General features: G+C 66.7%; 107 protein-coding genes and 1 other RNA gene (1 of these 108 running past the window's edge). 56 read left to right on the top strand and 52 right to left on the bottom strand.

The genetic code is table 11. From position 1 onward, the window contains the following. Positions 1-442, bottom strand: partial view of a class I adenylate-forming enzyme family protein gene (locus tag NGB94_RS08225; RefSeq protein WP_325790134.1) — the 5' end (the start) only. 1,229 nt of this gene lie to the left of the window's left edge; 442 of the gene's 1,671 nt are visible here — the first part of the coding sequence; its start codon is at positions 440-442; the stop codon falls past the left edge of the window. Between the two features lie 143 nt (positions 443-585). On the opposite strand from NGB94_RS08225, the gene NGB94_RS08220 reads away from it, so the two are divergent. Further along, positions 586-1,236 carry a TetR family transcriptional regulator gene (locus tag NGB94_RS08220; protein ID WP_325790133.1) on the top strand — a complete coding sequence of 217 codons (651 nt, stop codon included), beginning with the start codon at positions 586-588 and terminating at the stop codon, positions 1,234-1,236. A gap of 23 nt (positions 1,237-1,259) precedes the next feature. Here the strand turns inward: NGB94_RS08220 and NGB94_RS08215 are convergent, their stop codons facing one another. Beyond that, on the bottom strand, positions 1,260-2,270 hold the full coding sequence (locus tag NGB94_RS08215; protein ID WP_325790132.1) for an intradiol ring-cleavage dioxygenase: 1,011 nt from the start codon (positions 2,268-2,270) through the stop codon (positions 1,260-1,262). A gap of 99 nt (positions 2,271-2,369) precedes the next feature. Beyond that, positions 2,370-2,951, bottom strand: a complete 582-nt coding sequence (locus NGB94_RS08210) for a helix-turn-helix transcriptional regulator (RefSeq protein ID WP_325790196.1) — start codon at positions 2,949-2,951, stop codon at positions 2,370-2,372. Between the two features lie 135 nt (positions 2,952-3,086). Here NGB94_RS08210 and NGB94_RS08205 point away from each other — a divergent pair, with 135 nt between their 5' ends. From NGB94_RS08205 to aceE, 3 genes are all read left to right on the top strand, one after another. Further along, entirely contained in the window at positions 3,087-4,232 is a 1,146-nt protein-coding gene (locus NGB94_RS08205; RefSeq protein WP_325790131.1) for an aromatic ring-hydroxylating dioxygenase subunit alpha, read from the top strand. Positions 4,233-4,235: 3 nt separating this feature from the next. Beyond that, positions 4,236-5,249: a PDR/VanB family oxidoreductase gene (locus NGB94_RS08200; RefSeq protein WP_325790130.1), complete on the top strand. Its 1,014-nt coding sequence runs from the start codon at positions 4,236-4,238 to the stop codon at positions 5,247-5,249. Between the two features lie 162 nt (positions 5,250-5,411). Continuing rightward, entirely contained in the window at positions 5,412-8,153 is a 2,742-nt protein-coding gene (gene aceE / locus NGB94_RS08195; protein ID WP_325790129.1) for a pyruvate dehydrogenase (acetyl-transferring), homodimeric type, read from the top strand. Positions 8,154-8,225: 72 nt separating this feature from the next. On the opposite strand, the gene NGB94_RS08190 is transcribed toward aceE, so the two are convergent. Next, a complete protein-coding gene (locus NGB94_RS08190; RefSeq protein WP_325790128.1) occupies positions 8,226-8,984 on the bottom strand; it encodes an IclR family transcriptional regulator in 759 nt (252 codons plus the stop codon). A 123-nt stretch (positions 8,985-9,107) separates the two neighbouring features. Between NGB94_RS08190 and NGB94_RS08185 the strand changes: the two genes are divergently transcribed. The 5 genes from NGB94_RS08185 (at position 9,108) to allB (ending at position 14,800) form a co-directional block, all read left to right on the top strand. Beyond that, positions 9,108-10,514, top strand: coding sequence for an NADP-dependent malic enzyme (locus tag NGB94_RS08185; protein WP_325790127.1), 1,407 nt, complete (start codon positions 9,108-9,110; stop codon positions 10,512-10,514). Continuing rightward, positions 10,511-11,800, top strand: a complete 1,290-nt coding sequence (locus NGB94_RS08180; protein WP_418910623.1) for a DUF6986 family protein — start codon at positions 10,511-10,513, stop codon at positions 11,798-11,800. The genes NGB94_RS08185 and NGB94_RS08180 overlap by 4 nt, the downstream gene beginning before the upstream one ends. Next, a complete protein-coding gene (locus NGB94_RS08175; RefSeq protein WP_325790126.1) occupies positions 11,797-12,609 on the top strand; it encodes a bifunctional allantoicase/(S)-ureidoglycine aminohydrolase in 813 nt (270 codons plus the stop codon). Before NGB94_RS08180 ends, NGB94_RS08175 begins: the two co-directional genes overlap by 4 nt. 68 nt (positions 12,610-12,677) lie before the next feature. Then, positions 12,678-13,463, top strand: a complete 786-nt coding sequence (locus NGB94_RS08170) for a hydroxypyruvate isomerase family protein (RefSeq protein WP_325790125.1) — start codon at positions 12,678-12,680, stop codon at positions 13,461-13,463. Further along, complete coding sequence (gene allB, locus NGB94_RS08165; protein ID WP_418910625.1) at positions 13,430-14,800, top strand: allantoinase AllB; 1,371 nt, start codon at positions 13,430-13,432, stop codon at positions 14,798-14,800. The genes NGB94_RS08170 and allB overlap by 34 nt, the downstream gene beginning before the upstream one ends. Before the next feature lie 8 nt (positions 14,801-14,808). On the opposite strand, the gene NGB94_RS08160 is transcribed toward allB, so the two are convergent. From NGB94_RS08160 to NGB94_RS08130, 7 genes are all read right to left on the bottom strand, one after another. Then, positions 14,809-15,327 (bottom strand): metallophosphoesterase, encoded by a 519-nt coding sequence (locus NGB94_RS08160; protein ID WP_325790123.1) that lies wholly within the window; start codon positions 15,325-15,327, stop codon positions 14,809-14,811. A gap of 84 nt (positions 15,328-15,411) precedes the next feature. Further along, complete coding sequence (locus NGB94_RS08155) at positions 15,412-16,185, bottom strand: hypothetical protein (protein WP_325790122.1); 774 nt, start codon at positions 16,183-16,185, stop codon at positions 15,412-15,414. Continuing rightward, on the bottom strand, positions 16,185-16,745 hold the full coding sequence (locus NGB94_RS08150) for a sigma-70 family RNA polymerase sigma factor (RefSeq protein ID WP_325790121.1): 561 nt from the start codon (positions 16,743-16,745) through the stop codon (positions 16,185-16,187). The genes NGB94_RS08155 and NGB94_RS08150 overlap by 1 nt, the downstream gene beginning before the upstream one ends. Positions 16,746-16,800: 55 nt before the next feature. Then, complete coding sequence (locus NGB94_RS08145; protein ID WP_325790120.1) at positions 16,801-18,345, bottom strand: long-chain fatty acid--CoA ligase; 1,545 nt, start codon at positions 18,343-18,345, stop codon at positions 16,801-16,803. Between the two features lie 92 nt (positions 18,346-18,437). Further along, the gene (locus tag NGB94_RS08140; protein ID WP_325790119.1) at positions 18,438-19,454 is read right to left on the bottom strand and encodes an ABC transporter substrate-binding protein; all 1,017 of its coding nucleotides are present in this window, start codon (positions 19,452-19,454) and stop codon (positions 18,438-18,440) included. Positions 19,455-19,561: 107 nt separating this feature from the next. Beyond that, complete coding sequence (locus tag NGB94_RS08135; protein ID WP_325790118.1) at positions 19,562-20,017, bottom strand: MaoC family dehydratase; 456 nt, start codon at positions 20,015-20,017, stop codon at positions 19,562-19,564. A 16-nt stretch (positions 20,018-20,033) separates the two neighbouring features. Beyond that, positions 20,034-20,960: an SDR family NAD(P)-dependent oxidoreductase gene (locus NGB94_RS08130; protein WP_325790117.1), complete on the bottom strand. Its 927-nt coding sequence runs from the start codon at positions 20,958-20,960 to the stop codon at positions 20,034-20,036. Between the two features lie 93 nt (positions 20,961-21,053). Between NGB94_RS08130 and NGB94_RS08125 the strand changes: the two genes are divergently transcribed. Further along, on the top strand, positions 21,054-21,554 hold the full coding sequence (locus NGB94_RS08125) for a MarR family winged helix-turn-helix transcriptional regulator (RefSeq protein ID WP_325790116.1): 501 nt from the start codon (positions 21,054-21,056) through the stop codon (positions 21,552-21,554). On the opposite strand, the gene malQ is transcribed toward NGB94_RS08125, so the two are convergent. Together malQ and NGB94_RS08115 are read right to left on the bottom strand one after the other, a co-directional pair. Beyond that, positions 21,551-23,707 (bottom strand): 4-alpha-glucanotransferase, encoded by a 2,157-nt coding sequence (malQ, locus tag NGB94_RS08120; RefSeq protein ID WP_325790115.1) that lies wholly within the window; start codon positions 23,705-23,707, stop codon positions 21,551-21,553. The genes NGB94_RS08125 and malQ overlap by 4 nt on opposite strands. 98 nt (positions 23,708-23,805) lie before the next feature. Further along, a complete protein-coding gene (locus tag NGB94_RS08115) occupies positions 23,806-24,135 on the bottom strand; it encodes a DUF6221 family protein (RefSeq protein ID WP_152225807.1) in 330 nt (109 codons plus the stop codon). A 134-nt stretch (positions 24,136-24,269) separates the two neighbouring features. Between NGB94_RS08115 and NGB94_RS08110 the strand changes: the two genes are divergently transcribed. Then, positions 24,270-24,509, top strand: a complete 240-nt coding sequence (locus tag NGB94_RS08110) for a hypothetical protein (RefSeq protein ID WP_325790114.1) — start codon at positions 24,270-24,272, stop codon at positions 24,507-24,509. Between the two features lie 21 nt (positions 24,510-24,530). Here NGB94_RS08110 and NGB94_RS08105 read toward each other — a convergent pair whose 3' ends face one another. The 10 genes from NGB94_RS08105 to NGB94_RS08060 all read right to left on the bottom strand — a co-directional run bounded on the left by NGB94_RS08105 (position 24,531) and on the right by NGB94_RS08060 (position 36,360). Continuing rightward, entirely contained in the window at positions 24,531-25,286 is a 756-nt protein-coding gene (locus tag NGB94_RS08105) for an SDR family NAD(P)-dependent oxidoreductase (RefSeq protein WP_325790113.1), read from the bottom strand. A 59-nt stretch (positions 25,287-25,345) separates the two neighbouring features. Next, complete coding sequence (locus NGB94_RS08100; RefSeq protein ID WP_325790112.1) at positions 25,346-26,392, bottom strand: 3-hydroxyisobutyryl-CoA hydrolase; 1,047 nt, start codon at positions 26,390-26,392, stop codon at positions 25,346-25,348. A 125-nt stretch (positions 26,393-26,517) separates the two neighbouring features. Beyond that, positions 26,518-26,778 carry a hypothetical protein gene (locus NGB94_RS08095; RefSeq protein WP_325790111.1) on the bottom strand — a complete coding sequence of 87 codons (261 nt, stop codon included), beginning with the start codon at positions 26,776-26,778 and terminating at the stop codon, positions 26,518-26,520. A gap of 281 nt (positions 26,779-27,059) precedes the next feature. Beyond that, entirely contained in the window at positions 27,060-27,869 is an 810-nt protein-coding gene (locus NGB94_RS08090; protein ID WP_325790110.1) for an SDR family oxidoreductase, read from the bottom strand. Then, positions 27,866-31,348, bottom strand: a complete 3,483-nt coding sequence (locus tag NGB94_RS08085; RefSeq protein ID WP_325790109.1) for a bifunctional proline dehydrogenase/L-glutamate gamma-semialdehyde dehydrogenase — start codon at positions 31,346-31,348, stop codon at positions 27,866-27,868. The genes NGB94_RS08090 and NGB94_RS08085 overlap by 4 nt, the downstream gene beginning before the upstream one ends. Positions 31,349-31,432: 84 nt before the next feature. Continuing rightward, on the bottom strand, positions 31,433-31,948 hold the full coding sequence (locus NGB94_RS08080; protein WP_325790108.1) for a DUF805 domain-containing protein: 516 nt from the start codon (positions 31,946-31,948) through the stop codon (positions 31,433-31,435). 175 nt (positions 31,949-32,123) lie between these two features. Continuing rightward, positions 32,124-33,068, bottom strand: a complete 945-nt coding sequence (locus NGB94_RS08075) for a glycosyl hydrolase family 32 (protein ID WP_325790107.1) — start codon at positions 33,066-33,068, stop codon at positions 32,124-32,126. A gap of 2 nt (positions 33,069-33,070) precedes the next feature. Next, the gene (locus tag NGB94_RS08070; RefSeq protein WP_325790106.1) at positions 33,071-33,997 is read right to left on the bottom strand and encodes a carbohydrate ABC transporter permease; all 927 of its coding nucleotides are present in this window, start codon (positions 33,995-33,997) and stop codon (positions 33,071-33,073) included. A gap of 2 nt (positions 33,998-33,999) precedes the next feature. Further along, on the bottom strand, positions 34,000-34,959 hold the full coding sequence (locus NGB94_RS08065; protein ID WP_325790105.1) for a sugar ABC transporter permease: 960 nt from the start codon (positions 34,957-34,959) through the stop codon (positions 34,000-34,002). A 69-nt stretch (positions 34,960-35,028) separates the two neighbouring features. Next, positions 35,029-36,360 (bottom strand): extracellular solute-binding protein, encoded by a 1,332-nt coding sequence (locus NGB94_RS08060; protein ID WP_325790104.1) that lies wholly within the window; start codon positions 36,358-36,360, stop codon positions 35,029-35,031. Positions 36,361-36,462: 102 nt separating this feature from the next. Here NGB94_RS08060 and NGB94_RS08055 point away from each other — a divergent pair, with 102 nt between their 5' ends. Beyond that, positions 36,463-37,176 (top strand): GntR family transcriptional regulator, encoded by a 714-nt coding sequence (locus NGB94_RS08055; protein ID WP_325790103.1) that lies wholly within the window; start codon positions 36,463-36,465, stop codon positions 37,174-37,176. Positions 37,177-37,270: 94 nt separating this feature from the next. Here NGB94_RS08055 and NGB94_RS08050 read toward each other — a convergent pair whose 3' ends face one another. From NGB94_RS08050 to NGB94_RS08025, 6 genes are all read right to left on the bottom strand, one after another. Then, the gene (locus NGB94_RS08050) at positions 37,271-38,335 is read right to left on the bottom strand and encodes a YsnF/AvaK domain-containing protein (RefSeq protein WP_325790102.1); all 1,065 of its coding nucleotides are present in this window, start codon (positions 38,333-38,335) and stop codon (positions 37,271-37,273) included. Positions 38,336-38,673: 338 nt separating this feature from the next. Beyond that, positions 38,674-40,362 carry a long-chain-fatty-acid--CoA ligase gene (locus NGB94_RS08045; RefSeq protein WP_325790101.1) on the bottom strand — a complete coding sequence of 563 codons (1,689 nt, stop codon included), beginning with the start codon at positions 40,360-40,362 and terminating at the stop codon, positions 38,674-38,676. Between the two features lie 107 nt (positions 40,363-40,469). Then, positions 40,470-41,426 carry an alpha-L-glutamate ligase gene (locus tag NGB94_RS08040; RefSeq protein WP_325790100.1) on the bottom strand — a complete coding sequence of 319 codons (957 nt, stop codon included), beginning with the start codon at positions 41,424-41,426 and terminating at the stop codon, positions 40,470-40,472. A gap of 39 nt (positions 41,427-41,465) precedes the next feature. Continuing rightward, positions 41,466-43,037, bottom strand: coding sequence for an AbgT family transporter (locus NGB94_RS08035; RefSeq protein ID WP_325790099.1), 1,572 nt, complete (start codon positions 43,035-43,037; stop codon positions 41,466-41,468). Positions 43,038-43,088: 51 nt separating this feature from the next. Then, entirely contained in the window at positions 43,089-44,414 is a 1,326-nt protein-coding gene (locus NGB94_RS08030) for a M20 family metallopeptidase (RefSeq protein WP_325790098.1), read from the bottom strand. After that, positions 44,411-45,325: an SDR family NAD(P)-dependent oxidoreductase gene (locus NGB94_RS08025; RefSeq protein WP_325790097.1), complete on the bottom strand. Its 915-nt coding sequence runs from the start codon at positions 45,323-45,325 to the stop codon at positions 44,411-44,413. The genes NGB94_RS08030 and NGB94_RS08025 overlap by 4 nt, the downstream gene beginning before the upstream one ends. Before the next feature lie 134 nt (positions 45,326-45,459). On the opposite strand from NGB94_RS08025, the gene NGB94_RS08020 reads away from it, so the two are divergent. The 5 genes from NGB94_RS08020 to NGB94_RS08000 all read left to right on the top strand — a co-directional run bounded on the left by NGB94_RS08020 (position 45,460) and on the right by NGB94_RS08000 (position 50,856). Further along, complete coding sequence (locus NGB94_RS08020; RefSeq protein WP_325790096.1) at positions 45,460-46,137, top strand: phosphoribosyltransferase; 678 nt, start codon at positions 45,460-45,462, stop codon at positions 46,135-46,137. Positions 46,138-46,259: 122 nt separating this feature from the next. Next, complete coding sequence (locus NGB94_RS08015) at positions 46,260-46,850, top strand: HdeD family acid-resistance protein (RefSeq protein WP_325790095.1); 591 nt, start codon at positions 46,260-46,262, stop codon at positions 46,848-46,850. A 229-nt stretch (positions 46,851-47,079) separates the two neighbouring features. Next, positions 47,080-48,366, top strand: coding sequence for an ammonium transporter (locus tag NGB94_RS08010; RefSeq protein WP_325790094.1), 1,287 nt, complete (start codon positions 47,080-47,082; stop codon positions 48,364-48,366). A gap of 143 nt (positions 48,367-48,509) precedes the next feature. Further along, positions 48,510-49,268 carry a 5-oxoprolinase subunit PxpA gene (locus tag NGB94_RS08005; RefSeq protein ID WP_325790093.1) on the top strand — a complete coding sequence of 253 codons (759 nt, stop codon included), beginning with the start codon at positions 48,510-48,512 and terminating at the stop codon, positions 49,266-49,268. Next, on the top strand, positions 49,252-50,856 hold the full coding sequence (locus NGB94_RS08000) for a 5-oxoprolinase/urea amidolyase family protein (RefSeq protein WP_325790092.1): 1,605 nt from the start codon (positions 49,252-49,254) through the stop codon (positions 50,854-50,856). Before NGB94_RS08005 ends, NGB94_RS08000 begins: the two co-directional genes overlap by 17 nt. Here NGB94_RS08000 and NGB94_RS07995 read toward each other — a convergent pair. Next, positions 50,853-52,643, bottom strand: coding sequence for a thiamine pyrophosphate-requiring protein (locus tag NGB94_RS07995; protein WP_325790091.1), 1,791 nt, complete (start codon positions 52,641-52,643; stop codon positions 50,853-50,855). The genes NGB94_RS08000 and NGB94_RS07995 overlap by 4 nt on opposite strands. A gap of 203 nt (positions 52,644-52,846) precedes the next feature. Here NGB94_RS07995 and NGB94_RS07990 point away from each other — a divergent pair, with 203 nt between their 5' ends. Continuing rightward, positions 52,847-54,304, top strand: a complete 1,458-nt coding sequence (locus tag NGB94_RS07990) for a benzaldehyde dehydrogenase (protein ID WP_325790090.1) — start codon at positions 52,847-52,849, stop codon at positions 54,302-54,304. Between the two features lie 53 nt (positions 54,305-54,357). On the opposite strand, the gene NGB94_RS07985 is transcribed toward NGB94_RS07990, so the two are convergent. Genes NGB94_RS07985 through NGB94_RS07975 form a run of 3 tightly spaced genes read right to left on the bottom strand, consistent with a single transcriptional unit; the run spans position 54,358 to position 56,137 of the window. Beyond that, entirely contained in the window at positions 54,358-54,813 is a 456-nt protein-coding gene (locus tag NGB94_RS07985) for a carboxymuconolactone decarboxylase family protein (RefSeq protein WP_325790089.1), read from the bottom strand. After that, on the bottom strand, positions 54,810-55,133 hold the full coding sequence (locus tag NGB94_RS07980) for a GNAT family N-acetyltransferase (protein WP_325790088.1): 324 nt from the start codon (positions 55,131-55,133) through the stop codon (positions 54,810-54,812). The genes NGB94_RS07985 and NGB94_RS07980 overlap by 4 nt, the downstream gene beginning before the upstream one ends. Before the next feature lie 17 nt (positions 55,134-55,150). Next, positions 55,151-56,137 (bottom strand): pirin family protein, encoded by a 987-nt coding sequence (locus NGB94_RS07975; protein WP_325790087.1) that lies wholly within the window; start codon positions 56,135-56,137, stop codon positions 55,151-55,153. 187 nt (positions 56,138-56,324) lie between these two features. On the opposite strand from NGB94_RS07975, the gene NGB94_RS07970 reads away from it, so the two are divergent. The 4 genes from NGB94_RS07970 to NGB94_RS07955 all read left to right on the top strand — a co-directional run bounded on the left by NGB94_RS07970 (position 56,325) and on the right by NGB94_RS07955 (position 60,026). Next, positions 56,325-56,861 carry a dihydrofolate reductase family protein gene (locus NGB94_RS07970; protein ID WP_325790086.1) on the top strand — a complete coding sequence of 179 codons (537 nt, stop codon included), beginning with the start codon at positions 56,325-56,327 and terminating at the stop codon, positions 56,859-56,861. 133 nt (positions 56,862-56,994) lie between these two features. Further along, the gene (locus NGB94_RS07965) at positions 56,995-57,813 is read left to right on the top strand and encodes an alpha/beta hydrolase (RefSeq protein WP_325790085.1); all 819 of its coding nucleotides are present in this window, start codon (positions 56,995-56,997) and stop codon (positions 57,811-57,813) included. After that, positions 57,810-59,408, top strand: a complete 1,599-nt coding sequence (locus NGB94_RS07960) for an ATP-binding protein (RefSeq protein WP_325790084.1) — start codon at positions 57,810-57,812, stop codon at positions 59,406-59,408. The genes NGB94_RS07965 and NGB94_RS07960 overlap by 4 nt, the downstream gene beginning before the upstream one ends. Positions 59,409-59,552: 144 nt before the next feature. After that, positions 59,553-60,026 carry a GtrA family protein gene (locus NGB94_RS07955; RefSeq protein WP_325790083.1) on the top strand — a complete coding sequence of 158 codons (474 nt, stop codon included), beginning with the start codon at positions 59,553-59,555 and terminating at the stop codon, positions 60,024-60,026. On the opposite strand, the gene NGB94_RS07950 is transcribed toward NGB94_RS07955, so the two are convergent. The 4 genes from NGB94_RS07950 to NGB94_RS07935 form a co-directional block, all read right to left on the bottom strand. Next, entirely contained in the window at positions 60,023-60,865 is an 843-nt protein-coding gene (locus tag NGB94_RS07950; protein ID WP_325790082.1) for a glucose 1-dehydrogenase, read from the bottom strand. The two genes, NGB94_RS07955 and NGB94_RS07950, sit on opposite strands and share 4 nt — an antisense overlap. A 100-nt stretch (positions 60,866-60,965) precedes the next feature. Next, complete coding sequence (locus NGB94_RS07945) at positions 60,966-61,688, bottom strand: ATP-binding cassette domain-containing protein (protein WP_325790081.1); 723 nt, start codon at positions 61,686-61,688, stop codon at positions 60,966-60,968. 189 nt (positions 61,689-61,877) lie between these two features. After that, a complete protein-coding gene (locus NGB94_RS07940) occupies positions 61,878-63,173 on the bottom strand; it encodes an MFS transporter (protein WP_325790080.1) in 1,296 nt (431 codons plus the stop codon). 70 nt (positions 63,174-63,243) lie between these two features. Next, positions 63,244-63,612, bottom strand: a complete 369-nt coding sequence (locus NGB94_RS07935) for an L-rhamnose mutarotase (RefSeq protein ID WP_325790079.1) — start codon at positions 63,610-63,612, stop codon at positions 63,244-63,246. A gap of 303 nt (positions 63,613-63,915) precedes the next feature. Between NGB94_RS07935 and rhaI the strand changes: the two genes are divergently transcribed. From rhaI to NGB94_RS07915, 4 genes are all read left to right on the top strand, one after another. Then, positions 63,916-65,082, top strand: a complete 1,167-nt coding sequence (gene rhaI, locus NGB94_RS07930) for an L-rhamnose isomerase (protein ID WP_325790078.1) — start codon at positions 63,916-63,918, stop codon at positions 65,080-65,082. Positions 65,083-65,137: 55 nt separating this feature from the next. Continuing rightward, positions 65,138-67,198, top strand: coding sequence for a bifunctional aldolase/short-chain dehydrogenase (locus NGB94_RS07925; protein WP_325790077.1), 2,061 nt, complete (start codon positions 65,138-65,140; stop codon positions 67,196-67,198). 25 nt (positions 67,199-67,223) lie between these two features. Then, positions 67,224-68,687 (top strand): rhamnulokinase family protein, encoded by a 1,464-nt coding sequence (locus NGB94_RS07920; RefSeq protein WP_325790076.1) that lies wholly within the window; start codon positions 67,224-67,226, stop codon positions 68,685-68,687. Between the two features lie 123 nt (positions 68,688-68,810). Beyond that, positions 68,811-69,824: a LacI family DNA-binding transcriptional regulator gene (locus tag NGB94_RS07915; RefSeq protein ID WP_325790075.1), complete on the top strand. Its 1,014-nt coding sequence runs from the start codon at positions 68,811-68,813 to the stop codon at positions 69,822-69,824. A 70-nt stretch (positions 69,825-69,894) separates the two neighbouring features. Here the strand turns inward: NGB94_RS07915 and ssrA are convergent. Next, positions 69,895-70,263: a transfer-messenger RNA gene (ssrA, locus tag NGB94_RS07910) on the bottom strand. 62 nt (positions 70,264-70,325) lie between these two features. Here ssrA and NGB94_RS07905 point away from each other — a divergent pair. Both NGB94_RS07905 and NGB94_RS07900 read left to right on the top strand, forming a co-directional pair. Next, entirely contained in the window at positions 70,326-70,967 is a 642-nt protein-coding gene (locus NGB94_RS07905; RefSeq protein ID WP_325790074.1) for a nucleoside/nucleotide kinase family protein, read from the top strand. A gap of 81 nt (positions 70,968-71,048) precedes the next feature. After that, a complete protein-coding gene (locus NGB94_RS07900) occupies positions 71,049-71,648 on the top strand; it encodes a hypothetical protein (RefSeq protein ID WP_325790073.1) in 600 nt (199 codons plus the stop codon). 6 nt (positions 71,649-71,654) lie between these two features. On the opposite strand, the gene NGB94_RS07895 is transcribed toward NGB94_RS07900, so the two are convergent. Further along, positions 71,655-72,407, bottom strand: a complete 753-nt coding sequence (locus NGB94_RS07895) for a hypothetical protein (RefSeq protein WP_325790072.1) — start codon at positions 72,405-72,407, stop codon at positions 71,655-71,657. Beyond that, positions 72,404-73,192 carry a winged helix-turn-helix domain-containing protein gene (locus NGB94_RS07890; RefSeq protein WP_325790071.1) on the bottom strand — a complete coding sequence of 263 codons (789 nt, stop codon included), beginning with the start codon at positions 73,190-73,192 and terminating at the stop codon, positions 72,404-72,406. The genes NGB94_RS07895 and NGB94_RS07890 overlap by 4 nt, the downstream gene beginning before the upstream one ends. Before the next feature lie 167 nt (positions 73,193-73,359). Between NGB94_RS07890 and NGB94_RS07885 the strand changes: the two genes are divergently transcribed. The 4 genes from NGB94_RS07885 (at position 73,360) to NGB94_RS07870 (ending at position 77,581) form a co-directional block, all read left to right on the top strand. Beyond that, on the top strand, positions 73,360-74,424 hold the full coding sequence (locus NGB94_RS07885) for an ABC transporter ATP-binding protein (protein ID WP_325790070.1): 1,065 nt from the start codon (positions 73,360-73,362) through the stop codon (positions 74,422-74,424). Between the two features lie 74 nt (positions 74,425-74,498). Beyond that, entirely contained in the window at positions 74,499-75,698 is a 1,200-nt protein-coding gene (locus tag NGB94_RS07880) for an extracellular solute-binding protein (protein WP_325790069.1), read from the top strand. Between the two features lie 143 nt (positions 75,699-75,841). After that, positions 75,842-76,768 (top strand): ABC transporter permease, encoded by a 927-nt coding sequence (locus NGB94_RS07875; protein WP_325790068.1) that lies wholly within the window; start codon positions 75,842-75,844, stop codon positions 76,766-76,768. Between the two features lie 9 nt (positions 76,769-76,777). Further along, a complete protein-coding gene (locus tag NGB94_RS07870) occupies positions 76,778-77,581 on the top strand; it encodes an ABC transporter permease (RefSeq protein ID WP_325790067.1) in 804 nt (267 codons plus the stop codon). Positions 77,582-77,584: 3 nt separating this feature from the next. Here the strand turns inward: NGB94_RS07870 and NGB94_RS07865 are convergent, their stop codons facing one another. Further along, positions 77,585-78,046, bottom strand: coding sequence for a TetR family transcriptional regulator (locus NGB94_RS07865; RefSeq protein WP_325790066.1), 462 nt, complete (start codon positions 78,044-78,046; stop codon positions 77,585-77,587). Between the two features lie 128 nt (positions 78,047-78,174). Between NGB94_RS07865 and NGB94_RS07860 the strand changes: the two genes are divergently transcribed. Continuing rightward, positions 78,175-78,747 (top strand): GNAT family N-acetyltransferase, encoded by a 573-nt coding sequence (locus NGB94_RS07860; protein WP_325790065.1) that lies wholly within the window; start codon positions 78,175-78,177, stop codon positions 78,745-78,747. Positions 78,748-78,896: 149 nt separating this feature from the next. Here the strand turns inward: NGB94_RS07860 and NGB94_RS07855 are convergent, their stop codons facing one another. Both NGB94_RS07855 and NGB94_RS07850 read right to left on the bottom strand, forming a co-directional pair. Beyond that, complete coding sequence (locus NGB94_RS07855; RefSeq protein WP_325790064.1) at positions 78,897-80,228, bottom strand: MFS transporter; 1,332 nt, start codon at positions 80,226-80,228, stop codon at positions 78,897-78,899. Positions 80,229-80,371: 143 nt separating this feature from the next. Beyond that, positions 80,372-81,556, bottom strand: a complete 1,185-nt coding sequence (locus NGB94_RS07850; RefSeq protein WP_325790063.1) for a helix-turn-helix domain-containing protein — start codon at positions 81,554-81,556, stop codon at positions 80,372-80,374. Positions 81,557-81,709: 153 nt separating this feature from the next. Between NGB94_RS07850 and NGB94_RS07845 the strand changes: the two genes are divergently transcribed. The 6 genes from NGB94_RS07845 to NGB94_RS07820 all read left to right on the top strand — a co-directional run bounded on the left by NGB94_RS07845 (position 81,710) and on the right by NGB94_RS07820 (position 88,591). Continuing rightward, positions 81,710-83,371, top strand: a complete 1,662-nt coding sequence (locus tag NGB94_RS07845) for an amidohydrolase (protein WP_325790062.1) — start codon at positions 81,710-81,712, stop codon at positions 83,369-83,371. Then, positions 83,368-84,618 carry a M20 family metallo-hydrolase gene (locus NGB94_RS07840; protein WP_325790061.1) on the top strand — a complete coding sequence of 417 codons (1,251 nt, stop codon included), beginning with the start codon at positions 83,368-83,370 and terminating at the stop codon, positions 84,616-84,618. Before NGB94_RS07845 ends, NGB94_RS07840 begins: the two co-directional genes overlap by 4 nt. A 70-nt stretch (positions 84,619-84,688) precedes the next feature. Then, a complete protein-coding gene (locus tag NGB94_RS07835; protein ID WP_325790060.1) occupies positions 84,689-86,407 on the top strand; it encodes an alpha-glucosidase in 1,719 nt (572 codons plus the stop codon). Positions 86,408-86,440: 33 nt separating this feature from the next. Continuing rightward, the gene (locus NGB94_RS07830) at positions 86,441-87,274 is read left to right on the top strand and encodes an aldo/keto reductase (protein WP_325790059.1); all 834 of its coding nucleotides are present in this window, start codon (positions 86,441-86,443) and stop codon (positions 87,272-87,274) included. 56 nt (positions 87,275-87,330) lie between these two features. Continuing rightward, positions 87,331-87,786, top strand: a complete 456-nt coding sequence (locus tag NGB94_RS07825; RefSeq protein ID WP_325790058.1) for a hypothetical protein — start codon at positions 87,331-87,333, stop codon at positions 87,784-87,786. Between the two features lie 490 nt (positions 87,787-88,276). Then, complete coding sequence (locus NGB94_RS07820; RefSeq protein WP_325790057.1) at positions 88,277-88,591, top strand: hypothetical protein; 315 nt, start codon at positions 88,277-88,279, stop codon at positions 88,589-88,591. A gap of 55 nt (positions 88,592-88,646) precedes the next feature. Here the strand turns inward: NGB94_RS07820 and NGB94_RS07815 are convergent, their stop codons facing one another. The 3 genes from NGB94_RS07815 to NGB94_RS07805 all read right to left on the bottom strand — a co-directional run bounded on the left by NGB94_RS07815 (position 88,647) and on the right by NGB94_RS07805 (position 91,684). After that, positions 88,647-89,642: a DUF5979 domain-containing protein gene (locus tag NGB94_RS07815; protein ID WP_325790194.1), complete on the bottom strand. Its 996-nt coding sequence runs from the start codon at positions 89,640-89,642 to the stop codon at positions 88,647-88,649. 70 nt (positions 89,643-89,712) lie between these two features. After that, on the bottom strand, positions 89,713-90,357 hold the full coding sequence (locus NGB94_RS07810) for a response regulator transcription factor (RefSeq protein WP_325790056.1): 645 nt from the start codon (positions 90,355-90,357) through the stop codon (positions 89,713-89,715). Beyond that, positions 90,350-91,684 carry a sensor histidine kinase gene (locus tag NGB94_RS07805; RefSeq protein ID WP_325790055.1) on the bottom strand — a complete coding sequence of 445 codons (1,335 nt, stop codon included), beginning with the start codon at positions 91,682-91,684 and terminating at the stop codon, positions 90,350-90,352. The genes NGB94_RS07810 and NGB94_RS07805 overlap by 8 nt, the downstream gene beginning before the upstream one ends. A 188-nt stretch (positions 91,685-91,872) precedes the next feature. Between NGB94_RS07805 and NGB94_RS07800 the strand changes: the two genes are divergently transcribed. Continuing rightward, entirely contained in the window at positions 91,873-92,952 is a 1,080-nt protein-coding gene (locus NGB94_RS07800; protein WP_325790054.1) for an ABC transporter permease, read from the top strand. Between the two features lie 40 nt (positions 92,953-92,992). Further along, positions 92,993-93,700 (top strand): ABC transporter ATP-binding protein, encoded by a 708-nt coding sequence (locus NGB94_RS07795; protein ID WP_325790053.1) that lies wholly within the window; start codon positions 92,993-92,995, stop codon positions 93,698-93,700. On the opposite strand, the gene NGB94_RS07790 is transcribed toward NGB94_RS07795, so the two are convergent. Both NGB94_RS07790 and NGB94_RS07785 read right to left on the bottom strand, forming a co-directional pair. Beyond that, positions 93,701-94,126, bottom strand: a complete 426-nt coding sequence (locus NGB94_RS07790) for a MarR family winged helix-turn-helix transcriptional regulator (RefSeq protein WP_325790052.1) — start codon at positions 94,124-94,126, stop codon at positions 93,701-93,703. Next, positions 94,123-95,022 (bottom strand): alpha/beta fold hydrolase, encoded by a 900-nt coding sequence (locus NGB94_RS07785; protein ID WP_325790051.1) that lies wholly within the window; start codon positions 95,020-95,022, stop codon positions 94,123-94,125. The genes NGB94_RS07790 and NGB94_RS07785 overlap by 4 nt, the downstream gene beginning before the upstream one ends. Positions 95,023-95,244: 222 nt before the next feature. On the opposite strand from NGB94_RS07785, the gene fepB reads away from it, so the two are divergent. The 6 genes from fepB to NGB94_RS07755 are packed head-to-tail and all read left to right on the top strand — an operon-like array spanning position 95,245 to position 101,408. Next, positions 95,245-96,255: a Fe2+-enterobactin ABC transporter substrate-binding protein gene (fepB, locus tag NGB94_RS07780; RefSeq protein WP_325790050.1), complete on the top strand. Its 1,011-nt coding sequence runs from the start codon at positions 95,245-95,247 to the stop codon at positions 96,253-96,255. 21 nt (positions 96,256-96,276) lie between these two features. After that, positions 96,277-97,296: an iron ABC transporter permease gene (locus tag NGB94_RS07775; protein WP_325790049.1), complete on the top strand. Its 1,020-nt coding sequence runs from the start codon at positions 96,277-96,279 to the stop codon at positions 97,294-97,296. Then, positions 97,293-98,336: a FecCD family ABC transporter permease gene (locus tag NGB94_RS07770; RefSeq protein WP_325790048.1), complete on the top strand. Its 1,044-nt coding sequence runs from the start codon at positions 97,293-97,295 to the stop codon at positions 98,334-98,336. Before NGB94_RS07775 ends, NGB94_RS07770 begins: the two co-directional genes overlap by 4 nt. A 3-nt stretch (positions 98,337-98,339) precedes the next feature. Further along, positions 98,340-99,203, top strand: coding sequence for an ABC transporter ATP-binding protein (locus NGB94_RS07765; protein WP_325790047.1), 864 nt, complete (start codon positions 98,340-98,342; stop codon positions 99,201-99,203). After that, positions 99,200-100,063, top strand: coding sequence for a siderophore-interacting protein (locus NGB94_RS07760; protein WP_325790046.1), 864 nt, complete (start codon positions 99,200-99,202; stop codon positions 100,061-100,063). The genes NGB94_RS07765 and NGB94_RS07760 overlap by 4 nt, the downstream gene beginning before the upstream one ends. Before the next feature lie 37 nt (positions 100,064-100,100). Continuing rightward, on the top strand, positions 100,101-101,408 hold the full coding sequence (locus NGB94_RS07755) for an enterochelin esterase domain-containing protein (RefSeq protein WP_325790045.1): 1,308 nt from the start codon (positions 100,101-100,103) through the stop codon (positions 101,406-101,408). A 13-nt stretch (positions 101,409-101,421) separates the two neighbouring features. Here NGB94_RS07755 and NGB94_RS07750 read toward each other — a convergent pair whose 3' ends face one another. Beyond that, positions 101,422-101,676 carry a hypothetical protein gene (locus NGB94_RS07750; protein ID WP_325790044.1) on the bottom strand — a complete coding sequence of 85 codons (255 nt, stop codon included), beginning with the start codon at positions 101,674-101,676 and terminating at the stop codon, positions 101,422-101,424. A gap of 171 nt (positions 101,677-101,847) precedes the next feature. Here NGB94_RS07750 and NGB94_RS07745 point away from each other — a divergent pair, with 171 nt between their 5' ends. The 3 genes from NGB94_RS07745 (at position 101,848) to NGB94_RS07735 (ending at position 104,066) form a co-directional block, all read left to right on the top strand. Further along, the gene (locus NGB94_RS07745) at positions 101,848-102,345 is read left to right on the top strand and encodes a MarR family winged helix-turn-helix transcriptional regulator (RefSeq protein ID WP_325790043.1); all 498 of its coding nucleotides are present in this window, start codon (positions 101,848-101,850) and stop codon (positions 102,343-102,345) included. Positions 102,346-102,436: 91 nt separating this feature from the next. Then, entirely contained in the window at positions 102,437-102,685 is a 249-nt protein-coding gene (locus NGB94_RS07740; RefSeq protein WP_325790042.1) for a hypothetical protein, read from the top strand. A 127-nt stretch (positions 102,686-102,812) separates the two neighbouring features. Beyond that, complete coding sequence (locus tag NGB94_RS07735) at positions 102,813-104,066, top strand: MFS transporter (protein ID WP_325790041.1); 1,254 nt, start codon at positions 102,813-102,815, stop codon at positions 104,064-104,066. Here NGB94_RS07735 and NGB94_RS07730 read toward each other — a convergent pair. After that, complete coding sequence (locus tag NGB94_RS07730) at positions 104,063-104,785, bottom strand: NUDIX hydrolase (RefSeq protein WP_325790040.1); 723 nt, start codon at positions 104,783-104,785, stop codon at positions 104,063-104,065. The two genes, NGB94_RS07735 and NGB94_RS07730, sit on opposite strands and share 4 nt — an antisense overlap. Before the next feature lie 126 nt (positions 104,786-104,911). Here NGB94_RS07730 and NGB94_RS07725 point away from each other — a divergent pair, with 126 nt between their 5' ends. Genes NGB94_RS07725 through NGB94_RS07715 form a run of 3 tightly spaced genes read left to right on the top strand, consistent with a single transcriptional unit; the run spans position 104,912 to position 106,909 of the window. After that, complete coding sequence (locus NGB94_RS07725) at positions 104,912-105,544, top strand: GyrI-like domain-containing protein (RefSeq protein ID WP_325790039.1); 633 nt, start codon at positions 104,912-104,914, stop codon at positions 105,542-105,544. Positions 105,545-105,593: 49 nt separating this feature from the next. Then, entirely contained in the window at positions 105,594-105,932 is a 339-nt protein-coding gene (locus NGB94_RS07720; RefSeq protein WP_325790038.1) for a PadR family transcriptional regulator, read from the top strand. Then, positions 105,929-106,909: a permease prefix domain 1-containing protein gene (locus NGB94_RS07715; RefSeq protein ID WP_325790037.1), complete on the top strand. Its 981-nt coding sequence runs from the start codon at positions 105,929-105,931 to the stop codon at positions 106,907-106,909. Before NGB94_RS07720 ends, NGB94_RS07715 begins: the two co-directional genes overlap by 4 nt. A 61-nt stretch (positions 106,910-106,970) precedes the next feature. Here the strand turns inward: NGB94_RS07715 and NGB94_RS07710 are convergent, their stop codons facing one another. Beyond that, entirely contained in the window at positions 106,971-107,570 is a 600-nt protein-coding gene (locus NGB94_RS07710) for an antibiotic biosynthesis monooxygenase (protein WP_325790036.1), read from the bottom strand. Between the two features lie 74 nt (positions 107,571-107,644). Beyond that, complete coding sequence (locus NGB94_RS07705) at positions 107,645-108,541, bottom strand: LysR substrate-binding domain-containing protein (RefSeq protein ID WP_325790035.1); 897 nt, start codon at positions 108,539-108,541, stop codon at positions 107,645-107,647. Positions 108,542-108,657: 116 nt separating this feature from the next. On the opposite strand from NGB94_RS07705, the gene NGB94_RS07700 reads away from it, so the two are divergent. Genes NGB94_RS07700 through NGB94_RS07690 form a run of 3 tightly spaced genes read left to right on the top strand, consistent with a single transcriptional unit; the run spans position 108,658 to position 111,537 of the window. Then, positions 108,658-109,938: a cytochrome P450 gene (locus NGB94_RS07700; protein WP_325790034.1), complete on the top strand. Its 1,281-nt coding sequence runs from the start codon at positions 108,658-108,660 to the stop codon at positions 109,936-109,938. Between the two features lie 29 nt (positions 109,939-109,967). Beyond that, the gene (locus NGB94_RS07695; RefSeq protein ID WP_325790033.1) at positions 109,968-110,291 is read left to right on the top strand and encodes a 2Fe-2S iron-sulfur cluster-binding protein; all 324 of its coding nucleotides are present in this window, start codon (positions 109,968-109,970) and stop codon (positions 110,289-110,291) included. 1 nt (position 110,292) lies between these two features. Next, positions 110,293-111,537 (top strand): NAD(P)/FAD-dependent oxidoreductase, encoded by a 1,245-nt coding sequence (locus tag NGB94_RS07690; protein ID WP_325790032.1) that lies wholly within the window; start codon positions 110,293-110,295, stop codon positions 111,535-111,537. The last annotated feature ends 188 nt before the right edge of the window (positions 111,538-111,725 follow it).

Here is a 111,725-nt window from a genome sequence, read left to right as displayed (position 1 = left end):
GGATCCATTCGACGGCACTGCCTGCGGCGGCAGCCTTTGTTGCCGGATAGAGCGAATCATCGGCGATGATCCCTCTTGCCCCGGAATCTTCAATCAGGTGCCGCAGCTCCCGTTCCTTGTACATCGGATTCATCAGCACGGCGACGGCGCCCAGTTTCCAGAGCCCCAGGAAAGCGATTACGTACTGCGGGATGTTCTGCAGCTGAATGCCGATGCGGTCTCCATGCCCGATTCCCCGGGACTGCAGCGCGGCGGCGAAGGAATCGGAAAGCCCGTCCAGTTCCGCGGCGGTGAGCTGGCCGTCGAAGTACGCGACCGCCTTTCCGTCCGGGTTGGCCTGGACGCGGGCCTTCCAGGCATCCACCAGTGAGGCCGTCCGGACGTCGAGCGTGGTCGAGAGCCCGGGCGGATAGGCCCCCGCCCAGGGCGGTGAGAGCGTCATGTCCTCCACTGCCTGCCTGCTTCCCTGTCATGGTTCCGCAACAACCTTGCGAGCGATCGCTCGGTAGAAGTAGTGTGAAGAACGTCACAAGGTAGTGTCAACCCCCTTTGGCAACCTAAAGTTTTCGACCATGAAGAGATCCGATGACTAAAGCTGCACCGAAGGAACCCGGCTCCGCATCCCGGCCGCCGGCCGCCCGGGACTGGCGCGACTACGCGGTGGATGACCTGCCGCCAATGCTCGCCAGCGCACTGGAGTGCTTCATGGAGCACGGCTACCACGGCACCACCATCCGCCAGCTGGCCGCGCGCACCGGGCTGTCAGTTCCCGGGCTCTACCACTACTACCCCTCGAAACAGGCGCTGCTGGTCGCCATCGCCTCCCACGCCATGAATGACCTGTGGGTCCGCAGCGAGCAGGCCGTTGCCGAAGCCGGCAGCGACCTCTCCCGGCAGTTCGACCTGCTGGTGGAATGCCTGGTGCTCTTCCACGCCCGGCGCCGCGGCCAGGCCTTCATTGCGTTCAGCGAAATCCGCAGCCTCGAAACGGACGCACGCGCCGCCCACATCGCGGCGCGGGACCGGCAGCAGCGGCTTATGGACAGGATCCTGGCAGAGGGCACGGCCGCCGGCATTTTCACGGCGCCGCACCCGCGCGAGGCAGGCACCGCCGTCGTAACCATGTGCACCGGCGTCGCGCAGTGGTTCCGCCTGGACGGTGAACTCTCGCCGGAGGAACTGGCCGAACGTTACCGGGTCATCGCCCGGATGGCTGTGGGCGCCCGGGTTCTTTAGCGAGGCGCTGGATGACGACGCCGCTAGGGGGCAGCAGGCGGCCCGCCGGCAGGCGCGCTGCCACCCGGCACACCACCAGCCGGCGGTTCGCCGCCGGGTCCGCCCGCTCCGCCGGGCCCGCCTGACCCTCCCCCGGGTCCGCCGGATCCGCCCGTTCCTGCGCCGGGCGCATCTCCTCCTGCCGGTCCGCCCATTCCCCCGCCAGGTTCGGTGCGGGTATCAACGGCGGCGGTCAGGGAGACCGAGTAACCCTGTTCGATGCTGCCGGTAACGGCGCCGAGCTGGCTCACGCCGCCGTCGTCGCCAAAAACGCTGTCACTGGCCAGGGTGACCTGGGCGAGGTTCCGCACGGAGGTTTCATAGCCCGCAGTGGCATACACCGCTTTGCAGGCATCCTCAGGCAGGGCTACCTGGGACGTTGCTATTGCGTTCGCCGAATCTGTGATCGACGCTTCGTCTGGATAGACCTCAAAGTGGATGTGCGGCCAGCGGCCGGAGTAGCAGGCAGGGAAAATGCTGGTGAACCGGACGACGCCGCCGGCGTCTGCGATCTGGACCCCCCGGAGGTAATTCTGGTCCTCCACACCTTCCGAATACATTGAGTACAGGCCCTCCCGGGTGCAGTGCCAGACGTACACTGCCACGCCGGCGAAGGGGGCACCGCCATTGGTGAGGTCGGTGATCCTCAGCTCCAGGGCCATCGGAATGCCCTCGGCAGTTCCGGAGGATTCGCCGAAGCTGGAGCGGATATCGCTGCGTACGATTCCGCTCTGCTCCAGCACATCCGGTCCGTTGGACCCGTCCCCCGGGTACGGGCCGGCCGTCTCGTCCGGAATCTCGCCGCCGCCAGCCTCCGACGCAGCTCCGCAGGCGGCCAGGGCCAGGGTGAGCCCGCCGACTCCAAAGGCCTTCAGCAGCTGCCGGCGCTGAAGCAGTGTGCCGACGTCGAACGCCAGCCCCTGGTCCTCCAGGTCCTCATGCGGGCGCGGCAGCGGGCGTCCCTGATATACGGATTTTTCTGGTTTGTGCGGCATTTTTCTCCTCGGCTCACGGGTTTCCCCGGATTGAGGTTAGGCCGCCTTTCTGAGTCCGAGCTGAGCAGGCACCTGCCCGTCAGCGGCGGCTGCGGCAGGCTACGCGTACAGCTCGTCCAGCAGCGCCAGGCCCCGCTGCGCCCAGGCGATTTCGGATTCAGCCCGAGCGGTGAGTCCCTCATAGGTGAACCGCTTGAAGGCCGCCACCCGGTCATGGTCGCCGGCCGGAACGGTGGCCAGCCGGCGGTTCAGCATGTCCGAGGTGCCGCCGTCGATTTCCTTGATCTTCTGCTGCCACTGCAGCAGGCGGGCACCGTAGTGTTCCGCGTGGGCCTGCAGCTGGCTGCGGGCAGACTCCGGATCCGCCCATTCCAGGTACGCGGCCTTGAGATGCATGGGATCGCGTTCCCGCGGGTAGTCCAGCTGGGTGTTGATCCAGTTCCGGAACGCCTCCCGGCCGGCGTCCGTCACGTGGTACTGCCGCTTGCGGCCCTTGGTGCCCCAGGCGACTTCCTCGCCTTCCAGCAGCCCGTCCCGCTCCATGCGCCGAAGCTCCGGGTAAATCTGCGAATCCGGTGCGTGCCAGACGTAGCCAACGGAGGACTCGAACTGCTTATACAGGTCATAGCCGGTCATTGGCTCCACGTTCAGCAGTGCCAGCAGCGCGTACCGAAGGCTCATCACGGCCTCTTCTCTCAAAGAAATCCCTTGCCTAACCACTATAGGCATAGATACTGTGGCGCATATCACTAACTATCTATGCCGATAGTTAGTTGTACCGCCGCATCAGTGCTGATGCTCCTGGAAGGAACCGCAATGACCGCCGTCTCGACCGATACACAGGCCCAGAGCTCCACCACCAGCAAGGTGCTGGGCTACCCGCTGAACGCCTGGTACGTGGCTGCCTGGGACCACGAAGTGACCCGCAAACCCATGTCCCGCCGAATCGCCGACCGGCCGCTGGCGCTGTACCGGACCGAGGACGGCAAGGCCGTTGCCCTGGCCGATGCCTGCTGGCACCGCCTGGCACCGCTGTCCATGGGCAAGACCACCGGCCGGGACGGAATCCAGTGCCCGTATCACGGCATTGTCTACAACTCCGCCGGCCGCTGCATTTCCATGCCCGCGCAGGAGACCATCAACCCCAGCGCCACGGTGCCGTCCTTCCCGGTCATCGAACGCCACCGCTACGTCTGGGTGTGGCTCGGCGATCCCACACTGGCCGATCCGGACGCCGTGCCGGACATGCACCAGCTGTCCTCCGACGAATGGGCCGGCGACGGCGAGACCATCTTTGCGCCCTGCAACTACCAGCTCGTGCTGGATAACCTCATGGACCTCACCCATGAGGAGTTCGTCCATTCCTCCTCCATCGGCCAGGACGAGCTGAGCGAATCCGAATTCATCGTCACGCACGACGAGGACACCGTCACCGTGACCCGCTGGATGCTCAACATCGACGCGCCGCCCTTCTGGCTCAAGAACATGCGGGACAAGTTCCCCGGGTTCGAAGGCAAAGTGGACCGGTGGCAGATCATCACCTACCGCGCGCCGTCGACCATCAACATTGACGTAGGCGTGGCCAAGGCAGGAACCGGCGCCCCGCAGGGTGACCGGAGCCAGGGCGTGAACGGATTCGTCATGAACACCATCACCCCCGAGACGGCGAAAACCTGCCACTACTTCTGGGCCTTCATGCGCAATTACCGGCTGGACAGCCAGCTCATCACCACCCAGCTGCGCAACGGCGTCCACGGCGTGTTCGGCGAAGATGAGGAAATGCTCGCCGCGCAGCAGGCCGCGATCGACGCGAACCCGGACTACGAGTTCTACAACCTGAACATCGACGCCGGAGGCATGTGGGTGCGCCGGCTGATTGAACGCCGGCTTGAGGCCGAGGGGCGGCGTCCGGACGGAAGCAGGCTTCCGGGCGGCAGCCGGCAGAGTGCGGCACTGGGCTAGGCAATGGCTGCAACGAACGTCGAAGTCTGGCAGCGCGCCGTCGTCCGCGAAACCCGCGACGTCGCAGAAGGCATCCGCCGCATCGTGCTGGAACCCGCGCAGCCGGTTCCAGCCGCAGCCGGAACCCACGTTGACGTCATGGTCTCCATTGACGGGGAACAGGTCCGCCGCTCCTACTCAATCGTCGAAGCACCGGACGGCGGAAGGGAACTGGCCATCAGCGTCTTCCGCACCGCGGCCTCACGCGGCGGGTCCATCTTCATGCACACACTGGCACCGGGCGATGAGCTGGAGATCACCCAGCCGCTGCAGAACTTTCCGCTGCGGGTGGGGGCCCCGCGCTATGTCCTGCTGGCCGGCGGGGTAGGCATCACCGCCATCCTGAACATGGCGCGTGTGCTGAAGAACGTGAAGGCCGACTACCGCCTGGTCTATGCCGGACGGAACCGCAGTGCCATGGCGTACCTGGCGGAACTGCAGGCGGAGCACGGCAGCGCGCTTGAAGTCCATGTGGACTCCGAGGGCAGCGCGCTTTCCGTTACGGAATTGGTCGATGGGCTGGAGGACGGAACGGAACTGTACATGTGCGGGCCGATCCGCCTGATGGACGCTGTACGCCGCTCCTGGCGGGCCCGGGAGCTGGACCCCGCCAACCTGCGGTACGAAACATTCGGCAACTCCGGCTGGTACCGGCCCGAGGAGTTCATTGTCCGGGTTCCGCGCCTGGGCCTTGAAACCCGGGTGGGGCCGGGACGGTCCATGCTCGAAGCGCTGGAAGACGCCGGCGCCGACATGATGTTCGACTGCCGGAAGGGCGAATGCGGGCTGTGCGAAGTCCGGATCCTTGACCTGGAAGGCACCGTTGACCACCGGGACGTCTTCTACAGCGAACGCCAGCAGCGGGCCCGGGAGAAGATGTGCTGCTGCGTCTCGCGTGCCGTCACAGATCCTGCCGCAGCGCCCGGAACTTCCGGGCTCCGGGCCGGTCCCGCCGTCGTCACCATTGAGGTCTCCTAAACAGTTCTGTGATACGTCTTACGAAGGCGCGGCCGCTACCTGCCTGAGCAGGCATGAAGCCGCGCATTCGTATAGATTGAACTGAGCATTCCGCATAACGGAATGGTCGGTGAGTCACCGAATTACTTTGAGGGGACCCCGCCCTCAACCGAGAGGCTGCATATGAGCGTCAGTGAAGACAGAACGGACATCCTCAGCGGGCTGACCAGCCAGCTGCCGGATCGTGACCCGGAAGAAACCGCGGAATGGATTGAATCCCTTGACGAGCTGATCCGCTCGCAGGGCACAGAGCGTGCGCAGTTCATCATGCGCTCGCTGCTCCAGCGGGCAGGTTCCCGCTCCGTTGGTGTTCCCATGGTGACCACCACCGACTACGTCAACACCATTCCCGTGGACCAGGAACCCGAGTTCCCCGGCGACGAAGAAACCGAACGCCGTTACCGCGCCTGGCTGCGCTGGAACGCCGCCGTCATGGTGCACCGCGCGCAGCGCCCGGGCATCGGCGTCGGCGGCCACATCTCCACCTATGCCGGTGCCGCCACCCTGTACGAAGTCGGCATGAACCACTTCTTCCGCGGCAAGGACCACCCCGGCGGCGGCGACCAGGTCTTCTTCCAGGGCCACGCCTCCCCCGGCGTGTACGCCCGGGCCTTCCTTGAAGGCCGCCTGAGCGAGGAAGACCTCGACGGCTTCCGGCAGGAGAAGTCCCGCGAGGGACACGCCCTGTCCTCCTACCCGCACCCGCGGAACATGCCGGACTTCTGGGAGTTCCCCACCGTTTCCATGGGCATCGGTCCCATGAACGCCATCTACCAGGCACAGTCCAACCGCTACCTGCACAACCGCGGGCTCAAGGACACCTCCGACCAGCACGTCTGGGCCTTCCTGGGTGACGGCGAAATGGACGAGCCGGAATCGCGCGGCCTGCTCCAGCTCGCCGCCAACGACAAGCTGGACAACCTGACCTTCGTGGTCAACTGCAACCTGCAGCGCCTTGACGGACCCGTCCGCGGCAACGGCAAGATCATGCAGGAACTGGAAGCATTCTTCCGCGGTGCCGGCTGGAACGTCATCAAGGTTGTCTGGGGCCGCGAGTGGGACTCGCTGCTGGAGAAGGACAACGACGGCGCGCTGGTGGACATCATGAACTCCACGCTCGACGGCGATTACCAGACCTACAAGGCCGAGTCCGGCGGATTCGTGCGCGAACACTTCTTCGGCAAGACTCCGCAGACCAAGGACATGGTTGCCGACCTGACCGACCAGGAAATCTGGAACCTCAAGCGCGGCGGGCACGACTACCGCAAGGTTTACGCCGCATACAAGGCTGCCACCGAGTTCAAGGGCAAGCCGACCGTCATCCTGGCGCACACGGTCAAGGGCTACGGCCTGGGCACGCACTTCGAAGCCCGCAACGCCACGCACCAGATGAAGAAGCTGACGCTGGAGGACCTGAAGGCCTTCCGCGACCACCTGCGCATCCCCATCACGGATGAGCAGCTGGAAGCTGATCCGTACCAGCCGCCGTACTACCACCCGGGAGCTGACTCTCCGGAGATCAAGTACCTGCTGGAGCGCCGCCGGGAACTGGGCGGCAACGTGCCCGAACGCCGGGAGAAGCATGCACCGGTGAAGCTGCCGGAAGCATCTGCCTACGAGGTAGCCAACCGCGGCTCGGGCAAGCAGCTGGCGGCCACCACCATGGCGTTTGTCCGCCTGCTCAAGGACCTCATGCGGGACAAGGAATTCGGCAAGCGCATTGTGCCGATCATCCCGGACGAGGCCCGTACCTTCGGCATGGACTCCTTCTTCCCGACGGCGAAGATCTACAACCCCAAGGGCCAGAACTACCTTTCCGTGGACCGGGACCTCGTCCTGGCCTACAAGGAGTCCCCGCAGGGCCAGATTGTGCACGTGGGCATCAACGAAGCCGGTTCCATCGCAGCGTTCACCGCTGCCGGCAGCTCCTACGCCACGCACGGCGAGCCGCTGATCCCGGTCTACGTCTTCTACTCGATGTTCGGGTTCCAGCGCACCGCCGACTACATCTGGGCAGCTGCTGACCAGATGGCGCGCGGTTTCCTGATCTCCGCCACCGCCGGCCGCACCACCCTGACCGGTGAAGGCCTGCAGCACGCCGACGGGCACTCCCCGATCCTGGCCTCCACCAACCCCGCGGTGAAGACCTACGACCCGGCGTACGGCTACGAGATCGGGCACATCATGCGCCGCGGCCTCGAAGAGATGTACGGAGAGGATTCCGAAGACCGGAACCTGATCTACAACATCATGGTTTACAACGAGCCGATCCTTCAGCCGAAGGCACCGGAAGACCTGGACGTTGAAGGTGTCATCAAGGGCATCTACAAGGTCTCGGCCTCCGACGCCGAAGGCCCCAAGGCCCAGCTGCTCGCTTCCGGCGTTGCGGTTCCGTGGGCCCTGGAAGCACAGAAGCTGCTCGCCAGCGACTGGGGAGTTTCCGCCGACGTCTGGTCGGTTACGTCCTGGAACGAACTGCGCCGTGACGGCCTGGCAGCCGAGGAAGAGGCCTTCCTCAACCCCGGCTCCGAACCGCGAGTGCCGTTCGTGACCAAGCAGCTGGCCGGCGCCGAAGGACCGATTGTGGCCTCCACGGACTACATGAAGGCCGTTCCGGACCAGATCCGCCAGTTCGTACCGAACGACTTCGCGTCCCTGGGCGCCGACGACTTCGGCTTCGCTGACACCCGTGCAGCGGCCCGGCGCTACTTCAAGATCGACAGCCACTCGATGGTGGTCAAGACCCTGCAGCTGCTCGCCGGCCGCGGTGAAGTGGACAAGGACGCTCCGCGCCTGGCGATGGAGAAGTACGACCTGCTGAACGTGAACGCCGGCACCAGCGGCAACGCAGGCGGCGACGCCTAGGCTTCCCCGCCACACGCAGCAGGGGCCGGAAACCGTACGCGGTTTCCGGCCCTTGCTGCGTCTGCGGTGCGTTTAGCGGCGGCTGAGGTCGTCTGCGATTTCCTGCGCCGCCGCCTGCAGCAGCGGAACGGCCCGACGTCCGAAGGCTTCGTCCACCCGGGACACGGGCCCGGAGACAGAGATCGCGGTGGGGCTGGGCGCCCCCGGTACGGCTGCCGCAAAGCACCGCACTCCCAGTTCCTGTTCCTGCTCGTCCACGGACCAGCCGCGTCCGCGGATCAGTTCAAGGTCCGCCAGCAGCTCATCGATGCCGGTGATGCTTGCCTGCGTCGCCGCGGGCAGGCCGGTGCGGGAGATGATCCCGCGGACCTGCTCGTCAGGGAGCTGGGCCAGGATGGCCTTTCCGACGCCGGTCGCATGGCTGTGGGCGCGCCGGCCCACCTCGGTGAAGGTCCGCATTGAATGCCTCGAGGGCGCCTGGGCGATGTAGAGCACCTGGTCCGAATCCAGGACTGCCATGTTGGCTGTCTCGCCCAGCTCGTCAACCAGCCTCCGCAGCACCGGCATGGCCAGCGCTCCGAGCTGGGCGGTGGCGCCTTCTCCCAGCCGAATCAGCCGCGGCCCCAGCGCGTAGCGGCGGTTGGGCAGCTGACGCACGTATCCCAGGCCCACCAGCGTCCGCAGCAGGCGGTGGATGGTGGGCAGCGGCAGGTCAGCGGTGGCGGCGAGCTCGCTGAGCGCCGCCGAGCCGCCGGCGTCGGTTAGCAGCTCAAGCAGCTCAAAGACCCGCTCGACGGACTGGACACCGGATCCAGTGGTTCGCTCAGCCATCAGGGGCGGTCCTTCCGGTACGGTTCACCGAGGCGAACACTTCAGCACTGAATCCATTGTCATTCCGTATCGCAAACAATATTATCCGTGATACGGAATACAAAGTGCAGGGAGGAGAATCCTATGGCCGTCCCCGGCCCTGGCAATTCAATCGCCCTGCGGGTCAAATCGCCGTCGGACGTCGGTGCGGCCAGCGCCCTGGCAGCTGCCGTGGGGGCGGCTGGAGCCACTCTCACCGGCCTGGACGTCGTCGAATCCGCACAGCGTTTCCTCCTGATCGACATCACCTGCAACACCGCGGACGCTGCGCACGCCGCCCGGGTGCAGCAGTCCCTGGAACAGCTCGACGGCGTCAGTGTCCAAAGCGTCACCGACCGGACCTTCTCCATGCACCTGGGCGGCAAGATCGGCGTCGTACCCACCGTAGCCCTCGATGACCGGGACAATCTCTCCCGTGCCTACACTCCCGGCGTTGCCCGTGTATGCCTCGCCATTGCCGAGGACCCGGCACAGGCCCGGCGGCTGACCACCAAGGGCCACACCGTGGCCGTGGTGACGGACGGTTCAGCGGTGCTCGGTCTGGGCAGCATTGGCCCGGCTGCGGCGCTGCCCGTCATGGAGGGCAAGGCCGCACTGTTCAAGCACTTCGGCGGAGTGGATGCCTGGCCCGTGTGCCTGGACACCCAGGACACCGAAGAAATCATTCGCGTGGTCAAGGCGATCGCTCCGTCCTACGGCGGGATCAACCTGGAGGACATCGCTGCACCGCGCTGTTTCGAGATTGAGCGCCGGCTGCGGGATGAACTGAAGATTCCCGTCTTCCACGATGACCAGCACGGCACCGCAGTCATCACCCTGGCGGCACTGCACAATGCGCTGCGCGTGGTGGGCAAGGAACTGGATTCGGTGCGGATTGTCATTGCCGGGGCTGGTGCTGCCGGTTCGGCCATCACCCGTCTGCTGCTCGCGGCCGGGGCAGCCCGTGTCATCGTGTACGGAAAGGAGGGGGCGGTCAGCGCCGGCGGGGAACAGCCTGATCCCAACCGTGCCTGGCTGGCAGCCCACACCAACCAAAGCCGGTTCACCGGACCGCTGTCCGCGGCGCTGGCCGGAGCAGATGTCTTTATCGGCGTCAGCGCGCCCGGCATCGTTTCCGAAGCAGACGTCGAATCCATGGCACCGGACGCCGTCGTGTTCGCGCTGGCCAACCCGGACCCCGAGGTGGACCCGGCAGCGGCCGCCCGGCACGCCGCCGTCGTGGCCACCGGGCGCAGCGACTTCCCCAACCAGATCAACAATGTCCTGGTGTTCCCCGGATTCTTCCGCGGGCTGCTGGATTCCGGGGCCGCGGACTTTTCCGACGCCATGCTGATGGCAGCCGCCCAGGCCATCGCGGACCGGGTCACACCGGCAGAACTGTCAGCCGCGTACATCGTGCCCAGTGTCTTTGATCCGGGCGTCGCTCCGGCGGTGGCTGCGGCGGTTGCAGCTGCCGCCGGTCCCGCCTCCGCGCCGGCGGCCGCGCAGTGACCCCGGACGCTGCCGCCCACCGCGGCCTCAGGGCCGGGGACTATGAGCACGTTGCCCGCTCGCTGCGCGCTACGGATGAGCTGCTGGCCTCTGCCTATCCCGGGGACGACGGCACCCGGCAGCCCGTGCACACGGTCTACGTTCCCGCGGACACGTTCACGCCCGGCCTTCCCGCTGAATGGGGCCGGCAGGGGCTTGCAGCCGTGCAGGAGGAGGACGGACTGGACCGGCTCGCTTCCCGGCTGCAGCTTGGGGAACCGGATGTCCTGGCGGACCTGGTGGCACGGAAGCTCTCCTCCGAGCCGATCGAGGACCTCCGGCTGGACTTTGAAGACGGCTACGGTACCCGCCCGCATGACGCCGAAGACGCCGATGCGGCCTCCGCCGGGCGTGCCGTGGCAGCGGCTGCTGTGGCCGGCACCAGTCCGGCGTTTATCGGCATCCGGTTCAAATCCCTCGAGGCAGGCACCCGTGAGCGCGGCCTGCGCACCCTTGACCTCTTTCTCTCCGCACTGCTCGCCGAACTCGCAGCTAGTGGGCAGGATCTGCCGGATGGACTCAGGCTCACCCTGCCCAAAGTCAGCACAGCGGCCCAGGTGGAGGCCATGGCTTTCGTCTGCGCACGGCTGGAGGAAGCGCATGGCCTGCCGCCCGGCCGGCTGCGGTTCGAAGTGCAGGTCGAAACCCCGCAGGTGATTCTGGGAGCGGACGGCACGGCTGCCGTTGCCCGGCTGCTGCATGCTGCCCCCGGACGCGTCAGCGGCCTGCACTACGGCACGTACGACTACAGTGCAGCGCTGGGAATCGCCCCGGAACACCAGTCCCTGGAGCATCGGGCGGCAGACTATGCCAAAACCGTCATGCAGGCCGCGGCAGCGGGCACCGGAGTGCGGCTGTCCGACGGATCAACAAACATCCTGCCGGCGGGCAATGCTGAGAGCATGCTCCGGGCGTGGAAACTGCATGCCCGGCTGGTTTCCCGCTCGCTGGCCGCCGGTTTCTACCAGGGCTGGGACCTGCACCCGGCGCAGCTGCCCACGCGCTACCTCGCCACCTACGCGTTCTACCGCAGCGGCTTTCCTGCCGCGGTGCAGCGGGTGGGGAACTATGTTCACCAGAGGGAGAGCAGCATCCTTGATGAGCCGGCAACAGCCAGGGCGCTGGCCCGGTTCATTCAACGGGCAGCAGCCTGCGGAGCGGTAGCCGCGGCGGAGGTTTCCGCTGCAGGTGTCTCCCCAAGGGAACTGGACCGCATTGCCCGTCCTCGAGAAACGGAGCACGCATGAGCCGCTACTACGCCCCCGCTGCCGGGCTGCCGCCACAGACCGCGCTGCTTTCCGGCCGGGCGGTGGTCACCGGGGCATACACCGTCATCCCGCGCGGAGTCCTGCGGGACATCGTGGCCAGTGTCCTGCCGGAATGGCAGGACACCCGTGCCTGGATCCTCAACCGGCCGGTCGCCGGCGGCGCCACCACTTTCGCCCAGTACCTGATGGAGGTGGCCCCGGGCGGCGGAGCGAGGACACCCGAGCCGCAGCAGCACGTGGAATCGTTTGTCTTCGTGCTCGACGGCGGCCCGCTGGCCCTCACGATCGACGGCGAGCGCCACGAGCTGCGCCCGGGCGGCTTTGCCTACCTGCCGCCGGAACGCGTCTGGGAAGCAGCCAACGACGGCGGTGAACCGGCACGCTTCCAGTGGATCCGGAAGGCGTACGAGCCGCTGGCCGGGCACACCCCTGCCGTCGTCGTCGGGCACGAACGCGAGATTGAACCGGTGGGCATGCCCGGGGCAGAGAACAAATGGCGCACCACCCGGATGCTGCCGGTTGATGACCTGGCGTATGACATGCACGTCAACGTAGTCACCTTTGAACCCGGAGCCTCGATCCCGTTCGCTGAAACGCATGTGATGGAGCACGGGATCTACGTACTGGAGGGCAAGGGCGTGTACCGGCTGAACGAGGACTGGGTGGAGGTGCAGGAAGGCGACTATCTGTCCCTGCGGGCTTTCTGTCCCCAGGCCTGTTACGCCGGCGGGCCCTCCAGCTTCCGGTACCTGCTGTACAAGGACGTCAACCGGCAGGTTCTGCTGTGATCCCGAAGGACCCCGCGCACTCCGTGTTTTCCCAGTCCAGCAGTCGGCTGACAGTCAACTGTTCGATCATGCTCACCGATCTTCCCCTGCTGGAACGCCCGGCTGCCGCCGCGCAGGCAGGGTTCGACGCCGTGGAGTTCTGGTGGCCGTTCGACTCGCCGGTTCCCGGGGACCGGGAAGTCGATGCGTTCCTGCGTTCTGTTGCCGAGGCGGGGGTGCGGCTCACCGGACTGAACTTCTATGCGGGGAACATGGCTGCCGGGGAACGCGGCGTGCTGTCCTCACCGTCGCGCAGCGCTGGCTTCCGTTCCAGCCTGGACACAGCCGCGGGTATTGCCAGGCTGACCGGCTGCCGCGGATTCAATGCCCTGTACGGGCTGCCGGAAGAGGGGGTTTCCGCCACGGCGCGGGCCGGGTGTGCGGTGGAGAACCTTGCAGCCGCCGCCGACGCCGTCGCCGGCCTGGGCGGGACCGTACTGATCGAGCCGCTCAGCGGCCTTCCCGGGTATCCCGTGCGGACCGCCGCGGACGGCCTGGCCGTTGTTGGCCAGGTTCGCGCTGCCGGGCGGGAAAATGCGGCGCTGCTGGCCGACTTTTACCATCTGGCCGTCAACGGGGAGGACATACCTTCCCTCATCACCGCCCACGCTGCCGCATTCGGGCACATCCAGCTCGCTGACGCTCCGGGACGGGGCGCACCCGGAACCGGCAGCCTGCCGTTGGCAGAGTGGACGAACGCTGCGGTTGCTGCCGGCTACAGCGGACTCATCAGCCTGGAATATAAGGGCACCAGCACGGAGGCGTTCACCTGGCTGGCCCAATACCGGGATGCGGCACCGGAGCAGCAGCCGTGACCGGGTTCGATCTGGTGCTCCGCGGGGAACGGGTCTTCGCCGGAACCGGAAGCGGCCCGTGGGAGGTCGGTGTCCGCGAAGGCACCATTGACGCCGTCGTGCCCCTCGGTACCGGGCTGGCCGGCACCCGGGAAATCGATCTGGCTCCCGATGAGGTGCTGCTCCCGGGGCTGGTGGACACCCACGTCCATGTAAACGAACCGGGCCGCACCGAGTGGGAGGGTTTCTCCTCCGCCACCCGGGCTGCTGCTGCCGGCGGGGTCACCACCATCATCGACATGCCGCTGAACTCGATTCCCGCCACGGTGTCGGTTGAGGCGCTGGAAGCAAAACGTGCTGCGGCTGCGGGAAAGGTGTTTGTCGATACCGGGTTCTGGGGCGGTGCCGTACCGGGCAACACAGCCAGCCTGCGGCCGCTTCACAACGCCGGGGTCTTCGGGTTCAAATGCTTCCTGGTGCACTCGGGCGTGGACGAGTTCCCTCAACTGGAACCGGAAGAGATGGAGAAGGACCTCTCCGAGCTGGCGTCCTTTGACTCCCTGTTGATCGTCCATGCCGAGGATCCGCAGGTTATCGCGGAGTCGCCGCAGCCCGCCGGACCCCAGTACGCCCGGTTCCTGGCTTCCCGGCCGCGGGCTGCGGAGAACAAGGCCATCGCCCGGGTGATTGACGCCGCCCGCCGGACGGGAGGGCGGGCGCACATCCTGCACCTGTCCTCCGCCGAGGCGCTCCCGCTGATCGCGGCCGCGAAGCGGGAAGGGATCCGGGTGACTGCGGAGACCTGCCCGCACTACCTGACCCTGCTGGCCGAAGAAGTTCCGGACGGTGCCACCGCGTTCAAGTGCTGCCCGCCGATCCGGGAGGCCGCCAACCGGGAGCAGCTGTGGCAGGGGCTCGCTGACGGGACCGTTGACCTGATCGTCTCTGACCACTCCCCCAGCACACCGGATCTGAAGGACCTCGAACATGGGAACTTTGACGTGGCCTGGGGCGGAATCTCCTCCCTGCAGCTGGGCCTGCCCGTTATCTGGACGGAGGCCCGGCGCCGCGGGATCCCGCTGGAGCGGGTCCTGGAGTGGATGTCCCGCGGCCCGGCCGACCTGGCAGGACTAACCCGCAAAGGCCGGCTGGAGGTTGGTGCCGATGCAGACCTTGCAGTGTTCGCTCCCGGGGAGTCCTTTGTGGTGGACCCCGCCCGGCTTCACCACCGCAACCCGGTGACTCCGTATGCGGGGACGGAACTGACCGGCGCTGTGCGGCGGACTTTCGTGCGGGGCGCGGAGGTCTCCGCCGGTTCTGCCCCGGCGGGGAGACTCATGGGCCGGACCCGAGCCTAACCTGGCTTCTATTGGGTGCGGGAGGTGCGCAGCGGCAGCCGGTGAAGTTCGGCGTCGACCGTTCCTCTGTCGATGTCCGCGACCATGTAGGTGCAGTACGGCTGGCGGCGCCGGTCCGTGGGGGACCCCGGATTGAGCAGCCGCAGTCCGTTTGGAGTGGTGGTATCCCAGGGGATGTGGCTGTGCCCGAAAACCAGCAGGTCCGTGTCCGGATAAGCGTCCTGCATGCGCGCTTCACGGCCCTTCGCAGCACCGGTCTCATGTACGACGGCGATCCGCACGCCTTCCGCAACGGTCCGGGCCACCTCCGGCAGCCTGGACCGGAGCCCTGGCCCGTCGTTGTTTCCCCAGCAGGCCAGCAGCAGCTGCGAGCGTTCCTGCAGCTCGTCCAGGAGGTCCTCGCTGACCCAGTCTCCGGCGTGGATCACCAGGTCTGCGGCCTCCACCTCATCCCACACCTGCGCCGGCAGGTCCTTGGCCCGCTTCGGCAAATGGGTGTCCGCGATCAGCAGCGCCCTGGTTGTCATTCCTGCTCCCCTTTCGGTGCAATCCCCGCAGGGCACCCTCCGGGCCCGGACCCTACGTTAGCGCCCGGCGCTGATCCGTCCGGCCTACTGATTGGCCCAGTCCAGGGAAACCCGGACCTGTTCCCGGGTTCCGTCCTTGTAGCTGACCTGCAGAGGGACACCTGCCTCGGGATAGTCCTTTAGCTCGTCCCCGGGAAACCACAGCATAAAGTACCCGTTGGCAACACTGCCGCTCACGTCGCCCAGGGTTCGGCTGGCGTACGAGACGGCATCTACCTCGGCTCCCGCGGCACCCACCACCATTGAAAGCTCGCCTGATGACGTGGATCCCATGCCCATGGACGTGGGAAGCAGCTCACGCGCAGCAGGCTCAGCGCCGCCGGGAGTCTTGCCTGAGTACCCGAAGGAAGCGCCGAAGAGGGACCCGTCCGTGACGCACATGGCGGAGAAGCCGCCGGGGCCGGAGAGCACCACCGTGGTCCACTCGCCCCGGCGCTCGGCAATCGCCACATCGGCTCCAAAGGACTCGTCCCGGCGGTCCGGGCCGCGGCAGGCGTTCCCGGCCCTTTCGCTCGCCCCCGGGCTCAGGGCAGACGGTGTCTGCGTCCAGCTGGCATACGCCGGGTCACCGCCGCCAAGTACCGGAACAGCAAGGATCGCCGCGGCAGCCGCAGCAGCGGCACCGGCCACTACAAGACGGCGGTTCCACCGCGTCCGGCCCGGTACCGGACGCAGCTCCACACCGGCGTCAGCCAGTATCCGTTCAAGGTCCCGGGCGCTCCGCTCCAGACCCGCACCGGCCGGGGAAGCCGCGTCCAGTGACTTCAGCAGCACATCTGTTTCTTCATCCCGCAGCATTACGGTTTCCTCTCGGCAGCAGGTACCCGCACCGCAGCGGCAGCGGGCAGATGGTCCAGCAGCAGCCGCAGCGCCCGGCGGGCTCGGGTGAGCCGAATTCGGTAGGCGACCGGGGAAATGCCGAGGACGGCTGCGGCCTGCGGTCCGGGCAGGTCCTCGAAGACTGCCAGTCCAAGGGCTTCCTGGTGGACCTCGGAAAGCTGCCGCCAGGCGCGGGCAACATCCATGCGCTGCTCCGCGAGGTCAATGTCGGCCGACGAAACCGGAAGCGAAGCAGTTTCACTGAGGCGGATGCCAAGCGCGTCACGGCGCTGTTCCCCGCGGCGGCCGTTGAGCATGATGTTGCGGCAGATGCCGAAAATCCAGGCACGCCGGTCTGTCTCCTCCGCCGGCAGGTCCTCGAACCTGCGCCACACCACCAGGAAGGTTTCAGCGACGAGGTCTTCTGCGTGGCCGGCGCCCGTGCGCCGCTGCACGAACTTCAGCAGGTCCGGGTACACGGCCGCATAGAGCACCCTAAAGCTCGCCTCTCGGTCCGGCTTCCCTGGGAACTGGGTCATACCCCGTACCTGTCCGCCATGCGCCCGAGTGTTTCACACCGGCACGGGCAGTTTCCTAACCGGCGTACTGGCGCTTCAGGTCAGCCTTGCGGATCTTGCCGCTGGCCGTACGCGGGAAGTCGGAAACGATCTCCACGGTCTTGGGAATCTTGTAGCGCGCCAGTCGTCCGTCCAGGTGTGCTGCCACTTCTGCGGGTTCAAGGGTGAATCCCTCCCGCAGGGTGATCAGCGCCTTGGGAACCTCACCCCACTTCGCGTCTGCCACGCCAATCACGGCCACACCGCTCACCGCGTCCAGTTCGCTGATGATCTGCTCCACCTCGGCGGGGTAGATGTTCTCCCCGCCGGAAATGATCATGTCCTTGAGCCGGTCGGAGATGAAGAGGAAGCCGTCGGCGTCGAAGTAGCCCATGTCTCCGGAGCGGAACCAGTCTCCGCCGGCGAATGCCGACTCAGTGGCATCCGGGCGGTTCCAGTAGGACTTGATGACGTTGGGTCCGCTGATCTGCACTTCTCCCACTTCACCGGCGTCAGCGGTGCTGCCGTCGGGCCGGGCCACGCGCACGGAGGTGAAGAAGTGCGGGATGCCGGCGGACCCTGCCTTGGCCCGGGAGTAGAGGGGCGGCAGTGCTGTGGCACCGGGAGCAGTTTCAGTCATGCCGTAGCCTCCGGAGAAGCTCAGGCCGCGCTCCTCGTAGGCGTCAATGACGCGCAGCGGCACGGCGGAACCGCCGCAGGTGAGCTTGCGGAGCGAGCTGATATCCCGTTTGTCCCAGTCGGGGTGTTCGCACAGCAGCTGGTAGGTGGTGGGCACGCCGCTGATGTACGTGGCCCGGTACTTCTCGATCAGTTCAAGTGTCCGTCCCGGTTCAAACCGGGTCTCCAGGATCACGGCCGCGCCCTTGAGCAGGTTCGGAAGCACCCCCATGTCCAGGGAAGCGACATGGAACAGCGGGGAGATCATCAGCGCGATGTCGTTCTCCGCGACGTCATAGTCGACCAGCACGTTGAAGCAGTTCCAGGCCAGGTTCGCATGGGTGAGGAGTGCGCCCTTGGGCTGTCCTGTGGTCCCGGAGGTGTAGAGGATGATCGCGCCGTCCTCGAGCGCCACCGGGGCGTCGGCAAAGGCAGCGGAGTCCGCGAAGGCATCCTCATACGGCTGGACCGGCGTGCCGGCTGCTTCGGCGCGTGAGGCACCGGTGCCGTCGTCGACCAGCAGGCGGAGCGCGACGGCGGTGTCCCGGCTGCCGCGGACCGCCAGCTCATCCAGGGCCAGTGTGTTGACCAGGACCGCGGCGCCCGAGTCCTGCAGCGCGAACTGGATCTCGGGCGGTGCCAGCCGGGTATTGAGGGGCACAAAGACCGCTCCCAGGGACCCGGCGGCGAAGAACGTCTCCAGGAAAGCGGGGTGGTTGTCGCCCAGGAACGCCACGCGGGTTCCGTGTTCAACGCCGGCGGCACGCAGTGCTGCGGCAAGGCGGTTGATCCTCTCGTCCAGCTCCGCGTAGCTCGTTGCCCGGTCACGGAAGACCAGGGCGGTTCTGGAACCTGACTTGATCCGCTGGCGGTGGATCCATGACCCAAGGCCCTGGTTCTGCATTGCTCAAACGTCCTTCATCCGTGCCGGGTGGGTACTTGCAGGTGGTGCCGGGGCCTGACTGAGGAGGTACAGGCAGGCCCCGGCACGGCTCACTACTGGATCGTCATGGATTCCAGGTCGGGTGCCTTCTCAACGAACTTGTACTTGAGCATCAGTTCGCCCATGTCGTTGAGCTGTTCGGTGCGGAGCTCGGCGTCGTACTGCTCCATCTTCAGGTTGGCCGCCACCTCGGCGGGCATGTTCATGAAGGCCGGGAGTACTGCCTTGACGTCGTCAATGTTGGCTTCGGCCTGTTCCAGGAGGTCTTCCATGGCGGTCTTGAACTTCTCTACCGTTTCCGGGCTGGAGGAGGCGTAGTTGCCGGACGTGAAGGTCACCATGGTGGGCATTCCGGGAACGGCTTCCTGGTTGGAGTAGCCAACCAGGACGTTGTCCGGGTTGGACAGTGCCTTGCTGAGGAAGGGCTCCGGAATCCAGATGGCGTCCGTGTTGCCCAGGTCCAGCTGCGCTTCCATGTCCGGGAACGGCATTTCGGAGAACTTGATCTGCGTGGGATCAGCGCCGGCCAGGGAGGCTGCTTCCATGATGGTCAGGTCGCCCTGGGTGTTCACGGCGTTGACGCTGGCGGTCTTGCCCTCCAGGTCGGCGAAGCTGGTGATGCCGGAATCCGCCCGGGCCACCACACCGTTGATGTCCTCGCCTTCGGCGTAGGAGTTGGAGTACCCGGTGACGATCTTCATGTCCAGGCCCTTGTCCTTGGCCACCATGACGGTCAGCGGGTTGCCGACGGCGAAGTTCATGTCGCCGGTTGAGACTGCGGGCAGCATGGCCGCGCCGCCCTGGCCGGTCTGGAGTTCGACGTCGAGTCCATGCTCCTCGAAGATGCCCTCATCGACGCCGTACTGCATGGCAGCGGAAGGAGCGATGCCAATGACGCCAACGACGATCTTCTCGAGCTCGCCGCCCGCAGCGGCAGAGCCGGACGCGGACGGGGAGGAACTCGACTCGTTGCCTGACAGGCTGCCTCCGCCGCAGCCGGCCAGGGCCAGGGTTGCGATGGCGCCGAGGGCGAGGGCCCTCGTGGCCCGCCGGGTAATGAAGTGCCTCATGACTTTCCTCTTCCTTGAGGGGAGAAATGGATACTGCTGGGAGGTGGTGCTGGTAGTGCGTTTGGTGCTGCCCGAACCGCGGACGGGGCCGGGAGTGCGGTGGCAGGTCAGGCGTAGAAGCGCGCCAGGAACTCTGCGACGACGGCGGGGCGTTCTTCGCCGTCGATCTCGATCGTGTTGGACGTCTTGATCTGCACGCCGCCCTTGACCTCGGTGACCTCGGAGATTACGGAGTGGAGACGGACCTTGGAACCCACCTTCACCGGGTTGGTGAACCGGACCCGGTCCAGGCCGTAGTTGACCTTGGTCTTCACGCCTTCAACGTCAAAGAGTGAGCTCCACAGCGGAATGATCAGGGACAGGGTCAGGAAGCCGTGCGCAATCGGGGCACCGAACGGGCCGTCCTTGGCCTTCTCCGGGTCGGTGTGGATCCACTGGTGGTCATCGGTGGCGTCAGCAAACGTGTTGATCTGGTTCTGGGTGATTTCGATGTAGTCGGTGTAGCCGAGGTCCCGGCCCACCAGTGCGGGCAGTTCTTCAAAGGTGACAACAGTGGCACTCATGTGTTTTTCCTAGCGTCTAGTTGGTAGCGGTCTGGGGCTGCAGCTCGGCCGGCAGCGGAGGGAACTTCTCGCCCACGCTCTGCTGCTTTTCGGCGAAGGGGAAGCCTCCGGCGAGTTCCTCGTAGCTCCAGCCGCCGTCGCGGTATTCGGATTCAACGGCTTCGGGGTGGGACCACAGCTGCAGGCGGTCGCCGCCCACGCCGATTGACTGGCCGGTGATGCCGCCTGCCTCCTCGGAGGCCAGGAAGGCGATCAGGCCGGCCACGTCTTCCGCGGTGCCGAAGCCCAGGGTCTTGCGGAAAAAGTCCGGCATGGCCTCTCCGCGCTCATCGGCCTCGACGGCGGCAGCGAAGTACGGCACGGTCTTGGTCATGGCCGTAGCTGCCACAGGGATGACGGCGTTTGCGGTGACCCCCGCCTTCTTCATCTCCATCGCCCAGGTCCGCACCATGCCGACGATTCCCGCCTTGGCGGCAGCGTAATTGGTCTGGCCGAAGTTGCCGCGCTGGCCGGTCGGTGACCCGATGGCGATGATCCGCCCCTGAACGTTGTTTTCCTTGAAGTAGGCATAAGCTTCACGGACGCAGGTGAAGGTTCCGCGCAGGTGAACATTGATCACCAGGTCGAAGTCCTCGTCCGTCATCTTCAGCAGCGACTTGTCCCGCAGCACTCCGGCGTTGGTGACCATGATGTCCAGGCCCCCGAAATTCTCCACGGCAGCGTTCACCAGGGCCTTGGCGGTCTCCGTGGAACCCACCGGGGCAACCACGGCAACGGCGCGTCCGCCGTCGGCGGCGATGGTAGCCGCGGCTTCTTCCGCAACGCCGGCGTCGACGTCGTTCACCACCACTGCTGCCCCCTGCCGGGCCAGTTCACGGGCGTAGGCCAGGCCCAGGCCCCGTCCACTGCCGGTTACGATCGCAACTTTGCCCTGAAGGGACATTCGAACTCCTCAAAAAAGTGTGTCTTGTCTCACACCATGACAACCGAGATAGTTGAGAAAGTCAACAGTTGTAATCAGGCGTACTCTTGACCCATGACTGAGACGGCCCACCCAACTGCACGCACTGCAGCATCCCCGTCAGCGGAAACCGGAATTGAACGGCTCTATTCAGCTGAACTTGCGAATGAGACGGAGTTCCTCGCCGCGCGGGCGCGTTCGGTGGGTTCCCGGCGCGCCAACGAGGACCTGGCCTCACTCGACCTGAAAGTCCGGTCCTATTCGGTCCTGTCCCTGGCCTGCAGCGGACTCAATCCCTCTCAGCGGGAGCTCGCGGAGTTCCTGTTCCTGGATCCCAGCCAGATCGTGGCACTGGTAGACCAGCTGGAAAAGCGCGGGGCGGTAAAGCGGAAGGCCGATCCCCGGGACCGCAGGTCGAATATCATCACTCCGACGGCTGCCGGCAGGCGCCTGTATGCCCAGGCTTCAGCCGTTGTCCAGGCGGCCGGGGAAGGGGCGCTGAGCGCCCTGTCCCCCGCCGAACGGGACCAGCTGCGCGACCTGCTGCGGCGGATCGCCTTCGCCGACCAGGCCTAGCCGGTTCCCAGCGCGCCGTTCATGACCCGGGCAAGCGAGACGAACCGGGGGTTGGCCGCCAGGTCTTCGATCAGCACCGGCTGACCGTCCGGCCCCGCGAGCGGAATGCACCAGTTCGGATACTCGCGTGACGTGCCGGGCTGGTTCTGCGTCCGCCGCTCGCCCACGGCGTCAACCAGCCCAACGCCTATCAGCGCCGAAGGGCTCAGTGCGATCAGCCGGTGAAGTGCCTCGACGGTCTGCTGTTCCGAGGCTCCTTCTCCCAGCAGCCCGTGCCTTCGTGCCAGGTCCAGGATTCCCTGGGTTGCCGCCCGGTCCAGTTCCCGTTCTTCCTCCACGGGCCGGTTCAGCAGCCCCAGGGAATCCCTCAGCGTGACATGTTCACCCGCCAGGTAGCCTGCCGCCGGCGGCAGGTCGTGGGTGCCTATGGTGGCCAGCGCACCGGGCCGGTACTCCGCGGGCTCCCGCGGCCCGTTCCCGGTCTGCTCGAACCACAGGATCGAGGTGCCCAGCACGCCCCGCTCGGCCAGGTACCCCTGCACCCACGGTTCAAAGACCCCAAGGTCTTCACCGATGACGACGGCGCCGGCCCGCTGCGCTTCAAGGACCAGGATCCCCACCAGCGCCTCATGGTCGTAGTACACGTAGGCGCCTTTGTCCGGGTCCTGCCCCCGCGGAATCCACCAGAGCCGAAACAGGCCGAGAATGTGGTCCACCCGCACGCCTCCGGCGTGGCGGAGGATGGTCCGCAGCATGTCCCGGTACGCGCCGTAGCCGCTTTCCGCGAGGTGGTCCGGATCCCACGGCGGCTGGCTCCAGTCCTGTCCTATCTGGTTGAACATGTCCGGGGGCGCCCCCACTGAGACTTCCGGGGCGAGCACGTCCCGCAGCGTCCACGCATCTGCGCCGCCGGGATGCACCCCCACGGCAAGGTCGTGGACAATTCCGATCTTCATGCCCGCGCTGACCGCTGCCCGCTGCGCCGATTCAAGCTGTTCGTCGCAGATCCACTGCAGCCATTTATGGAACATGATTTCATCTGCCAGCTCGGCGGACTTGGCTGCCGCCATGTCGCTGTGCAGGCCCTCCTGCCATTCCGGTGCGTCCGGCGGATAGTCGGCGGCCAGCGCACACCAGAGGGCAAAACTGTCCAGGCCCGGGCCGGCATCCCGGATGAAGGCCTCGAACTGCTGGGTGCGCGCAGGACTGCGCGGCACCTGGTAGACCCGGCGCAGGGCCTGCAGCTTCGCTGCGAAGGCTGAATTGCGGTCCAGCAGCCGCGCATCCCGGTTCACGGACTGCTGGCCGGCCGCCAGGGCTTCGACGGCGGCGCGCTCCGAACCCGGCAGATAGGCATATTCGCTGACCGCTTCCACACGGATGTAGAGCGGGTTGAAGAACCGGCGGGTGGCCGGCAGGTACGGTGAGTCCTCCACCGGCGGCACCGGTTCAGCTGCGTGCAGGGGGTTGATGAGCATAAACGCTGCTCCGGCTTCCCCGGAGACTGCAGACAGATCAGCCAGGTCCGTCAGGTCGCCGATTCCCCAGGAACGCCTGGACCGGGCGGAGTAGAGCTGGGCCATCATGCCCCACGCCCTGCCGCCGGTCTTCGGAGCCGGCAGCCGGTCCGGCGTCACCGCAAGGACTGTTTCGGCTGTCCCGGTGGATTGTCCGGCCTCACCGCCGTACGCCACATGCAGGGTATGCCAGCCAAGCGGCAGTCCGCCGGGCAGCTGGAGCTGTCGAGCCTCGACTTCGACGCCGTCGACGATCGCGGTTTCCACGCCCCGGCCCTGCGGCGACAGGCCGGGCAACGGAACTGAGCTGCCGTCTTCCAGGGTGATCCAGGCCTGGGCCGGAGCGCCCGGGGGAAGGTGGACCGTCACCGGAACGGGCTGCTGCTGACGCACCACGACGGCGGGCGGCAGGGTCCGCCGCCAGGGAGCGAGCAGCGCCTCTTCCAGCGACTCCTCTGCCTGCTCCCGGGTCTCGGCCGGACCGCCGCGGGCGGCCAGGACCGTCCGCAGCGACTCATCTGAAACGTGCCGGACCCCGCCGTCCCAGCCGGTGAACGTCGTGGCAACGTTTTTCGCCTGTGCGAGGCGCTCCAGCAGCTCCCGGTCCGGGGCCGGACTGTTGTTGTATTCGGTCATGGCGTCTCCACAGTCATGCGTGCCAATCTAGGCGCAAAGGCAGGCCAAAGACAGGGGCCCGCGCGCGCCTTCCCGGAAAGCGGAGAGGGCAGCAGATTTCAGGGGCGTTTTTCCACCAGGCGCCAGACGTCCTGGTAGTCCACGTGCTCTGCGTAGGGAGCTGCCAGTGCAGCGAGCGCCAGCGTGGTCCATTCCAGCTCATCCGCGTAACTGCGGCTGTCTGCCTCCGCATCCTGCAGCATGCGGGAGAGAGCATTGCGCCGGGCTCCGCCAATGATGTCGATCAGCATCAGCTTGGCCTCGCATTCGCGCAGGAGCCGCTCCTCATACCAGCGGTCAGACAGGGAAATCTCAGAGCCGCCCAGCAACTTGCGTGACTCCGCGGCGTCTTCGTGAAAGCGCGTCAGCAGGAAATCCACGATGTCCATGCCCAGACTTTACGCGCCGGGCATCCTCCGCGTCAGGGGTCCGGAGGCGTTCCGGGAATATTTTGCCGCACATACTGGGTTGACATAACTAGGCACCCTTTCGAATACCCCCGCCGACTATCCAGGAGTTCAGTTTGCCCTCAGCATGCGCGTCCCCATCCCGTTCCAATGCCCCTGCCCGCCGCGTCCGCAGCGTCAGCTCCATCCACCGTGGAGACTACGTTGAAGCCCGCAGCGGGGATCACGTCTACTACCGCGGCGAAGTGCGCGACACGGCACCCGGACTCGCAACCCTGTGGCTCAATGATGAGGAAACCGGGATGCACACGGCCGTGAGCACGGAAGATTTCACTATCTGGCGCACCCAGCGCTGACCGGACCGCCGGGTTACGCACCTATTCGATGAGGGCTCCGGCACTGATGTTGATCGTGGCCGCGGTGATGCTGGCCGCCATGTCGGACGCTGCGAACACCGCAGCATTGCCCACGTCCTGAAGGGTCGCCGCACGGTCCAGCAGAGTTGCTGAGGCGATGGCGCCGGCAATTTCGTCCCGTCCCTCCATCTCCGGGGGCAGCGATTCAGGAATCCCGCCGGAGCGGAGCGTCACCACCCGGATGCCATGCGGACCCAGTTCGATGGCCAGTTGGCGGCGCATCGACTCGATCGCTTCCAGCGCAGTGACCAGCCCGCCCAAATACTGTCCGCGGTCCTCGGTTCCGGAGCCGCCGAAGGCCAGGATAACCCCGGATTTCTGCTCCATCATGTGGCGGGCCGCGGCCTGGGCCGTAATGAACGTTGTCTGCACGGCCGTGGATACCGGCCGCAGATAATCCTCCAGGTACATCGCAGCCATGGGAGCGCCCTGAACGTCTCCGTGCTGGATCACGTTCAGGGAGATGTCCAAACTCCCCGCCGACGCGGCGACGTCGTCGGCGTGGGCATTGACCGCATCCTGGTTGAGGGCGTCCAGGACTGCGATTTCCGCCAGGCCGCCCGCCTTACGGATATCCGCGGCTACCTCCTGCAGCGGTTCAGGATGCCTCCCGGCGAGGAAGACGCGGGCGCCCTCGCGCGCGAAGGCACGCGCTGCTGCGCCCCCGATCGATCCGCCGCCGCCGTAGATAACCGCGTTCCTGCCGTTGAGCAGCATACCGGTGTCCTTGTCTGAAGAGATGGGGCCGAGGTGCGCCCATTCTGGCACCGGTCAGATCAGAGGGCCAGAGTCCAGGCCACGTCCCGGGGATCGACGGCGTCAAGCCGGTCCGGGGTCCAGTGCGGCTGGTCCCGGTCAAGGAGCCGCGCGCGCACGCCTTCACGGAAGTCCGGACGCCCGATCATCCTCTCGGCCATCACCAGGTCCCGCCGGAGGACGGTGGCCAGGTCCGGTTCCGCCTCAGCTGCCCGCTGCGCGGAGAGCGCCACGGAAAGGGAGAACGGCGCCATCTCCCGGATAGCCCGGGCTGCATTCCCGGCGGCAGGAGCAGAGTGCCGGTCCAGCCTTTCCAGGATGGCCTCGACGTCATTGCCCGTGTAGCACTCGTCGATCCAGTCCTGTTCCGCAGCCAGCGGTGCGGCCGGCGGCTCCACGGCGAATTTGGCGGCCACCCGCGCTGCCTCGCTGCCCGACGACTCAAGAGCGGCCAGCAGGTCCGGAAGCGAGTCCGAGGGGACATAGAGGTCGGCGAAACCGCACAGTACGGCGTCGGCACCGGTCATGGTGCCGGCAGTCAGAGCCAGATGCGTACCCAGTTCTCCGGGAGCGTTCGCCAGCAGCAGGGAACCGGCGCAGTCCGGGCTGAAGCCGATGCGTACCTCCGGCATGGCGGCTTTGGTGCGCTCGGTGGCAATCCGGATTCCTGCGTGGCCGGAGACGCCGACGCCGCCGCCCATCACCACGCCGTCCATCACCGCCACATACGGCTTCGGGAACGCTGCAACCCGGGCGTTCAGGGCGTATTCGGCCGTCCAGAACTCCATGGCGCCGGCGTCAGTGCCTTGGGCGATGGCACGGATGTCCCCGCCCGCACACAATCCCCGCTCCCCGGCGCCGTACAGCACTACTGCCTGAACGGCGTCGTCCGCTTCCCAGTCCCGCAGGACCCGGTCCATTGCCTGGACCATGTGCAGGGTCATCGCGTTCAGGGCCTGCCGGCGGTTCAGCCGGATAGTCCCCAGCGTGCCGCGGATCCAGGCCTGGAGCTCTTCGGTGGCGTGCGGTGAAGTGCGGACCGGTGCGGGTGCAGACGAGGAATTCATGCCCGCTAGCATCCCAAGGTTTTTCGTTTTCGCCCAACTCCGTGCGGCGGCGGAACACGAATACGCCGGCAGCGGCACTGCTGCCTGCTGCCGGCGTATTCATGCTTCATCCGGTGAATTCCTGCCTACCACCGGACCTTGCGTTCACGCCGTCCCTGCCTGCCGTTGGCATGGCTGGGTTTGCTGCCTTTGCCCAGGCTTTGCCAGCCGGGCAGTCCGGCTTCCTGCTGCCGGGCTGCCGCGAGGCGCTGCAGCCCTTCCTCACTGAGCTTGCGGGCAGCTGCGGGGGCGATGTTCACCTGCAGTTCCGTGTCCCCGGACTGCGGACGGGTCAGGTCCCCGGGCTCGACGGGAATCGGTGACGGGTTGTTTGCGGGTTCGGTCATGGTTTTGCTCCAGTTCATCTCTGGCTTGGCTGGGCCAGGGCGAAGCCCTTCCGGGCACACCGGGGCTGAACGCCACCGGCGGGTTTTCGAGCTGCAGACGGAAGGACGCGCAAGGCCGATGGCCTCGACAAGCGGTTTATTGGGGTCTGCGTAGAGCGGTGTGCGCCGGGATTGAACCGGGTATTCCCGGGCGGGCGCAGTCCGCTACTCGAAAATGAGCATGTCCATGGGGAGGATCCTAACAAGCCAGGACTCCCCTGGGAAGGGGAAATTAAAACAAGCTAGCGGAATCCTCCGTCGCTGCTCAGGACCTGTCCGGTCATCCAGCGTCCCTCATCGCTGACAAGCCAGGCGATGAGCCGGGCCGGATCATCCGGCTCGCCAAACCGGCCTGCGGGGAAGTGCGCAAGGACTTCGGCAATGACTTCCGGCGGGCGGTCTGCGGTTTCCAGGTTCAGGTAACCCGTATTGACCGGCCCCGGGTTCACGGTGTTGAGCAGGATTCCCCGGCGCGCCAGGTCCGCCGCAACGGAGGGGGTGATACCGGCAAGAGCCGCCTTGGACGTGGCATAGGCGATTTCCGAATCCATGACCCCGAGGTTCACCTGGCCCGAGGTCATCCAGATAACCCTCCCGCCCGGCCGGCCGTCATGCCGGTCCGCGAACTCGCGGGTGGCCAGCAACGTGGAACGCGTGTTGACCTGCCAGTGCGCATCGAGCTTCTCCGGGGTCATTTCCGCCAGCGGTCCGTCCCCGCCGCTGCGGGCGTGGTTGCACACCAGGATGTCCAGGTGCCCCAGTTCGGCCGCGGCTTCACTGATCAGCTCCCGGGCGGCATCCGGTTCAGCCAGGTCGATGCTCCGGTGAGCCAGGACGGCACCGCCGGCGAGCTGGTCACGCAGCCCGCCGGTAACGGCGCTGATCGAGTCCCCGCCCCAGGGCTGGTCCACGTCATGCGGGCGGTAGTGGGCGGTGAAAAGGCTCGCTCCCATCCGGGCGAGCCGCGAAGCCACGGCATAGCCGATACCCTGGCGGCGGCTCACCCCCGTGACGACGGCGGTGCGTCCTGCCAGCGGCAGCGGACTGTTCATGCCTGGGGTTTTCCGGGCTCGACGTCGGCAATGGGGCTGGGCGTTCCGAACCGGTGGGCGGTGATGCTGATCGCCTGCTCATGCAGGAACGGCAGCAGTTCCACCCGGCCGGATTCGGTAACCGGCTGGGAGTACACGGCGCAGTCCGGCCGGCCTTCCAGCGCTGCTGCCAAGGCGCCCCGGTCCCCGCCGAGCAACCGGATCCGGGACGGCGGGTTTTCCATGGCTGCCAGCCGGGAGAGCCATTCGGCGTCGTCCTCCACAGTGACGGAGCAGGAGAAGCCGGCCAGGACCGCAGTGATCCCCGGTGCGAGCGCCTCGGGAACGGACACCGTGACCGGAGAGCCCGCCAGCAGGCCAGCCGCAAGGATCCGAAGTACGGACGGCAGCGGTTCGGCCTCTGCCAGGCGGATATGGACGGGGACCGGCAGGTACCGGAACAGGTTCCGTTCCGCGCTGAGCCCGGAAACGTCTTTGGCCTGCCCGTATTCCCCGGCCCAGGCGGCGGCGTCGGAGGACGCAGCCCGGGCCAGGAACCCGAGATCCGTTGAGGAGAGGATCGATGAGTTTTCGGCCTGCTCGAGCAGGGCGCGCACCTTCCCGCCCGGCTCCGCGGACGCAGCGGAGGGTGCGGTGGTCCAGTTTCCGAGTCCCAGCAGGTAGTTCGGTCCTCCGGCCTTGGTTCCGGCGCCAACGGATGATTTCTTCCATCCGCCGAACGGCTGGCGGCGGACGATGGCACCGGTGATGCCCCGGTTCACGTAGAGATTGCCGGCTTCAACGGCCCCGGTCCAGTACCGGATCTCTTCCGGATCCAGCGAATGGAGTCCTGCGGTGAGTCCGTAGTCCACCTGGTTCTGCAGCCGGACCGCGTCCTGGAGCGTTTCCGCGCGCATCACGCCCAGCACGGGACCGAAGTACTCAGTGAGGTGGAACTCCGAACCCGGCTGCACCCCGGCGCGGATACCCGGGGACCAGAGCCGGCCCCCGGCGTCGAGCTTTTGCGGCTCAAGCACCCAGGTCTCCCCCGGGCCCAGCTCCGTGAGCCCGCGCAGCAGCTTGCCGGAAGCCGGTTCAATCACCGGTCCCATCTGCGTGCGCGGGTCTTCCGGCTTTCCGACCACCAGGGACTGCACTGCATCCAGCAGCTGGTGGTGGAAGCGGCGGGATTCGGCAACGGAGCCAACCAGGATCACCAGCGAGGCCGCGGAGCACTTCTGGCCGGCGTGACCGAAGGCTGATGCGGCCACGTCCCTTGCGGCCAGGTCAAAGTCGGCGCTGGGGGTCACGACTACTGCGTTTTTGCCCGAGGTCTCGGCCAGGAGCTCCAGGTCCGGCCGGAAGGACCGGAACAGTTCGGCCGTTTCATAGGCGCCGGTCAGGATGACCCGGTCCACCTTCGGGTGGGAGATGAGTTCGCGTCCCAGTTCAGACTCGCCCAGCTGGACCAAGCGCAGAACGTCCCGGGGCACCCCCGCTTCCCACAGGGCCCCTGCCAGCACCGCCCCGCAGCGGGCTGCTGGCCCGGCCGGTTTGAGCACCACTGCGGAACCCGCTGCCAATGCGGCAAGCGTGGAACCGGCCGGAATTGCCACAGGGAAGTTCCACGGCGGCGTCACGAGGGTCAGCCGCGCCGGGTGGAAGTGCGCGCCGTCGATGCTGTCCAGTTCCCGGGCCCGTTCAGCGTAGTAGCGGGCGAAGTCGATCGCTTCGGAAACTTCGGGGTCTCCCTGGTCCAGGGTCTTTCCGGCTTCGGCGGCCATGACCTCCAGCAGCTCGGCGCGGCGGCTTTCCAGGACGTCTCCAGCCCGGTGCAGGATCTCCGCCCGGCCGGCACCGCCGAGGGCTGCCCAGGTTCCGCTGGCTGCCGCGGCGCTGTTAATGACCTGGTCAAGCTGTTCGCCGGTTTCGATCCGCGACGCGGCCAGGAGTTCCTGCCCGAGGTCCGATCCCGGCACCCGGGACAGGATGCCCCTTCCCCATCCGCGGTTGGCGGGCAGGGACGGATCCGTGTCCGGAGTGTTCCCGAATGCCTCCGGCCCGGGTTCCGGAGCCCGGGTGCGGTCCTGCCGGCGCCGGGGCGCGGGGACCACGTTGTCCGCTGCTGCCAGGGAATCCAGGAAACGCTGCTTTTCGCGCTCGAAAAGTGCTCCCGAATCCGCCAGGTCAAAAACGGCGGACATGAAGTTCTCGCTGCTGGCGCCTTCTTCCAGCCTCCGCACCAGGTAGGCGATGGCGACGTCGAACTCCTGCGGGTGCACCACCGGGGTGTAGAGCAGCAGGGAACCCACGTCCTTCCGGACCACCTCAGCCTGTGCTGTGGCCATCCCAAGCAGCATCTCCACGTCCATGCCGTCCCGGACTCCCCGGGCGCCGGCGAGCAGCCATGCATAGGCGATGTCGAAGAGGTTGTGTCCGGCGACGCCGACCCGCACGTTGCGGATCCGTTCCGGGTGGAGCGAGTAGTCGAGGACGCGCTTGTAGTTCGCATCCGTCTCCAGCTTCGAACCCCAGGTAGCCAGCGGCCATCCGTGCAGCGAAGCCTCCACCTGCTCCATGGGTAGGTTGGCACCCTTGACCAGCCGCACCTTGATGGGCGCGCCCCCTCCGGCACGGCGGGCAGCGGCGAACTCCTGCAGCCGCTGCATCGCGTCCAGCGCATCAGGCAGGTAGGCCTGCAGCACCAGGCCGGCTTCGAGGTTATGGAACTCGGGCCGGGAAAGCAGTTCCATAAAGACCGCCATGGTCAGCTCAAGGTCCTTGTACTCCTCCATGTCCAGGTTGATGAACTTGGGACGGGAGGACTCTGCGGCGAGCCGGTACAGCGGGGCCAGGGTATCCGCGACATCTGCCACGGCTTCGTCGAAGGCCCACGGCGCGTGGGGGGCGACAGTGGAAGAGACCTTGATGCTCACGTAGTCGACGTCGCTGCGTTCGAGCAGCCGGCGGGTTCCGTCCAGCCTCCGTTCAGCTTCCCGGCGGCCCAGCACTGCTTCGCCCAGCAGGTTCATGTTCAGCCGGACGCCGTCCCGGCGGAGCTGCCGGATGGACCGGCCCAGCCTGTCCTCGGAAGCATCGATGATCAGGTGGCCGACCATGCTCCGCAGTGCCCGCCGCGCGGCAGGAACCACTACTGAAGGTGCGGCCTGGCCGATCACGCCTCCGGCACGGACAGCGGCCTTCAAATACCAGGGCAGGAAACCGGGAACCTGCGGCGCGAGCTTGGCCAGGTTCCGCGCTGCGACCTGCATGTCTTCCGGGCGGATCACTCCGTCAACGAAGCCGACGGTAAAGCCTAGCCCGCCGGGGTCCTTGAGGATTCCGGCCAGTTGCGCAGCAGAGGCGTCCACTTCGAGAGTGGACGCCTCTGCGAGCCAGGAACGAACCAGCTGGATGGATTCCTCCGCGAGGTTGGCGGAGCCGGAATCGGAGCTGTACGGGGCATCATTGCCGGGGTGTGGCGATGTGGTGTGGGTCATGCTCCCAGTATTGGAGTCTTTGCCTCCAATCGGAAGGGGCACCCTGTTTCACCTGCGGTTATGGTCCCCCGGAGGCTTTGCCTCCTACGCCTGGTGCGGAGCCTGCGGGTACGCGCCGTACTGCTGGGCGCCGGCGTCGAACCGGGCACCTTCCGGCTTGCTCGGCAGCAGGGAGAAGATCAGGATAATGAGTCCGCCCACACCCGGAATCAGGCCCAGCAGGATGAACCAGCCGTTGAAACCGCCGTCGTGGAGACGGCGGACCGTCAAGGCCAGGCCGGGGACCAGGGTGGCCAGTCCCCAGAGGCCAATGAGAGCGTACGGCAGCATAAAGCCGGTGCCGGTCAGCTCACCGGTTACCGGGTCAACGCTGCCGACCGCCATGGTGATGGTCCAGATGCTTAGGACGGTGATAACAACGGCATTCACCAGCATCCACCACCAGTATTCGCTGCGGCTGGCCCGGCCGGAGAAGGTGGCGTATTTCTTGAAGAACCGCTTCACGGCGTCGCCGATGCCCGCACCGTAAAGCGGCTGGGACAGGTCGGGCGTGCCGGGCTGGGCCGGAGCATACGGGTTTTGCGCAGAGTGCTGAGACATTTCGGTTTCCCCCTGTGGACAATACGTAGCCGGATATTATGAAGGTCGCTTACTAAATAGGCGATCGAAGGGATAGTAGCCCACGATCATTCCGCCGTCGAGCGCATTTGCGCACGTCAGAGGCTGGTTCATGCGGACGCATGGGCTCGGGCTGCCCATGCCTGCGCATAACGGCTCACTGCCTGCCCGCGGCTCCGAACAGCGGCGCTCCCCCAGTGAGTTCCTTCAGCGGCGTCGGCCCGGCAATTTCACCCGTGAAACCGCCGTTCTGGAATCCGAACAGCACCCATTCGCCGTCGCGCTTCTGCACCAGCTGCGCCGCGTAGATGCCCTCAAGGTAGAACTCGGCGCTTTCCTCGAGTTTCCAGGGCCCCAGCAGGGACCCGCCGGGCGCGATCCAGGTGCCCGTGGGAACCCGCGGCGCATCGACGCCGGGGGCGAATTCGGGCAGGCAGGAGAAGATCAGGACCGGCTGCCCGTCCACCATCCGGGACTGAATGACTTCCATCTCGCCGAAGCCGGCGGGCGCAGACAGCGGCGGACGCACTTCCCAGTCATCAAGATCGGTGCTGACGGCGTGGCCCACTACCGCCCGGCCGGCCGGATCGCCGTCGTTGGAGCGGGCGGTTACCAGCATGTGCCACAGGGCCGTGTCTTCGTCCCAGAACACGAACGGATCCCGCCAGGCTTCGTCCGGCCAGGTTCCCTCTCCCAGCTTCTCGTACCAGTGCGGGTCTGCTTCCAGCGGCGGCCGGTCCCAGCGCGTCCAGGTGACCAGATCGTCCGAGACCGCTTGGCCGATGCGCTGCTGCAGCCCGTCCTCTGCCCGGCTGACCCCGGTGTAGAAGAGGTGCCAGCGCCCGTCCTCCCCCTGCACGGTGCAGCCGGTCCAGGTGGCGAGGTCATCCCAGGCGGGGCCGTCCGCGGCCACCAGCGCGTCCGGCAGCAGGGACCACTCCTGGAGGTCCGTCGACACGGCGTGGCCGATCGATGCGCGGTAGTGCCGCCGCTGCGGATCCTGCAGGGCACGGGAGGCACGCAGGAAGAAGAGGTGGTACTGCTCGCCGTCGTCGGCCAGCCAGCTGTCCCAGGCCCAGTGGTCATTGAGTTGAAAAGCCATTCCTATCCCTTCACCGCGGAGGAGGCGACGCCTTCGATGAACCAGCGCTGGAAGACCAGGAAGACCACCAGCACGGGCAGCACCAGCAGCACACCGAAAGCCATGACCTGTCCCCAGGCCGGGGGCAGCTGGCCGGCGAACACGCTGATCTGCAGCGGCAGCGGGCGCAGGTTGGGTTCGGAAACCATCAGCACAGGCCACAGGAACGCGCCCCACTGGGTCAGGAAGGTCAGGATCGCCACCGATGCGTACACCGGCTTGCTAATCGGCGCGATGATCTGGGTGAAGATGCGCCAGGGTCCGGCACCGTCCAGGCGGGCTGCTTCGTCGATGCTGCGCGGGATGCCGGAGAAGAACGAGTAGAACAGGAAGATCGAGAGCGCGTTGCCGATGAACGGGACGATCTGGATCCAAAGAGTGTTCCGCGCATCGTTGTACAGGTAGAACATCGGCACAGCGACGGCCTCGAAGGGCACGATAAGCAGCATCAGGATGCCCAGCAGGGCAATCCCCCGCCCCTTCCATTCCAGTCGGGACAGCGCAAACGCGGCCATCGAGTTGACCACCAGCCCCAGCCCGACGACGGCAACGGTCACCGTGAAGGAAACCAGGAAAAACCGCCAGAGGTGCCCGGTGCTGTCCGAGGACAGGCTGGCAGTGACGCCCGAATAGTTGTGCAGTCCCCACTGCGTGACGTCGAAGACCTTGAAGCCTGCCAGGGTATCCGACGCCGGCGCGAAGGACGCCGCGACCATGTAGGCCACCGGGGCCAAAAACACGAGGCTGGTGATGACCAGCGCGAAGTAGTGCGCAGTGATGCCGGCGCGGTGCCGCGGGCTGCTTCGGCGCAGCGCGGGTTTTCCCCGGGTTGCGGCTGGAGCGGCACTGCCCTGGGGGCCGCTGTGCTGGGTTGTGGTTGTGGTTGCCATGCCTAGGCCTCCCGTTCGCGCGTGAGCCGGCGCTGGATCAGGGACAGGATCAGCACCAGGATGAAGAAGACCACCGAGATGGCGCTGGCCCGGCCAATGTTGTTCTGGTCGAAAGCTGCGGTGACGGCCTGGTACATCACCGTGCGCGTGGCGTCCTCATTGAGCCCGCCGCCGGATTTGGCCAGCACGTAGATCTGGTCGAAGACACGAAGCGAGAGGATGGTCGTGTAGAGCGCCACGAAAACGAGGGTGGTGCGGATGCCGGGCAGGGTTACGTGCAGCAGCCGCTGCCAGCCGTTGGCACGGTCCAGTTCAGCGGCCTCGTACAGCTCACCGGGAACCTGCTGCAGGGCGGCCAGCAGAATCACCATCTGGAAACCGCAGCCCTGCCAGATTGACAGCACAATCACTGATGCCAGGGCCGTCAGTTCCGATCCGAGCCAGTCCTGGGCACCGAAGTTGCCGCCGGAGAAGAAGTCCAGGGTGGCGTTGAGCAGCCCCTGGTCGCCGCGGGCCAGAATCAGCCGCCAGATGATGGCAACCAGTGCCATCGGGAAGATCACCGGAAGAAAGTACACCGCGCGGAAGATTCCCATCCCCGGCAGTGCTCGCTTAACCAGCATCGCCAGCGCGAGTGCCAGGGCGGTCTGCACGGGAACCACGATCACGGCGAAGATCAGGTTGTGGCCCAGGGAACTGAGGAACTGGGCAGAAACATCCGGATCGGTGAGGATGCGGGCGTACTGGGTGAGCCCCATGAAGGTGGGGTCGCGCGGATCCCCCAGCCGGACGTTGTACAGCGAGAAGCCTATGGCGGCCACGAAGGGCACCGCCACGAACAGGATGAGCAGCAGCATGGCCGGTGCAGCCATGGCAGGCCCCGCAGTGCCGCGGTGCCGGGCCGGGCGTGCAGGTGCCGGCGGCCTGCCGCTCCTGGGCGGCAGCAGTGACGTGGTGGTCATGGCGTGTTCCTCCATCCCGGTCGAGGCGGGGCCGGGCACAGACTGCGCCCGGCCCCGCCTCAGCAGGAATTATTCGTCTTCGTAGCCGTTGTTGTCGGTGAAGTCGGAGTCGATGGCGCGGGCGGCCTTGTCCAGTTCATCCTTCACGTCCGCACCGCCCCAGATCGCAAGCAGGGCGCTGCCCACGGAGCTCGTCACGGTCGGGTAACCCGGCGTGACGGGACGGGCGACGGCGATGCACTCGGCGGTGACATCCTCGGAACCGCAGGCGGCGGCGAGGTTGTCGGCAAAGAGGGCCAGCGGCTTGCCCTCCCCGTAGAGTTCGCTGGTTTCCAGGGCTGAGGTGCTGCCCGGGATCGCGGCGTTGGCCGCGGTCATCGCGGTGATGGACTCATCCGACATCAGAAAGTCCAGGAAGGTTCCGGCTGCTTCCTCATTGCCTTCAGCGGCCGGGGTGGCGCCCCATTGCCAGGAGCCGTGGCCAGCCTTGGTGCCGTTGCCGAAGTCGGGCAGGGGCATCAGGACCAGGTCCTCGCCCAGTGCCTCGCTGAAGCCCGGGTACATCCAGTTACCGGTCCAGGTCAGGGCGACCTGCCCCTCCTGGAACGCCGTACCGCTGGTGTTCGGGTCGGTGTATTCCTTCCATGAAGTCCATTCGGTCAGGGCTTCGACGTTCTCCGCGGAGTTGAGGACACCGTCCGCCTTGCCGTCCTTCATGAGCGTGCCGCCGGCAGACCACAGATTGGGGCTGGTGGTGAACAGGCCCCATTCGGCGGCGAAGGAGTTCGCCTCGCCCAGGTCAATGGCGTTGCCGGACGGGCTGACTTCGGCGAGCTTTGCCAGGTTGGCCCGGAATTCCTCGACGGTCCAGGCGTCCTCGGCCGTGGCCGGAGCTTCAAGGCCGGCTGCCTCGAGCAGGGAGGCATTGCCCCAGAGCCCAAGCCCGACGTCGAACATGCCAACGGCGTACGTCTCACCGTTGTAGGTGCCGCTTTCCTTCACGCCGCCGATCCGGTTATCCAAGACCTCGTCGGAGACGATCCCCTCGAGCGGGACCAGTTTGCGGTCATAGACAAAGGAAGCCATGGTGGGGGCGTCCATCTCCATGATGTCCGGCAGGTCCTCGACCTTGGTGGCCTGGATGGTGCTGGTGTAGTCGGCTTCGGGCACCAGCGTCAGTTCAACCGTGATGTCCTCATTGGCATCATTGAACTGATCCACCAGGCCCTGCAGTGCTTCGGCTTCGGAGGCCTGGCCGGAGTGGGCCCAGACCTTAAGAGTGCCGTCAGCTTCGTTGCCGGCGCCACCGTTTCCTCCGCATGCCGTCAGGGCCAGTGCCAGCGCTACGCCGGCGGCCCCCATCGATCCGGCGCGCAGCCGGGCCTTCCTCATTGAACGCATTTCCGCCCTTCCCGTAGGTTCCCCATGCCAGATGCAAGTGGGCTGTCGATGTCGTTCAGTTTGGCCTAGACCAATTTCAGAGTCAATCGCTATGCTGAAGCCGTGACGTCACAATCCCATCCCGCGCCGAAGTACTACGTACTGAAGGAGCAGCTTCGTGCCCTCGCCGCCGAGGGGGAGCCGGGCACCCTTCTACCCACGGAACGGGCCTTGGCCGCAAGTCACGGAACGTCCCGGACTACCGTGCGGCAGGCGATCGCGGAACTGGTTGCCGAGGGTGTGCTGGACAGGATCCAGGGGCACGGCACGTTTGTGGCACACAACCGGCCCACCTATGTGCGCCAGCTGACTTCCTTCTCCGAGGATGCCGCGGCCCAGGGGCTGCGCAGCTCCAGCCGGCTGCTTGGCATTTCGGCTGTCCCCGCGGAGGGTGAGGCTGCGCTGCGTCTCCAGGTGGAACCGGGCTCTCCGCTGACACGCGTGGAGCGCATCCGGCTCATCAATGAGGAGCCGCTGGCCCATGAGACTGCCTTCCTGCCGGGAGAGCTGCCGGGTCTGGCCGAGGCGCTGGACCGCTCGGGTTCGCTCTATGCCGCGCTGCAGGAGAGCTACGGCGTGCGCATCACCGATGCGGAGGACACCGTGCAGACGCGCCTGGCGGGACCGGATGAGGTGCGGCTGCTTGGCCTTGAAATGGGCTTCCCGCTGCTGGTTATCCATCGTCTGGGCCTCGCCGGGGAGCGGCCCGCGGAGTGGACCTGCTCGGCGTTCCGAGGAGACCGGTTCCGGTTCCAGGCCCGCCGTCACCGGGACTGATCACCCAAGACACAGCCACCGGACACACCGGACCCCCGCAGGCCCGGAGACTGCGGGGGTCCGGATTCCCAACGGATGCGAAGAGCTCCGGCTGTCAGCGCGAGCTGCCGGACCCAGAGCCCGAATCGTCGTGGCCGGAGCCGTGGTGTCCGGAATCGGAGTGGCCTGAGCCGTGTTCAGATCCCGTGCCTCCTTCAGCTCCGGTAGACATGGAACGGCCGGATGCATCCTCCACCTCGGTGTCGATTTTCTCCTTGCGCACCTCGTCGGAGACGCTTTCGGTTCCGGTGACCGTTTCAGTGTCCAGCCGCACCCGTTCCACCGGCTCGGTGTGCTTGTGCACGACGGGCTCCTCGGCATGCAGCGTGACTTCGTATTCGTCCTCGCGCAGTTCCGGGCCCCGCATGGCAGCGTCACGGTTGGCGTCTGTGATCGGCTCCCGCTCAACCACAACTTCTTCATGACTGACGGGTACCTGCGTGGTGACAGTTTCCGTCACCGTGTACTTCCGCAGCCGGGCCCGTCCTGTCTCGCGGCTCTCGGTACCGACGTCGAGCTGTTCCTCTGAACGCGTCATGGCGTCATCGATGCCGGAGCCGGAACTGTCCGAAAGACCGGTGGTGCCCGGCTGACCGGTCCCGGAACCCATACCCGAGCCTGATCCCAGACCGGATCCCGAGCCCGAGCCTGCTCCGCTTCCGGAGCCCGATCCGGATTGCGTGTCATCAATCAGGCCGGAGCGCCCGCCACCGGCGCCGGAAATGGTCTCGGTATCGGACTCGATGAGGGTGTCCGTGCCCGCATCAGCGTTCAGCGAATCGGCGTCGGAGGTTCCGTCGTCGTAGGTGAAGCCGTAGTAGCGGTAAAGCGTGACTTCCTCTTCGGCACTGATCGAGCCGTCGCTGTCAATCTGCGGGGCGTTCTTCACCTCATCCTTGGAATAAGGCACCAGGACGTCGACGCCTTCCACGGTGGCCTCACTGAGCGGAACAAACGTCTCATTGGTGCCAAACAACCCGGTATTCACGGTGACCCAGGCCGGTTCGTTGGTCTGGTCATCGAGATAAAACGTTCCCACGGATCCGATTTTGTCGCCGTTGGGACCAAGTACATTTCCCGAAGCGGCCATGAGTCCTTCGACTTGCTCATTGCTGATCATCGTGTTTTCTCCTTCGGCAGCGAATCTGTGCCGGGGGTCCGGCACAGCGATCACGATTCCCTTGAGCCGGGATCCGATCGAGCCGCTTCCGCCTGCAGCACCTCGACCACCGGACCGGGCGGCTCACCGCCCGCGGCGGCGCCGTTGCGGCGGCACCGGTCCCGGTTTCTATGGCCATTTCTCCGGCCGGGCCTGAATTGCCAAGCCTACTTATTATTCCACTGCCTGCATGCAGGCTCGTCAATAGGAAACCGGGTACGTCCGGATGCGGGCGCGAAGGAGCGCTGAACAAGGCTCCGGCATGGGAAAACGGACCGGAACTGGTGGGAAGGAGGAGGCTAGAGCGATTCCTGCAGCGACTCACGGACCTGCTTGCGCAGGACCTTGCCCAGCATGGACTTGGGCAGCTCCTCGATTGCGACGATCCGGCGGGGAACCTTGTACGGCGTGAGCCGCTCGCGGCAGAAGGCCCGCAGCGCCTGCTCGTCCAGTTCGGTATCCGGCTGCATAACGACGGCGGCAACCACCTGCTCGCCGCCGGCACCGCGGGGCAGGCCCACCACGGCGACGTCGGCAACGCCCTGGTTGCTCCGGAGGACTTCCTCAACCTCAGACGGGGACACGTTGAAGCCGCCGGTGATGATCAGCTCCTTGCGCCGGTCCACCACCTTCACGAAGCCGTCCTCGTCCACGGTGACGATGTCCCCGGTGCGCAGCCAGCCGTCCTCGGTGAGGATCTCTTCGGTTTCCTCCGGGTTGTTCCAGTAACCGGAGAACACCTGCGGCCCGCTGATCAGCAGCTCGCCCGGTTCGCCCTGCGGAACATCGCGGGAGAGGTCGTCCGGATCCGCGACCCGCATCCGGGTGCTGGGGAACGGCACGCCGATGGTTCCGTTCCGGCGGGTCTCAGCGAACGGATTGCCCAGTGCCACCGGAGAGGATTCGGTCAGCCCGTAGCCTTCCACCAGCAGGCCGCCGGAAACTTCCTCCCAGATCTCCACGGTCTTGGCGGAGAGAGTCATCGCACCGGAAATGGCGAAGCGGATCGTGGAGATGTCGATCCCCCGCTTCTTCGATTCCATGGCCACCTTCTCGTAGATCGGCGGCACAGCGCAGAACACGGTGGGCCTGGACTTCTTCGCGGCGTCCAGGACAAGATCCACATCGAACTTCGGGAAGAGCACCAGGCGGGAGCCCGTAAGCATGGCGAACGTCAGGTAGAGCGTCAGGCCGAAGGCGTGGAACATCGGCAGCACGCCGTAGATGACTTCCTCGCCTTCCTTGGCGCCGTGCATCCAGGCCTGGCCCTGCAGTGCGTTCGAGCGCAGGTTGTAGTGCGTAAGCATGGCGCCCTTGGGCACCCCGGTAGTGCCGGAGGTGTACTGCAGGGCCGCGAGGTCCGTTACCGACGGCTTCGGGTGCAGCGGATCGATCGGATCGTTGGCGAGCAGCTTTTCCCAGGGGATGGTGTTCTCGGTCTTGGTGGTCAGCCCGGCACGGGTGCGGCGGATCGAGGGGATCGGCAGGCGCAGGCCAATGCGCTTCAGGCGGGGCATGGCCTTGGTGATGTCCACGGAAATGATGGAGGGCACGGCGAGGTCGTCCGGGAAGTCCTGGATCTTTTCGACTGCCTTGTCCCAGACAATGGCTACCTGTGCACCGTGGTTTTCGAACTGGTGGCGCAGCTCGCGTTCGGTGTATAGCGGGTTGTGGCCGACGACGACGCCGCCAAGGCGCAGCACCGCGTAGAACGCAATGAGGTACTGCGGGCAGTTGGGCAGGATGATGGCCACCCGGTGCCCCTTCTTCACGCCCAGCTTGCGCAGCCCCTCAGCGGCCCGGTTGATCTGGTCGCCGAGCTGCGAGTAGGTGGTTTCGGCACCGAAGAACTCCAACGCCACCTTGGGCCCGAACCGGGCCACGGCGTCTTCCACCATGGCAGTCAGGGATTCGGTGGGCAGTTCAATTTCTGCCGGCACGCCGGGCTGGTAGTGCTTTACCCACAGCGGTTCCTGGGCAGCGGTCATGGAAGGAGCTCCTTAGTTTCGGTACTTTTCGACTATATTCCAGTCACCGCATAGGCGGGGAAAGCACCGGGAACTGCCATGTCTTCCTGACTGACTTGCCGGGCCGTTTACTCCGCTGCCAGCCCGCCCAGGTACCGTGCGAGCTGCCGCGGCGCGGAGACCGGGGCAGCGGCGTCGACCACTGCGTTGTAGTTGGTGTTGGTGTTCACGTCATAGGTGAGGACGCGTCCGTCGGCGGCCTCGATGAACTCGATGCCGCAGACCTCAAGGTTCATCCGGCGGGCAAACTCTTCGTACTGGGCAATGATCGGGTGGCTGAAGCCTTCGCGGAGGCTGAACAGCTGGGTGTCCGGGTCCGGTGCAATGGATGCTCCGGGCGGCATGATGGGAGCGCCGGTGGCCGGATCGATGGCGCAGGCGTCCGCGGGGCAGAGCTGGAAGCCGCCGCGGGCAGTGTCCGCGCGGATGGCATAGACGAACTTTCCGCCCACCAGCTCCACCCGGCTGATGGACGGTTCAGCCGCCTGGATGAATTCCTGCACCAGGGTGATGCCGTCCTGCGGCTCTTCGAACTCGTCGGAGGCGACGTAGTCCGCCAGCTCTCCGTGGGATTCGAACCTGCGCACTCCCAGCCCCTTGCCGCCCTGGTTGTGCTTGAGGATGAGCGGCACCGGGAATTCCTTGGCGGCGGCGAGGATCTGGCTGCGGCCAATCGCCGCCACGGTGCGGGGCGTCGCGATGCCGGCTGCGCGCAGGGCGGTGAGCTGGTCCACTTTGCTCATTTCAAGTTCCAGCACCCGCCGGCCGTTGACGGTACGGCGGCCGTGGGCTTCCAGCCAGGCCAGGACGGCCCGGGCATAGTCCTTGGAGAGACTGTGCCCGCGGGTGTGGGACGAGGCGCTGATCCGGGACCAGAAGATACCTTCCGGCGGTGCTGCATCCAGGTCCAGCACGCCGTCCGTCAGCAGCCATTCGTGCACCTCGACGCCTTCGGCCTCGAAAGCCCTGGCAAAGGGCGGGAACCACTCGGGATTCTCATGCAGGGCGTATACGGGCAGAGCCATGGTGAGACCTTTCAACAGCGTTGGAGCGTGAGGGGAAGCCTACTGGATAAAGATGCCGTTGCCGGGGCCGAGGGGCAGGTTGAAGACATAAAAGACGGTCAGCACCGCTACCCACGCGATCCAGAAAACCACCGTGAAGGGGAGCATGCGCGAGATGACTGTTCCCAGCCCGGCGGAAGGTTCATACCGGCGCAGCATGGTCAGCAGCACGATCATGTACGGGTTCAGCGGGGTAAGGACCTGGGTCGCCGAATCCCCCACCCGGAACGCTGCCTGCACAAAGGCCGGTTCGTATCCCAGCAGCGCGAACATCGGCACGAACACCGCAGCCATTAGGGTCCACATTGCCGAACCGGAGATGATGAACAGGTTCAGCAGCGACGCCAGCACAATAAAGGCCAGGATGGCCGGGTAGCCGGTGAGGCCGATGGATTCCAGTCCGGAAGCGCCGGCGACGGCGATCCAGTTGCCGATCCCGGACCAGTTGAACAGCGCAATGAACTGGCCCAGCACGAAGGCCAGGACAAGGAAACCGCTCATTTCCTTGATGGACTGGCCCATCACCCGGGGAATGTCCTTGGCCCGCGGCATGGTTCCGGTGATCCGCCCGTACACCAGGCCGGGGATCACGAACATTACGAACACGATAAAGACGATCGAAGACAGCAGGGGCGAGGAGGGCAGGAACCCGCCCTCCTCATTGCGCCACGGCGAGTTCGGAACCAGCGCGGCCGCGGCAATCACTGCCGCCACCAGGGCGCCCAGCACCAGGGCCCTGCGCAGGCCGCGCCTTTCCACGCCGGTCAGGTTCGGGTCCAGGACCTCCGGGGCAGCATCTCCGGCGTCCTCGTCCTCAGTCTCGCTGCGGGGCACGGACTGCTTCACCAGCCGCGGTTCCAGGACCTTGTCGATCAGGAACCCGGCGGCAAGGATGAGCACCGCCGAGGAGGCAACGTTGAAGAAGTAGTTGGAGAGCGGATTGACCGGTGCACCGGGGTTGGGCAGCGAACCGGTCACCGCCGTCGTAATCCCCGCGAAAAGAGCGTCCAGGGAGGTAACCAGCATGGAGGTTGAATACCCGGCACCTGCGGCAGCGAAGCCGCCCAGCAGCCCGGCCACCGGGTGCCTTCCGGCCGCCTTGAAAACCAGTGCGGCCAGCGGCGGAATCACCACGAAGGCTGCGTCCGCCATGATGGATCCGGCCACGCCCACCAGTCCGACGGCGTAGGGCAGCGCCCAGCGCGGGGCTGCGCCGAAGGCCCGCCGGATCAGGGCCGCGAGCAGCCCGGACTTCTCCGCGACGCCGACCGCAAGCAGGATCGGCAGCACCGTGGCCAGGGGCGGGAACCCAAGATAGTTCTCTCCCAGCGTGGTGGTCAGCCAGCTCATCCCCTCAGCGGTAAACAGCCCGCGGATGCGGGTGGCCTCATCGCTGCCGGGCACGGTGACGCTCACGTTCGCCCAGGCCATGGCCGTGGAAGCAACAGCGACGATGCCGACCAGCAGCAGGAAGAGGATGAACGGATCAGGCAGCCGGTTTCCCACCCGTTCCACACCGGCCAGCAGCCGGTCGGTGAGGGAGGAACGGGTGGCGGCGGGGGCAGCGTTCATGGAGCGTCCTTCGGGTTGTGCGGGTCCTAAGGCGGGTCTGGGACGTGGGGGTCAGTCGAAGTAGCCGGCGACATCCACGGGCCCGCCGGCTTCGGCGAACTCCCGGGCGGCTGCGCGCTGCAGTTCCGGGTCGCAAAGGTAGTCCAGGGCTGTCAGTGCCAGGCCGGCCGCGCCGTCCGCCGCACCCTTCGCAGCTGCCGGCGACCCGGCTGCCGCGGCAAACTCCCGCGTGTGCAGGGCAACGTCCGGGGCTGAGATGGCGATCAGGGGATGGATTCCGGGCACCCGGTAGCTGACGTTGCCGAAGTCCGTCGATGCTGCCAGCGTTTCCGAGACCACTCCCGCCGGCAGCGGATCCCGTCCGCGGCGGCGCTGCGCGGAGAGCCAGCGGCCGGTCAGGGAACGGCTGGAGCGCACGGGCAGCGACGGCGGTTCCTCGTCCCATTGGATGTCCACTCCGGTGCCGGTCATGAGCGCCGCCCCGCGGACGATGTCCTCGATCCGGCCGCTGAGCTCCCGCAGCGTTTCGGGGTATTTGGAGCGGGCATAGAACTTCATTTCCGCGAATTCCGGAATGATGCTGGGCCGCTCGCCGCCATCGGTGATGACGGCGTGGATGCGGTCCGATGGCGGCATCTGCTGGCGCAGCAGGCCGACCCCCTGGTAGGCGAGGGTGGCGGCGTCGAGCGCGTTGCGGCCCATGAACGGCTGGGCGGACGCGTGCGCTGCCACCCCGCTGAACTTCACGGTAAGCACCCGGCGTCCCAGCCAGACCTGGTCCACCACATCGGTTCCCAGCGGGTGCACCATCATCGCAGCATCCACCCCGTCCAGGGCGCCGTTTTGGATCATGACTTCCTTGCCGGAATAACCTTCCTCTGCCGGGGTGCCCAGGAAAACCACGGTGCCGGGGAAGGCACCGTGGTCCTCCCGCAGGGTTTCCGCCAGAGCCAGGAAAGCTCCCGCCCCGGCGGCGGCAATGACGTTGTGCCCGCAGGCATGGCCGATGCCCGGGAGGGCGTCGTACTCCCCCATGACGGCCACCACCGGGGAACCGGATCCGGCCTGCGCCCTGACCGCGGTGTCCAGACCATGGACCCCCACCTCGGCGGCGATCCCGTGGCGTTCCAGCAGGTCCGCCACACGGCGGGCGCTGCGGTGTTCCTGGTAGGCGGTTTCCGGGTCCTGGTGCAGCTGCGCGGCGAGGCCGGCCAGTTCCGGGGCCAGCGTGTCCACCCGCGCCAGGACAGCTTCGGTGAGCGCTGCCGGGGCTCCGGCGAACGGAGATTCTTCGTGCTGGATCTGCCCGCTGCGGAACTGCGTCTCCTTATCCAGGTAGTCCAGGTACACGGTGCTTGGCTGGGTTGGATCAGTCATGCCCGCCACCCTATGACTGTTCCCGCAGGGACGGCAGCAGCCACCGGCATCTCCCGGAACGGGGGTTCCGGTGAGCGCCCGGGCAGTTTAGGATTCGGCCGGTTCGGTTCAGCCGGTTCAGCCGGTTCAGCGGGGAGGTGCCGGATCCGGGGTGGGGTTTGCCGCCCCCGGCCGCCGATCCTGGCAATGAGCCCCTGCGGCCCCCGGCTTCCCACCGCGGCCAGCAGTTTGTACCGCTTGGACGGGACCGAGACTCCCTTGCCGGCAAAGGCATCCGCGAGCCCTTCGCGGACCACCCGGTCTGCGTCCAGCCACATCCACTTCGGGTAGAGCGTCTTGTCCATCTGCATCCGCTGGTGGAACTCCGTGTGCACGAACCCCGGGCAGACGGCGGTGACGGAAACTCCGCGCCCCGCGTAGTGCAGGTTGGCCCAGCGGCTGAAGTTGATGACCCATGCCTTGGCAGCACTGTAGGTTCCGCGCGGGATGAAGCCGGCGACGGAGGCGACGTTGATGATCCGGCCGCCGCCGCGTTCCAGCATTGAGTTCACGGCCGCGTGGCTGAGCAGCAGCGGCGCCTGGACAAGTACGGCCAGGTGGTCGATCTCGGTCTGGGCCGGGTTGGCGTGGAAATCGTTCTTCAGCCCGTATCCGGCGTTATTGACCAGGACGGCGACGTCGGGCTGGCCCACCCTGGCCGCCACCTTGTCCACACCGTCCTTCGTTGAGAGATCCGCAGGGATCACGGATGCTTCAACGTGGTAGCGGGACGAGAGCTCCCTGGCCTTGGCCTGGAGCCGTTCTTCGTCCCGCGCGGTGAGGACAACGTTGTAGCCCCGTTCTGCCAGGGCGCGGGCAAATTCAGCGCCCAGACCGGCCGTCGCTCCGGTGATTACTGCCGTTTCAGTCATTGGGACAGCCTGCTACGCCCGCAATGGGTTTGGCAACGTGCGCATTCGGCGCGGCGTTGCCTGCCTGCCCGGGCACTCTTACGGTGGAAGGACCCGGCACCGTTCCCGCATATTCCCTTGAATCCAGGAGTGCCATGGCCCAGCAGGCCAGCCATCCGTTTCCCTACGCCGACCGGGCCGACGCCGGACGGGTGCTGGCAGGCGCGCTGGAGGGCTACCGCGGCCGGTCCGGCCTGCTGGTCCTGGGCCTTCCGCGCGGGGGCGTTCCGGTGGCGGCGGAAACCGCTCGTGCCCTGGACGCCGCCCTGGACGTGGTGCTGGTCCGCAAGGTGGGCCATCCCCGCCAGCCGGAACTGGCGGCGGGGGCAGTGGCAGAAGCCGGCGGCGCCTCAGCGGAGGTCTGGAACGAGGGCATCGTGCGGTCCTGGCTGTCCTCCGCCGGTCCCCGCGGCCCGGGCAGCCTGGATGCCGTCCTGGCTGCTGAGCGGGAAGAACTGCAGCGCCGCACCCGGATCTTCCGCGGGAACCGCGGGGCGCAGGCCATTGCGGGCCGCACGGTAATAGTGGTGGACGACGGAATCGCCACGGGCGCGACCATGCGCGCAGCCCTCTCCGCGGTACGCAGCCTGGAGCCGGGCTGGCTGGTGGCAGCGGCCCCCATGTCCTGCGGTCCGGTGGAGGCGCTCACCGCGGCGGCGGACGACGTCGTCATCCCGTGGCCGGACAGCGGCCTGCCGGCGGTGGGATCGGCCTACCGCCGGTTCGGGCAGACCAGCGAGGACGAAGTCCGCCGGCTGCTGGGCCTTGGGTGACCCTTTCCGTCCCTGCCGTGGCCAAAAGCACCGGCTCCTGCTGGTTTGCGCCGGCGGCCCGGAGGATAATCCGAAGGGCTTGGGGACGGGAATTCCGAGAGCTCGGGAGGCTAGCAATGTCCATGACCAACGGTGCTTTCTACGGCTGGGGAGGACTCGGCCTGGATACCAGCGAGCTTTCTGCCCGGACCATCTCAGCAGTGCGGACGGGTTTCGGCGTAGTGGGCGCGGTGTCCCTGATCCTTGGCCTGCTGGTGCTGTTCTGGCCAGGGGCCACGCTGTCGGTCATTGCGTTCTTCTTTGGCCTGTATTTCCTGATTTCCGGTGCGCTGAGGGTGGTCAGCGGAATCGCTGCGCCGCTGACTCCGGGCCTGCGGGTGCTGAGCATCATCGTGGGGCTGCTGCTGTTCATCGTGGGCATCGTCGCGATCCGCAACCCGCTCTCCTCGCTGGCCGTGCTTGGCATGCTGGTCGGCATCGCCTGGATCATCGAGGGCATCATGGCGCTCGCAGAAACTGAATCCGGCGGTTCCCGCTGGTACGCCATCACCTTCGGCATCCTGAGCATTGTCGCCGGAGTAGTGGTGCTGTTCCTGCCGGTCGAGTCCCTGGCGGCGCTGGTGATCTTTGGCGGAATCTTCCTGGTGGTGCTCGGCGTCGTGCAGCTGGTCCGTGCCATCACCTTTGGCCGGGGCAGTGTCCGCACGGCCTGATCCCCGAGCGGCACTGCGGCTTTCACCTGCGGTTTCAGGCAGTGCCCAGCGCACTCCCAGCAGCTGTTAACACAGCCCTAACCTGCCGGCGCTGCCGGCTGTAACACAGCGGCTCCTACGCTAAGGACAGCGGTGCGGCCTCCGGCTGCATCCCCAGTCTCGGTCTCCTTAAAGTACAGATCCCGCACCGGCCACCACTGGCCGGTACGCACCCGGATTGGAGCCGCTCATGGATTCAGGAAATACCGCCTGGCTGCTGGCCAGCTCGGCGCTGGTCTGCCTGATGATTCCCGGCATCGCCTTCTTCTACGGCGGCATGGTTGGATCCCGCCGGATCCTCAACATGATGATGATGTGTTTTGGCAGCGCGAGCCTGGTGGCCGTGCTGTGGGTGCTGTTCGGCTATTCCGCAGCCTTCGGCAATTCCCTGACCCCGCTGGGCGTACTGGGCAATCCGCTGGAGTTCCTGGGACTGGAGAGCCTGCTGACCGACGACCCGTCCGCCGCCCTCCCCGCTGCCCTGTTCGCGGCGTTCCAGCTTATGTTTGCCTGCGTCACGACGGCGCTGGTCGCCGGAGCTGCCGCCGGCCGGATGAAGTTCGGTGCCTGGATGGTCTTCGCGGGACTGTGGGCAGCCCTGGTCTACTTCCCCGTGGCCCACTGGGTCTTCGCGTTCAGCAGTGAGGACGGCAGCGTTACCGGCGGCTGGATCGCCAACAGTCTCGGTGCCATCGACTTTGCCGGCGGCACCGCCGTCCATATGAACGCCGGAGTGGCTGCCCTGGCCCTGGCACTCGTCCTGGGCCGCAGCCGGGGCTGGCCGCACGTCATCACCCAGCCGCACAACCGTCCGCTGGTCATCCTGGGCGCAAGCCTGCTCTGGGTGGGCTGGTACGGCTTCAATGCAGGGTCCGCGCTCAGCGCCGGGCATACCGCCGCCGTCGTATTCCTCAACACCGCAGTGGCAGCCGCTGCCGGGCTGCTCGGCTGGGCACTGATGGAACGGCTGCGGCTGGGACGTTCCTCAACCCTGGGGGCTGCCTCCGGACTCATTTCGGGCCTGGTGGCCATCACCCCGGCGTGCGGGGCCGTCAGCCCGCTGGGAGCGGTGGCCATCGGAGCGATTGCCGGTCTGGTCTGTTCCCTGGCGATCGAGCTGAAGTTCCGGCTCGGCTATGACGATTCCCTCGACGTGGTTGGCGTTCACCTGGTGGGCGGCGTGATCGGCACCCTGCTGATCGGGTTCTTCGCCACCGCAGCCGCGCCCAACGGCGTAAGCGGGGTGTTCTACGGCGGCGGCTGGTCCCTGCTGGGGATCCAGGCCGTGGCAACGGTTGCCGTGCTGGCTTACTCGTTCGTGCTCACGTGGGCGATCGCAAAGGTCCTGGACCTGATGATGGGCCTGCGGGTTCCGGAGGAACACGAGGTCAAGGGCATAGACCTGGCCGCGCATTCGGAATCGGCCTACCTCACCGATGAGGAGCCTGCCGAGCTGGGCGCTCCCGTCCGGCCGTAGCGGACACGTACTGCCGGCGGCGTCCCGTTTCTGCGGGGCGCCGCCGGACTGGCGCCCCGAGCCCTTGCCCTGACACGTGTTGAAGTTGGCTGCCGAAACCGCGAAGCTGGGAGCCCGGACACACCCCAGGAAGGACTCCCCGCATGGCCAGGATCGACCTCAACGCCGACGTTGGTGAGTCCTTTGGCCGGTGGTCCCTGGGGGATGACACCGCAATGATCAGCGCTGTCTCAAGCGCGAACGTTGCCTGCGGCTTCCATGCAGGAGACGCCAGCACCATGTACGCCGCCTGTCTGGCGGCGGCACAGGCAGGCACCGCTGTAGGTGCCCATCCCGGGTACCGGGATCTGTCCGGCTTTGGCCGGCGGGCACTGGACGTGGACGCGGCTGAACTTACCGGCGAAGTGATTTACCAGATCGGGGCGCTGCAGTCCCTCGCCCGGGCTGCCGGGACTGAAGTCCGGTACGTGAAGCCGCACGGGGCGCTGTACAACCGGATTGCCGTGGATCCGGTGCAGGCCCAGGCCGTAATCGATGCGCTCTGTGCCGTGGATCCCGACCTGCCGCTGGTGGTGCTCCCTGGCTCCGTCGTCGAGCAGCTGGCCGCCCGGTCCGGGCTCCGAACCATCGCCGAGGCTTTCGCGGACCGCGCCTACAACCCGGACGGCAGCCTGGTCTCCCGAACCCTGCCGGGCGCGGTCCTGACCGACCTGTCGGAGATCACCGACCACGTGCTGCGCCTGGCCGTGGACGGCAAGATCCAGGCGGTGGACGGCACCATTATCGACGTGGCTGCCGAGAGCATCTGTGTCCACGGGGACACCCCCGGCGCGGTGGCGATGGGGCAGTCCGTGCGCAGTTCCCTCGAAGCCAGCGGGGTTACCGTTGCGAGCTTCACCTAGTACCCGGCCGGCCGCGGAGTCCGGGCTGCTGGTTCGGCCGGTCGGCGAGCGCGCACTGCTCCTGGAAACCGAAGGAACTGCGGAGGCCTTTGCGCTGCATCAGCATCTTTCCGCTGCTCCCCTGCCCGGCCAGCTGGAGGCAATACCGGCCGCCCGAACCGTGCTGGTCCGTTTCGCGACCGGCGCCCATGCACGGCAGGGTGCCGGACTCGCCGCCGGGCTGGAACCGGGGGCCCGGCCTGGCCCCGGGCAGGATGCGCCGCTGGTGGAACTTGAAACCGTGTACGACGGCGAGGACCTGGCCGACGTCGCCCGGCTCACCGGGCTGGGGTCGGCGGACGCGGTGGCAGCAGCCCATGCCGCTGCACTGTGGACCGCTGCCTTCTGCGGATTCGCTCCCGGTTTTGCGTACCTGACCGGCGGTGACCCGCAGCTCGCGGTGCCCCGGCGGGAGGAACCGCGGACCGCTGTCCCTGCCGGGTCGGTGGCCCTGGCCGGAGAGTACTCTGCGGCCTATCCCGGCGTCTCCCCCGGCGGCTGGCAGCTGATTGGCCGAACCTCCGCAGCGCTCTGGGATCTTGGCCGGGAGTTCCCGGCCCTGATTGCGCCCGGTACACGGGTGCGGTTTGTTCCGGTGCGCGAGCACCTGGAGATCAGCGGTTCAGCCGCCCGGCCCAATCCCGGCACCGGCACCGCCGCCGGCGACCCGGGATCAGTGCCTGCCGCCGTCGTCACCGCGGCCGGACCGCTGACCACCGTGCAGGACCTTGGTCGTCCCGGCCACAGCCACGTGGGGGTGGGCAGATCCGGCGCCGCGGACCGGTCGGCGCTGCTCCGCGCCAACCGGCTGACCGGTAATCCCCCGGGCGCCGCAGGGCTGGAGGTGCTCCTGGGCGGACTCCGGCTGCGCGCCGGGAAGGACCTCGTGCTGGCAGTCACCGGTGCGGATACGCCGTTGTCCGTCCGCACCCCTGAGGGAGCTGAACGGACCCTGCCCCTGGAGGAAGCGTTTGTGCTCCGTGCCGGCAGCGAACTGAGCCTGGGCATCCCTGCAGCCGGCCTGCGTTCCTATGTGGCGTTCCGCGGCGGGCTGGAAGCGGCACCGGTTCTGGGCAGCCGTTCCACGGACACGCTGGCCGGGCTGGGACCACAGCCACTGCAGGAGGGAGACCGCCTGGACGCAGGCGTGGACCCGGGCACCGCCGTCGGGCATCCCGAACCGGCCCCTCCCCTGCCGGGCGGCGTCACGGAGCTGCGCTACGTTCCCGGACCGCGGCAGGACTGGTTCGGCCCGGAGGGCACAGAGTCATTCCAGTCGAGAACCTGGACAGTGGGCGCAAGGTCCAACCGGGTGGGCATCCGGTTCGAAGGAGAGGCCCTCACCGGACGGGAAACGGGGGAGCTCGCCAGCGAAGCGGTGCTGCCGGGCTCCGTGCAGGTGCCGCCGTCCGGCCTTCCGATCCTGTTCCTGGCCGATGCCCCGGTGACCGGCGGATATCCGGTGATCGGCGTAGTTGCCGAGGCTGACCTGGATGTGGCGGCGCAGCTGCGCCCCGGCTCGGCCGTCCGTTTCGTCCCGTTTAGCTAGGGCCTGGTGAGGCCTTCTTCCTGGCGAAGGTAGGTCTCCAGCAGCTCGCGGGCATGCGCGGTATCCGGCCCCTCCTTCTCCAGCGCGTCCATCATGTCCCGGCCCTTGGTGCGTCCGGCCGGGAACGGCGGCAGCAGCGGAACGTCCGGGTCTGACAGGACTTCGATCAGCACCGGCCGGTCGGCATCCAGAGCGGCGTCCCAGGCCGGACCGATCCGGGCCGGATCATCCACCCGGATGCCCTGCAGCCCCAGCAGCTCGGCGTAGCGGGCGTAGGAGAAGTCCGGCAGCGCCTGGCTCTGGTCGAAGCGCGGATCACCCTCCATTTCGCGCTGCTCCCACGTCACTTCGGCCAGCTCGCGGTTGTTCAGCACCATGAGCACAAACCGGGGATCGGCCCAGCGAGGCCAGAGCCGGCTGACGGTGATGAGCTCGGACAGCCCGGCCATCTGCATTGCTCCGTCACCGGAAAGCGCCACCACAGGCCGGTCCGGGGAAGCCAGCTTCGCCGCCAGTCCATAGGGAATGGAGCAGCCCATACTCGCCAGGGTGCTGGACAGATGGGCCGGGACACCGGCCGGCAGGCGCAGCTGCCGCGCGTACCAGTACACGCTGCTCCCGACGTCGACGGCCACCTGGGCGTTCTCCGGCAGCCGGCTGCTCAGCTCCCGTACCGCCAGCTCCGGGTTCACCGGCCTGGCAGGGGTCGCGGCGCGTTCGGCGGCCAGCTCATGCCACTGGCGCACCGCGGTTTCGACGGCGTCCCGCCAGCCGGATTCGCGGCGCTCGGTGACCAGCGGCAGCAGTCCTTCGAGGGAGGCTGCGGCGTCGCCGGTGACAGCCGCCTCCACCGGGTACCGGTTGCCGATCGCCGCGGCGTCGACGTCGATCTGCACGGCCCGTGCCGCACCGGGCGGCGGATAGAACTCGGTCCAGGGGTCGTTGGAACCGATGATCACCAGGGTGTCGCACTCCCCCAGCACAAACCCGCTGGCGCTGGTGCCCAAATGTCCCATGACGCCGGCGGCCAGCGGATGGGACTCGTCCACATACGGCTTGCCCATCAGCGACGTTGTGATCCCGGCGCCGGTTTTCTCTGCGAGTGCCTTGACCTGCGGCCAGGCCCCGCGGGCGCCCTGGCCCACCAGGAAAGCCACCCGCTCGCCGTCGTTGATCACGGCCGCCGCAGCGTCCAGGTCTGTCTTTGCCGGCACCAGGTTCGGCGGGCTCCAGACCGGGGCGCTGGTGACGATGCCGTGTTCCTGGTCCAGGTCGGGAGCGGGAGCCTGCTGGACATCGTGCGGAATGATGACGACGGCAGGGGCCCGGTCCGCGAGCGCCGCCTTGAACGCGCGGTCCAGCACCAGCGGCAGCTGTTCGGGACTGTTGACCTGCTGGCGGAAGGAAGAAGCGACGTCGCGGGTGAGGTTGAGCAGGTCGATTTCCTGCATGTAGGCCGAGCCCAGGACGCTGCGGGACTGCTGGCCGATGATCGCCACCACGGGCACGCTGTCCATCTTCGCGTCGTACAGGCCGTTGAGCAGATGGACGGCGCCGGGACCCTGGGTGGAGAGCATCACGCCGGGCCGGCCGGTGTACTTGGCGTGGCCCACAGCCATGAACGCGGCGTTTTCTTCATGCCGGGCCTGGACGAACTGCGGGGAACCTGCCCGGCGCAGGGCGCCCAGCACGGTGTTGATTCCGTCGCCGCTGTAGCCGAAGATCCGGTCGACGCCCCAGGCCTGGAGCCGTTCGACGATGACATCTGCAACGAGCCGTTCTGCCATGGAAACCTCCAATAGTCAGCATGCTGATGGGATTGCCTGCCACTATTCCATGACGCAGACATGCGGCCAAGCACGCCGGAAGGGCATCCACTGGAAGCAGCCCCGTCATGTGACGTGATGCGCGTCACTTCTGGCGTACTGTTGGGGCCAATTCCACCCAGCACCGACCAGCATCGAGCCACCACAAAGATCAAGGAGCAGTTATGTCCCTCCTCACCACCTCCGATTGGCACGGCAAGATCAACACCGGTTCCTGGACCACCGGCTCCGGCGGCACCATGGACGTCATTGAACCGGCTACCGGCGCGAGCCTTGGATCCGTAGGTGCGGCCAGCCGCGAAGACGTCTTAGCCGCCGCGACGCGCGCTGCGGCAGCCCAGCAGGAGTGGGCCCGCACCAAGCCCGAGGAACGGGCGGCGGTGCTGCGCCGGGCCGGCATGCTCTTCGAAGAACACGCCGAGGAAATCCAGGGCTGGATCATCCGGGAAACCGGCGGCATCGGCGCCAAGGCGGGCCTGGAGACCCACGTTGCCGCCAACGAGTGCTTCGACGCGTCGGCCCTTCCGGCCCACCCGGCAGGAGACGTGCTGACCAGCAACGAAGACCGCTGGTCCTTCGCCCGGCGCCGGCCGGTCGGCGTCGTTTCGGTCATTTCCCCTTTCAACTTCCCGCTGATCCTCTCCATCCGTTCGGTGGCCCCTGCCCTGGCGCTCGGAAACGCCGTCCTGCTCAAGCCGGACCCCCGCACCACGGTCTCCGGCGGCGTCTCGATCATGCGGGTCTTTGAAGTGGCCGGACTGCCGGCGGGCCTGCTGCACCTGCTGCCGGGCGGAACGGATGTTGGGCAGGCGCTGGTGGAGGCCCCGGAGGTCCGGGTCATTTCCTTCACCGGCTCGACGGCGGCAGGCCGGAAGGTGGGCGAGGCTGCAGGCAGGCTGCTGAAGCGGGCCCACCTTGAACTGGGCGGCAATAATGCCCTGATTGTGCTGCCGGGAGCGGATCTTGACCTGGCAGCGTCAGCCGGAGCTTTTGGATCGTTCCTTCACCAGGGCCAGATCTGCATGACCACCGGGCGGCACCTGGTCCATGAGTCCCTGCTGGAGGACTACACCTCGCGGCTGGCAGACAAGGCGAAGAACCTTCCGGTAGGTGATCCGGCCAGCGGCCAGGTTGCCCTGGGCCCCATCATCGATGAGCGGCAGCGGGACAACATCGACCGGCTGGTCCGGGAAGCCAAGGATGCAGGGGCGCAGATCGCCGCCGGAGGCACCTATGAGGGACTGTTCTACTCCCCCACCGTGCTGACCGGCCTCACCCCGGACAACCCGGCGTGGACGCAGGAAATCTTCGGTCCGGTGGCACCCGTGCTCTCCTTCTCCACAGTGGAGGAAGCCATCGCACTGACCAATGCTTCGGAGTATGCACTCTCCGTGGGAATCCTCGGCGACGTGGGCCTGGCCATGGAAGTCGCCGACCGGGTGGTTTCCGGCAAGGTGCACATCAACGAACAGACGGTCTCCGACGAGGCGAACTCCCCGTTCGGCGGAATGGGCGCCTCGGGAACCGGTTCACGGTTCGGCGGCGCGGCTGCCAACATTGACGCATTCACCGAAATCCAGTGGCTGACCGTGCGGCCGCAGATCGCCCCCTACCCGTTCTAGGGAGTCTGGCCGGGGGGTTCGGAGTATCGACTCCGAACCCCCCGGGCCGGAGCCTAGCGCGGGCGGACGGGGTGTCCGCTGATGATAGAGACGCGGTTGAACGCGTTCATGGCCACAACTGCCCAGCTGAGCACGGAAAACTGTTCCGCACCCAGCTGCCCGCGGTACTTCGCGAAAAGCTGTTCCCGGTCTTCCCCGGAAGGCAGGTGGGTGAGCGCTTCCGCCAGGCCCAGGGCCGCCCGTTCCGTATCGTCGAACAGGTCCGTATCCCGCCACGCCGGCAGCACGGCCAGGCGCTGGTCGCTCTCACCGGCTTCGCGGGCCTGGCGCGTGTGCAGGTCCAGGCAGAACGCGCAGCCGTTGAGCTGGGAGACGCGCACGTTGACCAGCTCCATGATGATGCGGCCCAGGCCTGCTTCTTCGGCAGCGCTGCGGACGGCGGCTGCGGTGGCTGCCAGCGCCTGATAGACCGGACGGTGCTGCTTGTCGATATAGACCTTGTCGCTCAACGGGTTGTCTCCTCTGGGTTTTCTGCGGGCTCGGGTTCCGGCCAGTCCACGATTCCGGAGTACTCCGGATGTTTCTTCAGCCAGCGGGCAACGTAGGGGCAGTAAGGCACTAGCCGCAGTCCGGCCGCGCGTACGTCGTCGGCGGCGAACCGGACCAGCTCGGAGGCTATGCCCTGCCCCTGGTAGGCGTCGGAAACCTGGGTGTGGGTGAAGGCCCGGCTGCCCGGCTGGTCACGGTAGGCGGCGAACCCGGCAACCGTGCCGTCGCCGTCGTTGATCGCTTCGTAGCGGTGCTCGGCGGGGTTGTGCTGGATGTTCATTGCGGTGCCTTTCTTGTTCAGCTGCGCGGACGCAGCCGCGCGTTGGGCAGGACGGGTGCCGGCAGCGGCGGAAGCGGATCATCCGGGACGGCGGTGAAGCGGACTGCCGGAGCGGCACCCGGATGGATTTCGGCGCCGATGTGCTGCTGCCAGTCGCGGCGGTACTGGACAACTTCTTCGTGGCTGCGGCCGATGAAGTTCCACCACATGACGATCGTTTCGCCCAGCGGTTCGCCGCCGATCAGGACGGCACGAACCGGTGTGCCTGCCGGTGCGCTGATCCTCAGGGTGTGGCTGCCGGGCGGCAGGTAGGCCAGTTCAGCGGGCGCGACGGCGGCACCCTGGAAATGCACTGCCCCGGAGTCCGCGAGGAGTCCGTACTCGAACCGGGGATCGGCGTCGAGCTCCAGTTCGGTGCCCGGTTCCAGGAGCAGTTCCGCCCCGACGACCGGGGAGTGCGTGCGGACCGGGGAGACCGATCCGGCGAGATCGCCCAGGAACACCCGCGCCTCCCAGCCGGCGCCGCGGACGGGCTGGGGTGCATAGTGTTCGAAGCGCGGTTCCGTATGGCGGGAGGCGTCCGGCAGGGCGAGCCAGAGCTGCACGCCATGCAGGACGGCCGCCTGCGGAGTGGAGACCTCGGAGTGGGCTATTCCCCTGCCTGCGGTCATGAGGTTGAGCTCGCCGGGGCGGACCATGGCGTGCGCGCCGGTGCTGTCCCGGTGCTCGATTTCGCCGGTGAAGAGCCAGCTGACTGTCTGCAGTCCCGTGTGCGGATGGGGAGGCACCACCATCCCCCCGGTGCGGGCAACGGCGTCGGGCCCGTAATGGTCCACGAAGCACCAGGCACCGATCAGGCTGCGGCTGCGCTGGGGGAGGGTGCGGCGCACAGGCATGGCCCGCGGCCCGCCCAGCGGCACGTCCCGGGGAGCAAGGATTTCGACGTCGGCGGCCGGGGCACTGGCGCACTCGACTTCCAGCGGGGCAGTCTCGACGTTGCTCATACCTCTCCCAATTCGTTCAGTGCGGCAGCTATTCCTCCCGATGGTACATGCATTTGCATCTAACTGGGAGGCGGCACTTCCCGCCCCGCACCCCTGCAGTCCGCCGGGCCGGCAGATCGCTGCCTTGATGCCGCCGGGATGACCTTGAGCCTAACTTCGGGACCCCGGCCGGCGGTACGCTCGGGGCATGCCAAAAGTCATCTATTACGTTGCTTCGTCACTGGATGGCTTCATCGCCACCGAAGAGGACAGCCTGGACTGGCTGCTGGACTTCGGGTTCGCGTCTTTCCAGGCCCATTACGATCAGTTCCTTGCCGGCGTGGGGGCCATCATCATGGGTGCGCAAACCTATGAGTGGATCCGGCGGGAACAGCCGGACACCTGGGATTACGGTGAACTCCCCTGCCTGGTGCTGACCCACCGCGACCTGCAGGCCCCGCCCGGATCGGGAGTGCGGTTTGCCAGCGGCGCTCCGGGACCGGTCCTGGACCAGGCGCTTGCGCTCGCCGGAGACAAGAACGTGTGGGTTGTGGGCGGAGGCGACGTAGCAGCACAGTTCGCCGACGCCGGACTGCTGGATGAACTCTGGGTCACCTACATGCCCGTCGCTTTGGGCAAGGGACGGCGCCTGCTTCCGGTGGGCGGACCCACCGGGCGGATGCACCTGATTGGCACCACTTCGTTTAACGGCGGCGCCGCGGAACTGCGGTTCGCCCGGGACTGACCTGCGGCGCAGGAGGCACCGGGAGCCTGAATGGCGTGTCGCGCAAACGCGGATAATCCGTGGACGGCACCCGGGACGGTAAAGTTCACTCCAGCACCTCCTACCCCACAACACGACCAAAGGCCGCCGTCCCATGACGACTGACGTTTCCGCCCGCAACAATGTCCGGATCCTCGGCAACAGCGCCGGCCCGGTGGTCATGTTTGGACACGGATTCGGGTGCGACCAGGGGATGTGGCGGCGGGTCCTTCCGTACTTCACGGAGACCTACCGGGTGGTCGTCTTCGACCATGTTGGGGCAGGCGGTTCGGACAAGGACGCCTACACTCCTGCCAAGTACGGCTCCCTCGACGGATACGTACAGGACGTACTGGAGATCTGCGAAGCCCTCGACCTGCGGGACGTAAGCTTCGTTGGGCACAGCGTCAGCGCCATGATGGCCGTTGCAGCCGCGGCCGAGGCACCGGAAAGGTTCGCGAACCTGATCCTGCTGGCTTCCTCCCCCAGCTACATGGACCGCCCGGAAGACGGCTACACCGGAGGCTTCAGCGCCAAGGACATCGATGAGCTGCTGGCCTCCCTCGACGCCAACTACCTTGTCTGGGCTGCTGCAATGGCGCCCATGATCATGGGCAACCCGGAAAGTCCCGAACTGCACAACGAGCTGGAGGGCAGCTTCTGCCGCCTGGATCCGGCGGTCGCCCGCGACTTCGCCGATGTTTCCTTCCGGTCCGATGTGCGGGACCAGCTCGCCGAGGTCAAGGTCCCGTCGCTGATCCTGCAGTGCTCCGACGACCTCCTTGCGCCGCCGCACATCGGCTCCTACACCCGCGACAATATGCCCAATGCAACCCTGGTGCAGCTGCAGGCCACCGGCCACCTCCCCCATGTCAGCGCACCGGCCGAAACAGCAGAGGCCATCCTCGCCTACCTCTCCCGGACCACGGCGTGAGCGACCAGTCCGCCGGCACGGAGCTGGTGCCCCCGGCAGTCAGCGTGGATTACCAGGAACTTTTCCACAGTTCACCCTCGGGGTACCTGGTGACGCTGGAGGATGGAACGATCGCCGAAGCGAACGCGACGTTCGCCAACTGGATCGGCTGCCCGCGCGAGGACCTGATCGGAACCAGCCTGCTCTCCCTCCTGCCCATCGGCGACCGGATCGTCTATTCGACGCACGCCCTGCCGCAGCTCGGCGCCGGCCGCTCCTTCGCTGAACTCGCCGTCGACTTCCTCAGCGCGGACGGCACGCGCCTGCCTGCCCTGATTTCCGCCAACCGCCAGCCGGCCGAGGGTTCCCGGCCCGCCATGGACCGGGTTGTGGTCTTCAACGCCCATGAACGGCGCCTGTACGAACGTGAACTTGTCACTGCGCTCCGCGCCGCGGAACAGGCTGAAGCAGCCCGCGCCAGCGCCGAGGCAGTAGTGCTGGAGAAGCAGCGCGCCCTGCAGGAAAAGGACCGGGTGCTGCAGGAAAGCCTGGCTGAAAGCCGCCGCAAGGAATCCCTTCTGCAAACCGTGCTGAACACGGTGGAAGTAGGCGTCTCGGTGGTGGACGAAGAAGGCAACACCATCCTCACCAACTCCCGCCAGCGCTTCATCAACCGCAGGGCGCTGCCCCCGGGCACGACCGAGGCGAACGAATGTGAGCTGCTGATTTACGGTCCCGACCGGGTCACTCCGCTCCCCCCGGAAATGCGGCCTGTGCGGCGCACCGTCCTGGGCCAGTCCTTCTCCGACCAGCTCGTGTGGTTCGGTGCCGGCGAGGCGCAGCGTGCATTCAGCGTGACCGCGCGTTCCGTCCAGCGCCAGGGCGGCTTCCAGGGCTCGGTGCTGGCCTTCAGCGACGTGACCGGCCTGGTCAATGCCGTCGCCGCGAAGGAAGACTTCGTGGCCAACGTGTCCCACGAACTCCGCACGCCGCTGACCTCGATCATGGGCTACCTGGACCTGGCACTTGAGGACGAGGAGCAGATCCCCGCTTACGTTGCAGCATCCCTGCGGGTTGCACTGCGGAATTCGGAAAAGCTGCTGGAACTGGTCTCGGACCTGCTCTCCGCTGCTGCCGGGCCAAGCAGCATTGAGCGGGTGCCGGCAGATCTCTCCGAACTTCTCAGCAGCTCCCTGACCTCCGCGGCGCCGCGGGCAGAAATCAACAAGGTTCAGCTGGTTCCGGACTTCCCGCCGGAACTTCCGGCAGTGCTGGATCCGCAGCGGATTAGCCAGGTCATCGACAACCTGCTTTCGAACGCCGTGAAATACTCCCCCGACGGCGGCAGGGTCACGGTGAGCGCCTGGAGCACCCCGGACACCCTGACCTTCGAGGTTTCGGACACGGGCATCGGCATGACCCACGCTGAACAGGCGGAGGTCTTCACCAAGTTCTTCCGCTCGGGGACCAGCCGGAAGGCCGCCATCCCGGGTGTTGGACTCGGACTGGTGATCAGCAAGAACATTGTGGAAGCGCATGGCGGAACCATCACCCTGCAGAGCGAGGCCGGGGAGGGCACCGTCTTCACGGTCAGGCTGCCGCTGCAGTCGGAGTGATCGTGCGTGCGGCAATTTTGTCCGGTTTTGCTGCATGTGAAAACATCGACACAGAGCCCATTTCCGTGGTTCCCGGGCCTGCGGCAAGACTGCAGGACAACGCCCCTCGGCCCGCCCACGGCCGGATGAAGAACTGGTAGCAGCATGGACGGCATCTCGACGGCCCGGAAAGTATTCCGGAGACTGGGCTCGTTCTCCTTCGTGGGCACCGTCGCCTTCCTGGTGGATATCGGCCTGTTCAATCTCCTGGTGGCCACTGTCCTGGACGACAACCCCATCTCAGCCAAGATTGTCTCCGTAGTTGTCGCGACGACGATTTCCTGGCTGGGCAGCCGTTATCTGACCTTCCGCCGCACCCGTGGACGGAGCGTGCGGTCCGAGACCATCCTTTTCGCCCTGACAAACCTCATTGGGCTGGGCATCGCCACCGGCTGCCTGTTTGTCTCCCATTATCTCCTCGGGTTCACCAGCCAGTTCGCCGACAACATTTCCGGCAACGTCATCGGCGTCCTGCTGGGCAATGTCTTCCGGTACTTCGCCTACCGGTACATCGTCTTCACGGAGCCGAAGGGCAGTGCCGGCAGTCCCGCCCGCGAAGACGCGGAACTGCCGCGCTAGCCTCGCATGGCGGGCGGTTCCGGTGCCGCCGGAGGCTGGCCGGGCAGGGCCGCGCCCGCAGGTGACGACGGCGCGGAGGCCGGTTCGGAGCTCAGTTCAGCCACCTCGTACCGTGCCAGGCCCGCAGTCTCACCGCCGTCAGCCACAAACTCGGCGCCCGTGGAGAAGCTGGATTCGTCGCTGGCGAGGAACAGGACCAGGTTCGCAATTTCTTCCGGCTCACCCATGCGGTGCAGCGCCACATGCTCCTGCCCGCCTTCCAGTCCGTCTGTCATGGGCGTCCGCACCGCACCCGGGTGCACAGAATTGACCCGGATTCCGTAGGGGCCAAGGTCAATGGCAACAGACTTGGTCAGCCCGCGGACCCCGTATTTGGCGGCTGTGTACCCCGGCAGGTCCTTATAGCCCTGCAGGCCAGCGGTGGAGGACAGGTTAACGATGGATGCCCCGGCGGAGCGCTTCATGGGCTCCACCACGGCCTTGATCCCGAGGAAAACCCCGGTGAGATTAATGGCGATGATGCTGTTCCACTGCTCCAGCGTGTAATCCTCGATGCTGCCGAAGTTCGCAATGCCGGCGTTGTTGACCAGCACGTCGACCCCGCCGAAGGTGTCCACCGCTTCGCGGACCGCAGCTTCCCAGTCTTCAGGGCTGGTCACATCCAGGTGAACAAAGGCCCCCTGCCCGCCCAGCGAGTCCGCCAGGGCCCGGCCCTCGGCGTCGAGCACGTCCCCGATAACCACGTGCGCACCCTCACCGGTGAGCCGGCGGACAACTGCAGCCCCGATCCCCCGCGCGCCTCCGCTGACCAAAACCGTCTTGCCGCTGACCCGTCCCATAAGACCTCCTCGGTGCCGGCCGGCGGAACTGTGTGCCCCTGACCAACGGCCGTCTCTGCACATCCAACTACCCGGCCGGGCAGAAGTCACGGTTTACGGGCTAGAGGTGGCGGAGATACCGCTGCGGTGAGGCGAGGAAGGACCTCCAGTTGCCTACGAGTTCAAGATCCTCCCAGGCCCGGCGCCGCAGTCCCCATGGGCCAAGCTCCAGGATTTCCGCGCCGGGAAGTGCAGCCAGGAGCGGAGAATGTGTGGACAGAATGACCTGCGACCGTCCGTCGGCCAGCAGTCCCTTGAGTACTGAGAGGAGGCTCAGGCAGCCGGAGAAGGACAGCGCGGATTCGGGTTCATCCAGGACCCACAGACCGCGGCCCCGGAACCGGTCCGCGGCCAGTTCCAGGAAGGACTCCCCGTGGGACATCTCGTGGAATGAGATATCAGGCAGGCCCGTCCTCGGGTTTTCCTCCAGATAGGTGTAGAAACTGTGCATGGTTTCGGCCCGCAGGAAGTACCCGCGGCGGGTGGCGCCGGCGTTCCGGACCAGCCGCAGATGGTCGGCGAGAACGGATTCCGTGGAGCGGGTACTGTGCCGCGCACCCGTTGAGCCGCCTTCCGCGGACAGTCCGTAGGCCAGGGCAACGGCCTCCACCAGCGTTGACTTCCCCGACCCGTTTTCACCCACGAGGATGGTCGCCGGGCCCAGATCCAGGCCCCGGTCAAGCAGGTGCGCCACGGCCGGCAGCGCAGCCGGCCAGGATCCACGGTCCAGGGCATGGGCCGGGTCTTCCTCGAGCCGTCGGACGGGATACCGGTGCAGGGCCATGGGCTCCATTCTGGCAGCAGCGTCCAGCCGCGGGACTTCCGGGGGCACGCAGGCCGGCGGATTCCGGGCGTCACGGAGGGTGACGTCAAAGGCCTCCGGTGCCGGCCCGGATCGGTGTCCCGGCCGGCCCGGAGGCCTTTGCATGTCTGGTTAGCCCGGCGGAGGGCTGAGCCTCCGAGGCAGGTACGCCTAGACTGTCTGCCTGGCGGCACCCGGAGCGTTGCCGTAACGCTCCTCCTCGATCTCTTCCAGGCTCCGGCCGCGGGTATTCGGGGCCCAGAGGACGCCGATCACCATGGCTGCCACGAGGGCACCGATCATGATCATGCCCACGAACGGCACGCCCTGTTCCGCCAGCAGGGTGGGGAACCAGTAGCTGAGCACGCCGACGACGATGCGGGCCACGAAGAACAGCACGCCCTGGGCACTGGCACGCAGGCGGGTGGGGAACATTTCTGCGGCCCAGAGCGCGTAGAAGGCCTGGGCGCCGATGCCTGCGGAGATACCCCAGAGGGCTGCGAAGAGGATCAGGACCGGCATGGTGACGTGCGCGAAGACCAGCAGCAGCCAGGCAATGATGCCCAGCACGGCTCCGAAGCCGTAGAGCTTGCGGCGGTCAACCCGGTCGCCGTACTTCATGAAGCCGAAGTAGGTGGCTGCCACGGTGAGGGTCCATAGGAGCACCTGCAGCAGGTTCTGCTGGGTGGCGGATTCAACGCCGGCGGTCTCGTAGACGCGCGGCATGAAGATGCCCATCTGTCCGGCAACCAGGTTCCAGAGCGCATAGACGCCGGTCAGGAACAGCAGGGCCTTGAGGTTGGTGGCGTTGGTGAGCAGTTCGCGGTAGTTGCGGCGCTTGATTCCGCTGGCCTCGGCCGTGCGGCGCTCTTCGTCGGACTTCTTCCAGGTAACCGATTCCGAGAGGCCGCGGCGGATCCACCAGGTGACAAAAGCGACGACGAAGAGGTGCGCGAAGATGATGCGGCTGCCGGTCAGGCCCAGGGGCACCACGATCGTGGCGAACAGGAACACCAGTGCCGGGCCGAGCGACCAGGCCAGCTGGGCGGTGCCCACGTGCTTTGCGCGGTGTTCGGCCGGAGCTTCCTCGGCAATGTAGGTCCAGGCCACCGGCACACCGGCGCCGACGGCGATGCCGGTCAGGATGACGCCGGTGATAAGCATCCACGGAGCGACCGCGAAGATGACCAGCAGGGTGCCGAGCATGTAGAGGATCAGGTCATAGGTGTAGATGAACTTCCGGCCGTACCGGTCACCCAGCGGTCCGCCGATAAGGGCACCGATGGCTGCGCCGAACGCGTTGGCGCTCAGAGCCGCGACCAGCCCGACCAGCAGGTTGCTGAAACCGAAATACTCCTGCCAGAGGGACAGGCTGGTGGCCAGCGCGATGATCGAACCGGCCTCGATGTAGTTGGACATGGACACGGCGATGGTGGCTTTCCATCCGCCGAGCTTCGTGGTGCTCATGGCGAGCCTTTCTGCAACAGTGAAGAAGGTGCTGTGAAGCGGGCACGGGCGTGCCCCGGATAAAACGGGATCAGGAGAGGTGGAAGTACTGCGTCAGTGCCTGCGGCGAGCTGCCTTCCGTGAAGTACTGGGCCATTTCGGCCTGCCACCGGGTGTTGACCGGATGCGCGTCCATGAGCTTTTGGGTGGCTTCGGCATCATCTGCCTCAAAGTACCCAACAACCAGGCCGTCTTCCGGACGAAGGAACAGCGAGTAGTTCCTCCAGCCGGTCTCCCGCAGCGCATCCAGCATTTCCGGCCAGACCCGCTGGTGGACCTCGACGTACTCGGCCAGCCGCTCCGGGCGGATGTGCAGCAGGAAGCATCCGCGGGCGGCGGTAACCTCCGCAGGGAGCCGGACCAGTTCCTGCAGCTCGGCCGGGGCGGGGGAAGATCCCATGCATCACTCCTTTGTAATGTGGCGGGTCCTGGCGGACTTCGCACCTGTGGCGGCAGCACGGATGGCCATTCCGGGAGGATGGGCCGGCCGAGCTAATCCTGTGAGGGACCTCTCAGTCGCTGCCGGACTCATAGTACCCAAAAATTGAGACGTTTCAAGAAGCTATTACCGTCGCTGTCCCGATGATTACAGCTAGCACGTTTGACCTTCCCGGCATCGTCGGCATACTTTGGTGAAACGATTCAATGCGGTGCCCAGACTTACCCGGTGCCGCCCGCCGGCTACCACAGAGAAGTGACGCACATGCCTGAATTCGACGACATCGCCCCCCAGCTGGCCGCACAGGCCATCGAACTTCCATCCTGGGCCTTCGGCAACTCCGGAACCCGCTTCAAGGTCTTCTCCACTCCCGGAACTCCCCGGACGGTGCAGGAAAAGATCGCCGACGCCGCTCAGGTGCACCGCTTCACGGGCCTGGCACCCGCCGTCGCACTCCACATCCCGTGGGACAAGGTGGATGACTACGCCGCACTCGCCCGTTACGCGGCTGACCAGGGCGTGGCACTGGGCACGATCAACTCCAACACCTTCCAGGACGAGGAGTACAAGTTCGGCTCGCTCACCCACGCCGATCCGGGAGTGCGCCGCAAAGCGATCGACCACCACCTTGAGTGCCTGGAGATCATGAACGCCACCGGCTCGAAGGACCTGAAGATCTGGCTTGCGGACGGCACCAACTACGCCGGCCAGCAGGACATGCGCGGACGCCAGGACCGCCTGGCCGAGTCGCTGGCGGAAATCTACTCCAACCTCGGCGATGAACAGCGGATGGTGCTGGAGTACAAGTTCTTCGAACCGGCGTTCTACCACACCGATGTTCCGGACTGGGGCACCGCCTACACCCAGGTCGCCGCGCTCGGCGACAAGGCCAAGGTCTGCCTGGACACCGGGCACCACGCTCCGGGCACGAACATCGAGTTCATCGTCATGCAGCTGCTGCGCCTGGGCAAGCTGGGCTCCTTCGACTTCAACTCCCGCAACTACGCCGACGACGACCTGATCGTCGGCGCCGCAGACCCATTCCAGCTCTTCCGCATCATGGTCGAGGTAGTGCGCGGCGGCGGCCTCGACCCGGAAACCGGCGTGGCATTCATGCTTGACCAGTGCCACAACATCGAAGACAAGATTCCCGGCCAGATCCGCTCGGTGCTCAATGTCCAGGAAATGACCGCCCGTGCACTGCTGATCGACGGCGAAGCCCTCGCCGCAGCACAGGCTGCCGGGGACGTCCTCGGCGCCCACGAGGTGCTGATGGACGCGTTCTACACCGACGTCCGCCCGCAGCTGGCAGCCTGGCGCGAATCCCGCGGCCTGCCTGCCAATCCCATGGCCGCCTTCGCAGCGTCCGGGTACCAGCAGCGCATCGCTGAAGAGCGCGTCGGCGGCACCCAGGCTTCCTGGGGCTCCTAGACCGCCCGCGCTGCCCCCGCCCATTGATTCGACCACTCCACGAGGAGACCTTCGCATGAACGCCCCAGCCAGCACTCCGACGCAGCAGACCGCCGCGGCAGACCTTATCGCCCGCTCCAACCGGCTCGGTTCCGACCCCAAGAACACCAACTACGCCGGCGGCAATACCTCCGCCAAGGGCACGGCAGCGGACCCGGTGACCGGTGAGGACATCGAGCTGCTGTGGGTCAAGGGCTCCGGCGGCGACCTCGGGACCCTCACGGAGAAGGGCCTGGCCGTGCTGCACCTGGACCGGGTGCAGGCACTGAAGGGCGTCTACCGCGGCGTGGAGCATGAAGACGAAATGGTCGCGGCGTTCGACTACTGCCTGCACGGCAAGGGCGGCGCAGCGCCGTCGATCGACACCGCCATGCACGGCCTGGTCGATGCAGCCCACGTGGACCACCTGCACCCCGACTCCGGCATCGCCATCGCCACGGCAGCCGACGGCGAGGAACTCACCGCGAAGATCTTCGGCGACAAGGTGGTCTGGGTGCCCTGGCGCCGCCCCGGGTTCCAGCTGGGCCTGGATATCGCAGCAATCAAGGAAGCCAACCCCGGCGCCGTCGGCACCATCCTGGGCGGCCACGGCATCACCGCCTGGGGCGACACCAGCGACGAAGCCGAGGCCAACTCACGGTGGATCATTGACACTGCCGAGGCCTACATCGCCGAGCACTCCAAGGCAGAACCCTTCGGCCCGGCGCTGTCCGGTTATGAGGCGCTGCCCGAGGCCGAACGCCGTGCCAAGGCCGCAGCCCTGGCCCCGGTAATCCGCGGACTGGCATCGCACGACCGCCCCCAGGTGGGCCACTACATGGACGACCCGCGGGTGCTCGACTTCCTCGCTGCCGCCGAGCACCCCCGGCTTGCCGCACTGGGCACCTCCTGCCCCGACCACTTCCTGCGCACCAAGGTCAAGCCGCTGGTCCTGGATCTTCCGGCCGACGCACCCGTCGAAGACTGCATCGCCCGCCTGAAGGAGCTGCACGCGGACTACCGCGCCGACTACCAGGCCTACTACGAGCGCCACGCCGACGACGCGTCCCCGGCAATGCGCGGCGCCGACCCGGCGATCGTGCTGGTCCCCGGCGTCGGGATGTTCTCCTGGGGCAAGGACAAGCAGACCGCACGCGTGGCCGGCGAGTTCTACCTCAACGCCATCAACGTCATGCGCGGCGCCGAAGGCATCTCCAGCTACTCACCGATCGACGAGTCGGAGAAGTTCCGGATCGAATACTGGGCACTCGAGGAAGCCAAGCTGGCCCGGATGCCCAAGCCCCGCAGCCACGCCACCCGCATCGCACTGGTGACGGGCGCGGCGTCGGGCATCGGAAAGGCCATCGCCACCCGCCTCGCCGGCGAAGGCGCCTGCGTGGTCATCGCCGACCTGAACCTTGAAGCTGCCGAACAGGTTGCCGCCGAGCTGGGCGGCTCAGACGTCGCCATCGGCGTCCGCGCCGACGTGACCGACGCCGCCCAGGTTGCTGCCGCCATCGACGCCACCGTGCTGGCCTTCGGCGGAATCGACCTCGTGGTCAACAACGCCGGCCTGTCCATCTCCAAGCCACTGCTGGAAACCACCGAAAAGGACTGGGACCTGCAGCACGACGTGATGGCCAAGGGCTCCTTCCTGGTCGCCAAGGCCGCTGCCAAGGCCATGATCGACCAGGAAATGGGCGGGGATATCCTCTACATCTCCTCCAAGAACTCCGTCTTCGCCGGTCCGAACAACATCGCCTACTCCGCCGTCAAGGCCGACCAGGCCCACCAGGTGCGCCTGCTGGCCGCGGAACTGGGCGAACACGGCATCAAGGTCAACGGCATCAACCCCGACGGCGTGGTCCGCGGCTCCGGCATCTTCGCCGGCGGCTGGGGCGCCAAGCGGGCAGCGGTCTACGGCGTGCCCGAGGATGAACTGGGCAAGTTCTACGCCCAGCGCACCCTGCTCAAGCGCGAAGTGCTGCCGGAGAACGTGGCCAACGCAGCCGCAGTGCTGACCAGTTCCGACCTCTCCCACACCACCGGCCTGCACATTCCGGTCGACGCCGGCGTCGCAGCAGCGTTCCTGCGCTAAGCGGCACGGCAGAAAAGGACAGACCATGGAGCAAGCTGCATCCGTAGCCGCCGTCGACCTTGGGGCGACCAGCGGCCGCGTCATCCTCGGCGGCGTGTCCGACGGCCGGATCCGGATGCGGCATGTGGCCCGTTTCCCCAATCAGCCGGTCCGGCTGCATGAGGGCGACGGGCCCGGCCTGCACTGGAACATCACCGAGCTCTACCGGTCACTGACCGCCGGGCTGGCCCAGGCGTTCCGGGAGGAACCGGACGTCCGTTCCATCGGCGTCGATTCCTGGGCAGTGGATTACGGACTGCTGCGTGGAGGGAAGCTGCTCGGCCTGCCCTACCACTACCGGGATGACCGCACCGCAGGCGGTGTCCAGGCCGTGCATGCGGCCGTGCCCCCGGAAGAGCTCTACTCCCGCAGCGGACTGCAGCACCTGCCGTTCAACACAGTGTTCCAGCTGGCCGTGGACCGGCAGCGCGGTGACCTGTCAATCGCGCAACGGGCCCTGATGATCCCGGACCTCATTGCCTACTGGCTCACCGGCCGGCAGGTCACCGAGGAGACCAACGCCGCAACCACCGGTCTGCTCGATGCCCGGACCCGGCAGTGGGACACCGGACTGATGGACAGGCTCGGGCTCGCCGGAGACCTGTTCGCTCCGCTGATCGCCCCCGGCGAGCGGATCGGCGGCCTGCTGTCCGGTGTGGCCGAAGAACTCGGCGCCCCGGCCGGCCTGCCGGTCACGGCCGTCGGCTCCCACGACACCGCGTCCGCCGTCGTCGCCGTGCCTTTCGCCGATGAGAACGCAGCGTTCATCTCCTCCGGAACCTGGTCCCTGGTCGGATTGGAGCTGCCGGCTCCGGTGCTCACGCCCGAAAGCCACGCCGCCAACTTCACCAACGAAGGCGGCGTGGACGGGCGCATCCGTTACCTGAAGAACGTGTCCGGGCTGTGGCTGCTCTCCGAATCCATCCGCACCTGGGACGGGCCGGGTACCACCGATTCCCAGCGCACGAGCAACCTGGCGGAACTGATCAGCCAGGCTGCAGCCGTGACCTCCCCCGTGCCCGTGTTCGATGTGCAGGACGAACGGTTCACGGCACCGGGTGACATGCCCGCCCGGATCACCGCCTGGTGCGGGGAGCACGGGGTGCAGCCGCCGCGCGGGCGGGCCGAAATGGTCCGTTCGATTCTGGAGTCGCTGGCCGCCGCCTACGCGGATGTCATTGAACAGATGGAGCGGCTCACCGGGCGCAGCATCCGCACGGTGCACGTGGTGGGCGGCGGGTCGCAGAACACGCTGCTGTGCCAGCTCACCGCGGACCGGACCGGACGGACCGTCTTCGCGGGGCCGGTGGAGGCTACTGCGATCGGCAACGTGCTGGTCCAGGCACGCGCCGCGGGACTGGTTGCCGGAGGCCTGGAAGAAATGCGCCGCCTGGTGGCACGCACCTTTGAACCGATCCGCTACGAACCGCGGGTCCGCGCCGCCCTGTAACATCGGCCGGTGCTCCGGAGCCCAAAGGACATGCTGCTTACAATAAGAACCTGTCCCGCGGGCCCGGCCCGCCGGTGACGGTGCCAGGAGAAGTGGACCCCGTCCGGACGGAAGAGAAGAGAAATGGACAGATTCCCGGTCAGCATCAAAGACGTCGCCCGGGAAGCCAAGGTCTCGATTGGAACGGTTTCCAACGTGATCAACCGGCCCGAGGTCGTCTCCGAGGACCGCCGCCGCCGGGTCCTGAAGGTTATCGAGGACCTGGGATACGTCCGCAACGACGTCGCGCGCCAGCTCAAGGCCGGCCGCTCCAGGACCATAGGACTGGTGGTCCAGGACACCGGCAACCCCTTCTACAACGAGATCGCCCGGGGTGCAGAGGCTGCCGCTGATGCGCACGGCCAGGCCGTCATCGTCGGCAACTCAGGGCTTTCCCGCAGCCGGGAAGATGTCTACCTGGACCTGTTCGAGGAACAGCGGGTACGCGGAGTCCTCATCACTCCGCAGTCGGAGGACCGCAGCCGGATCGCCCGGCTCCGCTCCCGCGGCACCCCGGTGGTGCTCGTGGATGAGCAGGCGCCTGCGTCCCAGTACTGCTCCCTGGCCGTGGACGACGTCGAAGGCGGACGAATGGCCGTCGCGCACCTGCTGGACAGCGGGGCACGGAGAATCACCTTCGTGGGCGGGCCCGCGGGCCTGCACCAGGTCGCCGACCGCCAGGCCGGAGCCAGGGCAGCCGTGGAGGAAGTGCCGGGAGCTTCGCTGGACGTGGTCGGAACCACGGCGCTGACTGTGCTGGAGGGCAGGCGCGTGGGCGAGGAGCTGCTCCGCCGGCCGTCCGGCAAGCGGCCCGATGCCGTGTTCGCGGCCAATGACCTGCTTGCCATCGGACTGCTCCAGGCGTTCGTCTTCGACCACCGCATCCGGGTTCCGGAAGACATCGCCCTGGTCGGTTACGACGACATTGACTTCGCGCCGTCCGCGATCGTTCCGCTCTCCTCCATCCGGCAGCCGGCGCGGCTGATCGGACGCACAGCAGTGGAGCTGCTGGAGGACGAGCTGGCGGAAGACCACCGGCACCGCCATGTCACCTTCCAGCCGGAGCTGGTGGTGCGGGAGTCCACCGGCATGTCCTAGCGGCGCGGAGCGCCGGCATTCGAGGCGCGAAAAAGACTGTGCCCCGGCCTTTCGGGACGGAGCACAGACCTGGTGGAGATGGGGGGAATCGAACCCCCGTCCGACGCCGACGTGCCTGGGCTTCTCCGGGCGCAGCCTGCAGTGGATTTTCTCGGCCCCAGCCATCCCGCAGGCAGGCGGCTGATCCGGGCCCAGCCGTTCAAAAAGTCCCGGACACCTGAACGGCAGCAGTGTCCGGCAGTGGCTTCCTAAACGACGCCAGGATCCGGAACGGAAGCGTTTCCGGTCTGACGGACTCACTCTGGCCTAGGCGGCGAGAGCGAAGTCAGTGCGCATAGGTTTGGCACTTATTGGTTTACAGGGGGCGTTAGCGAGATAACCCTGCATCCTCGGCCCGCTTCCCCAAACGCGGCAAGCATCGTCGATACCGATCATCCCCATATTCAGTTGCACCCCTATTAACCCACCGGATCCCCAAAACATTCCAGAGCCTGCACCAAGATGGTTCCTATGCAGATCCTGGACCGCAGCCTGGCCGAACTCGCAGCCGATGCACGCCGCCTGGCAGCAGGACGCCGCCGGGTTCTCGGCATCACCGGCCCGCCCGGCGCCGGCAAGTCCACCCTCGCCGCAGCACTGGCGGCTGAGCTGGGACCGGAACTCGCCGTCGTGGTGCCCATGGACGGTTTCCACCTGGCCAACCGGGTGCTGGAAGCCATGGGCGCGCGGGACCGGAAGGGCGCGCCGGACACATTCGACGACGGAGGATACGCGGCGCTGCTGGGCCGGCTCCGGCGTCAGGCTGAGCCGGTGGTCTACGCCCCGGAGTTCCGCCGCGACCTGGAGGAGCCGGTCGGTTCTGCCGTGCCGGTCCGGCGGGAGGTGCCGCTGGTCATCACGGAGGGCAACTACCTGCTGCTGGAAACCGGGGCCTGGCCGCGGGTCCGGGAACAGCTCGACGCCGTCTGGTTCCTGGCGCTCGGGGACGCCGAACGCGTCCGGCGGCTCCAGGACCGGCACGCGGCCTTCGGCAAGAGCCCGGCCGATGCCCTGGCCTGGGCGCTGGGAAGCGACCAGGCCAACGCCGACCTGGTGGCGGCGCACGCTGCCCGCGCTGACACCGTCGTCCGCCTGCGCGATTAGCCGGCTCCCGGATTACCGTGTATGTCTCCGTCCGGAAGGCTGCTTTTGGATTAACGCTTCCGGAGGAGTTTGGTTGAACCCATGTCCGTGAACTTCCTCCGCCGCGTGGCGCAGCTGCTGGCCGGCCTTTTCTTCTACGGCTTCTCCATCGGCATGATGATCCGTGCCGGGCTGGGCGTCTCCCCGTGGGATGTACTGGGCCAGGGCACCAGCCTGCAGACCGGGATTCCGTTCGGGTTTGTGACCAACCTGATCGGACTCGTCGTGCTGCTGCTGTGGATTCCGCTGCGGCAGAAACCCGGCCCCGGCACGGTGCTGAACGTGCTGCTGGTGGGACCGAGCGCCGAAGTCGCCCTCGCCGTGCTGGCCACGCCAGGGAATGTTGTTGACCAGATAGTGCTCTTCGCTGCCGGGCTGGTTCTGCTGGCCGTTGCCACCGGCCTGTACATCGGCGCGCGAATGGGACCGGGCCCGCGGGACGGGCTGATGACCGGACTCCACGCCCGCTTCGGCTGGCCGATCTGGGCGGTGCGCACCGGCATTGAAGTCAGCGTCCTGGCCGTTGGCTGGGCACTGGGCGGCGCCGTCGGCCTGGGCACCGTGGCCTTCGCGCTGCTGATCGGACCCATGGTCAACCGCACCGTGCCGTTCTTCCATATTCCGGCGCGGGCAGCTGCCTGAGTTCCGCTAGCCGGGAACGACGACGGCGAGCGGCAGGCTTCCGCACGGACGCACGGCAGCCAGCCGGCCGGCATACTCCGGTCCGCGGAGTTCCATCCGCGCCGGATCCGGCGCCTGGCGCCAGTCTCCCACCAGCAGCCGTCCGGCCGCGAGCTGGGGATCAGCGGAGACCACCACCCTGCCTACCCGGTTCACCAGGGACGCCTCGGGATGCACACGCCGCAGGTCCGGCAGAAGCACTTCCTCCAGCGACTCAACGAAGACGTCGGCACCGACCACGCCCACCACGCCCCCGCCTACACGCACCGGGGAGGTAAGGGTCACCGTGTACTCGTCAGTGCAGATGAAGTCCACATACGGGCCGGTGACATGGCTGGCGCCGGTCTCCATGGGAACGGTGAACCATTCGCGCCGGGAATAGGCTTCCCCCATGCTTTCCACCGAGGACAGCATCTGGACTTCCTTGCTACGGCCCTGCCACCACGCCATATGCCAGGGCGCGTCGCTCAGCGCATTGTGCGCGGCAACGAAGCCGCCGCCCGCCAGCGGATAGTCGGAGTGGGCCAGCAGGGCTGTAGTCAGCGGTTCGACGGCGGCATCCACCTCCCGGCGCGAAGGCCGCGCCTCCTGATCCCCGAAGAGGGCCTCCAGGACGGGTTTCCAGTCCTGCAGGATCCCGAGCAGCTGCCGGAAGAACAGACCGAGGTCGTCCGGTGGTGCCGGCGCTGGGGGTGACGTATCACTGCGGGAAATGCTCATGCTTTCCTCCTGGCGGGTGCGGGTGGTCTCTCCGCCGTAGTGAGGGCGGCGGAGGAGTGAAGTCGGGTATGTTCATCGATCAGCCAGGCAACGGAAGCCTGGACGTACTGCCGGACGAGGGACCGGGCGGCGGACGCATCCGCAGCAGCCACGGCCGCGCAGATCCCCCGGCAGAGGTCCACCATGGCCGAGTCGAAAGCCGGATCCGCGTGGGCCAGGCCCAGCAGGGAACCGTAGTCGGTGTGCAGCTTCACGTATTCACGCGTCAGCCGGGCTGACTGGCTGAGCGCTGCAAGTTCAAGCAGGAAATCGCCGACGGCGCGGTTGCCGGCACCGGCGGGGGCGTCCAGCAGGTGGGCCAGTGCCTGCGCATCTTCCGGATCTGCGGCGTCGGCGGCCAGTTCGGCAGCGGTGGCTGCGATCGCAGCGTAGTGAATGGCCAGGTCACGCAGCTCCACCCGGCTCATGCCGGTAAGCCGGCGGCGTACCAGCACCGACCGGTCCCCGGAGGGCAGCGTAATAAATGTGCCGCCTTCGCGTCCGCGGCGCGTTTCCACCAGCCCGCGCGAGCGCAGTCCCGCGAGCGCTTCACGGGCGGTAACCGTGGCGACGCCCATCGAGGCGGCCATTTCCATTTCGGTGGGCAGCCGGTCCCCGTCTGCCAGTGCGCCCGCTGAAATCCCCTGAACGATGCGTTCTTCGACGCGGCTGGCCTTGCCGGCATCTCCAAGGGGAGCAAAGACAGCGGTGAGGAGGCGTTTCTGCGGAGCGGTGTTCTGGGGCATGTTCACGATCTTTCCAGCTTGGCGGCCCGGACGGCGCCGGCAGGCCGGGCCGCGCATCCGTAACAAGAAATTTACCTGACGTGACGTGAATTACATATAACATCTGGTTTCATAGCTTTACTACCTGACGCGCTTCGGCGCTTCCAGCTGAAGTGAAAGGATCCACCGTGCGAGCCAGCACAGCATCTCTCTCCCCTGCCTCCGAGGAACAGGCGCCCTCCGGCAACGCCATCAGCCTCTCCTCCGTGACCAAGAGCTTCGGCGATTTCACCGCGGTGAAGAACCTGGACCTGGACATCCGCTCCGGCGAATTCTTCTCGCTGCTGGGCCCCTCGGGTTCCGGCAAGACCACGGTGCTGCGCATGGTTGCCGGTTTCGAACCCGTCACCAGCGGCACCATCAGCCTGCACGGCACCGATGTCACGGGCAAGGCTCCGTTTGAACGCAACGTCAACACGGTCTTCCAGGACTACGCCCTCTTCCCCCACCTGACGGTGGCGCAGAACGTGGGCTACGGCCTGAAACTGCGCAAGACCCCCAAGGCTGAACGTGAGCGCCGGGTTGCCGAAGCCCTGAAAATGGTCCGCCTGCCGCAGGTCGCCGGCCGGCTGCCTTCACAGCTCTCCGGCGGGCAGCGCCAGCGCATCGCACTGGCCCGGGCACTGATCCTGCGCCCCCAGGTGCTGCTGCTGGACGAACCGCTCGGCGCCCTGGACAAGCAGCTGCGCGAACAGATGCAGATTGAACTGAAGCAGATCCAGCGCGAAGTCGGCATCACCTTCATCTTTGTCACGCATGACCAGGAGGAGGCGCTCACCCTCTCGGACCGGATCGCCGTGTTCAACGACGGCGGAATTGAACAGGTGGGCACACCCGAAGACCTCTACGAGCGGCCCGCAACGCGCTTTGTGGCCACCTTCCTGGGCAGCACCAACCTCGTTGAGGGCGAACTCGCCCGCCAGCTCACCGGCGCCGACGGGCTGGTCAGTATCCGCCCGGAACGCATCCACCTCGCGGCGCCCGGAAGCCCTGCCCCGGAAGGGTTCTCTGCCGTGCCGGCCACCATCGAGGAGATCGTCTACACCGGCCCCACCACCCGCTATGTCGCCGCCACGGCAACCGGGGACCGGCTGATTGTGCAGGAACAGAACGATTCCCGCGCCACCGCCGCCTCCCGGGGCGACGCCGTCGAACTCCAGTGGCCCTCCCGCTTCAACTTCCGCGTCTCCTAATTCTCCAGCTTCACCTCACCGGCCGGTTACCGGCCTGCTCCACCTGCTCCGCACCCACTATGAAAGGTTCTCCCATGAAGATCACCAAGGCGCTGCCGCTGGCAGCCCTCGCCTCGCTCTCGCTGGTCCTGGCCGGCTGCGGCGGCGGTGCAGCCTCCGATTCATCCTCCACCGGCATCCAGGTCCCCGACCTGCCCATGGCGTCCGAAGTTGGCGAAAGCGAAGGCCAGGTCAACATCATTGCCTGGGCAGGTTTCGTCGAAGACGGCTCCACGAACCCCGACGCTGACTGGGTCTCCGCGTTCGAGGAAGAAACCAAATGCCAGGTGAACCGCAAGGTCGGCGCTACCTCGGACGAGATGGTCCAGCTGATGCGCAGCGGCGAGTACGACCTCGTATCCGCCTCCGGCGACGCGTCGCTGCGCCTGATCGCCGGCGGCGACGTGGCTCCGATCAACACCGAGCTGATTCCCAACTTCGGCAACATCGTGGACGGCCTCAAGGGCCAGGTATACGACACGCTGAACGGCAAGAGCTACGGCGTTCCGATCGGCCGCGGCGCCAACGTCCTGATGTACAACACGGACCACGTCGCTGAGGCCCCGGATTCCTGGGCACCGCTGTGGGAAGAGGACACCGACTACGCCGGCAAGACCATGGCCTACGACTCCCCCATCTACATCGCCGACGCCGCCGTGTACCTGATGGCCACGCAGCCGGACCTGGGCATCACAAACCCGTACGCCCTCGACGAAGAGCAGCTCGCTGCCGCCGTTGAGCTGCTCAAGACCCAGAACGGCCTGGTGGGCGAGTACTGGAACGATGCCCTGAAGGCCGTCAGCTCCATCTCCTCCGGCACCGCCCACATGGGCACCGGCTGGCAGGTCATCGTGAACCTGGCTCAGGGCGACGGCGGCAAGGTTGAGTCCGTGCTGCCCAAGGAAGGTGCCACCGGCTGGTCCGACACCTGGATGATCGCTGCCGAGGCCAAGAACCCGAACTGCGCCTACAAGTGGATGGACTACGCCTCCTCCGCCGAGGTCAACGCCCAGATTTCGCAGAACTTCGGCATGGCCCCGGCCAACGCCCTGGCCTGCGAAGGCTCCGAAGCCAATGCAGCGCACTGCGAGACCTTCCACGCCACTGACGAGGACTACTACAAGCAGGTCTGGATGTGGACCACTCCGGTTGAGCAGTGCGTCGACGGCCGCACGGACGTGACCTGCACCAACTACCAGGACTGGACCAAGGCCTGGACCGAGATCAAGGGCTAGCCAGGCCCTGCAGTGACCGCTGGTGGGCGGCGGATTGAACGGCCTCCGCCCACCAGTACCGACCCTCCCCGCTGCACAGAGCGGCGGCATGTCCCACAGGCCCGGCCCAAGAGGAGAATCGGCGGAACCCGCCGGAAAGCGCCATGGCAGTAATCCAAGAAACCCCGTCCCCGCCCGCCCCCGGTGCGTCCCCGGAACAGCCCCGGAACAGCCTGGGCGACCGGCTCTCCCGAATGCTCTATGCCCGGCCGAAGGCCCGGCTGACCGGCCTGCTCCTGCTTCCGCTGGGCTGGCTCGGCGTGCTGTATATCGGCTCCCTGATCCTGTTGTTCATCACGGCGTTCTGGACCACGGACAGCTTCACCTCGAAGGTCATTCCGGCGTTCACGCTGGAAAACTTCATCGAGATCATCACGGTTCCGGCCTACCAGCAGACCGCCCTGCGGACCATCGGAATTGCGCTGGCCGTCACCGTGCTGTGCGCTGCACTCGCGCTGCCGCTGGGACTCTACATGGCAAAGGTCGCCTCCCCGAAGATGCGTGCCGCCCTGGCCATCGGCATCACGCTGCCGCTCTGGGCCGGGTACCTGGTGAAGGTCTTCTCCTGGCGGATCACGTTCTCTTCCGGCGGGCCGCTGGACTGGCTGCTGGCACCGCTGGGCATGACCGGCCCGGGCTACGGCACCGCCGCGCTGATCATTACGCTGGCCTACCTGTGGTTCCCCTACATGGCAGTGCCGGTCTACAACGCGTTCCGGCAGATCCCCGACAGCCTCTTCGACGCCTCCTCCGACCTGGGCGCCAAGGCCTGGTCCACGGTCTGGACGGTTGCGGTTCCGCTGCTGAAGCCGGCCTTCGTGGCCGGATCCATCTTCACCTTCTCGCTGAGCCTGGGAGACTACATCGCAGCCCAGTTCGTTGGCGGCAAGACCCAGGTGATCGGCACCGTCATCGCCTCGAACATCAACCTCAATCCGCCGCTCGCCGCAGCCTTCGGCACCGTGCCGATCATCGTCGTCGTGCTTTACCTGTTCCTGGCCCGCAAGTCCGGCGCCCTGAAGCAACTGTAGGAGAGACCCATGAGGCTATCGGCTTCCGCCAAAATCACCCTCCGGGTCTTCGCCGGCCTGGTAATGGCCGCGATCTACCTGCCGCTGCTGCTGGTGATCGCCAACTCGTTCAACGCCACCACCTCCGGTGCGTTCCCGATTCAGGAGTTCACCACCCGCTGGTGGGTGGCAGCCTGGCACAACGAGGGCGTGCGCGAAGCGCTCTGGACGTCACTCAAGGTGGCTTCCGTCGCTACCGTGATCGCCCTGCTGCTGGGTTCCATGGTGGCCTTCGCCCTGTCCCGCTACGACTTCTTCGGCAAGAACACCATCAACCTGCTGGTGGTGCTGCCCATCGCCCTGCCCGGCATCGTCACCGGCGTCGCCCTGAACAACACGTTCAAGACCGTGCTGGAGCCGCTGGGCATCGGTCTGGGGCTTTTCTCCGTGATCGTCGGCCACGCGACGTTCTGCATCGTCATGGTTTTCAACAACGTCCAGGCCCGCCTGGGCCGCATGAACCGCGGCCTCGAGGAAGCGGCCATGGACATGGGCGCGAACGTGGTCAAGACGTTCTTCGGCGTCACGTTCCCGGGATTCCGCTCGGCCTTCGTCGCCGGCGGGCTGCTCGCCTTTGCGCTGAGCTTCGACGAGGTGGTGGTCACCACCTTCACCGCTCCCCCGGGCACCGAAACGCTGCCGATCTGGATCTTCAACAACATGGCACGGCCCAACCAGGCGCCGGTGGTCAACGTGATTGCCGCCGTCCTGATCGTGGCCTCCATGATCCCGGTCTACCTGTCCCAGCGGCTCACCGGCGACGACAAGAAATAGGCGCTAGCGGGTGGCGGCGCACTCCGGGAGCAGCTCCGCCATCCGCTCATCGCTCAGCCGCGACAGGGCAGTGAGCAGCCTGGTGATCCGCTCCCGCTCCGCCTTGGTGAACCGGCTCGAATCCAGGATGTCGCTCACCCACAGTCCGTCCATGGCCAGGCGGATCACGACGCCGATGATTCCGGCGGGGTCCCGCGGGCTCAGGTTCGCCTCGTCCAGCCGGCGGTTCAGGTACAGCAGCGACTCGGCAAGGTTGGGGCGGCTGATGGCGGTTTCCAGGAGGGCGGCCTGGTCCATGGAACTGTTGGCCCGGACGTCGGAGAAGGCTTTGATGTAAGCCCGCTCCTGGGCTCCCACCGGATCCGGGTCCGCATCGGCCAGGTCTCCCAGCCGGTGCACCAGCTGCACGATCATGTCCTCGACGTCCTGCTCAATCTCGGTAATGGACGCTCCAGCGGCGAACATTGCGCTCTCTTTTCTTTTTCCTGCTGCTCGTGTCTTCCGGCGGGGAATCCGCCGGGATGAACCGGCCAGTCTAGCCCGTTTCCCGGGGTTTCTCAGCTTTGCGGCTGTTCCGGGGGTAGGGTGTGCGCATGCCAGTCGAGGTCCGCCCTGCCACTGTGTTCGAGGACACCGCCGCCGTCCTGGGTCCCGGGCACCCGGAATCCAATGCCTGCTGGTGCCTGAGCTACCGGCTGCTGTCCTCGAAGGAGAACCAGTCGCTGCAGCGGACCGCACGGGGAGAGAAGATGCGGGGGCTGCTGGGCGAAGAGCCGCCTCCCGGTGTCCTGGCGTACGACGACGGCGTCCCGGCAGGGTGGGCGGCGATCCATCCGCGGGCGGATACCTCGTTTGCGAAGAACCGGAAGATACCCACCCTCGATGACGTGCCGGTGTGGTCCCTGTGGTGTGTCCGGGTCCGTCCCGGCCACCGCGGGAAGGGAATCTCCCATGCTCTGGTGGCCGGCGCCGTCGACTTCGCCCGCACACACGGGGCACCCGCCGTCGAGGCTTATCCGGTGGACAACCAGGGTGCGAAGGTGGATCTAACGATGGCGTACGTCGGCACCCGCAGCCTCTTCGAAGCCGCGGGCTTCACCAAGGCCGCGGATACCGGGTCTGTGCTCAACGGGTTTCCGAGGGTCCTGATGCGGCTGGCGCTGTAGGGGCCAGGCAACTGGCCGCTGACGGCACAAGGCCCCGCCGCGGGGACCGGCGGGGCCTTGCCTGGAGGACCGGCAGGAAGTCCGTGGGGGAACGGGTGGTTCCTGCCGGCCGTATTCTGGTTCGCCGCCTTTGACCTGGCGGCGGGGGGTTAGTCCACGGACACGATCCGCTTGTCCTGCACCCGCAGCCGCTCGCCAAGGAAGCCGCCAACAGCAGTGACCAGGGCAATGATGACCAGGATGAGCGCTCCTCCCCAGGACTGGTTGCCGGAGAATGCGAGCATCGCGGTGGCCAGCAGCGGCATGAAACCGCTGGTGGCACCGGCGATGTTGTAGCCAAGGGCAACGCCGGAGTAGCGCAGCTTCGGCGGGAACAGTTCGGTGAGCAGCGCGCCGTTGACGGCGTAGGCCACGGCAATGAGCACAATGCCGAGGGTGATGGCCAGCGTGATCATGAGCGTGGACTTGGTGTCCACCATGGCGAAGATCGGGAATGCTGCGGCCGCGGTGAGGATGCCGCCCCACATGGTGACCTTGCCCGGGCCGATCTTTTCGGCCAGCCGGCCCATCGCAATGGTGACGAAGATCTGGGCAACGGCCGCAATCAGCGTGGCGTTGACCATGACCTGCCGGTCCACGCCGAGGGTGTTGGACCCGTAGCTGACAATGAAGGTGGTGATCATGTAGAAACCGCCCACGCCCAGCAGTGCGGCCATCACGGCAACGGCCAGGCGTCCGCCGGCGTTGCGGAAGACATCCAGGGCCGGAACCTTGGAGGTTTCCTCCTGTGCCAGGAGGTCCTTGAAGATGGGGGATTCTTCAACCTTGATGCGGATCCACAGCGCGATGAGCAGCAGCGGGAAGGCCATCAGGAACGGGATTCGCCAGCCCCACGCGTCAAAGGTCTCCGACGGGAAGAGCAGCACCAGGGAGAAGGCTGCGGAGGAGAGCAGGGTACCTACCGGCGAACCGACCTGCACCAGGGCCGCGAACCGGCCGCGCTTCTCCACCGGCGCGTGCTCGATGGCCATGGTGACGGCGCCGCCCCATTCGCCGCCGACGGCGAGGCCCTGGACCAGGCGCAGGACAGCCAGGAGGATCGGCGCGGCGAGTCCAATGGAACCGAAGTCCGGCAGCAGGCCAATCAGCCCGGTGGCGATGCCGATCATGACGATGGTTGCCAGCAGCGCCGGGCGGCGGCCGAACTTGTCACCGATGTAGCCGAAGAGGATGGCACCAATGGGGCGGGCAGCGAAGCCAACGCCGAAGGTGGCGAAGGAGGCCAGCAGCGCCGCCGTGGGGTCCATGGTGGTGAAGTACAGGCGGTTGAACACCAGCGCTGCTGCTGTGCCGAAGAGGTAGTAGTCGTACCATTCCAGGGCGGTGCCTACGAACGAAGCGCGGGCGATCGTCCCGGCATCCTTCCCGGAGATGGTCGCGGGTGCGCCGCGCTCCCCCGCCTTGCTGCTTGTTTGTGTCACGAGTGGTGCCCTTTCAGGGTGGCCGATGCCGCAGTGGACTGGCATCGCTGGCCGGTGTGGGAGGTATCTTCTGAAGCGTAGTCAGGCGGCAATTGACCAAACAATGACAAATTTCACCCACCTTTCACCCAAAAATTGGGCGTTTAGACAGGCTGGCTGAATCCAGGGATTGAACTCAGGGCGATGAGGGCCCGCGCGGCCTGGGCCGGAACAGCCAGATCCAGCCCTATGACCTGCTGCAGGGAGTGCAGCCGGTTCACAACGGTGTTGCGGTGGCAGTACAGCTCCTCAGCCGTTTCCTTGATGGACCCCGTCCGGGCGTAGCTTTCCGCAACCTGGAGGAGGCGCTGGCGTTCATGGTCCGTGCAGCTGCCCAGCGAATCCCGGACAGTGGTGCAGAATCCCGGCAGGGTCTGCTCCATGAGTTCCGCTGAAATCCGCATCCAGGCCTCGTCCACGGTCTGCAGGCCGGATGCGCCGCTGCGCGCGAGCACCAGGGCCGGCGAAGCGGCACCGGGCACGGCGGCAAGCCCGCCGATATCCGGGACGTAGCCCGCCGAAAAGGAGGGAGCTTCCTCCTGCCAGGTAGCGCCGCGGCGCTGAAGCCGGAAGACATAGAGCACCCCGGCACGCTCATACGAATGCACCCTCCGCTCGTTCAGGAAGGCCCGCTGCGCCTCCGCAACGGCATCTCCTGTCACAGCAAGCAGCTCGAAAGTATCCGAGCCCTTCACACCAAGTCCGGCGGCAATGTCCTCAACATCTCCAGCCGACTTGGGTTCGCCCGAGAACAGCCGGGTGATCAGTCTCTGCCGGTACAGCTGCTTGTCCCGGGCCAGCAAAGCCTCCGCTTCCACAAAGGACTGCTGGATGCTGGAAACGTATCCCTCCACCACGTCCATCACCCGATCCATGTTGGCGACCAGGACGTTCACTCCGTCACCGTGCGCCACCCGCTCCAGTCCCTTCCACAGAACCCGGAAGTCGTTGCGCACAGCTTCCAGGAACGAGTGCAGCGGCACACCCTGGGACGCCCGCCGGATGGCAACAGCCCGCGGCAGGTTCCGGAGGTCCTCCGGGAGGTCCAGTCCGGCCATCTGGTAGAGGAACATGTCCATCGTGTCCACGGCGGTCTGGTAGACGTCCGCGGGCGGAACCTGGGCGTCGTCGTAGGAAATCCCCTCGAAGCGGGACAGGAAGTCGGTCACCAGGGTGTCCCGCTGGGTCCACAGCCGCTGGATCAGGTCCTCCCACTGCTGCCCGTCCGTCCGTGCCACGGGAAAGGCACGCGTTGAAGAGCTGAATCCTGGTCCGGGTATTTCGGTCATATCCGCCACTTTATGGATCTGCATAATTGAGCAGCGAATTATGGCGGCTAATGTCCATTGAGTGAGACATTTAGCCATAGTTGAATGGCTGTAAACGCCCAGCAGGCTGCTTACTTCCGGTCCGCTGCGGGAGGACCGACCTGCTAGGAACCAATGCTCGCCGACTTGATGATCACCAACGCCCGCATCCTCACGCAGGATCCCGGCCACCCCTGCGCGCACACCCTGGTAGTCCATGGCGGACGGATCCTCGCAGTGGATCCGGAAGGTGATATCCCGGTACGGGAAGTCATCGACGCCGGCGGGCTCACGGTAGTTCCCGGCTTCAATGACGTGCACGCCCACAGCGTGTGGTTTGGCCTGGGCCTGATGGAAACCGCCCTGGGCGCTGCCCGTTCCGCCGAGGACGTCTACACCGCCATAGCCGCCGCTGCTGCTGGACAGGGACCGGAGGACTGGATCGTAGCCTCCGGTTTCAGCCCCTTGCTGCTCACCGGTCCCGATCCCGACCGGGACCTGCTGGACGAGGCCGCCGGCGGCCGTCCGGTCTGGATCAAGCACTCCTCCGGCCATGCCTGCACGGTCAACGGGGCGGCCCTTGAACTCATCGGCCGTTCAGCGGATTTGGACGCGGAGGTGAGCGGCGGCGTCGTAGTCCGCAGCGCTGACGGCCGGCCCACCGGCCTGCTTGAAGAGAACGCCATGCGCTTGGTCCAGGACCTCATGCTTCCCTATCCGCTGGCAACCATCGAGCGGGCCCTGGCCCTGGCCACCGAGCACTACCTGACCGAGGGGATCACCAGTGTCACGGACGCCGGGATTGCCGGCGGCTGGATAGGACACTCGCCGCAGGAGTTCGCCGCGTACCAGTCGGCCCACCGAAAAGGGCTGCTGAAAGTCCGGATGCAGCCCATGCTGGTACTGGATGCCCTCCGGCCGCTGGACGGACATGCGGAAGACCCGGTGAGCCTGGGCCTCGACGCCGGAATCCACTCCGGCCTTGGCAACGAATGGCTGCGCCTTGGCCCGGTGAAGATCTTCAGTGACGGATCACTCCTGGGCAGCACCGCGTACATGTCGGAGGACTATGCCGGCTGCACGCACAATCACGGCTACCTGCAGATGGACGCGGAGCAGCTGCGGTCCTCTGCGCTGGCGGCCTACCGGGCGGGATGGCCAATCGCCATGCACGCAATCGGCGATGCAGCGGTTGAGCACGCCATCCGCATCATCACTGAGGCCCAGCAGATCTACGGAGCCAACTGCTTCCCCAACCGCATCGAGCACGGCGGCGTCGTGCAGCCGGAGCAGCTGGACCGTATTGCGGAAGCAGGCATTGTCCTGGTGCCCCAGCCGCACTTCATCACCGAGTTCGGTGACGGCATGGCGGAACTGCTCGGTCCGGAGCGGACGGAACTCTCCTACCCCGCGGCCAGCCTCCTTTCCCGCGGTGCAGTGCTTCCCGGCAGCTCGGACCGACCTGTGTCCAACGGGCGGCCGCTGGACGTGATGCAGTCCTTCGTGGAACGGCTGACCCCCTCCGGCGCGGTGTACTCCCCGGCGGAACGCATCACTGCCGAACAGGCGCTCGCCGCGTACACCACCGGCTCGGCCGCAGCCACCGGAACGGAAACGGAGAAGGGACGCCTGTCCCCGGGCCTGCTCGCCGATCTCGTCTTCCTGGACCAGGACCCCACTGCCGTTGCTGCCTCCCGCATCGGTGCCACCACGGTCCTGGGCACCATGGTGGGCGGGGACCTGCGTTACCGGCACCCCGATTTCAATCCCTCCTCCAGCACAAAGGAAACCCTATGAGCACCACCAACCCCGGATTCCTGGCCGATTTCGCGGTTATGTCCACCCACGGGGCCACTCCCGGCGGCGGCGTGGACCGGCAGGCCGGCACTCCGCAGGACCACGCCACCCGCGCCTGGTTTAGCGGATGGCTCGCAGAGCACGGACTCACCGAAGCTGTGGATACGGCAGGAAACCAGTTTGGGCTGGCCGAACTGGTTCCCGGCGCACCCTGGGTTCTGCTCGGGTCGCACCTGGATTCCCAGCCGCTGGCCGGACGGTACGACGGCGCGTACGGGGTCCTGGCCGCCGCGCACGCGGTGGTCCGGGCAGCCGGTGAAGCGGCGGCCGGGAAGCTGGTGCCGGTCTTCAACCTGGCAGTGGTCAACTGGTTCAACGAGGAGGGAAGCCGCTTTACGCCCAGCATGATGGGCAGCGGCGTCTTTACCGGCAAACTGCCGCTTGAGACCGCTTTGGAAACCCGGGACCTGGCCGGAAACACTGTGGCCGCAGCGCTGCAGGACGGCAAACCCGCGCCGGGCGTTCCCCCGCGGCTGGACAGCATTGCCCGGTACGCCGAAATCCACATTGAGCAGGGCAGGACCCTGGAAGAGACGGGCACCCAGGTGGGCATCGTGGACCGGACCTGGGCGGCCGCCAAGTACCAGGTGCAGGTCGACGGAGACCAGTCCCACACCGGGTCCACCCGCATGCCGGACCGCCGCGACGCGCTCTACGGTGCCGCGCTGGTCATCGCCGCGGCCCGGGAGCTTACGGAGGAATTCGAACCCGGAGCCCTGCACAGCTCCGTGTCCCAGCTGCAGGTCCTGCCCAACTCCCCGGTGACCATTGCCCGCCAGGTGGTCATGAACCTGGATCTGCGTTCACCGGATGAAGCCGTGCTGGCCCAAGCCATGGAACTGCTGGGCAAGCGCATCGCCGAGGCTGAATCCCGCTCCCGCACGGAGGTCTCCCTGGCCCTGACACACCAGTGGGGCCTAAACCCGTACCAGCCTGCCGGCGTAAAGCTTGGCCGGGCGGCGGCCGAGGCACTGGGCTTCAGCCACAGGGACATCATGACCGTAGCCGGGCACGACTCCACCAACATGAAGGACCACGTCCCCACGGTGATGCTCTTCGTGCCCAGCGTGGAGGGGATCTCCCACAACGAAGCAGAGTTCACCCGGGACGAGGACGCCGTCCGCGGCGTGGAACTGCTCACCGAGGTGGCACGCCGGCTGGTGCGCGGGGATTCAGTGGAGGAGTAGATGCTGCCGATTCAACGCCCGCTGCCGGCGGCGTAGACTCGCAGGCACCGCCAGCGAGAGGAAGCCAGCCATGAGCGATCCGCACCAGCCCGCGTGGTGGACCCGCGCCGTCGTCTATCAGATCTATCCGCGCAGTTTCGCGGACGGATCAGGCGACGGAATCGGAGACCTCAAAGGCATCCTCGCCCATCTGGACTATCTGCAGGACCTTGGGGTGGACGTCGTCTGGCTCTCCCCCGTCCACGAGTCGCCGCAGCGGGACAACGGTTATGACATTTCGAACTACCGGCGGATCGACCGGCTGTTCGGCACCGAAGAGGACTTCGACGAACTGCTGGGGCAGATGCATGTCCGGGGCATAAAACTCGTGATGGACCTGGTGGTCAACCACACTTCCAGTGAACATCCGGTGTTCCAGGAAGCCCGGAAATCGCGGGACAACCCGTACCGGGACTACTTCTGGTGGCGGGATGCCCGGCCCGGCTTCGAGCCCGGGGAGCCGGGCGCGGAACCGAACAACTGGGGCTCCCACTTCGGTGGACCGGCCTGGACCTTCGAACCGGAGACCGGCCAGTACTACCTGCACCTCTTCACGCCGCACCAGCCGGACCTGAACTGGGAGAACCCCAAGGTCCGGCACGAGGTGTACGAGACGATGCGCTGGTGGCTGGACCGCGGCGTGGACGGCTTCCGGATGGACGTCATCAACTTCATCTCCAAGGACCTCGCCCTGCCGGACGGCCTGGTGGGGCCGGGCAGTATCTGGGGTGACGGTTCCCCGCACTTCACCAACGGCCCGCGGATCCATGAGTTCCTGCAGGAGATGCGCCGCGAGGTGTTCGGAGGGCGCGACGGCGAGTTCATAACAGTGGGCGAGACGCCCGGAGCCACGGTGGACCAGGCCCTGCTCTACACCGACCCGTACCGGGCGGAACTGGACATGGTGTTCCAGTTCGAGCATGTCAGCCTGGACCAGATCGGCGGACGGAAATGGGACTACCGGCCGCTGAGCCTGCCGGACCTGAAAACATCCTGGAACCGCTGGCAGCGCGGCCTCGCGGACCGCGGCTGGAACAGCCTTTACCTCAGCAACCATGACCAGCCCAGGCACCTGTCCCGTTTTGGGGACGACGGCGCATTCCGCTACGAATCGGCCACCCTCTGGGCCACTCTGCTGCACCTGCAGCGCGGCACCCCGTACGTGTACCAGGGCGAGGAAATCGGGATGACCAACGCCGGGTTCACCTCGATTGACCAGTACCGGGATGTTGAATCGCTGAACTTCTACGCCGAATCCACGGCGCAGGGCACACCGCCGGAGGAGGCACTGGAGGCACTGCGCGCCATGAGCCGGGACAACCCCCGGACGCCCATGCAGTGGACCTCCGGACCCAATGCCGGGTTCACCGCCGGCCGGCCGTGGATCGACGTTAATCCGAACCACCTGCAGATCAACACCGAGACCGACCGCGCCGCGGAGAAATCCGTCTTCCGGTACTACCAGGACCTCATCCGGCTGCGGCACACCCACGAGGTGGTGGCACTCGGCGACTTCCATCTGGAGGCCCCGGAAGATCCGCGCCTGTTCGCGTACCGGCGCAGGCTCGAAGAGACTTCATGGCTGGTCCTCGCCAACGTTTCCGGGGAGGACCTGGAGGTTCCGCTGGGACTGGCCGTCGACGGACCGCTGGTTCTGGGCAACTATGCCGGGGCAGGCAGCACCGGGCGGCTGCGCCCGTGGGAGGTGCGGGTCCTGGACGTTTCTGCAACCCAGAGCTGGGTTGGCTAGGCTCGAACAACAGCCGCAGTGAAAGGAGGCTCCATGCCGAACTCCACCGTCCCCACCGTCACCCTCCGCAACGGACTGGAACTGCCCGCAATCGGAATGGGCACGTGGCCCATGGACGATGCGCAGGCAGCCGACGCCGTTGCCGCCGCTGTCGACGCCGGTTACCGGCTCTTCGACACGGCAGAGAACTACGGCAACGAAGCGGGCGTCGGCGAAGGCATCCGGCGCAGCGGAATCGCCCGCAGCGAGGTGGTCATCACCACCAAGTTCAACAAGCAGTGGCACAGCCGCGACGGCGTCCGCCGCGCCTTCTCCGCGTCAGCGCAGAAACTCGGCACTGAGTACATCGACCTGCTCCTGGTGCACTGGCCCAATCCGGACCAGGACCGGTACGTGGACGCAGTCCTGGGTCTGGCGGACCTGCTCGAGGAAGGCCTGATCCGCGGGATCGGCGTCTCCAACTTCAAGCCCGCCCACCTGCAGCGCCTGGCCGAAGCCGGTGTCATTCCGGACCTGAACCAGATCCAGGTGGATCCCCGGCACATCCGCGAAGCGTCCCGCCAGGCAAACAACAGGCTCGGCATCGTCACCGAGTCATGGAGCCCGCTCGGACGGGACGGCGGGCTGCTGGAGGACACTGCGGTCACCGCCCTGGCCGCCAAGTACGGCAAGACCCCGGGACAGATCGTGCTGCGCTGGCACGTCCAGCAGGGCCTGGTTCCCATCCCAAAGGCGTCCTCCGCAAAGCACCTGGCCGAAAACCTGGCGGTCTTCGATTTCGCTTTGGAAGAAACGGAAATCGCGGACCTTTCGGCGCTGGACACCGGAGAAGCCGGAATTCTGGACTCCGACAGCTTCGGCCACTGATCCCGCCGCCCGCCGCCGCGCTTTCCGGCGGCGGGCGGATAGGTTAGCGTCGGGACATGTCCCGCAGCCCCCTGATCCGCACCCTGACCGCCCGCTCCCCCCGGATTAGCCGCCCGCGCCGGGCCGCCGCCGTCGTGCTGGGTCTGTTCCTGGCCTTCGCCGGAACCAGCCACCTCACCTTTGCCCGCGACGAGTTCCAGGCCCAGGTGCCTGAGTGGGTTCCAATGGACAAGGACATGGTGGTGCTGCTGTCCGGCATCGCGGAGATTGGGCTGGGCTCCGCCCTGGCCCTGCTGCCCAGCCGAAGGGTTCCGGTGGGACTGGCCGCAGCCGCGTTCTTCATCGCGATCTTCCCGGGCAACATTTCCCAGTACGTCACCCAGACGGACGGCTTTGGCCTGGATACCGACCAGAAACGGTTCATCCGCCTGTTTTTCCAGCCGCTGCTGGTCATTTGGGCGCTGTGGTCCACCGGTGCCTGGCAGGCGCTGCGGAACCTCCGCCGCCGCTGAACCCGGCTGCGCGTAATCCGCGCCACAGCACGGCGTGGCCAACACCACGGCAATAAATCCCCGCATTGTGAGCCATGTTATGCAATCAGGTGTGCCGGGGAGCCTAGCCTTAATGAAGGCACAGCGGCGCGGGCATTCCGGCCTGCGTGCTGGTCCCATCCCCGTTCTGGAAAGGAGGACATACCTATGTTCCAGACCCGGACAAGCCAACGGACTTCAAACCGGACAACCGCGCTCCTCGCAGGGATTGCGGTCGCTTCAGCCCTCGTGGCCGGAGGAGTATCCGCCGTAGAAATGGGCTTTGATACCGCTCCCGCGCTCTCCAGCACCGCAGCTTCCGCTGCCGTTGAGGCGCAGGTTTAGAGCCATTCCGAATAACCCGGAAAAGGGCCGCAGGCAATTGCCTGCGGCCCTTTTTGCTGCGCCGGTGCAGTGGCAGAATGTCCCGCAGAACGGCAGCATCCAAGCACCATCCCCAGGAGCTGATCGCATGGCTGATTCGAAAAGCGCCGGACCCGACTACGGCAATGTGCCGGTGATTGCTTCCGGCATCATCGCCGGGTTCGTGGCCATTACGACGGCGGTGGTTTCCACGGGCGGTGCCGAGAACGAACTGCGCTGGCAGCTGGGGCTTGCGGCCGGGTGCATCACGTTCATCGTGTGCCTGCTGACCTTCCTGCTGATGATCATTGCGGGCAAGCCCAATCCCGATTCGATGGGACACGGTTCCGGCGTTAACCGCCGGTTCGGCGCGGTTCCGGGCTCCGAGGACAAAGACCCCGAGGATCCCGGAAAAGGCTCATAGGTTTGGGCGGCCGGTTTCCGGCCGCCCAAACCTGTTCCTTCCCGCTTACTGGTAGTTAGCTCCGGCTGCCGCGGCGCCGTTTCCTGGCAGCTACAGCTGCTCCGCCCGCAGCGATCAGGCCGGCCCCAAGTGCCAGGAAGCCCCCGGCAAACTCAGCGCCGGTGGACGGAAGGCGCTTCTTGCCCGGCCGGTCCGGAACTGGGCGCGGTGCCGGCTGTGTGGAGGTGTAGGTGTTGACCACGCGCAGCTCAGCTGCCCCGGCGGCGGTGATGCCAACGGGTTCGGGGAGGTCCGTGCTGACGTCCAGCCCGCTGGTCACGCCGGTGGCCGTTTCCGTCACCGCGCACTCAGTGCCCTGGGCCAGTCCCCCGAAGGTGGACATCACCTCGCCCGTGGCTCCGGCCGCAACAGGCACTGTTTCATCCAGCACCGTCTCCTCCGCCAGGGTGCACACCACGTTCAGCACTACTTCACCCTGATGTCCGGCCGCTGCACCCGCGATCTGCTTGGTGACGACCAGGGTTCCGGGATTGAAGGTGTAGGTGTTAGTCACCGTTGCCTCGCTGGCGGTGGCTGCGGCTATGGTCACCGGTTCCGGCAGGACCGTGGTGACGGCGACGGCGTCGGTCGCACCGCTGCCGGGTTCAGTGACCGCACACTCGGTACCCACGGGCAGGTCCTCGAACTCCTGGGTTTCCGTGCCGGTGGTTCCGGCGGGGATCGTCACCGTCTCATCCAGCACGGTCTCGCCGTTCAGTGAACAGGTGATGCCCAGGACAATGTCGTCCTGTGCGCCGGCGGCTTCGCCGTCGATCACCTTTGCCACAGAGAGCGAACCGGGATTGAAGGTGTACGTGTTGGTGACTGCGGCTTCAACACCGGCACCGGCCGCGATGGTTACCGGTTCCGGCAGCACGGTGCTGACGCCAACTGTTTCCGTTGCGCCGTCCTGCGTCTCCGTGACCGTGCATTCGGTGCCTACTGCCAGGTCCTTATACTGGGTCGATTCAGTGCCGGTCGAATTTGCCGGGATGGTGAACGTTTCGTCCAGGACCGTTCACCATCCCGGACACAATCCTGCGCCCGGTCCGCCACCAGAGGGGCGGCCAAATCCCCGGCCGTTAGGACCGGATAATCCTCCGCTCCCGCGCCACCGCGATGGCAGCGGTACGGTTGTCCACCCCGAGTTTCTCGTAAATGTGGACCAGATGGGTCTTGACGGTGGCCTCGCTGATGAACAGGCGGCGGGAAATGGCACGGTTGGACATGCCGGTGGCGAGGAGCTCAACCAGCTCAATCTCGCGTGCGCTGAGGGAAGGAGCGGGATTGCGCATCCGCCCCATCAGCCTGGCGGCGACTTCCGGGGCCAGAGCGGTCTGCCCGGCCGCAGCCGATCGGGCCGCATCCCGAATGCTGTTCGGCGGGGCGTCCTTGAGCATGTAGCCGCTGGCACCTGCTTCCACCGCGGCGAGGATATCTGCGTCGGTGTCGTAGGTAGTCAGGACCAGCACCGGCAGGTTCGGAAACTGCTCCTTGATCCGCCGGGTCGCCGTGACTCCGTCCATGCCCGGCGCCATCTGGAGGTCCATGAGCACCAGGTCGATTTTCCCGCCTACCGCGGACTCACGTTCAAGGATCCGCAGAGCTTCATCCCCGTTCGCGGCTTCGTCGGCGACGGACACGTCCTCAAACCCGGAAAACATGGCGCGCAGCCCGGCCCGCACTACGGGGTGGTCATCCACCAGGAGTACCCGCAGTTCAGCCACGGTTTTCCTTCCCTGCTTCTGAAACGGGTTCCTGTGGATCGGGCGCCGCCGCTGCCAGCGGTTCGGGAAGCGGAAGCCGGATTCCCACTGCCGTGCCCTCGCCCGAAGCTGATTCAATGTCCAGGCTGCCTCCCAGCGCTTCGACCCGGTTCGCAATGGAGATCAGCCCGTAGCCGGTACCGTCCCGGCGCGGGCCCGAGCGGGCACGTTCGGCGGCCGCATCGAATCCCCGGCCGTCGTCGAAAATGTCCAGCGTGATGTCCCCGCCGAGGAAGGCCAGCGTGACCACTGCCCGGCCGGCGTCCGCATGCTGGAGGACGTTGGCCAGGGTGGCCTGGACCGCCCGCAGCACGGCAACTTCGTAGGGCGCCGGAAGCGGTACGGGATCACCCTCCAGCCGGAAACTGCAGACAAGCTCCCGGCCCTGTGCAGCGGCACGTTCCTGCACCGAATGGCAGGCCCGGGCCAGACGCTCCGCCAGGGATCCACGGGCGTCCTCCGGTTCGCGCAGGTCCCGGACGAAACGCCGGGCCTCGGCCAGGTTCTCCGCCGCGGTGTCCTCAACCGTGTCCAGCCTGCTGCGCACGGTTTCGAGGTGTCCGCCGTTCAGGGCTTCGCGGGCAGAGCGGCTCATCAGCACGATGCTCGCCAGTCCCTGGGCCAGGGTGTCGTGGATTTCGCGGGCCAGCCGCTCACGTTCTTCCAGCACTCCCTGTTCGCGCTGGCTGCGCGCCAGTTCTGCACGGGTGCGGCGCAGCTCGTCGAGGGCTTGTCCCTGACTGGTCACCTCGGCGTACAGCGCCTGGTAGGCAAGCGCCATGATGACGGCGAATGCCGCACCGATCAGGGGCCCCAGCAGCATCGCGGCATGGAACTCGCCGGCGTGCGCCCACTGCGCCGCAACGACGGCTGCAGTGGTCACCGCAACGGTCAGGAGGGCCGGGCGAAGGGGCAGCAAATGAAGCTGCAGGAAGAACAGCGGAAAAGCCAGCCAGGAAAAGTCGGGACTGAGCAGCAGGAGCACCGCCCACAGCCCGGTAACCACCGCCAGCCAGGCCAATCCGTGCCGGTCCGGATCAAAGCGCAGTCCCCGGCGCCGCTGCGCGCCGTCGGAGGCCCGTTTTTCGGCGACCGTACCGATCACATAGACCGCAGCCAGCACAGCGGAAAGCAGCAGGGCTGCGGCGGATTTCCAGGACAGCGGAGCCATGAGCAGCATCCGTCCCACCGCGACGGCCAGCAGGAGGGCAAACCCGACGTGCAGGGCCAGGCGCAGCACACGCAGGACCCGCTCGCCGGCCCGCGGCCGGCCCAACTCAGCGGACATAACGCCAGCCTAGCCACCGGGCCGCGGCCGGCGCATCAACCGAATGGTTGACCGCCCGCTGCACCGTTTGATGCGCGCGGACCGTACGGTCCACCGATGCCGGACAGCCCTCCCAGCGGAAGAGTTGAAGCAGGGGAAATCCCTGAAAACCGGTCTACAGACGACTACACGATCAAAGGAAAATCCATATGTACCTGGCCCTGCGAGAAATGCGCTTCGCGAAAGGCCGTTTCGCCCTGATGGGAACGGTCGTTGCGCTCATCAGCTTCCTGCTCGTGATGCTCTCCGGCCTCACGGCCGGCCTGTCCGACCAGTCCACCTCCAGCATCAAGTCCCTTCCCGCCGACGAGGTGGTCTTCGGCGCGCCTGCGGGCACCGAGCCCAAGACGTCCTTCACCGAGTCCTCGGTCACTCCCGAACAGCAGCAGGCGTGGCAGGATGCACCCGGTGTCAGCAGCGCCGAGCCGCTGGGCATCACCCAGGGACGCATCCAGGCCGGCGGCACGGCTTCTGCGGCGATCTTCGGCGTGAACCCCGGCAGCAGCCTCGCCCCGGAGGGCGTTTCGCCGGGGAAAGCGGTGGTCAGCCGGCAGTTTGCCGATGACCTGGGGCTGAAGCCCGGCTCGGACGCGTCCGTCAACGGCCAGCCGTTCACCGTTGCGTCCGTGGTGGACGATCAGTGGTACAGCCATACCCCGGTTGCCTGGATCTCGCTGTCTGACTGGAAGGACGCTGCCCACACCGAACCGGACGTTGCCGGTACGGTCCTGGCCGTTGATTACGACGGCGGCACGCGGGACGGTGCCGCGATGGACGCGGCGAACAGCGCCGCCGGAACCACCAGCCTCGAGCGCTCCGACAGCCTGACGGCCCTGCCCGCCTATTCCTCCGAGAACGGCTCCCTGCTCATGATGCAGGCCTTCCTGTACGGAATTTCTGCCCTGGTGATCGTGGCATTCCTAACGGTCTGGACGCTGCAGCGCACCCGGGACATCGCCGTACTGCGGGCACTGGGCGCAACACGTTCCTATGTGCTGCGCGACGCGCTGGTCCAGGCCGCCGTCATCCTCGCCGCCGGTGCCGCAGCCGGAGGCCTGCTCGGGATCGCCGCAGGCACCGTGGCCGCCACGGCCGCACCCTTCGCCGCCACCGCTGCCACCACCGTGCTGCCGGTTGCCGGCGTCTTCGTCCTTGGCCTCGCCGGGGCAGCGCTCGCCGTCCGCCGCGTCACCAAGGTTGATCCCCTTCTGGCCCTGGGCGGGAACTGATCCCGCCGGAACTGCCACCAGCTACAGACAGGAACACCCCATGAACAACACCAGCACAGCCCTGATCCTCAAGAACGTCACCCTCGAATACCCGGACGGGCAGAACAACACCATCCGGGCGCTGGACAACGTCAGCCTGTCCGCCGTCCGCGGCACCGTCACCGGACTGGCGGGACCCTCCGGTTCCGGCAAGTCCAGCCTGCTGGCGGTCGCGGCAACCCTGATCCCGCCAACCTCCGGAACGGTGGAGGTCAACGGGTCCGACGTCGGCGGGCTGGATGACACCGGCCGGGCCCGGCTGCGGCGGGAGGAAATCGGGATCGTTTTCCAGCAGCCGAACCTGCTGCCCTCCCTCTCTGCCGTGGAACAGCTCGTGGCCGTGGCGCACCTGCGCGGCGAATCCACCGGCCCTGCTGCGAAGCGCGCGGCGGAGCTGCTTGGCGTCGTCGGGCTGGGCGGACAGGCGAACCAGCGCCCGCATCAGCTCTCCGGCGGCCAGCGGCAGCGCGTGAACATTGCCCGGGCGCTGATGGGGAACCCGTCGCTGCTCCTGGTGGACGAGCCCACCGCTGCCCTGGACCATGAGCGCTCCGCCTCGATCATGAAGCTGCTCCGCGAGGTCACGGAGGAATTCAATGTAGCCACCATCCTGGTGACACACGACGTCGAATTCCTTCCGCTGGCGGACGTGGTGGTGCGGATGAGGGACGGCGTGCTGACCCTGCCGGCGGCGGTGGACACGCCCTAGTTACCCCACCGACCGGGAAACGTGCCGCAGCCAGCGGCCGACCGTCTCGAGTTCCTCCTCGGTGAACCCATCGGTGATGAGGCTGTTGAGGTCGCTGATCGCTTCGCGGACGTCCGTCAGGGCGTCCTCGCCCGCTGCGGCCAGGTTCACCCGGATTGTCCGCCGGTCCTGCGGATCCGGTTCCCGGCGGACCAGCCCGGCCTGCTCCATCCGTGCGAGCAGCCCGGAGGTGCCCGCAGCTGAGCCGTGAATGGCTGCTGCCACTTCGCCGGTGGTGGTCCCGGGCGCAGCCGCAACGTGGAAGAGGACGCCCGCTGCCGGAGCGCTTATACCGCGGCTGCGTCCGCGGCGGCTGATCCACCGTGCCAGCCGGCGTTCGGCTTCCAGGGTGAGGAAGACCAGCCGCGGTGACTTGCCGGACTTCATGACCCGGTGATCCCTGCACGGGCTGACAGCCAAGCGGCGGCGTCGGGCCACAGCACGGCTCCCGGACCCCGGCGAAAGTAACCCATATGGCCTATCGCCGCCACGCCGATGCCGGCCGGGGAATAGGTGCGGGTTTCCACCTTCGCGTTCACCAGCTGCCGGGCGATCACGCCGATCTGGGACGGAGTTGCCCACGGATCGTCGTCCAGCCCCACGCAGAGCACGGCCGTGCGTACCCGGGCGGTCCGCTCCCTTGCATGCATGGTCGGGTCGTCAAAGAAATAGCCTGGGGTGCGGGACCACCGGCTCCATTCGAGCATGGCCGCGGCGGGCATGTCCTCGCCAAGACCCAGCCGCTTTCCGGGAACGTAGCCCAGTACCCGGGCCAGGCCGGGTCCAGCCACCCGGAGAATCAGTTCAACCCGGGCCCGCTCGGCACGGTCCGGAATGGCCGCAGTCACGCCGGCGTGCGAGGCCACGGTCATAAAGCCGCGGAGGTCCTGCCCGCCGTTGTTCAGTGCCAGCGCGTGCCCGCCCAAGCTGTGCCCGACGGCGAGCTGCGGCAGGTCAGGATACCTCGCACGCAGCCAGGCCGCGGCCGCCGGAACGTCCATGTCCATCCAGTCCCGCATCCGCAGCCGCCGGTTCTCCCGCGCAGTGCCGGAAGCCCCGGTACCGCGGTAATCGTAGGTCAGGACGGCAAAACCACAGGTTGCCAGATACTCCGCAAAACCGCTGTACAGCCGCTGTGGAACGGCGGTGGCCGGATGGATGGCGACGACGGCCTGCGGGTCACTGACCGGCGGCAGCCGCAGAACTCCGCTCAGGCTGTCCGCGGTTCGGACACTGATGCTGACCAGTTCCGAAGGTGCCCCCGGCACCTCGATATTTCGCATGCGAAATACCATAAGCCCGCTTCTGTGCGCGCACCAGTGCTGCCCGCTGTGACCTTGGAATTACCGCTGCAAACATCGAAGTCAGCACATTAGCGCACAGTAACGTTGCGTAATTCGTGCCAAGTTAGGTTAGGCTAACCGTGCTGCGGATTTGAGTCCGCACACGTCACCTTCAAACGCCGCACGAACCCTCCGTGGCGGCGAGCATCCTAGGAGTACCCCTTGCGCTACCCCCTGCCCAAAAAGGCCCTGGCAATCTCGGCCGCGGCCATCCTGGCCCTCACCCTCGGAGCCTGCAGCACCGATGCTGCCGACGCCGAACCGGCCGCAAGCAGCTCACCTTCCTCCGAATGGCCACGCACCATCACGCACGAAGCCGGCGAGACGGTCATCGATGCCAAGCCGGAGAACATCGTCTCCACGTCCCTTTCAGTCACCGGCACCCTGCTTGCAATCGATGCCCCGGTCACTGCAACTTCTGTGAGCAAGGCCCGCGGCGGTACCGCGGACGAGAACGGTTTCTTCGCTCAGTGGGCGGACGTCGCGATCGAGCGCGGCATCGATCCTCTCTACACCATTGGCGAACTGGACCTCGAGGCCGTCATCGCCGAGGACCCTGACCTGATCGTCGTCTCCACCTCCGGTGCGGATTCCGTGCTGGACCAGTACGACACCCTGAGCGAGATCGCGCCGACGATTGTGGTCAACTACGGCGACCAGACCTGGCAGGACCTGGCCGTAGAGCTGGGCGAAGCCACCGGCCTGGAGGACGAGGCCGCCTCCGTGGTTGAGGAGTTCGACAAGTCGCTGGCCGAAGCCGCCGAGGCACTGGCCATCGAAGAAGGCACCACGGCTTCGATCGTCAGCTACAACGCCGGCGATGTCTCCCCCGTGGGCAAAGGCGCCGGTCCGCACGCCCAGCTGCTGACCGCCCTTGGATTCACCGTCGCGGAACCGGACGAGCAGTACGACACTTCCACACAGAAGCGCGAAGACTTTGCCTTCACGTCCTACGAAGGTCTTTCCGCTTCCGTGACCGGCGACTACACCTTCCTGATCAGCTCCACGGAGAAGACCGTTGAAGAGTTCAGCACGGATCCGACGCTGGCAAACCTGCCCTCAGTGAAGGCCGCCCAGGTCTATTCAATGGGTCCGGAGTCCTTCCGACTGGACTACTACAGCGCCGGCGACATCGTGGACTGGTTCAGCACCTCCTTCCCCGCCGCCAAGTAGCCGTCCCGCCAACCGAATTCAGTGTTCAAGACACCGCGCAAGCAGCACCGGCAGACAAGTACCTGGGCCCTGGGCCTGGGCCTGCTGGTGCTGCTGGCGTTTGCCAGTTTCGCCTCGGGGTCCCGCACCATCGCGGTTACCGATACCTGGGCGGCACTCACGGCGTTCGATCCTTCACAGGACGCACATCTGCTGGTCCGCGAACTCCGCCTGCCCCGCACCTTCCTGGCCATTACGGTTGGCGCCGCTCTCGGACTGGCCGGTGCGCTGATGCAGGCGCTGACCCGTAACCCTCTTGCGGAGCCAGGCTTGCTCGGCGTCAATGCCGGCGCCGCATTTGCGGTGGCCATCGGCCTGGGCTTCTTCAACATGCGCAGTCCCTACGAGTACATGTGGCTGGGCTTCGCCGGGGCGGCAGCCACCTCGGTCCTGGTGTACCTGCTGGGCCGTGCGCACGACGCCGGCACCAACCCTGTGCGCCTGGTCCTCGCCGGGGCGGGACTTTCAGTAATGCTGGGTGCAGGCACCAAGATCATTCTGATTGGCGGCCCGGACGAGACCGTCACCGCCTACGCCGCCTGGGCATCCGGCTCCCTCCAGGGCCGCGGCTATGACGTCCTGCCCTGGGTCCTGGGCGCCTGTCTCGTCGCCGTGCTGGCGGCCCTGCCTCTTTCCCAGAGCCTGGATTCCCTATCCCTTGGCGCCGACCTGGGCCGCACCCTGGGGGTGCGGATCCGCGCAATCTGGATCCTTGGAGCCGCGGCGTTCCTCCTGCTGGCCGGAGCCGCCACGGCAGCCGCCGGTCCCATCGCATTTCTCGGCCTGGCCGCCCCGCACGTCGCCCGGCTGATTACCGGACCCAACCACCGCCGCCTGCTGCCGCTGTCCATGCTCTTCGGAGCGTTGCTGCTGCTCTTCGCAGACGTGACCGGCCGCCTGGTTGCCGCACCGGCGGAGATCGGTGCGGGGGTCATGAGCGCACTGGTTGGCGCACCCTTCTTTATCGCCCTGGTCCGGCACCGAAAGCTGGCAAAACTATGACCGTTGCCAGAACCAATCCCACCCGCACCTTGGCGCTTGGCCCGGTGCGCCTGCGTTACCGCCGGCGGACACTGGCAACCGGCGCAGTCCTGCTAATGGGCGCCGTCGTTCTTGGCGTCGCCGGCATGCAGACCGGCACCATTACCCTGGCGTTCGGCGATGTGCTGGCAGCGGTCTTCGGCCAGGGCGAAAACCGGAGCGTGAAAGTAGTCCAGAAGATCCGGCTGCCGCGCACCGTAACGGCCCTGGGGGTTGGCGCCTGCCTTGGTGCTGCCGGTGCCACCTTCCAGTCGATCTCCCGCAACGCCCTGGGGTCACCGGACATCATCGGTTTCACCACCGGAGCGGCCACCGGAGCCGTGGCCCAGATCGTCCTGTTCGACGCCGGCCCCGCAGCCACCGCGCTGGCTGCAGTCGCCGGGGGCCTGCTGGCAGCGGGCATTGTCTACCTGCTCTCGCTCAGCGGCGGAGTCACGGGCGGGTACCGGCTGATCCTGATCGGGATCGGCATAGGTGCCATGCTCACCGCCGTCAACACCATCCTGCTTGCCAAGGGGGATTCCGACCTCGCCGCCGAGGCGCATCTGTGGCTGGCCGGGTCGCTGTCCGCGCGGAACTGGGGGCATGTGGTGCCGGTGCTCATCGCCGTCGTACTTCTGCTGCCGGTGCTGCTGGCTCAGTCCCGCAACCTGAACCAAATGGAAATGGGCGACGATGCTGCCCGCGCACTGGGCATCCACACTGAACGCACGCGCATCTGGACCATGGCCGCAGCCGTGGGACTTACCGCCGTGGCGACGGCCGCGGCGGGCCCGATTGTCTTCGTGGCCCTTGCCGCGCCACAGCTCGCCTCCCGGCTGACCCGGTCCCCCGGCGTCCATGTTGGCACCGGCGCCTTGATGGGCGCCGTGCTGGTGGCCGGGTCGGACCTCATCTCGCAGCACCTGCCCATCCAGGCCGCAGTGCCAATCGGACTGATGACCGGTCTGGTGGGCGGCGTTTACCTGCTCTGGCTCCTGACCCGCAGCAAGCAGGTCTGAACCATGTCCCCCAAGGAGATCCCCATGGAAGACGTCCTCTCCGGCCGCGGCCTCACCATTGGCTACGACGGCAGAACCGTCTCAGAACACCTGGACGTTCGGATTCCACCCGGATCCTTCACGGCCATCATCGGCCCGAACGCCTGCGGCAAGTCAACACTCCTTCGCGCCCTCTCGCGGCTGCTGAAACCTCAGGCGGGACAGGTATTCCTGCAGGGGAAGGACATCGATTCCTATCCAACGCGTGAGGCAGCGCGCCGGCTGGCCCTCCTGCCGCAGAGTTCCACTGCACCGGACGGCATTACGGTGGCCGATCTGGTAGCGCGGGGCCGTTTCCCGCACCAGTCCCTGCTGCGCCAGTGGTCCGGCGCCGACCAGGAAGCGGTCTATGCGGCACTGGAAGCCACCGGTGTGCAGGATCTGGCAGACCGCACGGTGGGTGAGCTTTCCGGCGGACAGCGGCAGCGGGTCTGGTTGGCACTGGTCCTGGCACAGGACACGCCCGTGCTGCTGCTTGATGAACCGACGACGTTCCTGGACATCTCCCACCAGCTGGAGGTCCTGCGCCTGTGCCGCACGCTGCACCGGACCGGCAACTGCACGCTGGTGACCGTGCTGCACGAACTGGGCCTGGCTTTCCGATTCGCCGACCACATCATTGCCATGAAGGACGGACAGATCCTCGCCCAGGGAACGCCGGAGGAGATCGCAACGCCTGAACTCATGAAGGAGATTTACGGAATCGACGCCTTGGTCATCCCCGATCCGGCCACCGGAGGACCGCTGGTGGTGCCTCTGGAGCCGGGACACACCGTCCGCAGCATAGCGGGCATTGAAACACCGATTAACCTGGGAGCTCCTGCATGAGCGGCCATCTGCTCACAGTTGAACGCATCGAAGACCTGACCCCGCGCATGCGGCGGGTCCACTTCGGCGGTCCCGGAGTGGCCGGCTATGTGCACGCCGGGCCCCACCTGCCCAACGTCAAGCTCTATTTCCCCGTCCCGGGCCGGCCACTTGACCTTCCAGAACGCGGCGAGCGCGGCTGGGCATGGGCACCGGGCCAGCGCGAACGGGTCCGCACCTACACCGTGCGCAGCCTCGCAGCCGACGCCGCGTCGATGGCCGTGGACTTCGTGCGGCACAGCGGACCGTCCGTCGCCGCGTCCTGGGCGGAAACAGCGGCACCCGGAGACCAGATAGCTGCCCTCGCCGGCGGAGGCGCAGTGGCGGGCGATGCTCACTGGATCCTGCTCGCAGGCGACGAAACCGCCCTCCCTGCCATTGCCGGGACCCTTGAGCGGTGCGGCCCCCGGCAGCGCGGCCTTGCCCTCATTGAGGTAGCCGGACCAGAGGAAGAACAGGATCTGTACGTTCCCAAGGGCGTCGAGCTGCGCTGGCTGCACCGGCGCGGGGCAGAGGCGGGTACCACCACCTTGCTCTCGGATGCCCTCGCCGCGGTGGAGTATCCCCCTGCCGAACTCGCTTCCGGACAGGTGCAGGTCTGGGTGTCTGCGGAATCCGCCGTCGTCCGCTTTGCCCGCAGCGACTTGAAGAGGCGCGGTTTCGACCGGCGGCAGCAGCTGATCATCGGCTACTGGAATCGGGGCATCAATGAAGTCGCTTACGGCCGGGCCACTGACCATGACCGGGTGGACGGCGAACTGGATACCATCCTTCCCGGCCAGGACCACACCCGTAAGCAGGCCTCCGGCAATGGCCGCTAGCCCTGCGCCTGCCGTACCCGGGTTCCCACCTCCGCGCTTGCCGGTCCCCCAGCCCCCGGCCAAGATCCGCGTCCTCGCCGGATATTTCCGCTCGCACTGGGAGGGGCTCTCTGCCCACGAGCGGCACCAGCTGCTGGCTGACTGGGATGCCTTAGCCCTGCCACTGGTTGAAGACGCCCCCGACGGCGACCCTGGCCAGCGCGCAGTGACTTTCCTTTACCGGGACGCCTCTGCGGCTGCGGTGATCCTCTCCGCAAATGCCATGGTTCATCCGGACAACCTGGACGCCTGCGAATTTGAGGACCTCCCGGACGGGTTGTGGGCACTTACCTGGCAAATGCCCGCTGATTGGGAGGCCAGCTACCGGATCACTGTGCACCATGGGCGCGCAGCGCCGCCCTGGCGTACAGCCACGGACCGCCGGGCCGTCCGGGTGGCCGCGGACGGCGGCGGACCGGACCCACGGAATGCGGCGCTGTCCACGGGCATGTCAGGATCCGCGACGTCGGTGCTACGCCTGCCCGCTGCGCCGCTCTCGCCTTGGCTTGCCGCACCGGTTCCGGCAGCAGCAACGGGCACCAGCATCATGGGCTTCGGAGCCACCGGCGAGGTAGCCGAGACCCGGTGCCGGGCCGGCCGGAGGCCATCGGGTTCCCGGCAAGTCCTCGGCGACTTCGTCCGGCACCTGGAACTGCGCCGATATCGGGACACCGCTGCCGGACGGCTGCGCAATGTCTGGCTCTACCGCCCGCGCGCAGCCCTGGGCGGGCCAACCCCGCTGCTGGTACTGCATGACGGACAGGTGTGGGCCAAGTACCAGAACCTGCAGGGCACGCTGGATGCGGTGATCGCCGCTGGCATCCTGCCGCCGCTGCACGTCGCCATGGTGGACTCAGTGGATGTGCCCACCCGCTCACGTGAGCTTTCGGGCCCGATCGGGAGCGTGGACTTCGTCGCACAGAGCCTCATTCCGGACCTGCGCCGGTCCCTTCCGCTCACGCGGGACCCCCTGCAGACAGTTGTATCCGGCGCCAGCTATGGAGGGCTCGCCGCACTGTGGCAGACGGCCAGGTATCCTCAGGCCGCGGGAACTGCCTTGGCGCAGTCGCCGTCACTCTGGCGTTACGACCTGGACCAGCCGCTTCTTTCCGCGGCCGGCCGGATTCGTGTGCGTCTGCAGGCCGGACGCTACGAGCCAAGCATCCACGCACCATCATCCGCACTGCACGCCGTCTTGACAGAGAACGGAGTCGATTCCGGTTTCCAGTCCATTTCGGGCGGGCACGACTGGGCCTGGTGGCATCCCTGGCTAATTCACGGTCTGGCAGGTGTCTTGAGGGAATGAGCCCGGCCTGCTGCTAGGGCGTGTCCCCGGGATACTCGTCCCCGGAATCCCGGGGGTAGTCATCCTCGCCGTCCGGCGCTGTGCCGTCGCGCTCCTGGTCCAGCCGGTCGGCCTCAGAACCTCCCGGCAGCAGCGGATCACCGTGCGCCTGGACGGGGTCGTCAGCGCCGTTGTCTTCTTCCGGATCCGGCACCGCCGGCAGCTGCTGTTCCAGGGTGTCCTCTTCGTTGCCGGAAGGGATTGCAGGTTCTTCAAAGGGCGTAGCCATTGCGGATTCTCCTTTGCAGCACGTGCTCGCACTGCCCTGCCAGCGGCCGGGCAGCAGAGCGCGGGAAATACCGGGATTAATACCCTATGCCATAAGACTGCTGAGGAAGCGGGTCCGCGCAGGCGCGAATAAGTAGCCTGGCTAGTATTCCGGTGGGCTAGACTTGTCCGCATGCCTGAACACGCCAATCCAACCGGGGCCGGTTACTGGTACGGTCAGTCACCTGACACCGCAGGCGGCGTGGACGTCCTCAACGCGCTCCGCGCCTACCGCGCCGCCGAGGCGGCCATGCGCCGCCGCACCCGCGACTCAATGCGGATGAATGAGACGGACCTGCTTGCCATCCGCTACGTTATGCAGGCCCGCCAGGCCGGTAAATCCATTGGCCCCAAGGACCTCTCCCGCGTCCTGAGTATCTCCACGGCCTCCACGACCGCCCTGATCGACCGGCTGCAGAAGGGCGGCTACCTGACCCGGCGGCCGCACCCTACAGACCGGCGCGCACTGGAGATAATCCCTACAGAGAACGCTGACCATGAAGTGCGTGAAACCCTCGGCAAAATGCACCGGAAAATGCTGGAGACCGCCGAATCGCTGAGCCCTGAGGAGGCCGGTACGATTACCCGGTTCCTGCAGGAAATGACACGGGTATTGGAGAGCGACGGGTAGTATAAGTCTCCAAACTTTACTTACCAGGAGCCTTACATTATAAATAGTCTAGCTAGCTAGTTGCTAGCCTACCTATCGAAGGGTGCAGTTCATGACGGTCGTAGATTCACAGCAGGTCCCCGCTTACCCCGCCCCAGACGAAGACTCCCTCTCCTCCCTCGCAATGGCAGCCTCCAACCTGGAAGCACAGCAGTGGGCAGTAGACCGCGCGGAGCAGGTCCTTACCGAACTGGTGCAGAGCGCCGTCAGTGAAGGACTGGAGACCGGAAGCATTGCAGCAGTGGCCGGCCTGACGCCGGAAGAAATCGAAAAGATCTCAGCCGAAGGCACCGTCGCCTAGGCCTGGAAGCCCCCGCCACGCTTCTCGCCGCCGCCGCAGGAACGCGTCATATAAGAACTCCCAGCCCGAGTCCCCCCACCTCGCGCTAACGTGTTCCATGACACATCCGCAGCTGCAAAGGAGAAGCGTGGCGGTTTTCAGCAGGACCCGAAGGACGCCGTCCGTCAGGGCGGGACTGGCACTGACCGGTGTGCTCCTGATTGGCGTAAACCTCCGCGTAGCCTTCGTCTCCGTGGGGCCGCTGCTCGCAGACATCGGCCGCGAATTCGACTTCAGCAGCGCCCAGTCCGGCCTCCTTACAGGACTGCCCCTCATCGCCTTCGCATTGTTCTCCCCCCTTGCCCCGGCAGTGGCACTCCGGACCGGACTGGACCGTGCCCTGTGGCTTTCACTGGCCCTGCTGGCCGGCGGGACCATCTTCAGGTCCACCCCGGTTCCCGCCGCTCTCTGGACCGGAACCATCCTGATCGGCATCGCGATTGCCTTCCTCAACGTGCTGCTCCCTTCGCTGATCAAGCGCGATTTCCCCGGCCGGATCAGCCAGCTCACCGGCCTCTACATTGCCGCCCAGAGCCTGGTCACCGCCCTGGGGGCCGCCGTCGTCGTCCCTGTCTCCCTGATCCCGGGTTCCGGCTGGCGCCTCGCGCTGGGGATCTGGGCCGGGCTGGCGCTGATCGCCATGGCAATTCTGCTCCCGGGCCTGAAACGCGGAACGGCCGACGGCGGCACCTCCGGCCCGGCAGCGCCGGCGCCGTCCGCGCCGGCCCGGTTCCGCTCCCCGTGGAAAACGCTGCTCGGCTGGCAGGTAACCCTGTTCATGGGCCTGCAGTCCGTTGGATTCTTCGTGGTGACCACCTGGCTGCCCAGTATTGAGCGCGATCAGGGCATTTCCGAAACCGCATCCGGGCTGCACGTCTCGGCGTTCCTGGTAGTGGGCACTGCCTCATCCCTGCTGACCGGGGCCATCCTGGGGCGGTTTGCGGACCAACGGCTGCTGGGCATGGCGGGCAGCCTGTTTGCCATGGCCGGTTTCCTCGGGCTGCTCGTTGCCCCGGGCCTGTCCCTGGCGTGGGTGGTTGTCAGCGCCACGGGCTGCGGCAGCATGATTGTCACCGCGCTGTCCCTGTTCAGCCTGCGGACCACCAACCATGTCCAGGCGGCAGCCCTGTCCGGCATGGCCCAGTCCGTCGGCTATGCCATCGGTGCCGCCGGACCCGTGCTCTTCGGTTTCCTGTACGACCTCAGCGGCGGATGGACGGTTCCGCTGGCTGCGAGCGCGGGGATCATGGGGCTGAGCTGTGCCATGGCCTTCCTTGCCGGCCGAGACCGGGTACTGCCGGAAAGCCCGCGGCAGCGGCCCGCGGCGCCGGCGGCATCCTAGCGCGCCGGAGCCTGGTTCCGCTCGTAACGCCAGTCGCTGCCGCGCATCACCAGGCGGTGCCGGCCGCCGGGCTGCCCTGCGCCGTCGGCCGGGTACTGCTCGTCGCCGTGCCAGGCAATCACCGCGTCCGGCTCATAGCCGTCAAGCAGACGGCTGCTGAAGGTCTCCGGCGTAGCCGCAGCGGCAAATCCGAGGGCGGCGGCGGCGTCCGGGAACTGCTGGAGCAGCGTCAGGGTCACGAAGGTCGGAGCGACCAGGAGCATCTTGCCCAGGCGGTGCAGCTCCAGGGCCGCCGCGGGCGTCAGCCACGCGGAATCGATCAGCTCGCCGGGGTTCAGCCGGATTTCACCAGCCGGGGCCGGCGCCAGGAAGAACCAGGTGCGCAGGCGTTTGGGCGCCTGCAGCGGAGGGATCCAGCAGGACAGTTCCACCAGCGACTCCGGAGCCAACACCAGGCCGGTCTCCTCAACCGTCTCCCGCACTCCGGCGATCCGGGCCGCCGGCAGATCCAGTTCCGGATGCCGCGGCTCAGCCTGGAGGTCCGGAGGCACTGACCCTGCCGCCGCGTAGTCCTCGGGATCCACCCGGCCGCCGGGGAAGACCCAGGCCCCGGCGAACGTGCCCGTGTGCCGCGGCCGCTCCAGCAGCAGGACTTCGATCCCCTGCGCCCCATCGCGCAGCAGGACCACCGTCGCGGCTGTGCCAACCAGTGTCATCATTCCCCTGTCATTTCCCTGTCCAAGGACTTGCTTCCTCCATGGATCGTAGCGAACGCAAGCCCGGGGCCGCGCACCGTTGCCCGGGGCCCGCGGGTGCACTTTCATGGATAACCAGGAGGCACAGCCATGGACCCTTCCGCAGGCAAGGCGAAGTACGACGTCAAAAAGGAAGAACGGGAACTGTACGCACCCGGGCGCAGCTTCACGCTGGTGGAGGTGCCTCCGCAGCGTTTCCTCGCGGTGGACGGGCACGGCAACCCGAACACCTCCCCGGAGTACTCCGACGCCGTCCAGGCACTCTACGCGGTGGCCTATTCCCTCAAGTTCACTGCGAAACGCAGCCTGGGACAGGACTCGGTGGTGGCGCCGCTGGAAGGCCTGTGGCGTGCGGAGAATCCGGATGTATTTGTGCAGGGGAACAAGGACTCCTGGGACTGGACCATGCTTATCAGGCAGCCGGAATGGATTACCCCGAAAATGGCCACAGCAGCGGCCATGGACGTCCGGGCCAAAAAGAACCTTGACGCAGCAGCCGGTATCCGCTGGCTGGCACTGCATGAGGGTCTGTCCGTCCAGCTGCTGCACATTGGTTCCTACGACGACGAGGCTCCGGTCCTGGCCCGGCTCCACCATGAGTTCATGCCGGCCAACCAGCTGGAATTCAACGGTGACCACCACGAGATCTATCTCAGCGACCCGCGGCGCACTGCGCCGGAAAAGCTCAGGACCATCCTGCGGCAGCCCGTTCGCAGAAAATAAAACAATCTACCTATTGCAATGTTGTACGTGACACACCATAGTGTGAGTCATGGATCAAGACCTGCTGGGTGGACATCTCCAGGAACTGCGCCGGGGAACCGTGGTGCTGGCCTGCCTCTCCATCCTGAAACGGCCCGGCTACGGCTACGGCCTGCTTGAAGCCCTTGAACAGGCCGGCTTCGCGGTGGAGGCCAACACCCTCTACCCGTTGCTGCGCCGCCTTGAAAAACAGGGGCTGCTCACCAGCTCCTGGGATACCGAAGAGGCGCGTCCGCGGAAGTTCTACACCACCAGCGAGCAGGGCACCGAGCTGCTAAACGCCCTGCTGAAGGACTGGGAAGCGCTCCACGCCTCAATCCGCCAGCTCAACGAAGGACAACCATCATGAGTACCCTCACCGACCGTTATGTCTTTGCTGCACTGAAATCCATCCCAGAGGCCCAGCGTTCGGACATTGAGCGGGAGCTGCGCGGCTCTATCGCGGACGACGTCGAGGCACGCGTCGAGGCGGGCCAGCCGGCGGCCGAAGCGGAGAACGCGGTCCTCGCCGAACTCGGGGATCCGGCACGACTGGCAGCCCAGTACAGCGGCCGGCCCCTCTACCTGATTGGGCCGGACCTCTTCCTGGACTGGTGGCGGCTGCTGAAGACCCTCGCCGTTATTCTCACGCCGCTCGCGTTAGTCGGTTCGGTCGTGGTGCAGATGGCCCTTGATCCCGGCAACCCCGCCGGAGCCTTCGGCACCGCAGTCGGCACGGCCATCAGCGTGCTGGTGCACCTCGGCTTCTGGGTCACACTGGTCTTCGCGATCATCCAGTTCAACGGCACCCGGCGGAAGGACCTGGGTCTGCAGCCCTGGTCGCCGGCCATGCTGCCCCAGGTTCCGCGGAAGTCCCAGGTCTCGCTTGGCGACACCATCGCCTCGGTAGTGCTCGCTGCGTTCTTCATCGGCGTGCTGCTCTGGCAGCGGGTGGGTTCAGTGATGTACCTGGACGGTGAACCCGTGGTGCTGCTGCAGGAGAGCCTGTGGAGTTTCTGGCTGCCGTACGTGATCGTCCTGCTGGTGATCGAGGCGGGTTTCGCCGTCGTGCTTTATCTGGCCGGACGGTGGACCTACGCGTTTGCGGCAGTGAATGCCGTGCTGGCGCTGGCGTTCACGGTGCCGGTGCTGTGGCTGCTGTCCACGGACCAGGTCTTTGACTGGACCTTCCTGGCGAACGTCGACTGGGGTGCGGACGTGTCCGGCTGGATCAGCGGAATCACCGCTGCGGCGGTCCTGTTCATCGGGCTGTGGGACATCGGCGATGGTTTCATCAAGGCCTGGAAGTCGGGCCGGCTGGCACCGGCCCCCGCTGGGGTTCGGTAGTTACAACGACGGCGCCGCGCGGGCTGATAACCCGGGCGGCGCCGTCGTGCGTATCTGTGTCTTAGGACCGGCTGCGCTGCAGCCAGGGCTGGAGCAGGCCGGTGACCCACGGCAGCACCCAGTAGGCCATGATCGGGGTGAGGATCGCCGTCGTAATCAGTACCCGAAGCGGTATGGCGAGGGCCTCCCAGTCCGGGAAGCCCAGGCCCACCAGCCAGGTGAAGGCCAGGTTGACGGGGAAGAACCCCAGCCAGATGGCCACGGCCTGCTTCCAGCGCGGCGGCTTGGCGGGGGCCTGAAGGTCGGTGGTGGACGAGGGCGCGTCGAACCAGCCTTCAATTCCGGTGCGGCGGGTGACTGTGCGGTCTTCAACCATGTCCCGGCCGCGTTCCAGCCATTCCCGCCGCGGTTCTGAATGTTCCCAGGCATCCAGTGAGGATGAGTCGGCGAAGCGGTACAGCATGTGCCATTCATCGGAGGTGGCGGAGGCGCGGACCCATCCGGAACCAAGGAACCCCGGCCAGGTATTGGCGAGGTTGACGCCCTCCTGGACCCAGTGGGTGGCCTCGGACACGCGGCGGGGATCGACCCGCCGGGTGATGGAGACCGTCACCGCCTCCGGCCCATGGGCCGGAAGGGTGTCAGTGTGCGTTGATGTCATGCCTCCAAGTATCCGGGCGGGTTTGGCGGGCGTCGAATTCCCGGAACGTGCTTCCTGCCACATCCGGCCGCTGGTCAGCCGTACAGCTCCGCGGCGAGGCTGAGCATCGCGGCCACACTCCGGGACTGCCGCAGGGTAGCCGGCCACACCATGGAGACGGGCACCGGACGCACCGCCGGGCGCAGTGGCCGCACCACCAGCGGACGGCCCTCATAGGACAGCTCTCCCGCGGGCTGCTGCACCAGAATGGCGTAGCCCATCCCCCGTCCCACCAGCGAGCGCGTCACCTCATAGTCCGTGGTCCGGAACCGCACGTTCGGCGTCAGGCCCGCGTCGCCGAACATGGTCATGGTGTTCTCCCGGCTAGGGTCCACGTCCAGCAGGATCATGGGTTCGGACGCGACGTCGGCCAGCGACAGTTCGGTGCGCTCCGCCAGCGGGTGCCCGGCGGACAGGACGACGGCCGGTTCAGCGGCGAAGAGCGGCTGCCGGTTCAACCCTGCCGGAAGTGAGAGATCGTAGGCGATGGCGACGTCGAGCTGCCCGTCCGCCAGCCGCCGGTGGATTTCCGACTGCGGACCGTCATAGAAGTCCAGCTCTACCAGCGGATACCGCCGCCCGTAGTGTTCGATGAGGCGGGCCAGCACCGTAGGCGCCAGGGTCAGGTAGCAGCCCAGCACCAGTGACCCGCGCACCTCGGCGTCCGTGCCGCCGGCGTGCAGCTGCAGGTCCACGGCGTCCACCAGCAGGTTCCGGGCCCGGCCCAGCACGCCCTGCCCGGCCGTGGTCAGCGTGATGCCGTGCGCCTTCCGCCGGATCACCAGCTGCGCGCCAAAGGCCCGCTCCAGATTGTTCAGCGCCCCCGCCACGGCGGATTCGGAGACATGCAGGCTTTCCGCCGCGGCCGCAATGCTGCCCTGGTCCGCAACGGCGGCAAACACTTCCAGCTGCCGCAGGGTGTACCGGAGCATGCAACCTCACTCAAAGCGTGGATATTCAAAGATTTCTTGTACTTTACCGGGGATATGACGCAGGGCACACTGATAGCCAGGCGGGTGCCGCCGCGACGCTTACGAGGAGATCACCGATGACCACCCCGGATACCCAGTCCCCCAGCTGTCCCTATTCCGGGGTGCCGACGGACCACGACGGCGCTGCGGCCGCACCCGCCGCGGCTCCTCTCCCCGGCCCCTCAGGACCGGAAGCGCCCGTAGCCGATTGGGTCACCATTCCCGACCTGTACCGGGACCCGTTCCCGATCTACCGGCGGATGCGCGAGGAAGCCCCGGTGCACTGGGTGCCCGCGGTAAACCGCTACATGGTGACCAGCTACGCGGCCTGCCACACGATCGAGCAGGACGACGAGGTCTTCTCCGCCAATGAAACCGGTTCGCTGATGAAGCGTTCCATGGGCCATTCAATGCTGCGCAAGGACGATCCGGAACACCGGGTGGAACGGGATTCCTACGGATCCACATTGCGTCCCGGCACCATCAAGAACCACTGGAAAGCCCTCTTCGAGGCGAACAATGAGAAGTACCTCGGCGAGCTGGAAGCCAAGGGGCAGGGCGTCGACTTCGTCTGGGACTATGCGGCACCCTACGCCGCAGAGAACCTGCGTCTGGTCTGCGGATTCCACAACGCCACGCAGCAGGACCTGCAGCGCTGGAGCCAGACTATGATCGACGGCACCGGCAACTACGCAGACGACGCCGGGGTCTGGGAAAAGAGCGCCCGCTCCTCCGCCGAGGTGGATGCCGCGATCGACGAGATGCTGCCGTACTTGCGGGAGAACCCGGACCACTCGCTGCTCTCCGGGCTGGCTTCCATGCCGATCCCCCTGGAGGCCATCCGCGCCAACCTGAAGATGACCATCGGCGGAGGACTCAACGAACCCCGCGACGTCCTGGCAACCACCGTCTGGGCCCTGCTGAGCAACCCGGACCAGCTCGCTTCGATAAATGGTGATCCCAAACGCTACGCCGCCGCATTCGAGGAGTCCGTCCGCTGGGTGGCGCCGATTGGCATGTATCCGCGCCAGGTCACTCGGGACACCGTATTGGAAGGGGTCCAGCTGCCTGCGGGAGCCCGGGTGGGGGTGGTCCTCGGGGCCGCCAACCGGGATCCCGCGGTTTTCGAAGATCCGGAAACCTTCAACATCCACCGCCCCAGGAAACCCCATCTGGGCTTCGGCGGCGGCGCCCACTTCTGTGCCGGCACATGGGTGGCCCGTGCACAGGTGGCCCAGGTCGCCATGCCGGCCCTCTTCGATCGCCTGCCGGGCCTGCGCCTGGACCCGGACAACGCCTCCGTTGATGCCGGCTGGGTCTTCCGCGGCCTCGTCAAGATGCCCATCCTCTGGGGCTAGACCTCCATCCCTGCTTTTCAAGGAGAACCATGAGTACCATCACCTTTATCCAGCCCTCCGGCGTGCCCGCCGTCGTCACCGCGGAACCGGGCACCTCGCTGATGCGCGCTGCCGTCACCAACGGAGTGGACGGCATTGTGGGCGAATGCGGCGGCCAGGCCATGTGCGCCACCTGCCACGTCTATGTCCGCCCCGAGTTCACCGCGGCACTGCCGGAACCCAGCGACGACGAAGAGGAAATGCTGGACTGCACCACCGCCGAGCGGACGGAGCTTTCCCGCCTGGGCTGCCAGATCAAGGCCTGCGCGGAACTGGACGGGATCATCGTCGACGTTCCTGCGGAACAGGTCTGAGATGTCCGTAGTCATCATCGGCGGCGGGCAGGCAGGCCTGCAGGTTGCGGACTCTCTGCGCAGCGGGGGCTACCCGGAGGCCATCACCGTCATCGCGGACGAGCCGGGCCTGCCCTACCAGCGCCCTCCCCTGTCCAAGGACTACCTGGCGCCGGAGTGCAGCCCCGCACCCCTGCCGCTGCGCGCGGCGTCGTTCTTCGCGGACAAGGACATCACGCTGCGCAGCGGCGTGCGTGCCGCCGCCGTGGACCGCAACGCGCGGACCGTCACTCTGGAGGACGGTAGGCAGCTGGACTACCGGCACCTGGTCTTCGCCACCGGTGCCGCGAACCGGACGCTCACCTGCCCTGGCGCGGACCTGCCGGGGGTGCATCTGCTGAGGACACTGCCCGACGCCGAGCGGCTGCATGCGGATCTCGCTGCGGCCCGCCGCGTGGTGGTGGTGGGAGCCGGCTTCATCGGGCTGGAAGTTGCTGCCGCGGCGAAGGCGCGCGGCTGTGAGGTGACCGTGCTGGAGTTCGCGCCGGGGCCCATGGGGCGCGCACTGAGCCCTGCAATGGGCGCCTGGTTCGCCGAAGCCCACGCGCGTGCCGGGATCCGGCTGCGGTTCAACGAAGGCATCGCCTCTCTCGAACCGGGCATGGACGGCCGGGTCGGGTGGGCGGTGTCCACGAGCGGCGCCCGGTACCGGGCGGATCTGGTGGTGGCGGGCATCGGCGTCGTGCCCAATGACGCGCTGGCCGCCTCGGCCGGGCTGGAAACCCGGAACGGCATAGTGGTCGACGCCGCGCTGCGCACCTCGGATCCGTCGGTCCTGGCAGTGGGCGACTGCGCCAGCTTCCCGTCCGCACACGCGGGGGCGCGGATCCGGGTGGAGTCGGTGCAGAACGCCACGGACCAGGGACGGCACGCGGCGCGGACCATCCTTGGAGCGGCCGAGCCGTACACGGACCTGCCGTGGTTCTGGAGCAATCAGGGAATCCTGAGGCTGCAGATTGCCGGCCTCTCCGCACCCGGGGACCAGCTGGTGACCAGCGGGGACCCGGAGTCCGGGAAGTTCTCTGTTTTGTGCTTCCGGAACGGACGGCTGGCTGCTGTGGAGTCGGTCAATTCGCCCGGTGAGCATCTGGGTGCCCGCAAGCTCCTGGCGGCCGGGATCAGTCCGTCGCCGGAAGAGGTTGCCGGCCCCGGATTCAGCTTGAAGACGCTGGCGCGGCAGGCCGTCGCGGCGTCGTCCTCTGTCTAGTACCTGCCCCCCTCTCCCTCCCCCTCCCCCATCGAGAGGCCAGTTACGGCTCTTTTGAGCCCGGCTAAGTCAAGTGGTGGGTGCAACGCTGGGGGTTAGGCTGCTGGTTGCAGCAGCATGTTCAGCCGGTTGGCTGGGGTGTCCATGTCCAGGGTTGGTCTGGGTCTGCGGTTGAGCTTTGCTGCGAT

It is taken from the genome of Arthrobacter koreensis (assembly GCF_035792275.1).
GTDB lineage: Bacteria > Actinomycetota > Actinomycetes > Actinomycetales > Micrococcaceae > Arthrobacter_B > Arthrobacter_B koreensis_A.
Note: the sequence above shows the minus strand (reverse complement) of the source record. Positions and strands in the feature narration are given on the sequence as shown.

Excerpts from the sequence above, each read along its gene's own strand:
- NGB94_RS07705 (WP_325790035.1), bottom strand. The coding sequence starts at position 108,541 with ATGCTCCGGTACACCCTGCGGCAGCTGGAAGTGTTTGCCGCCGTTGCG.
- NGB94_RS08190 (WP_325790128.1), bottom strand. The coding sequence starts at position 8,984 with ATGGCTGAGCGAACCACTGGATCCGGTGTCCAGTCCGTCGAGCGGGTC.
- NGB94_RS07870 (WP_325790067.1), top strand. The coding sequence starts at position 76,778 with ATGAGGCTATCGGCTTCCGCCAAAATCACCCTCCGGGTCTTCGCCGGC.
- NGB94_RS07915 (WP_325790075.1), top strand. The coding sequence starts at position 68,811 with ATGGACAGATTCCCGGTCAGCATCAAAGACGTCGCCCGGGAAGCCAAG.
- NGB94_RS07995 (WP_325790091.1), bottom strand. The coding sequence starts at position 52,643 with ATGGCAGAACGGCTCGTTGCAGATGTCATCGTCGAACGGCTCCAGGCC.
- NGB94_RS07715 (WP_325790037.1), top strand. The coding sequence starts at position 105,929 with ATGAGTACCCTCACCGACCGTTATGTCTTTGCTGCACTGAAATCCATC.
- NGB94_RS07990 (WP_325790090.1), top strand. The coding sequence starts at position 52,847 with ATGTCCCTCCTCACCACCTCCGATTGGCACGGCAAGATCAACACCGGT.
- NGB94_RS08010 (WP_325790094.1), top strand. The coding sequence starts at position 47,080 with ATGGATTCAGGAAATACCGCCTGGCTGCTGGCCAGCTCGGCGCTGGTC.
- NGB94_RS08170 (WP_325790125.1), top strand. The coding sequence starts at position 12,678 with ATGCTCACCGATCTTCCCCTGCTGGAACGCCCGGCTGCCGCCGCGCAG.
- NGB94_RS08155 (WP_325790122.1), bottom strand. The coding sequence starts at position 16,185 with ATGCTGCGGGATGAAGAAACAGATGTGCTGCTGAAGTCACTGGACGCG.
- NGB94_RS08060 (WP_325790104.1), bottom strand. The coding sequence starts at position 36,360 with ATGCGTTCAATGAGGAAGGCCCGGCTGCGCGCCGGATCGATGGGGGCC.
- NGB94_RS08015 (WP_325790095.1), top strand. The coding sequence starts at position 46,260 with ATGACCAACGGTGCTTTCTACGGCTGGGGAGGACTCGGCCTGGATACC.
- NGB94_RS08075 (WP_325790107.1), bottom strand. The coding sequence starts at position 33,068 with ATGGCTTTTCAACTCAATGACCACTGGGCCTGGGACAGCTGGCTGGCC.
- NGB94_RS07820 (WP_325790057.1), top strand. The coding sequence starts at position 88,277 with ATGGCTGATTCGAAAAGCGCCGGACCCGACTACGGCAATGTGCCGGTG.
- NGB94_RS08215 (WP_325790132.1), bottom strand. The coding sequence starts at position 2,270 with ATGCCGCACAAACCAGAAAAATCCGTATATCAGGGACGCCCGCTGCCG.
- NGB94_RS08185 (WP_325790127.1), top strand. The coding sequence starts at position 9,108 with ATGGCCGTCCCCGGCCCTGGCAATTCAATCGCCCTGCGGGTCAAATCG.
- NGB94_RS08095 (WP_325790111.1), bottom strand. The coding sequence starts at position 26,778 with ATGACCGAACCCGCAAACAACCCGTCACCGATTCCCGTCGAGCCCGGG.
- NGB94_RS08160 (WP_325790123.1), bottom strand. The coding sequence starts at position 15,327 with ATGACAACCAGGGCGCTGCTGATCGCGGACACCCATTTGCCGAAGCGG.
- NGB94_RS07950 (WP_325790082.1), bottom strand. The coding sequence starts at position 60,865 with ATGGGACGGGTCAGCGGCAAGACGGTTTTGGTCAGCGGAGGCGCGCGG.
- NGB94_RS07795 (WP_325790053.1), top strand. The coding sequence starts at position 92,993 with ATGAACAACACCAGCACAGCCCTGATCCTCAAGAACGTCACCCTCGAA.
- NGB94_RS07850 (WP_325790063.1), bottom strand. The coding sequence starts at position 81,556 with ATGACCGAAATACCCGGACCAGGATTCAGCTCTTCAACGCGTGCCTTT.
- NGB94_RS07945 (WP_325790081.1), bottom strand. The coding sequence starts at position 61,688 with ATGGCCCTGCACCGGTATCCCGTCCGACGGCTCGAGGAAGACCCGGCC.
- NGB94_RS07865 (WP_325790066.1), bottom strand. The coding sequence starts at position 78,046 with ATGTTCGCCGCTGGAGCGTCCATTACCGAGATTGAGCAGGACGTCGAG.
- aceE (WP_325790129.1), top strand. The coding sequence starts at position 5,412 with ATGAGCGTCAGTGAAGACAGAACGGACATCCTCAGCGGGCTGACCAGC.
- NGB94_RS07940 (WP_325790080.1), bottom strand. The coding sequence starts at position 63,173 with ATGAGCACCACGAAGCTCGGCGGATGGAAAGCCACCATCGCCGTGTCC.
- NGB94_RS07835 (WP_325790060.1), top strand. The coding sequence starts at position 84,689 with ATGAGCGATCCGCACCAGCCCGCGTGGTGGACCCGCGCCGTCGTCTAT.
- NGB94_RS07980 (WP_325790088.1), bottom strand. The coding sequence starts at position 55,133 with ATGAACATCCAGCACAACCCCGCCGAGCACCGCTACGAAGCGATCAAC.
- NGB94_RS07790 (WP_325790052.1), bottom strand. The coding sequence starts at position 94,126 with ATGAAGTCCGGCAAGTCACCGCGGCTGGTCTTCCTCACCCTGGAAGCC.
- NGB94_RS08040 (WP_325790100.1), bottom strand. The coding sequence starts at position 41,426 with ATGGCTCTGCCCGTATACGCCCTGCATGAGAATCCCGAGTGGTTCCCG.
- NGB94_RS08175 (WP_325790126.1), top strand. The coding sequence starts at position 11,797 with ATGAGCCGCTACTACGCCCCCGCTGCCGGGCTGCCGCCACAGACCGCG.
- NGB94_RS08025 (WP_325790097.1), bottom strand. The coding sequence starts at position 45,325 with ATGACTGAAACGGCAGTAATCACCGGAGCGACGGCCGGTCTGGGCGCT.
- NGB94_RS08200 (WP_325790130.1), top strand. The coding sequence starts at position 4,236 with ATGGCTGCAACGAACGTCGAAGTCTGGCAGCGCGCCGTCGTCCGCGAA.
- NGB94_RS07970 (WP_325790086.1), top strand. The coding sequence starts at position 56,325 with ATGCCAAAAGTCATCTATTACGTTGCTTCGTCACTGGATGGCTTCATC.
- NGB94_RS08085 (WP_325790109.1), bottom strand. The coding sequence starts at position 31,348 with ATGACCCACACCACATCGCCACACCCCGGCAATGATGCCCCGTACAGC.
- NGB94_RS08045 (WP_325790101.1), bottom strand. The coding sequence starts at position 40,362 with ATGACCGCTGCCCAGGAACCGCTGTGGGTAAAGCACTACCAGCCCGGC.
- NGB94_RS08100 (WP_325790112.1), bottom strand. The coding sequence starts at position 26,392 with ATGAATTCCTCGTCTGCACCCGCACCGGTCCGCACTTCACCGCACGCC.
- NGB94_RS08090 (WP_325790110.1), bottom strand. The coding sequence starts at position 27,869 with ATGAACAGTCCGCTGCCGCTGGCAGGACGCACCGCCGTCGTCACGGGG.
- NGB94_RS08050 (WP_325790102.1), bottom strand. The coding sequence starts at position 38,335 with ATGATCAGCAATGAGCAAGTCGAAGGACTCATGGCCGCTTCGGGAAAT.
- NGB94_RS08065 (WP_325790105.1), bottom strand. The coding sequence starts at position 34,959 with ATGACCACCACGTCACTGCTGCCGCCCAGGAGCGGCAGGCCGCCGGCA.
- NGB94_RS07760 (WP_325790046.1), top strand. The coding sequence starts at position 99,200 with ATGAGCGGCCATCTGCTCACAGTTGAACGCATCGAAGACCTGACCCCG.
- NGB94_RS08210 (WP_325790196.1), bottom strand. The coding sequence starts at position 2,951 with ATGAGCCTTCGGTACGCGCTGCTGGCACTGCTGAACGTGGAGCCAATG.
- NGB94_RS07965 (WP_325790085.1), top strand. The coding sequence starts at position 56,995 with ATGACGACTGACGTTTCCGCCCGCAACAATGTCCGGATCCTCGGCAAC.
- NGB94_RS07730 (WP_325790040.1), bottom strand. The coding sequence starts at position 104,785 with ATGATGACACTGGTTGGCACAGCCGCGACGGTGGTCCTGCTGCGCGAT.
- NGB94_RS08030 (WP_325790098.1), bottom strand. The coding sequence starts at position 44,414 with ATGACTGATCCAACCCAGCCAAGCACCGTGTACCTGGACTACCTGGAT.
- NGB94_RS07700 (WP_325790034.1), top strand. The coding sequence starts at position 108,658 with ATGACCACCCCGGATACCCAGTCCCCCAGCTGTCCCTATTCCGGGGTG.
- NGB94_RS07745 (WP_325790043.1), top strand. The coding sequence starts at position 101,848 with ATGCCTGAACACGCCAATCCAACCGGGGCCGGTTACTGGTACGGTCAG.
- NGB94_RS07825 (WP_325790058.1), top strand. The coding sequence starts at position 87,331 with ATGTCCCGCAGCCCCCTGATCCGCACCCTGACCGCCCGCTCCCCCCGG.
- NGB94_RS08020 (WP_325790096.1), top strand. The coding sequence starts at position 45,460 with ATGGCCCAGCAGGCCAGCCATCCGTTTCCCTACGCCGACCGGGCCGAC.
- NGB94_RS07785 (WP_325790051.1), bottom strand. The coding sequence starts at position 95,022 with ATGCGAAATATCGAGGTGCCGGGGGCACCTTCGGAACTGGTCAGCATC.
- NGB94_RS07690 (WP_325790032.1), top strand. The coding sequence starts at position 110,293 with ATGTCCGTAGTCATCATCGGCGGCGGGCAGGCAGGCCTGCAGGTTGCG.
- NGB94_RS08115 (WP_152225807.1), bottom strand. The coding sequence starts at position 24,135 with ATGGACATCGTGGATTTCCTGCTGACGCGCTTTCACGAAGACGCCGCG.
- malQ (WP_325790115.1), bottom strand. The coding sequence starts at position 23,707 with ATGACCGAATACAACAACAGTCCGGCCCCGGACCGGGAGCTGCTGGAG.
- NGB94_RS07935 (WP_325790079.1), bottom strand. The coding sequence starts at position 63,612 with ATGGGATCTTCCCCCGCCCCGGCCGAGCTGCAGGAACTGGTCCGGCTC.
- NGB94_RS07720 (WP_325790038.1), top strand. The coding sequence starts at position 105,594 with ATGGATCAAGACCTGCTGGGTGGACATCTCCAGGAACTGCGCCGGGGA.
- NGB94_RS07955 (WP_325790083.1), top strand. The coding sequence starts at position 59,553 with ATGGACGGCATCTCGACGGCCCGGAAAGTATTCCGGAGACTGGGCTCG.
- NGB94_RS07925 (WP_325790077.1), top strand. The coding sequence starts at position 65,138 with ATGAACGCCCCAGCCAGCACTCCGACGCAGCAGACCGCCGCGGCAGAC.
- NGB94_RS08130 (WP_325790117.1), bottom strand. The coding sequence starts at position 20,960 with ATGTCCCTTCAGGGCAAAGTTGCGATCGTAACCGGCAGTGGACGGGGC.
- NGB94_RS07695 (WP_325790033.1), top strand. The coding sequence starts at position 109,968 with ATGAGTACCATCACCTTTATCCAGCCCTCCGGCGTGCCCGCCGTCGTC.
- NGB94_RS07880 (WP_325790069.1), top strand. The coding sequence starts at position 74,499 with ATGAAGATCACCAAGGCGCTGCCGCTGGCAGCCCTCGCCTCGCTCTCG.
- NGB94_RS07765 (WP_325790047.1), top strand. The coding sequence starts at position 98,340 with ATGTCCCCCAAGGAGATCCCCATGGAAGACGTCCTCTCCGGCCGCGGC.
- rhaI (WP_325790078.1), top strand. The coding sequence starts at position 63,916 with ATGCCTGAATTCGACGACATCGCCCCCCAGCTGGCCGCACAGGCCATC.
- NGB94_RS08070 (WP_325790106.1), bottom strand. The coding sequence starts at position 33,997 with ATGGCAACCACAACCACAACCCAGCACAGCGGCCCCCAGGGCAGTGCC.
- NGB94_RS07975 (WP_325790087.1), bottom strand. The coding sequence starts at position 56,137 with ATGAGCAACGTCGAGACTGCCCCGCTGGAAGTCGAGTGCGCCAGTGCC.
- NGB94_RS08125 (WP_325790116.1), top strand. The coding sequence starts at position 21,054 with ATGACTGAGACGGCCCACCCAACTGCACGCACTGCAGCATCCCCGTCA.
- NGB94_RS07725 (WP_325790039.1), top strand. The coding sequence starts at position 104,912 with ATGGACCCTTCCGCAGGCAAGGCGAAGTACGACGTCAAAAAGGAAGAA.
- NGB94_RS08145 (WP_325790120.1), bottom strand. The coding sequence starts at position 18,345 with ATGCAGAACCAGGGCCTTGGGTCATGGATCCACCGCCAGCGGATCAAG.
- NGB94_RS07710 (WP_325790036.1), bottom strand. The coding sequence starts at position 107,570 with ATGACATCAACGCACACTGACACCCTTCCGGCCCATGGGCCGGAGGCG.
- NGB94_RS08140 (WP_325790119.1), bottom strand. The coding sequence starts at position 19,454 with ATGAGGCACTTCATTACCCGGCGGGCCACGAGGGCCCTCGCCCTCGGC.
- NGB94_RS08080 (WP_325790108.1), bottom strand. The coding sequence starts at position 31,948 with ATGTCTCAGCACTCTGCGCAAAACCCGTATGCTCCGGCCCAGCCCGGC.
- NGB94_RS08220 (WP_325790133.1), top strand. The coding sequence starts at position 586 with ATGACTAAAGCTGCACCGAAGGAACCCGGCTCCGCATCCCGGCCGCCG.
- NGB94_RS08005 (WP_325790093.1), top strand. The coding sequence starts at position 48,510 with ATGGCCAGGATCGACCTCAACGCCGACGTTGGTGAGTCCTTTGGCCGG.
- NGB94_RS07830 (WP_325790059.1), top strand. The coding sequence starts at position 86,441 with ATGCCGAACTCCACCGTCCCCACCGTCACCCTCCGCAACGGACTGGAA.
- NGB94_RS07750 (WP_325790044.1), bottom strand. The coding sequence starts at position 101,676 with ATGGCTACGCCCTTTGAAGAACCTGCAATCCCTTCCGGCAACGAAGAG.
- NGB94_RS07805 (WP_325790055.1), bottom strand. The coding sequence starts at position 91,684 with ATGTCCGCTGAGTTGGGCCGGCCGCGGGCCGGCGAGCGGGTCCTGCGT.
- NGB94_RS07770 (WP_325790048.1), top strand. The coding sequence starts at position 97,293 with ATGACCGTTGCCAGAACCAATCCCACCCGCACCTTGGCGCTTGGCCCG.
- NGB94_RS08150 (WP_325790121.1), bottom strand. The coding sequence starts at position 16,745 with ATGACCCAGTTCCCAGGGAAGCCGGACCGAGAGGCGAGCTTTAGGGTG.
- NGB94_RS07890 (WP_325790071.1), bottom strand. The coding sequence starts at position 73,192 with ATGCCCCAGAACACCGCTCCGCAGAAACGCCTCCTCACCGCTGTCTTT.
- NGB94_RS07840 (WP_325790061.1), top strand. The coding sequence starts at position 83,368 with ATGAGCACCACCAACCCCGGATTCCTGGCCGATTTCGCGGTTATGTCC.
- NGB94_RS07920 (WP_325790076.1), top strand. The coding sequence starts at position 67,224 with ATGGAGCAAGCTGCATCCGTAGCCGCCGTCGACCTTGGGGCGACCAGC.
- NGB94_RS08035 (WP_325790099.1), bottom strand. The coding sequence starts at position 43,037 with ATGAACGCTGCCCCCGCCGCCACCCGTTCCTCCCTCACCGACCGGCTG.
- NGB94_RS08105 (WP_325790113.1), bottom strand. The coding sequence starts at position 25,286 with ATGCTGCTCAACGGCAGGAACGCGGTTATCTACGGCGGCGGCGGATCG.
- NGB94_RS07900 (WP_325790073.1), top strand. The coding sequence starts at position 71,049 with ATGTCCGTGAACTTCCTCCGCCGCGTGGCGCAGCTGCTGGCCGGCCTT.
- NGB94_RS07860 (WP_325790065.1), top strand. The coding sequence starts at position 78,175 with ATGCCAGTCGAGGTCCGCCCTGCCACTGTGTTCGAGGACACCGCCGCC.
- NGB94_RS07905 (WP_325790074.1), top strand. The coding sequence starts at position 70,326 with ATGGTTCCTATGCAGATCCTGGACCGCAGCCTGGCCGAACTCGCAGCC.
- NGB94_RS07895 (WP_325790072.1), bottom strand. The coding sequence starts at position 72,407 with ATGAGCATTTCCCGCAGTGATACGTCACCCCCAGCGCCGGCACCACCG.
- NGB94_RS07845 (WP_325790062.1), top strand. The coding sequence starts at position 81,710 with ATGCTCGCCGACTTGATGATCACCAACGCCCGCATCCTCACGCAGGAT.
- NGB94_RS07800 (WP_325790054.1), top strand. The coding sequence starts at position 91,873 with ATGTACCTGGCCCTGCGAGAAATGCGCTTCGCGAAAGGCCGTTTCGCC.
- NGB94_RS08135 (WP_325790118.1), bottom strand. The coding sequence starts at position 20,017 with ATGAGTGCCACTGTTGTCACCTTTGAAGAACTGCCCGCACTGGTGGGC.
- NGB94_RS08205 (WP_325790131.1), top strand. The coding sequence starts at position 3,087 with ATGACCGCCGTCTCGACCGATACACAGGCCCAGAGCTCCACCACCAGC.
- NGB94_RS07875 (WP_325790068.1), top strand. The coding sequence starts at position 75,842 with ATGGCAGTAATCCAAGAAACCCCGTCCCCGCCCGCCCCCGGTGCGTCC.
- NGB94_RS07740 (WP_325790042.1), top strand. The coding sequence starts at position 102,437 with ATGACGGTCGTAGATTCACAGCAGGTCCCCGCTTACCCCGCCCCAGAC.